Origin of the sequence: Sulfitobacter brevis (genome assembly GCF_900112755.1) — a bacterium.
Classification (GTDB): Bacteria; Pseudomonadota; Alphaproteobacteria; order Rhodobacterales; family Rhodobacteraceae; genus Sulfitobacter; species Sulfitobacter brevis.
Map to the genome: position 1 here is coordinate 228,121 of NZ_FOMW01000005.1, position 98,018 is coordinate 326,138.

Sequence of the window (98,018 nt, forward strand, 5' to 3'; positions counted from 1 at the left end):
CCTGACGAGTCCTATTTTCAGACTCTCGCGCGGCAATATTCGACCAAGATCGAAAGCCGCTCTCTGACCTTGTCGAAGTTCGACTTTCAGGGGAAACCGCATATTTTCTATGACGACCACCTCCAGCTTTTGCGGCGATCAGATTGCTTTGTGGCCCGCAAAATCTGGCCCTATGCCAACGTGCTATATGACGCGTTCCTCACGGATGCCGAAGGCGCGATGAAAAAGACCGAGCCGAACCCGGGCAAGATTGACCGAATTTTCTCCAAGGCGGTCGAGCGGCGGACGCGCGGCCGCTCTGGCCTCTATATGCAAAGCCGCTTTCCGAACGAAGATTGGGAAAACGGGGTGACCGCCGCGCCCTATTCGATGTTTCAGGGGTTCGCCGAGCTTTTTGAGGATTTCGAGGTTTGGCTTGGCAAGGCGACCGGCGCGCGGGTGCATGGGCATCTTTTTGCAAAGGATAAGGTGCAATATGCCGAGGGTCAGAATGCCATTAATGGAGCGCTGGCCGATTCCGCCTTGCTGCGCGATTATAATAACCGAGCTTTTCTGACCAACCTGATCTGGAACACGCGCGGCGAACGCCAATGTTTTCAGTTCGGGCCGGAGGACAATCAGGAGATCAATTGGCGCATCGCAAAAGACCCCAATGCGCAGATTTCGGTGATCACCGGTGCATGGGCGGTGCCGCTGTTTCGCTCCAACCTTGATTTCGGCGACATCCGGGCCCGCGCCGCCAAACTGCAAAAGATCGAGAGCGAACATATGGATGTGCTGCGCTCGCCTTACACCAAGGCACGGGTGCGCATTTGGACGATGGCGGATTTTATCGAAGCGCCGATGGAGCCCCTGCAGGGTATTCTGGACGAGATCGGCCGCACCAAACTGCGGCGGCTGTCGGAAGCGCCAAAAATGGTAGACCTTGCCGGCTTTGGACAATTCCTGCAGAACTTAAAGAACCAAGGTATGCATCCCTATCTGATGGGCGATTTCCCTGCGGAACGAACCATGGAACCGGTGCAAAAGCCTCCTCGAAAACCCTATTTGGTGCAGTAATATATGGCCTTCACAAGCTTTGTCGTGTTCGCGGAAATGCGGACCGGATCGAATTTTCTGGAATCAAATCTGAATGCATTTGAAGGTATCAAATGTCACGGTGAGGCGTTCAATCCACACTTTCTGGGCTATCCCCATAACGAGCCGATCCTTGGCGTGACCCAAGGCGCCCGCGACAGCAATCCGCAAACATTGTTGGACGCGATCCGAAATGACACCACCGCGCTGACCGGCTTTCGCTATTTCCACGACCATGATCCACGGGTCTTTCACGACATCATGAACGACAGGCTCTGCGCCAAGATCGTGCTGACCCGCAATCCGGTAGAAAGCTACGTAAGCTGGAAAATCGCGCAAGCGACCGGCCAGTGGAAACTGACGGATATGAAATCGCACAAATCGGCGCAGGCCGAATTTGACGCCGATGAATTTTCCGCCCATCTGGAAGCTTTGCAAGCCTTCCAGCTTACCCTTCTGAACGGGTTGCAAACATCCGGCCAAACGGCATTTTACGTCGCTTATGAGGACCTTCAAAGCCTTGAGGTGATGAACGGACTGGCGCGCTATCTGGGCGTTGAGGCCAGTCTGGAGGCACTGGACAAGAACCTGAAAAAGCAAAACCCCAGCCCGATCTCTTCCAAAGTTAGCAACTATCCGGCGATGGAGCAGGCGCTGTCAAAGCTGGACCGTTTCGATCTAACCCGCACCCCCAATTTTGAACCGCGCCGTGGCCCGAATGTGCCGTCCTATGTGGCCGCGTCTGACACTGCGCTGATGTATTTGCCGATCCGCAGCGGCCCGCAGCATGAGGTGAAACACTGGCTGGCGGCGCTGGACGGGGTACGCCAGCAGGACTTGTTATCAAAGATGTCTCAGAAGGATCTGCGCCAGTGGAAGCGCCGCCATCCTGGCCATCGCAGTTTTACTGTGCTGCGGCATCCGGTGCTACGTGCCCATGATGCATTTTGCCGCCATATCCTGCCGGTTGATAAGGGCAACTACGGCCAGTTGCGCGGCACGTTGATCCGCCGCTACAACATGCCGTTGCCTGAAAAGGGGCCGGATGCCAGCTATGATGTGCAGGCCCACCGCGCGGCTTTCGCGGCGTTTCTTAAATTCCTCAAGGGCAATTTGTCGGGCCAGACCGCGATCCGCGTCGATCCGGCGTGGTGCACGCAGTGGCAAACGATCTCCGGATTTGGTGAATTGTGCTTGCCCGACCGCATCATCCGAGAGGCTGATCTGGCCGAGGAGCTCACAGCACTTGCGACCGCCGTGGGTCATCCAAACCCGCCCGCGCCGCAACCAGCCGCGCCGGACCAGCCGTTTGCGCTGGAAGATATCTATGATGATGAAATCGAAAAGCTAACGGCGGATGCCTATCAGCGGGATTATGTCATGTTCGGGTTCGGGCCTTACGCGGCCTGAACCGAATTATCCTCGATCAAAATGGTGTAAAGCGTGCTGGCGTTGGGGTTGGCTCGCAGCTTGTTGCAGATCGCAGGATTGCGCAGGGTCCGCGCCACCAAGGCCAACGCCTTAAGATGTTCGACCCCTGCCTCGTTCGGCGCAAACAACGCACAGGCGATATCGACCGGCTGCCGGTCCACTGAAGAGAAATCAATGGGTTTGTCCAAAAGCACAAAGGTGCCAACGACCTTATCGAGCCCCTCGACCCGCGCGTGCGGCAGCGCCACGCCGTGGCCCACACCCGTGGGCCCCAGCGATTCGCGTGTGTTGAGCGCCTCGACAACTTCGGACGCATTCAATCCATAAGCATGGTGCGCAAGCTCTCCGAGCTCTTGCATTAGTCGCTTCTTGCTTGAGGCAGACGTCAAAACCTTGACCGCACTCGGCTTGAGAAGTTTCGCAAAATCCATGCTGCTCACTCTCTACGCAGACAGGTCGCCCCGCCGCTTTTACATTATGAGGGGTCGATCCAGCCTACGTTGCCGTCCTCACGCCGGTACACGACGTTCAGCCCCTCTTTGCCCTCTTTGCGAAACAAAACCACAGGCGCCCCCGTCAGTTCCATTTGCATGACTGCTTCGCCGACAGACAAGGTTGCAATCTTGGTCTGCATTTCGGCAATGATCATGGGCTGGAGGCTGTCGGGTTCCTGTGCGTCCGCGTCGCTTTCTGAGGCGAGGATATAGGACGAAGCGCCGAGGAGTTCAACCGGTACGGCACGCTCCTTATGATGGTCTTTCAACCGACGCTTGTAGCGCCGTAGTTGCTTCTCCATCTTGGCACAGCTGGAATCAAAGGCGGCGTAAATCTCTGTTGCATGGGCGCGGGCTGACGCGGTCAGCCCCGTCGACAAATGAACAGTCGCTTCGCAGACAAACTCGTGCCCTGATTTCGAAAAAATAACATGGGCATCGGTGGGTCGGCCTGCGTATTTTTCTACAGCCGCGCCTAATTCTGTTTTGACATGGGTCTGAAGCGCTTCACCAATGTCGATCTGTTTGCCGCTGATTTGATAACGCATATAGGCTCCTTTTTATTGTGTGTCTGGCACACCAAACGGACCACGGGCGTGGTGATTTGAGTGCATCAGGTGCGGACGAATGGCCTCGCGTTTAGATAGTTCAAGATCATGCCTTGGCGATAAGGCTTGTGTAGATTTGATCGGGAACGCGATGTTGCCATTCTTCAATCAGGCCAAGAATGCCATCAAAAGTCAATGGCGCTGCGTGTCAGAGACGCGCAAAAATCAGCGCAAATTGTGGAGGGATTAAAAGATGCGGAAATTGTCGCCAAGATAGACGCGGCGGACGTTTTCGTTTTCGACCACTTCTTCAGGGGTGCCGGACATCAAAACCTTGCCTTCGTGCAAGATGTAGGCGCGGTCCACAATTTCCAATGTTTCCCGCACGTTATGATCCGTGATCAGCACGCCAATGCCGCGGTTTTTGAGGTCCGCAACCAAATGACGGATGTCCCCGACCGAGATCGGATCGACCCCGGCGAAGGGTTCATCCAGCAGCAGGTAATTCGGGTTCGCGGCCAGACAGCGGGCAATCTCGACCCGTCTGCGTTCGCCCCCCGACAGCGCCATCGCAGGTGCGCGGCGCAGGTGCTCGATGGAAAATTCGGACAATAACTCTTCGAGCCGTTCGCGCCGCTTATAGCGCGGTTTGACTGAAATATCGAGAATTGCGGAGATGTTGTCCTGGACGCTGAGGCCGCGAAAGATGCTCATCTCCTGCGGTAGATATCCGATACCAAGCTGGGCGCGGCGGTACATCGGCAGGGTTGTTACATCCTTGCCATCGACGGTGACCTTACCCCCTTCGGGCCGCACCAGACCGGCGACTGCATAGAACGTTGTCGTCTTGCCCGAACCATTTGGCCCCAGCAAAGCGACGACTTCGCCCCGATCCAGCGTCATGGAAAAATCGCGGATCACGGTCTTCTTGCGGTAGGATTTGCGCAAATGTTCGATGCGCAGTCCGGCATCACCGCCCGCGATCGTCAGGTGATGGGAGGGCATCAGTTGCCGCTGCCCGTCTGCAAAATCGTTTTCACGCGGCCGGTCATCTGCGCGGTGCCATCCTCAAGACGGATCGACATTTTGTCGGCGCTGAGCGCGCTGGCACCCTGTGCGAGCAAAACATTGCCGGTCATCACGATTGTGCCGTCGTCAATATTATAGTCAGCCCGCTCTGATTCGGCAGCATCCTCACCGGAGACGAGGGTCACGCCGCCGGTCGCTTCCAGACGTGCGATACCTTTCTGCTCGGCCCGGTAAACCACCAGCACACGGGCCGCTGTCAGCCGCATCTCGCCTTGGCCAATCGCGACGTTTCCGGTGAAAATCGCGGTTCCGGTGGCATTTTCGACCGATAGGTTATCTGCAGTGACCTCAACAGGCAGCGAGGTGTCTTGCCGGATGGTGCCAAATGCCACATTCGCGCCCTGCGCCCCTGCCTGGCTGAAAATCAGCGACGCAACGACGGAAAAAAGCAAAGTTTTGAAGTTTTTCACAATGGTCACTCTTCGTTTTGTAAGGGCGTGTATACCAACTTCACCCCGTTAGTGAAAAACAATTGGTTGGCATCGGCCCCCTTGCCGCCAGTCAGTTCCATACTGCCAGCCTCAAGGGTGCCAGCAGGACCTGTCGCGAACACCTGCCCGGGTGAGCGCAGGTTCACTTTCGACATTTCACTGGTCAGCAAATCGCTGACAATCCGGTACCCCGCAGAAGTTGTGATTACCACATCGCCTGTCAACTCGGCGATATCTTCGGCCACATCAAAAAGTGCGCTGTCCGATCGCAGGGTTAACTCCGTGCCATCAAGAAGGTTCAGCTTCACGTCGACGTCTTCGGCATTGCTGCCGCCGGTCTGGCCTTGCGGCGTGGTTAACTTTTCGGCGGAGAAGGAGATCAGTTCGCCATCGGCGGTAGCGCCGGAAAAGAACGGTCCGGTGATTTGCTGATCGCGCAGACGGTCCTGAATTTCTTTGTCCGCAAAGGGGATGACACTTTCGGGGTCGGCGGTACGCGACACAAGAAACAAGGTCGATAGCAGGGCAAGCGCGGTCAGCGGAAATACAACCTTGAGCCATGCAACGGCGCGCGAATGGCGATCAACCTGAATCGCCATGTCATCCGAGCCCGACGCGCAAGCAATCGTGGATATGCAGAAGTCCGACAGGTACGTCGGGGTTTTTCGGGTCCACGACGATCAGGCAGGTGATTTTCCGGTCGTTCATGATGCCAACCGCTTTTTCAGCCAACGCTTCGGGGGCGATGGTGATGGGGGCAGGGGTCATGACTTCGCGGGCACTCAGCGTCGATAACCCTTCTAGATGCCGGCCAATATCACCGTTGGTGATGATCCCTTGCAGCTTGCCATCATCATTGATCACCCCCACCACGCCAAAGCCTTTACTGCCGATCTCGGACAGCGCTTCGGGCATGGCCGCACCGATCCCCACCAAGGGCATCGCAGTGCCTGTGTGCATCAGATCGCTCACACGGCTAAGTTTGGCGCCGAGTTTACCGCCGGGATGGAAATCGCGAAAATGCTCGGCGGTGAAGGCGCGGTTTTCCATCAGCGCAACAGCCAGCGCATCGCCCATTGCCAGCGTCATAGTGGTCGAGGTGGTTGGCACCACGCCGGTACCGCAAGCCTCGGGCAGCTTTGGCAGCAGCAAAACCACGTCAGACTGGACGCCAAGACTGCTGGTGGCATTGCTGGTGATCCCGATCAACGGGATCGAGAACCGCCGGGAATAGGTAACGAGGTTAGCAAGCTCGGGGGCCTCGCCGGAGTTTGAGATCGCCAGAACCACATCGGCGCTGGTGATCATGCCGAGGTCGCCGTGGCTCGCCTCTGCCGGATGGACGAATTGTGCAGGCGTGCCGGTGCTGGCCAGCGTCGCCGCGATCTTGTTGGCGATATGCCCAGACTTTCCGATGCCGGTAATGATCACCCGCCCCTTGGTCGCGGCAAGCAGGTCGATGGCATGACGAAAATTCTCGTCCAGCGCGTCAGCGAGGGCGTTCAAGGCTTCGGCTTCGGTGCGGATCACGCGCTTTGCAGTATCAATAAAAGGTGTGTTCATGCGTGGGCAAATATATCTGTCTCGGGCCATCCAAGCAGATCAAGCTTGGCGCGGGTGGGCAAAAAGTCGAAACAGGCCTGCGCCAGTTCTACGCGGTCTTCACGGAGCAGGCGGGCGTCCAGCTCCTTGCGCAGTTTGTGTAAATGCAGAACGTCCGAGGCGGCATAATCGATCTGGGCTTTGGTCAGCTTCTCGGCCCCCCAATCGCTGGATTGCTGCTGTTTGGAAATATCGACGCCCAACAATTCCTGCACCAGTTTAGCCAGACCGTGGCGGTCGGTATAGGTCCGGATCAATCGGCTGGCGATCTTGGTGCAATAGACAGGTGCTGCGGTTGCACCGAAGGCGTGGAGCAGTGCGGCGATGTCAAAACGTCCAAAGTGGAACAGCTTGAGAATGGCGGGGTCTTGCAGCAGGGCCACGAGATTGGACGCTTGAGTTTGCCCCTTGGCGATCTGCACCAGATGCGCGTGCCCGTCACCGCCCGAAAGCTGCACCACGCACAGCCTGTCGCGGTGCGGGTTAAGGCCCATGGTTTCACAATCAATCGCCACGACCGAGCCTAAATCAAGACCGTCCGGCAGATCATTTTGGTATACGTGGTTTGTCATGCCGCATTCTATACAGGGCTTGAACGGCTTGGGAAAGCGTCGCTTTTGTGCTCAGGGATTGGCCGCCGACACTGCGATATCGCGCAGCGCGGGGCGCGGAAAACGGTTCAGAAGTTCGGCCACCGAGATGTGGCATTGGTGCTCGGGAAGATGCGGCGCGATGAGGGCACCGGGAAGGGCCGGATGCTTTAGCACAAGGCGGCGCCAGTTGTGCACAATCAGACAGCGCAGGATCGCGATTTCAAGCGGGGAGAGGTCGATCCCTTGTGGTAGCGCCTCGTGCAGGTTGGTCAGTGCCGCGAGCAGCGCGGTATAATCGTCGAGAAGACCGATTGGTCGCAAGGATTGGCAAAGCCAATCCGGCACCTGAGTGCCAGCCATAACCAATGCGTCTTTCGGAGCAGGAAGGTCGCGCGAACCTGCAAAAAGTCGAGGCTGGATCGGTGAGAATCCAGACGCCAGCATCGCGGCGTTTGCCTCGGCGCTAGCGTCTTCGATAAAGACAACCTGCCAAGCATCATTCACATTTGACGGTTGAGCATAAATGCGCGGGGTGGCGGCGATGGTCTGGTTCCTGCCCTTGGCGCTCAGGCCATGATGGCTGATACGACCCGCTTTCGTGGACGTGATCCAGCCATCGTTGCGCAACCGGTGCAGCGCCACGCGCGCCGCTTCGGGTTTTACGTCGAGGGCGGTGAGGATGTGTGACAGTACCGGCCCCTCAATCACCTCGCCCTTACCCTGCGCGAGATCCCCGAACAGGCTGATCATCATCGACCAGACCTTTTGCGGCCCCAGCGCCCTTAGCGGGGCGGTTTTTTCTTGAAAAGCTTCAGACGGCATTCATCGTCAGCAGTTCGTATTCAGCCACTGCCTCATCTTTCTGGTTGGTTAGGGTCACATGCCAACGCACTTCGCCGTATTCGTCATTGCGGGGGGTCTTGTGCTTTACGGTCAGCCGCACCTTGATGCTGTCGCCCGCGCTGACAGGCTCCAAGAACCGAAGATTATCAAGGCCGGTGTTGGCCAGCACAGGGCCGGGGTCAGGTTGCACAAACAGACCCGCGGCGAAACTCAGCAACAGATAGCCGTGTGCCACGCGGCCGGGGAAGAACGGGTTCGCTTTGGCGGCCTCGTCATCCATGTGGGCATAAAAGGTATCACCGGTGAAATGGGCGAATGTCTCAATGTCCTCCAATGTCACCTCACGGCTGTCGGAATTAAAGGTTTCTCCCAGCATTAGGGTCGAGAAGGTACGAGTGAAGGGGTGCGGCTTGTCGGTCAGCTCGGTCGCACCAGGCACCCATTGCTCACCAATGGCGGTCAGAATATCGGGGCTGCCTTGTATCGCGGTGCGCTGCATATAATGCATGACGCCGCGCACGCCGCCCAACTCCTCGCCGCCGCCTGCACGGCCCGGCCCGCCGTGCACCATATGGGGCAAGGGCGCGCCGTGGCCGGTTGCCTCGGCCATCGACCTGCGGTTGTTAAAGTAGAGCCGCCCGTGAAATGCAGCCGCGCCGAGCGTAATCTCGCGGGCCACTTCGCCGTCATTTGTGATGACGGACGCCACGAGCGAGCCTTTGCCCTTGTTCAGCAGCGCCACTGCATGGCCAAGATCGCGGTAGGCCATGATGGTCGAGACAGGACCGAAGGCTTCGGTGTCATGCACGCGCTGGGCGCTGTCGGGGTCGGCGCAGTGGAACAGCATCGGCGGGACAAAAGCACCCTTCTCGCGGTCTGCACCTTCGACAGTGAAATTATCAGGGTCGCCGAATACACGCTCGGCCTCGCCCGCCAGCAGAGCGGCCTTCTCCAGCACATCGCGCTTTTGCGAAGCGGAGACCAACGCGCCCATGCGCGTCGTCTCGGCGCGTGGATCACCGATGGTGGTTCTGGCGAGCCGCGCCGAGATTGCCGCGATCACCGGATCGAGCAGCGACTGCGGAACCATAATCCGGCGGATCGCGGTGCATTTCTGTCCCGCCTTCGCAGTCATCTCGCGCTGCACTTCCTTGACGAACAGATCGAACTCCGGCGTATCGGGTGTGGCGTCTGGCCCCAGCACAGATGCGTTAAGGCTGTCCTGCTCCGATGCAAAGCGCACCGAGTTCTTGATCAGCTTCGGGTTGGTCCGCAGTTTAAACGCCGTATCGGCAGAGCCGGTGAAAGCCACCGCATCCTGACATTCCAGATGGTCAAGCATATCGCCCAATCCGCCGCTCACCAGTTGCAATGCTCCAGCAGGCAGCACGCCGCTATCCAGCATCATCCGCACGCAAGCCTCGGTCACATAGCAGGTTGCGGTGGCCGGTTTCACAATCGCGGGAACACCAGCGAGCAGGGTCGGGGCCAGCTTCTCCAGCATCCCCCAGACCGGAAAGTTGAATGCGTTGATATGGACGGCAACACCTTGCAGCGGCGTGCAAATATGCCGCCCCATAAAGGCACCCGTCCGGCCTAGCTGCTCGGGCGGACCATCCAGATAGACATGGGCATCCGGCATCTCGCGCCGTCCCTTGGCGGCATAGACCTGCATCGTGCCGATCCCGCCATCCACGTCGATCTTGTGATCATTTAGCGTAGCGCCGGTGTCATAGCTCAACTCATAGAGCGTTTGGCGCTGCTCGCGCAGGTGCAACGCCAAGGCCTTGAGCATCCGCGCGCGGTCATGAAACGTCATCTTGCGCAGTGCGGGGCCGCCGGTATCGCGGGCGTAGCCCAGCATCGCCTGCACATCGAGCGCGTCATTGCCAGCCTGCGCGATTACTTCGCCGGTGATGGCGCTGGCGATGTTGCGGGCACCAGCACCGGGGGCGATCCACTGACCAGCAGCAAATGAGGAAATGTCGCGCATGGTGGCTCCTTAATGAGTGTCGTAATCGATGACGAGCCTGTCCGTCAGCGGGTAACTCTGGCAGGTCAACACATAGCCGCGCTCGACCTCGTAATCCTCAAGCGCGTGGTTCGAGAGCATCTCGACCTCGCCCTCCAGAACCTTGCCCATGCAAGTGGAGCAGACCCCTGCCTTGCAGGCAAAGGGTGCCTCCTGCCCATTGGCGAGGGCGGCTTCGAGCACCGATTGGCCCTTGGTCATCTCGAATGTGCGCTGGGCGCCTTCGATAATCACGGTGATCTCGGTGCCCTTCTGGCCTTCGGCACGTTTCGCCATTTCCTGTTTGGCGAGACGGCCTTGCTGGCTTTCGCTGAACAGTTCGAACTTGATCTGATCAGGCTCTAACCCGTGCGATTTAAGGCTTTCAGCGATGGCGAGCATCATCGGCTCGGGGCCGCAGATGAAGGCGGTGTCGATGGCGGTAACGTCAATCCATTGCTTGAAGAGCGCTTCGCATTTGTCTTGATCGACCCGTCCGGTGAACAGGTCAATATCCTGGCCCGATTCCAGCATATGGATGATCGTTAGGCGGCCCATATGGCGGTTTTTGAGGTCTTCCAGCTCTTCGCGGAACATGATCGTGTTTACCGCGCGGTTGGCGTAGACCAAGGTAAAGGTCGATTGCGGCTCGCGTTTGAGCACGGTTTTAAGGATCGACAGAACCGGTGTGACGCCAGAGCCTCCCGCAAAACCAAGGTAGTTTTTTGCCGTGTCAGGGTCGATCGGCGTGAAGAATTTGCCCTGCGGCGGCATGGCGTGCAGCGTGTCGCCGACTTTCAGATCGGTATTGGCAAAGGTCGAAAACGCCCCGCCATCGACGCGCTTGATGCCGACCTTGATTTCGCCATCGTCGAGACCTGTACAGATCGAGTAGTTGCGGCGCAGTTCGGTGCCATCGAAATCTTGCTTGAACGTCAGATACTGGCCTTGGGTAAAGGTAAAGGCGTCCGCGTTTTCGGGCTTCAATGTCAACACCACCGCATCGCGGATGGTGTAGTGGATATCAGTCACTGTCAGGGGGTAAAACTGGCTCATCGGGGCCTCAGATGCATTTGAAATAGTCAAAGGGTTCTAGGCAGTCGGTGCAGCGCCATTGGGCTTTGCAGGGGGTCGATCCGAACTGGCTGATTTTTTCTACGGCGGTGGACTGGCAGCGTGGACAATGCTGTGGCCCGCCTGCGGGTTGCGGCGGTGCAATACCATAGGCTTCGAGCTTGTCCCGGCCCGCATCAGTCAGCCAATCGGTCGTCCAGGCGGGCGACAATTGTCTTTTTAGAGACAGGTTTTCGATGCCATGCGCGCGAAGGGCTGTTTCGATATCAAGGTTGATGATCGTTGTTGCGGGACAGCCCGAATAGGTCGGCGTTACCGTCACCTCAAGCGTATCGCCCTGCCACTGCACATCGCGGATGATGCCCAGATCAGTGAGCGAGATTACCGGAATCTCCGGGTCAGGAACCTGCGAGAGCCATTCCCAAACCGTCTCAACGCTCGGTTTTTCGATTACCATGTTGCGTCCGGATAGGACCGCTGAAGCCACTGCATCTGCGTCAGCATATGGCCCAGATGTTCGGTATGGCGCACGCCGGTTTTGCCGCCCTTATGGGCAAAGTCATCCTCGGGCCGCTTCAACGTCGCGGCGGCCAGCACATCGGCGACCAGCGTATCATAGCCCGCACGCAGACTTGCAGGATCGGGCGCGATGCCATGGGCCATCATCTCCTGATCGACGTCGTCGCTCAGGAACATTTCGCCTACATAGGGCCAGAGCCGGTCAACGGCGGATTGCATGCGTCGATGGCTTTCTTCGGTGCCATCGCCAAGGCCGATCACCGTGTCAGAGGATCGCTCCAGATGATAAGTCACCTCCTTGGCGGATTTTTCAGCAATCGCGGCGATCTGGTCGTTGCTGCTGTCCATCAGCGCCTGAAGTTGCGCCAGATGCCAGCCATCAAACAGGAACTGCCGCATCATCGTACGGCCAAAATCACCGTTTGGCTGTTCCACCAGCAGCAGGTTGCGAAAATCCCAGACGTCGCGGTGAAACGCGAGATTGTCCGCGTCGCGGCCTTTGCCCTCCACCTCTGCGGCGAGCCCGAGCCAAAGCTGGGTTTGCCCGATCAGGTCCAGTGCCACGTTGGCGAGCGCGATGTCTTCTTCGAGCACAGGCGCCACACCGCACCATTCCGAGACGCGATGCCCCAGAACCAAAGCATTGTCACCCATCCGGCAGAGGTATTCAAACAACGGCTGGCTCACATCGCCCCCACTTCGTCAGGAATGTCAAAGAAGGTCGGGTGGCGGTACACCTTGTCGTTCGCAGGCTCATAGAGCGAGCCTTTCTCCTCGGGCGAGGAGGCGGCAATGTCGCTGGCACGCACGGTCCAGATGCTCACACCTTCGTTGCGGCGGGTATAGACATCGCGGGCGTTCTTGATCGCCATTTCAGCGTCTGCGGCGTGCAGGCTGCCAACGTGGCGATGGCTCAACCCGTGCTGACCACGGATGAAGACTTCCCACAACGGCCATTCGGTCTTGCGGGTTTCGCCGTGCGGGCTGGCGTCATCTTCGTTGTAGGGGCTGGACTCAGGGCTGCTCATTATCTTACTCCGCTGCCATTTTTCTGCTGCGCTTCTTTTCGGCGTGGGCGATAAGACCCTCGCGGACCCAACGGCCCTCGTCCCAAGCCTTGTTTCGGGCCTCCAGCCGTTCGGTGTTGCAAGGGCCGTTGCCCTTCAGCACGTCAAAGAACTCTTCCCAATCAGGTTCGGCAAACGTGTAATGGCCGGTTTCCTCGTTCAGTTTGAGGGTGTCATCGGGGATCGTGAGGCCAAGGTAGGCGGCTTGTGGGGCGGTCTGATCGACGAACTTTTGACGCAACTCGTCATTGGTGTTCATCTTGATTTTCCACGCCATAGACTGGGCTGAGTGCACGGATTCCGCGTCCGAAGGGCCGAACATCATCAGCGACGGAAACCAGAAACGGTTCAAGGCATCCTGCGCCATCTTGTGCTGCGCCTCGGTGCCGTTTGCCATTTTCATCATGATGTCGAAACCCTGCCGCTGGTGGAAGGATTCCTCTTTGCAGATACGCACCATCGCGCGGGCATAAGGGCCATAAGAAGTGCGCTGCAATGGCACCTGATTCATGATCGCCGCACCATCGACCAACCAGCCGACAGCGCCCATATCGGCCCATGTTAGGGTCGGATAATTGAAGATCGACGAATACTTCATCTTACCCGACAGCAGGTCGCGGGTCAGGTCATCACGGGTCACGCCCAGCGTTTCAGCCGCGCAATACAGGTAGAGCCCGTGGCCCGCCTCGTCCTGCACTTTGGCAAGCAGGATTGCTTTGCGCTCCAAGGTCGGTGCACGGGTGATCCAGTTGCCTTCGGGAAGCTGGCCGACGATTTCCGAATGGGCGTGCTGGCCGATCTGGCGGATCAGGTTTTTACGGTACCCTTCCGGCATCCAGTCTTTCGGTTCGATCTTGCCGCCCGCGTCAATACGCTCCTGAAAGGCGCGTTCCTCAGGCTCCATCTCGTCGAGGGATTTAACGCCCTGTCCGGTGGATTTGATCATCTGTGCATACATCGTCAGACCCTTTCAAGTATGAGAGCCACGCCTTGGCCCACGCCGACGCACATGGTGCAAAGCGCATAGCGCCCGCCTGTGCGTTGCAGTTGCAATGCCGCCGTCATCACCAGCCGCGCGCCGGACATGCCCAGCGGGTGGCCGATGGCAATCGCGCCGCCGTTGGCATTTACATGCGGTGCGTCGTCCGCCACGCCCAAAGCGCGCAGGGTCGCGAGACCTTGCGAGGCGAAGGCTTCGTTCAATTCTATCACATCCATCTGGTCGATGGTGAGACCTGCGCGGGCCAGTACCTTTTGGCAGGCGGGGATTGGCCCAATACCCATCACACGCGGCTCAACCCCGGCGGCAGACATCGCGACGACGCGAGCGATTGGCGTCAGTCCGTTGTCCTTGGCTGCCTGTTCATTGGCGACCAGCAGGGCGGCCGCACCGTCGTTCACGCCGGAGGCATTGCCTGCCGTTACGGTGAGGTCGGGGCCATTGATGGCACGCAGCTTGCCAAGCGCTTCGCCGGTTGTGTCGGGGCGCGGGTGTTCGTCGCGGTTCACGATGATCGGATCGCCTTTGCGCTGCGGAATAGTCACGGGGGCAATCTCGTCTGCAAAGATGCCAGCCTTGTCAGCGGCGGCCCAGCGTTGCTGGCTGCGCAGCGCAAAAGCGTCCTGATCGGCGCGGTTCACGCTGTGGTCCTCGGCAACGTTGTCGGCGGTTTCAGGCATCGAATCGACGCCGTATTTCGCTTTCATCTTCGGATTCACAAAGCGCCAGCCAATGGTGGTGTCATAGACCGCGTTGTTGCGCGAAAAGGCGGTTTCGGCCTTCGGCATGACGAAGGGCGCGCGGGTCATGCTCTCGACGCCGCCTGCAATCGCCATATCCATGTCGCCTGCACGGATCGCCCGCGCGACCGAGCCGACAGCGTCCATCCCCGAAGCACAGAGCCGGTTGATCGTGGAGCCGGGCACATCGACAGGCAGACCCGCCAGCAGCGCGGCCATCCGCGCCACGTTGCGGTTATCTTCGCCCGCTTGGTTGGCGCAGCCCAGCACCACATCATCTACCCGTGTCCAGTCAACGTCCGGATTACGCGCCATCAAGGCCGCAATCGGGATCGCAGCAAGGTCATCGGCACGCACCGAAGACAAAGCGCCGCCAAAGCGGCCAATGGGGGTACGCTGTGCGTCACAGATGAAGGCATGCATGTAGAAACTCCTAAAGCTTTAGAAAGAAGGTAATCCCCGAGGTGATTCGAGGCAAGTTAAATGTTACATGATCTGCATATTTGCAAAATTTGCGTAACACGTTGAGAGGGGCGGAGAGTTAGGCCAACGTGGTCGTGAAGTCCCCGCGCAGCGCAACTTCGAGCAATTCCAGATCGTCGGAACAGTCTTTGTATTGCGCCACCATCTGCGGCGGGATCACAAAGGCATCGCCTTTTTGCAAATCGCGATCCGCCTCCCCTTCGGCAGTGAGCGTCATCGTGCCGTCCATGACAAAGGTGAAATGGATATCGGCGTCATGGCGGCTGGCGGGCGGGATGCCTTCGCTGCGCCGCACGACCTGAATGCCCGCCACGCCCTTGGTGCCCGCCGTGATGCCGGTATCCCGCGCGGTGAAGCCCGGTACGCGGAAAGGGTGCCATTCGGCCTTGTCTTTGATGTGGTGGACAAAGGTCTGCCCGTCCCACTCGCGCGCCGGATCGCCCTTGCCGTTGGGCAGGGTGAAATCGTGGTCGATGGTGGTGACATGATCTGCCGGCACGCCGATCTCGATCACCTCAATCTCGGGGGAGGCCTCCACGACACGGTGGCGGATGCCGGGCGGCTGGGTGACGCAATCGCCCGCGTGCAGGCGGATCACATCGCCCTGATCCTCATACAGCACATCGACCCAACCCTTGTAGCAAAAGATCAGCTGAAATCCGACGGTGTGATAATGCACCATATCCGGCACCGGCCCGCCATCGGGGATGCGGATGTGGCTGGCAATGATCGACCCGCCCAGCCGTGTCGGGATAAGATCGCGGTAATGCATGCCCGCACGGCCGATCACCCAAGGCGCTTCATCGCGCAGGCGGCGCACGGCAAATTCATGCTGGGTGGCGGGATGTTCGACGGCGGGCGACAGCGGCACCACAAGGACGCGGGTGCCGTTGGGGGCGATGAGTTCGCGTTGGCCTCCGGCGAAGTCATCGGGGCTGTCGGTAAGAATACGCAGCACGCCGGGGGGCACATCGGCCCCCTTTTCGATCCGCAAGCGAAGGCCGTGGCCCGAGAATGTCGCGACCGAGGGGTCATCCGCAGGGAAGATATTCTCCAACCGCATGCCGAGCGTTTTGGTGAAGAACGGCAGGTCGTGGCGCAGCTCTTTCGTGGGCAGCAAGAATTCGGCGAGAATGTCATCGGGGCGCATTTTAAGTTCCAGTCCTCTACAAATGTCGGGTTTAGCGCTACACTACTGTGTGCTCCGTATCTTTCCAGCGGCAATTGGGGTGCTTTTCGCAGGCCACCCCTAGACCGGCTGCGCCTCTCTAAGCTCCTGTTGAAGGCGTTGCTCCTCCTTGGCTTTGGGTGTCGAAAATCTTGCGAGCAGCAGATAGGCCACCGGCGTCAAATAGAGTGTCGACAGTGTCGCCATGCCAAGGCCCCCAACGATGACCCAGCCCAAGGCTTCACGCGCCTCGGCCCCTGCTCCCGCAGAGAGGATCAACGGCACACCGCCCAAGACGGTCGAGGTCATCGTCATCATCACGGGCCGCAGACGGATGGTCGCGGCATCAAGGATTGCCGAATGAATGTCCTGCCCTCTATCGCGCAATTGATTGGCAAACTCGACGATCAGAATGCCATTCTTGGCCATGATACCAATCAACATGACCAGTCCGATCTGGCTGTACACATTCAGGCTTTGTCCTGTCATCAACAATGCAAAGACCGCGCAGGCCAGCCCCAAAGGCACGGTCGCCATCACGACAATGGCCGATACAAAGCTTTCAAACTGGGCCGCGAGCACCAAAAACACGACAACAATCGCAAAGCCGAATGTCACAAAGAGCCCCGCGTTCGTCTGGTCGAGCGTTGCGGCCTCGGCCAATGGCACGATGCGGTTTTCTTCTGCCAGCACCTCATCGGCGATCGCGCGTACCTCGGCCAACGCATTGCCGAGCGACATATCAGGTGTCAGCCCTGCGGAAATCTCAACCGCGCGGTTCTGGCCTTCGCGGTTCAGTTCGGGCGCGACAGCGCGTTCGTCCAGCGTGACAAAACTGGCGAGCGGCACCATCTGCCCGCTGCCCGACTGGATGAATACATTCTCAAGATCGCTAGGGTCATTCACCGGATCACCGGTCGAGAGCATTTGCACGCCATAACTGGTATCGTCGATAAACACCGAAGCAACTTCACGGCCATCCAGCACCGCTTGTAGGGCTTGGCCCAAACCGGCGATATCAACGCCGAGATCTGCCGCCAAAGCGCGGTCGATCTGCACGAATAGCTGCGGTTGGGTGCGTTCATATTCCAAGCGAACCTGCCCCATCGCAGGGTTCTGGCTCAGCCGCTCGACCATTTTTTCGGCCACGGTGCCAAGCTGGTCATAGCTGTTGCCCGTAATCGCAAACGCCAGACCTCGCCCTGCACCGCGAATGCCCAGAGAGTTCGGCTGGATCGCAAAGGCCCGCACCCCGATGACGCCGCGCAGCTTGCCGTTGATCTCTGCGACAATCTCCTGCTGGCCACGGGTGCGATCCTCCCATTTGGCGAGAGTAAAGACCATAAAGCCCCGGTTATCCGCGCCAAAGCCCGTGATGGAAAAGACATTGGTGATCTCACCGCTTTCTCGCAGCGGTGCGACGATATCTTCGATCTGGTGCATTTTAACTTGGGTATAGTCGAGCGATACACCCTGCGGGGCGGTCACGCTGAGCAAGGCGACAGCGCGATCTTCGGCGGGTGTCAGCTCCTGACGGATGCTGCCTGCGACAAGCGCTGCCGTGACCGCGACAAAGAGCGCGACCAACACTATTACAAATGGCATCGCCAAGGCCGCGCGTAGGGTTGTTTCGTAAAGCGCAAACAGCCGGTTGCCGAGCCAGACCATCGGCCCACGGGGATCAGGATCGGGCGGGCGCGTCAGCAGACGGCTTGCCAAAACCGGACAAAGGCTGAGCGCGACGATTGACGACAGAGATACGGCAATCGCGAGGGTAAAGCCGAATTCCCGAAACAGCCCGCCCGCCTGACCGGGCAGAAAGGATAGCGGCACAAAGACCGCGGCAAGGGTGGCCGTTGTTGTGACAACGGCAAAGAATACCTGCGACGTGCCCAGCACCGCCGCCGCACGCGGCCCCATGCCTGCCGCGCGTTGTCGGACGATGTTTTCGAGCACAACGATCGCATCATCCACCACCATCCCCGTTGCGAGAACCAGCGCCAGCAGAGTCAGGATATTGATGGAAAACCCGACCAGATAGATCGCGGCTAAGGTGCCGATCAATGCGACAGGAAGGGTTAGCGCAGGGATCAACGTGGCGCGGACGTCGCGCAGGAATACAAAGATCACCGCTACCACGATCAGCACCGCAAAACCGAGGGTCGTCAGCACCTCGCGGATTGAGCCGGAGATAAATGTCGCATCATCGGAAGTGACAAAAATCTGCACATCATCGGGCAGGGTGCTGTCGAGCTCGGCAACAACTGCTCGCACGCTTTTGGAGATTTCGAGCGTGTTTGACGTGGCCTGCCGGATGATCCCGATGCCTAACCCCAATTGCCCGTTGGCGCGCAGCACGGTTTCTCCCGGTGCGGGGCCAAGCGTAACCTGCGCCACATCGCCCAGCGCCACATCGTTGCGGATTTCCAGCGCTTCAAAAGCTGCAGCCGTGGCAACACTTGCGGTGGTGCGCACATTGATCGACTGGCTGTCGCCCGCCAGATCGCCCGCAGGCGCATCATAGGCGACGTTGGCCAAGGTTCTTTGTATATCACCCAAGGTCAGCCCGCGACTGGCCAAGGCAAGCTGGTCGATGTCGACCCGAAAAACCGGCTCCCTGTCGCCGTAGATTTGCAGGTCTGCGACGCCGTTGACCGAAATCAGCCGATCTTCGACCCTGTCGCGCACGATGCGTGTTAATTCTTGCGGGGAACGCCCTGCCGAGGTGACGGCAATCCGCATCACCGGTTGGGCGTTGGCGTCGGCCTTAACGATCTCGGGCTGGTCGGCGCCCTCGGGCAGCTGGTTGGCGATCCGCGCCACCGCGTCGCGCACATCAGTGGCAGCAACATCGATATCGACGGTGTCGTTAAATTCCATCGTTACGCGGCTGCGGCCAAAGCGCGAGTTCGACGAGATCGACCGCACGCCCGATACCCGCCCAACCGCGCCTTCGATGCGTCCCGTCAACTCCTGATCCACCGATTCAGGCGAGGCACCTGACATGCGGGTGGTCACGGTGACCACAGGACGGTCCACATTCGGAAGCTCGCGAATTTCAGCTCCAAAAAGCCCGGCCACACCTGCAAGGATGATCAACGCGTTCAACACGAAGGCAAGGATCGGACGCCGCACAAACAGGGCCGTGCCGGGAGATCGGGGGGCGGCTTGCTCTGCTGTGGCGGCTGGGGGGAGGGTCACAATGTGGCCTTTCGCGACGGGCCGGAAAAATCGGTTGCAGCGCCATCAGCACTCACCGGCGCGACTTCGGCACCTTCCCTAAGGGTCTGGACGCCTTCTGTTACCACTTGTTCGTTCGCTTGCAGGTGTTCTGACCTGACCAACACGGAATCGCTGTTGCGCTGGGCGATTTCGACCGCGACCTGCACGGCTTTCCCATCTCGCACGGCCCAGACATAGGGACCATCGCTGGACCATTGCACCGCCAAAGGCGCGATCGACAGCAGCGTTTCACCGGCAAATGTCATGATGACCGAAAACGCCATGCCGGCGCGCAGCAGGTCGTCGGTATTGGCGACACGGCCCTGCACCAGCATGGTGCGGCTGGCACGGTCAACGATACTATCGATGGCGCTGATCTCTCCGGTGATCTGCAAATCGCGCAGGCCAAGCGGCATTGCGGTGATCGGCTGGCCGACTTTCATCTTGCCGACCACGCGTTCGGGTACCCGAAATTCGATCACGATGTCAGAGCGGTCGGTGATGGTTGCCAGCACGTCCTGCGCATTCACACGGTCTCCGACCTCGAAATCGACAATCCCGACCCAGCCCGAGATGGGTGCGACGATCTTGCGTTGTGAAAAATCAAACTCGGCTTGTCGCACCCCGAGCTCGGCACTGCGCAGCGCCACATCCGCCTCGCGCAGGCGCACTTCGGTGACCGTGCCGGTTTTTTCGAGCCGCGTGATCCGCTCCTGTTCGGTTCGGGCGTCTTCGAGGCGGATCTGGGCCTGTTCCAGCGCGATCTGTTCAGCCTCATCCTGAAGTCGCGCGATCACTGTGCCGGCTTTGACTGTGCTGCCGGCAGGGAGTGTCAGTTCGGTGATCACGCCGACAGCGTTTGAACGAACTGTGACCGAGCGTAGCGCCCGCCCGTCGCCGATGGCTGTGACCCGATCTGCCAGCGACTGTGTGCCCGCCAAAACAGTGACCACCTGCACCGGACCGCCCGCGCCGCGCGGCCTGCCCGACGGTGCGTCAGCCACTGCCGCCTGAAATTCGATCCCCAAGAGATCAAGCAGACCAAGGCGCGCGAGCAATGGTTGGGCCGCCGGAACGTAGGCGATCCAGACATAAAGACCTGCTGCGAGGACCAATATGAGGACGAAAATCTGCTGGAGGGCTTTCACGAAGCGTACTTTCGTTGGGGGCGCGACCAATCCATCATCTAACAGCGCAGCGGGAATAGCACGCCAAAATTGGTCCAACGGCATCCGCTTGGATAAGGATTCGCCCACAAATCCCATACCCTGCCTGATCGGGAGGCAGATGAAGCGTTTTAAGCGGCCTCCTAAACTCAGGTTTAGCCCCACTTACGCCGGGTTTACGTCGTCGTTTTTAAACTTCTGTTGAGTGTAAGTCTGATGCTGCGTCCTTTTATCCAGCTCATCCCGACGAGGCTGGTCTTAGACGGTCTCGAACCCAACACTCCTGTTCGGGAAGACTTAAAAGGAACACGACATGAAACTGAACATCACAGCAGCCGCCCTTCTTGTAACACTGGCCGGAACCGCATCTTTTGCACAAGGCATCGAAGGTCAGCAGATCGGCTATAACGATAAATCCGACACCAATGTCAGCTACTCCACCAACGGCGACAACGATGCCGTAGTGATCGAACAACGCTTGGTTGACGGCGATTACAGCCTGCGCGTCGAAGACCGAGTTGAAGGCACTGTGACCATCTACAAAACCTTCCCTGAAAACCTTAACGACGGTCGTATCTCACGTTGATCGCCAAGCACTGTCGCCTGTAACGATTGATTGACTGGCAACGCCGTTGCGGTTTGCGACCTTGGACTTATATCACGGGGTATAAGCAAGGTTGTTAGATTTATGAACAAATACAGAAAAGTAGGCCTCTGGGTCATCGCCACGTTGCAAGCATCGGCGGCGATATTTTATGCGTCCTGCGCGCTTTTGGATGCATGGGGGATCGAGCCGCAAATCCTGATCTGGCAAAGTCACGACTACCAGCAAAGCGTGCTGGCAATCGGTTTGCTGCTGGGTGTTGTTATGGGCTGGATCGCGATGCGAATGAGCCTGAAGCGCGCCCGTATTGCAGAAGAAAAGGTGCGTAAATGCGCCACCGGATTTTCCCAACTGATTGTCGAGCATTTCACTGCTTGGGGCCTGACACCTGCCGAAAATGATGTCGCGCTATTCTTGGTTAAAGGTCTGAATACCCGCGATATCGCTGATCTGCGCGGCACCTCCGAAGGGACGATCAAGGCGCAGACCAATGCGATCTACCGCAAAGCAGGCGTTGCCGGGCGTTCGCAATTGCTTAGCGTCTTTATCGAGGATCTGATGGACGATGCCCTGCTACCCGAAGCCGTGGCGCAGCGCCCGACAGAAAACCGCCCTGTGAGTGTATCAAGCAGCGCATTGGCTGCTTGACCAAGATTGGGAACTCGTCTGATGCGGTTGGGGTAAAAAGCTGTATGTGCACGTCATGACCCTCCTGCTGCCCCTTTCGATTTTTACGCCTAATGTCGCAGGGCGGATCCCGCCCGATGCTCTGCTGTGATTGCCTATCTCAGTCTCTTTGCCGCGGCTTTGGTGGCGGCAACGATCCTGCCGATGCAATCCGAGGCGGTGTTGGTCGGGTTATTGGCGACTTCGACCCATCCAGTCGCGGCGTTGATCCTCGTAGCCACGGTCGGCAATGTGCTCGGATCGGTGATCAACTGGTATCTCGGGCGCTATTTGCTCAACTACAAAGACAGGCGCTGGTTTCCGACGTCAGAGCGCCAATTGGCGCGTGCCCAAGGCTGGTACCATCGTTATGGACGCTGGTCGTTGCTGGGCAGTTGGCTACCCCTGATCGGTGACCCGCTGACGGTGGTTGCGGGTATCATGCGCGAACCTTTGGGGCCGTTTCTGATCCTTGTCACAATCGCCAAGGCCTCACGGTATCTAGTGTTGGCGGCAGCGACGCTGGCATGGCTTTGACGCCCGACCGCCCCGCGTGGCTCACGTGAACGTGTAGCCGCTTCCAGTTGGGGGAAGCGTTGACAGGTCTGCGCCGCTTCTTCAAATCTGGCGCAATGGGCCGTCGCTTTTACATATCAAACGCTTTGCGCGTCATAATCTGCCTCTTGGTGGCGGCCATCATCAGCCTTCCTCCGTCTGCGGCTCACGCAGGGCATAGCCCGCTCACCAAGGCGTCGGAGCGTCATTTCTTCATGGACACGCCAGGCAAGGTGGCAGCAGCGGACACCCGCGCCGCGAAGCTGTGCCATGCGTCGGATGAACGCGCCGGGCCGACACCCCATGCCGGAGAACCTTCGGGTGGCGAGCCGTGTTGCAGCGGTAGTTGTACGCTGCTCTTCGTGCAGGTTCTGCCAAGCGACGGCCCGTCACAGCTAAATGACCGTCACGACCCCGCGCCGCTGCTGCGCCTGGTTTCGGGCGGTGCAAAACAGGCTCTGCGCCCGCCAAACGCATGAAGTGTTGTCGGGCCGCTCAAAGGCCCTTTGCCACCTCGCCATGTGAGATAGCGGCCTAACGCCCGATCACACAGTGCCCCAGATGACGCCGTGCTGATAGCTTTGCAGTCACTCTGGGGACGGCGTCTCCCTCCCTCCCAGCTTCATCGCAGGCTGAAAATTCAGAGAAATAAAGCCGCAGGTTTAACGTCACAAAGGGCGGGCGATCTGCAGATCTTGGTCGCGGCAAACGCGGCACCTGAATTGGCAGAGACATACAGGATTACCCCTTGCTACAAACATATCACAGGACAGTTCATGATCTGGCCGCGCTGATCGGTTATGACTACAACACAGCCGCACCGGTGTGGATTCACCCCTTCATCCATCTCATCGTCGTAATCGTCCCGCTCATGCTCTGCGCGGCGGTGCTGTATCTCGCGGCGCGCGGCATGCTGTGGCTGAAATCGCGGCAAGAAAAGGCACCCGGCATCGCCTCATCGGTACGGGGTCTCGACCCAAGCCTGTTTCGAGCGGTGTTGCGCCATTCCCGTCGCCAGCAGGCTGTAATCATCCTGCTGAGCATACTGGCAATGCCGATCCTTTATATCACGCTGGAGCTGCCCAAGCAGATCGTGAACAACGCGCTGGAGGCGGAGCGTTTTCCGGTTTCGGTGCTTGGATTCGAATTGGATCAGGTCGCGCTGCTGCTGGCGCTCTGCATGGCCTATCTTGTCGCGATCACCCTGAACGGGCTGAATAAATACGCGATGAACGTGCTGAAAGGTGACCTGTCCGAGCGGTTCCTGCGGCGCCTGCGGTTGTTGATTTATCGGCGCTGGCAACGCGATCCGGCAGCCGTGCGAGAGAGCGAGATCATCCCGATTCTCGCCCAAGAGGTCGAACCCATCGGCGGGTTCGCGGGGGATGTTCTGACCCTGCCGCTTTTACAGGGCGGGACCTTGGCGACGATCCTCACTTTTATGTTCATCCAAGACCCGTTGCTCGGGGCGGCCGCGCTGACGGTCCTGCCGATACAGATCATTCTGCTGCCAAAGCTTCAGCAAAAGGTGAATATGCTGTCGCGTCTGCGCATCCGCGAGGTTCGTCTGATGGGGCGCCACCTGAGCGAGGAGTTAACCGAGGCTGAAGCCACCAACTCCTTTGTCCGTGCGGGCCGAGGTTTTCGCGAGCTCGAGAGCATTCGCCAGCGGATTTTCCGGCTAAAGTACTTCATCAAGGCGCTCAACAACTTCCTCACCGCGCTCACGCCGTTTCTGTTCTATTCGCTTGGGGGCTATTTCGTACTGGAGGGGCGGATCAGTCTGGGGGCCTTGGTAGCGGTTCTGGCCGCACACAAAGACTTTTCCGCGCCGCTGAAAGAGCTATTTCGCTACTATCAGATGTCAGCAGAGAGCCGGATCAGATACCATGAGATTGTGACGTTCTTTTCGGCGGAGCGGGAGGCGACTGCGCAAGGCCGCAGCAATGTCTCAAGACTACCCCGGCGGGCAGGTCTGGCGGCTGTTTCGAAACCTACACATGTTGCTTAAAAAGGGAGAAACCATATGAAATGGGGCATTATTATCGGGGCGGTTCTGGCGGTCGTTGCAGGGTTGTTCTATTTCGGCCAGCAGGGCGGCACCGGGCAAAGCGCCGAGACGGCGGCATTGCCTGAAGGGGCGCTTGCTGAGGTGAGCTTGCCTGCAAGCCTGACCCAAGAAGAGCAGATGGGCGAGCGGGCCTTTGCGGCGGTTTGCGCAGATTGCCATGGCACTAACGCGCAGGGACAGGACGGGGTGGCACCGCCACTGGTGCACAAGATTTATGAGCCCAGCCACCACGGCGATATGGCGTTCTTGCTGGCGGCTAAAAACGGCGTGCGCGCCCATCATTGGAAGTTCGGTAACATGCCCCCCGTGGCAGGTGTAACGCAGTCAGACGTGACCAATATCGTGGCTTACGTCCGTGCGCTGCAACGCGCCAACGGCATTGAGTGACGTTTTGGTTTGAACAGCCGCTCTAACACAGCGGCTGTTCATGTTCCTCCCGGCAGCTCGACCCGCGAACCCGGACCGGGCCTCAGCGAAGTGCCTGACATCGGGAACCAACGCGCGGCAGCGGCAGTTGTAACGTCATGTTTCAAGCAATTTTACTTTCAGTTCTGCTCGTCGCGATCTGTACGACGATCCATTATTTCATGCTCAAGCATGTCTCGGACTGGATTGCTGGCAGCAATCGGACAGCGCATGGCAGGCATCTGGCCGTCACCGTCAGTGCGATTACCACGGCCCATGTGGTTGAGGCATTCATCTATACGTTAATCTTTGTCTGGGCCGTGCAGGGCCTTGATCTGGGAACCCTGAAAGTCTCGGGGCCGGATGCCAAAAACGTTACGCTGATGGATTACTTCTATTTCTCGCTGGTGAACTTCACGACCCTCGGGCGCGGGGACCTGAACCCGCAAGGGCACCTGCGGTTTATTACGGGCATCGAGGCTTTTCACGGCTTTCTGATGATCACCGCATCGGGCTCGTTTGTATTGCAAGTCATGGCAGGCAAGGCGCCATTGTCGAAATCCGAGTGAGGGGCGGGATCGTTCTGCGCAAGGGCATTGGCGGCGGGTCGTGTGGCGCGGGCCACTGCGCTGGATCTGGCCGGGCTTGAACGCAAAACTGGCGCACCCATCGGCACGCCAGTCATGGACATTTTGATAGTATTCCGGTTCTGAAGTTATTCGGAACCTGCAACTTTCTTGACCCCCCGTACGGCCAGCTTGCCCGCACCGATGGTGCCTTTGACGGCGGTCTTGGTCACAAAGCCAACGGTCGAGCCTGTGGTGTCTACCACCTGATCGGTCGAACATGCTGACAAAGCCACCATCGCGCCAACCAAACCAACAATCATCGTCTTCTTTACAGTAAACATTTCGCGTTCCTTTCGACGTTCCATCGCAGATTGTGAAACCGGCCCGAGGGGGCGTGGCGACGGGAGCGACATTCCCGACCACACTGGCGCATCCATGAAAAATGCGTCTGTCCGGCTTCACAGGTATTGATATAGCTGATACCTTAAGGACAGAAAAACGAATAAGAATGATGCTTAAAACGCGTAATACGCATGGATGGTTAAAATGGATGTAACTCTCATAAAAACCTTTATCGAGGTTGCGAATTCAGGCTCGTTCGTTGCTGCCTGTGATCGATTGTTTGTCACGCAGTCAGCTGTCAGCCTGCGTATTCAGCGGTTAGAAGACAGCCTCGGCCATCCCTTGTTCACCCGTTCCAAGGCAGGGGCGGTGCTTACCTCGGAAGGCAAGCAATTCGAACGCTATGCCCTGAGTCTGTTGAAGATCTGGGAGGAGGCGCGGCAGCAAATTGCGATCCCAGAAGGATATTCGCGGGCAATCAGCATCGGGGCGCAGTATTCACTCTGGCCACGGCTGGGCTTCCGGTGGATCGACGCAATGCAGGAGCAGATGCCCGAGCTGAGCGTCCACACGGAATTGGGCATGACCGACCGGATTACCCGTTATCTGATGGAAGGCGTGGTGCAGGCAGCCTTGCTCTACACGCCGCAGCTCCGGCCCGGCCTGATCGCCGAGCCCGCACTGGACGATGAGCTTATTCTCGTGGCCTCCTATCCGGATGCGACATTGGATTTGGGGCGTGATTTCGTGTCGGTGGATTGGGGCCCCGAGTTCACCCACGCGCTCGCAATCTCCTTGCCGCATCTCACGGATTCGGGCCGCTCGATGGCTTTGGGGGCGCTTGCGATGGACTATATTGTGAACCGCAAGGCGGCTGCATATCTGCCTGCCCGTTCAGTAAAGCGGCATCTGGACAGCGGGCGGCTTCATATTGTGGCGGAGGCGCCGATGTTTCCCTACCCGTCATGGGCCGTGTACCGCGATGATCTGCCGGCCGATCTGGCGGCTCTGGCGCGCAGCACGCTGGCACAGGTCGTGCGAGAAGCGGAGAAAGAGCAGGAGATTGTAGTAGAGGATATGGAAGTGATGAACGCCTACCCGAACGGCGAAAATCAGACATTTGGAAAGTAACTTCAACGTTCAGAATTGTCGGCTGGGCGCTACTCTGCGGCTAGGGGCAATAACTCTGGCCTTGGGATGAGCTGCTGTTAGTGCCATAAGCATTGCCGCAAAAGAGGGTCGGGGCCGCGTTCCTCGAACTGATGTGGCTCACCGTCGCTCTGCTGCCCTTGTAGACGACCTTGCCAGTTCCCACTGCTCCCTTGATCGCGGTTTTACCGACGAAAACCCCCGCGCCAACTGTGCCGCCCACAACGTTGGCTGCGACGCATCCCTGCACCAGAAGTGCTACCCCAATAACTCCGGACACCAAAAACTTACTAAGCACTCATGAACCCTCGGCTACTGCCTTCCTTAAGGCTGATAGGGAGAATCTAGACCAGAACGTAAGGATTTGAAAGGTTCTCAGTCGAGATGAAGCGCAGCTTCCTGTTGCGGCGATCAAGTGAAAAAGGCGCATGCGCTCAAGTAGATACAAAAAAAGATCTAGATCGCAGTCTCTGCGGGAGAGCGATGCAGACCTGCCAAACTCTCCGTTAGTAGTAGGGTATTAAAAAGCAAAACCCCCGAAAACCAAAGTTTTCAAGGGCCTTAAATTTGCTATGGTGCCCAGGAGAGGACTCGAACCTCCACACCGTTGCCAGTACTAGCACCTGAAGCTAGCGCGTCTACCATTCCGCCACCTGGGCCCGTGAAGCGTGCATCTAAGTGGGTGGCGCGTGGCTGTCAATTGCTTTTTGATGGAATAATCTACTTTGCTCGCCCGCCACGGGCGGGCAGCCCGCGATTGCGTCTTGTTCGTCAAACGGCGGAGGGGTACATCAGGGGCGTATTTTGAATATGCAGGAGCATCGCCATGTCCAAGCTGGTCACCATCTACGGCGGGTCGGGTTTCGTCGGGCGCTATATTGCACGGCGCATGGCCAAGGCTGGTTGGCGCGTGCGGGTCGCTGTGCGCAACCCCAACGAGGCGATGTTTGTGCGGCCCTATGGTGCCGTCGGTCAGGTTGAGCCGATCTTGTGCAACGTGCGCGATGATGCCTCGGTTCGTGCAGCACTGATGGGTGCCGATGCCGTGGTGAATTGCGTGGGTATTCTGGTTGAGAAGGGCAAGAACCGTTTTGACGCCGTTCAAGCCGAGGCCCCTGCGCGTATTGCGCGGCTCGCTGCGGAAGAGGGCGTGGCGCGAATGGTGCTAATCTCGGCGATTGGTGCAGATGCAGACGCCAACAGTGACTACGCCAGCAGCAAGGCGCGCGGCGAGGCGGGTGTGCTGGAGCATATGCCTCAGGCCGTAATTTTGCGTCCCTCGATCATGTTCGGGTCTGAGGACGACTTTTTTAACCGGTTTGCAGGGATGACCCGTATGGGGCCAATCCTGCCTTTGGCGGGCGGCGATAGCCTGTTTCAGCCTGTTTACGTAGATGACGTGGCCCATGCTGCGGAGAAAGCGGTTAAGGGCGAAGCGCCTGCCGGAGTCTATGAGCTTGGTGGGCCGGATACTGAGACATTGCGCGCGTTGATGCAGCGCATGTTGGGGGTAATCCACCGTCGTCGCTTGGTGCTGAATATGCCGCAGTGGATTGCAGGCATCATGGCGTTCAGCTTTGATATGCTGCAGGCGGTGACAGCAGGGCTTTTCACAAACTCGATTTTGACCCGCGACCAGCTTGCCAACCTCGCGCATGACAATGTCGTCGGGCCGCAGAGCAAAGGCTTTGATGATCTAGGTATTACGCCGGTGTCGATGGAGGCGGTACTGCCTGACTATCTGTGGCGCTTCCGCCCCTCTGGCCAATATGACGCAATCAAGGATTCTGCTGCGAACCTGCGGCGCGGCTAATGGAAACCTCCACAACGATTGTTGCAGCCTTTTTGGGGCTGATCGAAGGGCTGACCGAGTTCATTCCGGTTTCGTCCACTGGGCACCTGCTGCTGGTCGGGCATTTTCTGGGGTTTGAAAGCGCGGGCCGTACTTTTGAGGTGGTGATCCAGCTTGGCGCGGTCTTGGCCATTCTGCTGCTCTACGCGTCACGACTGTGGGCTGTGTTCTCAAGCGCGCCGCACGATCCGCAATCACGGCGGTTCATCCTGTCTGTGCTGATCGCCTTCCTGCCAGCAGTTTTTATCGGCGTATTGGCCCATGACTTCATCAAAACGGTGTTATTTGAGACGCCGATGCTGATTGCGATCATGTTGATCCTCGGCGGCATCGTGCTTTTGTTCGTCGACAGGGTCGCGCCAGAGCCCCGCCACGATGATGCTATGGACTTCCCTTTGGCGATGGCCCTCAAGATCGGGTTTATCCAGTGTCTGGCGATGGTGCCGGGTGTTTCACGGTCGGGCGCGACGATTGTCGGGGCGTTGATGCTGGGGGCCAGCAAGCGCGCTGCGGCGGAATTTTCGTTCTTTTTGTCGATGCCGACGATGGCGGGCGCTTTTGCCTATGATCTTTATAAAAACCGCGATGTTCTGGATGCCTCGGCAATGGGAGAGATCGCCGTCGGCTTTGTCATGGCGTTTCTCAGCGCACTCTTGGTGGTCCGCTGGCTGCTCGGGTACGTCAGCAAACACGGCTATGCGCTGTTTGGCTGGTGGCGAATCATCATCGGCGGGATTGCTTTAGCCTTACTAGCGGCGGGTTATTGATGGATGGTTCCGAATCGGAACTAAATTAGCTGTTAAAACGCAGCCAAACGATCGCCGCCCGATAAATATCTACTAGATAGGTCAGCACTGCTTACTTTATTTCGTTTCTGAACTAGACTATTCGGGGGGTCCGATTGGTTTGGACGAGGGCGGAACAATGGCGAAGCAACCGATGCTGAAATTCGTGAACATTGAGCGGGACATGCCCGAAAAACGGCCGCCCGATCTGCGCCGGTCAGATTTCCACGAAATTTACGCCGAATATGCCGACACCAAGGCGAAAGAGCAGTCGAGCCGCTGTTCGCAGTGTGGCGTGCCTTATTGCCAAAGCCATTGCCCGTTGCAGAACAACATTCCCGACTGGCTGCGTCTGACTGCCGAAGGTCGCCTGCAGGAGGCCTATGAGGTCAGTCAAGCTACCAATACGTTCCCCGAAATCTGTGGTCGCATCTGCCCCCAAGACCGTCTGTGCGAAGGCAACTGTGTTATCGAACAATCCGGACACGGCACGGTTACCATCGGCGCGGTCGAGAAATACATCACCGATACGGCGTGGGAGCAGGGTTGGGTCAAACCGATTGCGCCCAGCGTTGAGCGGGCTGAAAGCGTCGGCATCATTGGCGCGGGCCCCGGTGGTCTGGCCGCCGCTGACGTGCTGCGCCGCGCGGGGGTGCAGGTGACTATTTATGATCGCTACGACCGCGCTGGCGGTTTGCTGATTTACGGCATCCCCGGTTTCAAGCTTGAGAAAGACGTGGTCATGCGCCGCAACAAGCAGCTTGAAGACGGCGGCGTGACCTTTGTGTTGAACTGCGACGTCGGCAACGACATCAGCTTTGCCGATATCCGTGCCAAGCATGACGCCGTGATCATCGCGACGGGCGTATATAAAACACGCGAGATTCGCGCGCCGGGTGTTGGTGGCTTGGGCGTTGAGCGCGCCATTGATTTCCTGACCGCCAGCAACCGCAAGAGCTTTGGCGACACGGTCGAAGAGTTCGAGAGCGGCCGTCTGGACGCCAAGGGCAAAAAGGTCGTTGTAATCGGTGGCGGTGATACCGCGATGGACTGTGTGCGCACATCGATCCGCCAAGGGGCCGAGAGCGTCAAATGTCTTTACCGCCGTGACCGTGCCAACATGCCGGGCAGCCAACGCGAAGTGCAAAACGCCGAGGAAGAAGGCGTGGTGTTCGAATGGCTGACAGCGCCCAAGGGGTTTGTCGGTGATCCGGTCACGGGCGTGATGGTGCAGAAGATGCGTCTGGGCCAGCCCGATGTGACAGGTCGTCAAGCGCCCGAGTTGATCGAAGGCTCCGACTATGTGGAAGACGCCGATCTGGTGATCATGGCATTGGGGTTCGAGCCCGAAGACCTGCCGACCCTGTGGAGCGAACCGGACCTGCCGGTGAACCGCTGGGGCACAATCAAGGCTGACTACGTTACGGGCGCCACTGCGCTGGAAGGCGTTTACGCTGTGGGTGACATCGTGCGCGGTGCCTCGCTTGTGGTTTGGGCAATCAAGGACGGGCGCGACTGTGCCGAGACAATCTTGGCCAAGCTCGCCCTACCGCAGGCAGTTGCCGCTGAATAGCGACCGACAAGAACTTTGGCGGGCCGGTACTAGGCCCGCACCCTACATCAGAATTGACCGCAGGGCCCGCCCCTCGCCGGACGTTACAACAAAAACCAGAGCCGAAATCCAAGCGGGATGCGCGGCGCTTGTGGAAGGAACCAAGCCATGACCAAGTATAACGACGAATGGGTTGCCCGCGAGGAAGCAAAACGCGCGATGATGGCCGAAAAGGGTCTCTATTCCCCTGAGGAAGAGCATTCCTCCTGCGGGGTCGGGCTGGTCGTCAACATTGATGGTTCCAAAAGCCGCGAGGTCGTGCTGAACGGGATCAAGGCGCTGAAAGCAATCTGGCACCGGGGTGCTGTGGACGCAGACGGCATGACCGGCGACGGCGCTGGCATCCACGTGCAAATTCCGGTCCCGTTCTTTTATGATCAGGTCAAGCGCACCGGCCACACACCGCGTGAGAACGAGCTGATTGCAGTGGGTCAGGTCTTCCTGCCGCGCACCAACTTCGCCGCGCAAGAAACGTGCCGGACCATCGTGGAGACCGAAGTTCTGCGTATGGGCTATTACATCTACGGCTGGCGCCACGTGCCGGTTGATGTCTCTGTTCTAGGCGAAAAGGCCAATGCGACCCGCCCAGAGATCGAGCAGATCCTGATTTCGAATGCCAAGGGCGTGGACGAGGAAACATTCGAGCGCGAGCTATACGTGATCCGCCGCCGGATCGAAAAAGCCGCCATCGCTGCACAGGTGCCGCAGATGTACATCGCCTCGATGTCCTGCCGTTCGATCATCTACAAAGGCATGATGCTGGCCGAACAGGTCGCGGAGTTCTATCCCGACCTGAAGGATGACGGTTTTGTCAGCGCCTTCGCGATTTACCACCAGCGTTACTCCACCAACACCTTTCCGCAGTGGTGGCTGGCCCAGCCGTTCCGCATGTTGGCCCACAACGGCGAGATCAACACGCTGAAGGGCAACCTGAACTGGATGAAGAGCCACGAGATCCGCATGGCTTCGGGTACCTTTGGCGACATGGCTGAAGATATCAAACCAATCGTCGCTGCCGGATCGTCTGATTCCGCAGCGTTAGATTCGGTTTTCGAGGTTCTGGTGCGCGCAGGCCGGTCCGCGCCGATGGCGAAAACAATGCTGGTGCCGGAAAGCTGGTCCAAGCAGGCGGTCGAATTGCCACAAGCGTGGCGCGACATGTATTCTTACTGCAATTCGGTGATGGAGCCGTGGGACGGCCCCGCCGCCTTGGCGATGACCGATGGACGCTGGGTTTGTGCCGGTCTTGACCGTAATGGTCTGCGTCCGATGCGCTATGTGGTGACTGCCGACGGCATGCTGATCGCGGGCTCCGAAGCCGGCATGGTGCCGCTGGACGAGGCAAATGTTGTCCGTAAAGGCGCGTTGGGGCCAGGGCAGCTGATCTCGGTCGATATGACCGAAGGCAGACTCTATCACGATACTGAAATCAAAGACAAAATGGCCGCTAACCAGCCGTTCGGCGAATGGGTCGGCAAGATTAACGAGCTGGACGAGCCCTTGGCCTCGGTTGAGGAAAAGCCGCTGTTCGAGGGTAACGAGTTGCGCCGCCGTCAGGTGGCAGCGGGCTATACCGTTGAAGACCTTGAGCAGATTCTCGCGCCAATGGCAGAGGACGGCAAGGAAACGCTGGCCAGCATGGGTGACGATACCCCTTCTGCCGTGTTGAGCACGCAGTACCGCCCGCTCAGCCACTTCTTCCGCCAGAACTTTAGTCAGGTGACCAACCCGCCGATCGACAGCTTGCGCGAATTCCGCGTGATGAGCCTGAAGACGCGGTTCGGTAACCTCAAGAACGTGCTGGACGAAAGCAGCGCCCAGACCGAAATTCTGGTGCTAGATAGCCCGTTTGTCGGCAATGCGCAGTTCGACGAGTTGATGAGCCATTTTAACGCTGATCTCTACGCCATCGACTGCACTTTCGAGGCAGGCAGCACCCACTTGAGCCAAGGATTGGCGCGCATTAGAGCCGAAGCCGAAGACGCCGTGCGATCGGGCGCGGGGCATATCGTGCTCACCGACCAGCACAGCGGCGAGGGCCGTGTGGCGATGCCGATGATCCTTGCGACCAGCGCCGTGCACAGCCACCTGACGCGCAAGGGTCTGCGGACCTTCTGTTCGCTCAACGTGCGGTCCGCCGAATGTATGGACGCGCATTATTTTGCGGTGCTGATCGGCTGCGGTGCGACCATCGTGAACGCCTATCTGGCCGAGGATTCACTGGCTGACCGGATCGGTCGCGGTCTGCTTGATTTGTCTCTAACCAAGGCGATGTCGCATTATCGCGAAGCAATTGATCAGGGTCTGCTGAAAATTATGGCCAAGATGGGGATCAGTGTGATTTCCTCTTATCGCGGTGGTCTGAACTTTGAGGCCGTGGGCCTGAGCCGTGCCATGTGCGCCGAGTTCTTCCCGGGGATGACCAGCCGGATTTCCGGCATCGGTGTGACAGGTATTCAGCGCAAAGCCGAAGAAGTGCATCAGCGCGGTTGGCTGGGCGATGGCGTTGTTATGCCCATCGGGGGTTTCTACAAGGCGCGTGCCAGTGGCGAAACCCACGCTTGGGAGGCGTCATCGATGCATATGTTGCAGGTTGCCTGCACCAAAGCGTCATACCAGATGTGGAAGCAGTATTCGGCCAAAATGGCGTCGAATCCGCCGATCCATTTGCGTGACTTGCTCGATATTAAGCCCTTGGGCGCGCCTGTGGGTTTGGAAGAAGTCGAAAGCATCACCACCATCCGCAAACGGTTTGTCACGCCGGGCATGAGTCTTGGGGCCCTAAGCCCTGAGGCCCACAAGACCCTGAACGTGGCGATGAACCGGATCGGTGCCAAATCCGATAGTGGCGAGGGCGGCGAAGATCCGGCGCATTTCGTGCCGGAGCCAAATGGCGACAATCCAAGCGCCAAGATCAAGCAGGTTGCCTCGGGTCGCTTTGGTGTGACGGCGGAATACCTCAACCAGTGCGAAGAACTTGAAATTAAGGTCGCACAAGGTGCCAAGCCCGGTGAGGGCGGCCAGTTGCCCGGCATGAAGGTCACCGACCTGATCGCCCGTCTGCGGCATTCGACCAAGGGTGTGACGCTGATTTCACCGCCGCCGCACCATGATATCTACTCTATCGAAGACCTTGCGCAGTTGATCTATGACCTCAAGCAGATAAACCCGCGCTGTAAGGTGACGGTGAAGCTGGTGGCTTCTTCGGGTGTGGGGACGATTGCGGCGGGTGTCGCCAAGGCAAAGGCCGATGTGATCCTGATCTCGGGCCATAACGGCGGCACCGGTGCGTCGCCCGCGACCTCGATCAAATATGCGGGTCTACCTTGGGAAATGGGCCTGACAGAGGCGCATCAGGTGCTGAGCATGAACAACCTGCGCGACCGCGTCACTTTGCGGACCGACGGTGGTTTGCGCACAGGTCGCGATATCGTCATGGCGGCGATGCTGGGGGCTGAGGAATACGGCATTGGCACCGCAGCGCTGATTGCGATGGGCTGTATTATGGTGCGCCAGTGCCAGTCCAACACCTGCCCTGTAGGAGTCTGTACACAGGACGAAGCGCTGCGCGACAAATTCACCGGCAATGCCGATAAGGTCGTGAACCTCATCACTCACTACGCGACCGAAGTTCGCGAAATTCTGGCCAGCATCGGGGCGCGCAGCCTTGATGATGTAATCGGGCGTGCGGACTTGCTGACGCAGGTTAGCCGTGGCTCGGCGCATCTGGATGATCTGGATCTCAACCCGCTGCTGATCACCGTCGATGGTGCGCATCACAACGTCTATAACCGCGACAAGCCACGTAATGCGGTGCTCGACACACTGGATGCCAAGATCGTGCGTGATGCGGCTCGCTTCTTGGAAGACGGCGAGAAGATGCAGCTGAGTTATGCGGTGCAAAACACCCACCGTACCGTCGGCACCCGCACGTCGAGCCATATCGTCAGCAAGTTCGGGATGAACAACAAGTTGCAGCCTGATCACCTGACGGTGAAGCTGACCGGTTCTGCCGGTCAATCATTGGGCGCCTTTGCGGTCAGAGGGTTGAAGCTCGAAGTCTCGGGCGATGCCAACGACTATGTTGGCAAAGGCTTGTCGGGCGGTACAATTGTGGTGCGCCCTCCGATGTCGAGCCCGATTGTAGCGTCCGAGAACACCATCATCGGCAACACAGTGCTCTATGGCGCAACGGCGGGTTATCTTTTCGCCGCGGGCCGCGCGGGCGAACGTTTCGCCGTGCGCAATTCGGGTGCCAAAGTGGTGATCGAAGGCTGCGGCAGCAATGGCTGTGAATACATGACAGGCGGCGTTGCGGTCATTCTAGGCGAGATTGGCGCGAACTTTGCCGCCGGCATGACGGGCGGAATGGCCTATCTCTATGATCCCGAAGGCAAGGCCGAGGCGCTGATGAACCGTGAGACTATCGTCACTTGCGGGGTCACCGTTGATCATTGGACTGCTGAGTTGAAAGACCTGCTGGAGCGTCACCACGCCGAGACGGATAGCCGCAAAGCAGGGGATATCCTGCAACATTGGGACAGCGAGAAAAATAACTTCCTTCAGATCTGTCCCAAAGAAATGTTGGTCCATTTGCCCGCACCTCTGACGATCGAGAAGTCGGCGGTTCCGGCGGAATAGAGGCTCAGCTCTGCAATCGCCTTGATCGGGCGGGCAACGACTGGATCGTTGTCCGCCAGATTGCGTTTCGCCACACTGCGTTGACGAACGCTGCGACGCACTATGTTATGGCAGAGTTAGAAGAGCTTCGATCAAAGGGGATGAGAGCATGCGGCCTGTGGTGAGTGCGATCCTTCTGGCTCTGATGCTAACCGCTTGCACCGATCCCGCCCCGCGCGGCGGTGGCGACATTGTCGTCATCGGCGATTCCGTGATGGCATGGAATGGGACGAGCGGCGCATCGATACCGGATACCATGGCAAAAACACTTGAGCGGCCGGTGATTAGTCGCGCCGTTGCGGGCGCCCAGTTTGACAATGCCTCGGGGCTTGCGGGGGCGGTCGGTTTCGACATCCAGCGCCAGATGCCGGAGGGCAGGTGGAACTGGGTGGTGATGAACGGCGGCGCCAATGATCTGGCCAGTGATTGCGGCTGTGGTGCCTGTGACGCTGTGGTTGACGGGTTAATCAGCCCTGATGCGACCACTGGAGCGATCCCTGCCTTCATCCGCAAAGTGCGTGCCAGCACGGGTGCTCAGGTTTTGTGGATGGGGTATTACGCAGGGTCAGGCCAAGGCTCGTTCGCGGGATGCCGCGATGATCTGGTTGAGATGGAAAACCGTATCGCCCGCTTTGCCGCCGGACAAAGTGGCGTGACTTTCGCAGACTCCGAAGATGTGATCGACCGGAAGGACAGGGCACAGTTTGCAGGCGACAACACCCATCCCTCGCCCAAGGGTTCAGCGCTGATTGGCAGGTATCTGGCAGAACAGATCGCGCGGCGCGATCCCCGTTCACAAACCCGCCGTTGACCCTTATAGCAGAAAAATGGTCCGGCAGAAAAAACAGTCTGAAGATGCAAAACCCAGAAAACGGCGGTCGCTTTCGCGGTGGCTGACGGTGATGATGTTGCGGCTTACGTCCGCGGCCTTTCTGCTCGTGGTACTGTTTGTGGTGTTGGGCACGGTGATTAATCCGCCGACCAACGTCTATATGTTCTCCGAGGCACAGCGGCTTGGTGGCGTGAAACATCAGTGGGTGGCAATGGAAAACGTTGCACCGGTCATGGCCCGCGCCGCTGTTGCTGCTGAAGACGCGAATTTTTGCGAGCACTGGGGCTTTGATATGGCTGCGATTCGATTGGCGATAGCGCAAGGATCGGCGCGCGGGGCCTCTACGATCAGCCAGCAAACCGTTAAGAACGTCTATCTGTGGCAAGGTCGTTCCTGGGTGCGCAAGGCGATGGAGGCATTGATCACCCCGATCCTTGAAGCGATCTGGACCAAGAGGCGGATCCTTGAAGTCTATTTGAACGTGGCCGAGTTTGATGAGGGTGTTTTTGGCATTGATGCGGCGTCGCGGCACTATTTCGGCGTCGCCCCCGACGGGCTAAGCGATACTCAAGCCGCGCGGCTTGCTGCCATCTTGCCAGCCCCCAAGGACCGTTCGGCGTCTGACCCTTCGGGATTTGTTCGAAAACGGACCTCGCAAATATTGTCCGGAGCGGCGACGATACGCGCGGATGGACGGTCTGCTTGTTTCGAGAGTTGAACACCCCTACCTTTCAAGGCATTGAGAGACACTGCACCCCTATTTGACCGGATCTTAGTAAATGGCCCGATTGTTTCACGTCCCGCTTTCTCCGTTTTGCCGGAAGGTCCGGCTGAGCCTTGCCGAGAAAAAAATCGAGGTCGAGCTTGTTGAGGAGCGGTATTGGGAACAAGACCCCGATTTCATGCGCCGCAACCCGGCGGGCAAGGTGCCTGTGTTGCGTTTGGATGGCATCATGATGTCTGAAAGCGCGGCGATCTGTGAGTATATCGAGGAAACCCGCCCTGAGCCGAGCCTGCTGCCGCAAGACCCGCTGCAACGACTTGAGGTCCGCCGTTTGGTCAGCTGGTTTGACGACAAGTTCCACCGCGAAGTGACGTCGAAGTTGCTCTACGAGCGGGTGAACAAGAAGATGATGAAGCAGGGCTATCCCGACAGTACCAACGTCAAAGCTGGTGCCAAGGCGATCAAATATCATCTGGATTATATGGCGTGGTTGCTGGACCATCGACGCTGGCTGGCTGGTGATAATATGACCTTGGCTGATTTCGCAGCGGCTGCGCATTTGTCGTCGCTTGATTATATCTCTGATGTGGACTGGAATCGGTCCGACGCGGTGAAGGATTGGTACGCCAAGATCAAATCGCGCCCTGCATTCCGCGCTTTGCTTGCAGATCAGGTGTCGGGTTTTCCACCGCCGCGTCATTATAACGACCTCGATTTCTAGGTTTGGTCGTTGGGGGCTGTCAGTTCCCAAACCCCCGAGGATAATCTTTGACCAACAAGAGTACAGACCTGAAAGATCGGCTGGTGCAACAGGCTCTGGCTGAGGGGTTTGTGGCTTGTCGGTTGTGTCGCCCTTGGGATGTGCCAGAGGTGCCGCCCCGTTTGTCGGCGTTTTTGGAGGCGGGATATCACGGTCAAATGGCGTGGATGGAAGAGCGGCAAGCGTGGCGCGAGAACCCCGCAGCACTTTGGCCCGAAGCGCGGACCGTAATCATGTTGGCAGAAAGTTATGCACCGGATCACAACCCGCTTGATGTGCTCGGATCTCCTGAGAAGGCAGCAATGTCTGTCTATGCGCAGGGGCGCGATTATCATGATGTGGTGAAGAAGCGGTTGAAGCGTTTAGCGCGGTGGCTGATCGCGCAGGAGGCTTGCGAGGTGAAGGTGTTTGTCGACACGGCCCCTGTGCCTGAGAAGGCTTTGGCGCAGGCCGCGGGCTTAGGCTGGCAGGGTAAGCACACCAATCTGCTGAGCCGAGATTTTGGCAACTGGGCTTTTATAGGCTCTGTTTTCACGACCTTGGAGCTTGAGACAGACCCCGCCGGGATCGATCATTGTGGCAGTTGCACGGCCTGCCAGGATATCTGCCCGACCAATGCATTCCCCCAGCCTTACCAATTGGACGCGCGGCGCTGCATTTCATATCTGACCATTGAGCACGCAGGGCCGGTGCCGTTGGAATTGCGGGCCAAGATGGGCAACCGCATTTATGGGTGTGATGATTGTCTGGCGATTTGTCCTTGGAACAAGTTCGCCGTTGCTGCCAGCGATATTCGCTATCGCAGGCCCGACCCGCAGGCCCCTGACCTGGCGGACTTGGCGGGGTTGGATGATGCAGGATTTCGGGCGCGGTTCTCGGGCTCGGCGGTCAAGCGGATCGGGCGGGACCGGTTCGTGCGCAATGTACTCTACGCGATCGGGAATTCCGGCACGGCGGGGCTGCTGCCGGTCGCGGCGGGGCTGCTGGAGGATGCGGATGCGGCGGTTGCGGATGCCGCGCGCTGGGCTGTGGCGCAGTTAACCAACGGATGACGCGAACAGGCTGGACCTGTCGCGCATAATCCGAAACAAACGCCGTGAACCACTGAGGAGATTTCTGTGGCGTTATTGTTAGGCGTCGATACCGGCGGTACCTATACCGATGCAGTTTTGATCCGTAACGACCGCGATGTTGTTGCCTCGGCCAAGGCGTTGACCACGCGTCAAGATTTGGCGATCGGGGTAGGCAATGCCGTGCGCTCGGTCTTGACCGAGGCAGGCGTTGCGCCCGAAGAGATTTCGATGGCATCGCTCTCGACGACGCTTGCGACCAACGCGCTGGTTGAGGGGCAGGGCGGACGGGTGGCGCTGATCTATATCGGGTTTCGCGAAAAGGATCTGGAGGCGCATGGATTGGCGGATGCGCTAAAGGGCGATCCGGCGATTGTGCTTAAAGGTGGCCATGACCATGCGGGGGCAGAGGCGGCCGCTTTAGATGAAGCAGCGCTTATCGCTTTTTTAGGGACACATAAAGCTGACGTGAGCGGATTTGCTGTGGCGGCACAGTTCGCCACACGTAACCCTGCGCATGAACTGCGGGCTGCTGCTTTGATCGCGGAAGTCACCGGGCGTCCGGTTTCGGCATCGCACCAGCTTTCGGCCAAGTTGAATGGGCCTAAACGTGCGATGACGGCGATTTTGAATGCCCGTCTGATCGGCATGATTGACCGTCTTATCGGCCGTGCAGAGGATATGCTGTTGGAACTTGGCATCCACGCGCCGCTGATGGTGGTGCGCGGCGACGGGGCCTTGATTTCAAGTGCGCAGGCAAGAGAGCGTCCGATAGAGACTATTCTAAGCGGGCCAGCCGCGTCGATTGTGGGCGCGCGGTGGATGACCAACATGTCCCACGCGTTGGTTAGTGACATCGGTGGCACCACCACAGACGTGGCGCTATTGCGTAATGGACGCCCCGCGATTGATCCGGCGGGCGCGCGGGTTGGACCGTACCGCACGATGGTCGAGGCCGTTGCGATGCGCACCACGGGTTTGGGCGGCGACAGTGAAGTGCACTTCGTCTCCGAAGGCTTGCGGGGCGGGGTAACGCTGGGACCAAAACGGGTGCTGCCAATCGCGCTTCTGGCCGTAGAAGCGCCCGAGGTGGTGCATGACGCGCTGGATGCGCAGCTCAGGCGGTCCACGCCAGGTGAATATGACGGACGATTTGTGCGGGCGGTTCAGGGACAGACCGCAGAGGGCGTCAGCCCAAGAGACGCGGCATTGCTTGAGCGGATTGGTACGCAGGCCCGCCCTTTGGAGGATGTGCTACGTGCCCGCATCGACCACGGTGCGCTGGGTAGGTTGGTGTCACGCGGCTTGGTGCAGGTTGCGGGGGTCACGCCGTCAGATGCCAGCCATGCGCTCGGCAGGGTGATGGACTGGGATGCGGGAGCTGCACGAAAGGCGCTTCAGCTTTTCGCACGCAGACGGACGGGCGCGGGAGATGTGTTTTCAACAAGCGCTGAGCCGGTCGCACAGATTATCATTGACCGGCTGACCTATCAAACATCACTTGCCTTGTTAGAGACTGCTTTTGCTGAAGAAGATCCCGGTTTCGATGTGGCGCCTGAGGTATTGGCGCGGCATGTGCTCATGCAGCGCGGCATGGCGGGGCATCAGGGGTTGGTGCGGATTGATACGGGCCTCGACGTTCCGGTAATCGGATTGGGTGCTTCAGCGGCGAGCTATTACCCCGCCGTGGGCAAGGCACTGCGCTGCGAGATGATCCTGCCCGAGCACGCCGCCGTTGCCAACGCGATAGGTGCGGTCGTCGGGCGGGTGACCATGCGGCAAAGCGGGACGGTCACATCGCCCGCCGAGGGGCGCTTTCGGGTGCATCTGACGGAAGGGCCGCAAGACTTTACCGATCAAGACGCCGCACTCGATCTGCTGGAAAGCACGTTGCGCGAACATGCCATGGCCGACGCGCAAGCTGCGGGGGCTGCGGACATACAGGTCAGCGTGGTGCGCGATGTCCGGACAGCCGGCGTGGAATCGCGCGAGATATTCGTTGAAGCCACTGTGACGGTGGAGGCCGCAGGGCGCCCGCGCGTCGCGGCCTAGGGCAGCTCCCGCTCTGCAAGAGAGCGGGAGCCAAGCGCATCTACTCTGCTGCAGCGCGGCGCGGCAGGACCCAATCAGGGCGGGCAAAGTGGCAAGTATATCCGTTCGGAACCCGCTCAAGGTAATCTTGATGCTCAGGCTCGGCGTCCCAGAAGTCGCCCACAGGCTCTACTTCGGTGACGACCTTGCCGGGCCAGATGCCGGAGGCTTCCACATCTGCAATCGTGTCTAAAGCGGTCGCTTTCTGGGTTTCGTCCACATAGTAGATCGCCGAGCGATAGCTCACCCCACGGTCATTCCCCTGACGGTTTTCGGTCGTCGGGTCGTGGATCTGAAAGAAGAACTCCAGCATCTCGCGATAGGAGGTCTTGTCAGGGTCAAAAATGATCTCGATGGCTTCGGCGTGGGTGCCATGATCACGGTAGGTGGCATTTGGCACATCGCCGCCGGAATAACCCACCCGCGTGGAGATCACGCCCGTGCGCTTGCGGATCAGGTCCTGCATGCCCCAGAAACAACCCCCTGCCAATATGGCGCGTTCTTCACTCATGCTACGTCCTCCACTTGATCAAGATAATCTTCATAGCCCTCGGCCTCCATGTTGTCGCGATGAACAAACCGCAGCGAGGCAGAATTGATGCAATAACGCAGGCCGCCGCGATCGCGCGGGCCATCGGGAAAGACATGGCCCAGATGGCTGTCACCATGGGTGCTACGGACCTCGGTACGCACCATGCCTAACGTATTGTCACTAATCTCGGCGACATGGGCAGGCTCGATGGGTTTGGTGAAGCTGGGCCAGCCACAACCGCTTTCATATTTGTCACCGGAGGCGAACAGCGGCTCGCCCGATACGATATCGACATAAATGCCCGGCTCTTTATTCCCAAGGAGCGGGCCGGTGCCGGGGCGTTCTGTGCCGCTCTGCTGGGTGACACGGAATTCTTCCGGCGACAGCTTGGCAATGGCGTCGGGGTCTTTTTGATAGCGGGACATAGGCAAACCTTTCGCGGGTGATCTGGCTCATTAGATGGGGTGAAAGGGCGAAATTCAAAGTGTTTGTATGCCTTGTGCAATGGATTGTGATCAAAGCCCCGAGATAATTTTAAGTAATAAAGCTTTTGTTCAAAGGATTGCGGTTAAGTAGGCTTGGTGCAGAGGAGCGATTGAATGCCTACCGACCCAAAGTCAGACCTAGAAACCGCATATGCGCTGCAAACGCCTGAACAGAATCGCGAGGTTTATGCTGACTGGGCCAAGACCTATGATGGAAATTTTGCCAGCCGCATGGATTATCACCTCCCCAAGATGGTGGCGCTGATATTTGCGAAAAACGGTTTGGCCAGCACCACGGTTCTGGATGTGGGGGCGGGGACAGGGCTGCTCGCCGAAAGTATTCCGGCGCGCGGATTGCTGGAGATAGACGCCGTCGATATCTCGCCGCAGATGCTCGCTGTTGCGGCTGAAAAGAAAATCTATCGCAAGACAATCGAAGCCGATCTGACCAAACCGCTGGATATTGCCGATGGCACGTATGGCGCGATTGTCAGTTCCGGTACCTTCACGCACGGCCACGTTGGCCCCGAAGCACTGGATGAATTGTTAAGGATTGCGCGTACGGGGGCGGTTTTTGTGCTGGCAATCAATGACGCCCATTTCGAAGCGAGAGGGTTTGCTGAAAAGTTTTCAGCGCTAGAGCCGCAAGTGGACGGGCTGAAATTTCAGTCTGTAACGATCTACGGGCTGGGCGCGGATGTAGAGCATAAGGATGATACCGCACGGATTGCGGTGTTTCGAAAACGCTAGGGTGCCGTCTGACCGCTTCTTTTCTGGCGGGAGATTTGCACAGCAAGGATGCCAGCGGCGATGACGGCAACACCCAGTGCGTCGCGGGGCCCGACTTTTTCGCTCAGCAAGACCGCTGCGATAGCCACGCCGAAGAACGGGTTGAGAAAGTGGAAGGTCGCCGCCCGGGTCGCCCCGATACGGTTTACCAGCCAGAACCAGACCACCGTCGCCGACAGGCCCGGAACGAGGCAGGTATAGGCAAAGGCGATGGCCAGCGTCCATGTCGGATTGATGCGCGGCGTCTCAAACAGCAGGGTCGCGAAGCTGAGCGTGACACAGCCGACCAGCATCTGCAGCCCGACGATCATCAGGAAATTTCCGCCCGAAGTCGCACCGCGCACCAGCAAAGTGGCAGCGGTCAGCGCCAGCACCCCGATGCCGCATAAGATCAGGCCAAACATGTCGACCCCCGCATTAAGACGTGCGCCCATAATCAATCCAACGCCGACCACACCGGCCAGCAATCCGGCGATGCCGATAGGGCGCAGCTTTTCACCCAGAAACAACCACGCGGCCAGACCGACGAGTAGCGGCATGGTGGAGGCGATGATTGCCGCGAGCGAGGCGTCGATGGTTTGCATCGCGACGAAGTTCAGACCCAAATAGACCGCGTTCTGCAGCACGCCAAAAATCACCGTTGCACGCCATTGGGCAGGCGTCAGCCGCCAGCTTTGGCCCAAGGCCAGCGCGATACCTACCCCCAGCAGGCCTGACACCAGATAGCGCAGGGAGAGCGCCAAAAGCGGTGAGGCGTCCATTACGATATAGCGCGCAGAGGTGAAGGCGGAGGACCACATGAGAGCAAAGACCAGCCCCGCCAGAATTGCGCGAAAGTCCATATGTTCTCCGATCCGGCGATAATGTGTCGTGGTCTACAATGCGCTGAACCTGCTCTGGGCAAGCGGCGATGTCCAGTGGCAACGGGACAGGTTTCAGCGGCTTTCCGGCGGGTTAGTAAAGAAAAAGGCCACCCAATGGGCGGCCCTTTTACAATCGATCGATATGATCGACAGACGACTTATTCGTTGACGCTGTCTTTCAGAGCCTTCGCGATTGTCATCTTAACAACCTTGTCGGCTTCTTTTTTGAACTGCTCACCCGTCGCAGGGTTGCGTACCATCCGCTCGGGACGCTCACGGCAATAGATTTTGCCAACGCCAGGCAGGGTAACAGCGCCGCCACCGGACACTTCGCGTGTGATCAGTGCGCAGACGGCATCAAGCGCCGCGCCTGCGGCTTTTTTGTCTGTGTCCATCTCGTCTGCCAGTGCGGCGACAAGTTGGGTCTTTGTCATTGGTTTGGTTGCCATGTTTTTATCTCCTTAGACCGCCCGAGTTTTGGGCCCTGTGCGCGGAATGTAACGGCATGTTGTAGGATAACACAACGAATAGTGGCGTTTAAAATATGGATAACAGCGTTTTTTTGCTGTTTTTGGCGCTCAGAGAAAGGCAGTTTCGTCAAATGAGCGCAATTTCCGACTGTGAATACGCTCCAACGGCGTGCTGCGCAACAGCTCCATCGCGCGGATGCCGATCATCAAATGCCGCGAAACCTGTGTTTTATAGAAGTCTGAGGCCATGCCAGGTAGCTTGAGCTCGCCGTGCAGTGGCTTGTCGGAGACACAAAGCAGCGTCCCGTAAGGCACCCGAAAGCGATAGCCGTTGGCCGCGATTGTGGCGCTCTCCATATCCAGCGCGATGGAGCGGGACTGGCTCAATCGCTGCACTGGACCGGATTGATCGCGCAGTTCCCAATTGCGGTTGTCGATGGTAGCCACGGTGCCGGTCCGCATGATGCGCTTCAACTCATAACCTTCAAGCTGGGTAACCTGCGCCACCGCTTTTTCCAAAGCAATCTGGATTTCCGCAAGCGCGGGGATCGGCACCCAGACCGGCAGATCGTCATCCAGTACGTGATCTTCGCGCAGATAGGCATGGGCCAGCACGAAATCACCCAAGGCCTGCGTATTGCGCAGCCCCGCACAATGGCCAACCATTAACCACGCGTGAGGGCGCAGCACGGCGATATGGTCGGTCGCAGTTTTTGCGTTCGAGGGGCCGACGCCGATATTGACCAAGGTAATGCCTGATCCGTCCGCCCGTTTGAGGTGATAGGTCGGCATCTGCGGCGTGCGCAGCGAGTCGGGCAATGGCGCATCACCGCGGGTTATCTCGGCGTTTCCGGTCGAGACAAAGGCGGTATAGCCGCTGTCGGGATCATCCAGCATCTTGCGGGCGTAATCCTCAAACTCGGTCACATAGAACTGGTAGTTGGTAAACAGCACATGCACCTGAAAATGTTCGGGGTCGGTGGCTGTGTAATGGGCGAGCCGCGCGAGTGAATAGTCGACGCGCTGCGCGGTGAAGGGCGCCAATGGGCGCACATCGTCCACTGGCGTATAAGTACCGTTCACGATGTCATCATTGGTGGTGCTCAGGTCCGGCACGTCAAAGACGTCGCGCAGGGTGAAATCGGCGGCCCCCTCCTGCGGCACGTTCATGGCGTTGTCACCGGTCACCGCGAAATGCACAGGGATCGGCGTGTCCGACGGCCCAATAATCACCGGCTGGCCGTGGTTTTCGATCAGTAGGCCAATCTGCTGGATCAGGTAATTGCGAAACAGGTCCGGCCGTGTGATCGTTGCAGAAAATGTCCCGGGTGAAGAAACATGCCCAAAGGATAGGCGGCTGTCGACGCGGGCATAGGTCTTGGTGCGAAACCGCACTTCGGGGTAATAGGCTCTGATGCGCACATTCTGCGGCGCGCTCTCCATCGCATTTGCGAACTCATCACGCAGGAATTGGGTTGCCTGCATGTAAAGCTCGGTCAGCCGATCAACAGCAGCGGTCGCGTCATCGAACTTCTCGTCCGGCAGGGCGTTTGGGGTCAGTATTTTGGTCATGAAAGTGGCTCTAACAATGGGATAAATTCAAATGTACGCACATCGACCAGCCCGAGATCTGAAATCCGCAGTTCCGGAATAACCACCAGTGCCAGGAGCGAATGTTGCATATAGGCGTTGTTGAGGGTGCATCCGCAATCGCGCATCGCCTGCATCATCGCTTCTGCCTTACGGGCAACCTCGGCGGCGGGGGCGTCCGACATCAGCCCCGCAATCGGAAGATCAACCAGCGCCAGCTCGGTGCCATCGCGGAAGATGGTGATGCCGCCTCCTACCTCACGCAGTCGGTTCGCCGCCAACGCCATCTGGGCGGTATCCGTGCCGACGACGATCATGTGATGACTGTCGTGTGCCACGGTGGAGGCCATCGCCATCGGCCCCTCATAGCCAAAGCCGGAAACGAGCGCATTCACTACGGTCCCGGTTGCGCGATGCCGCTCGACCAAGGCGATCTGGCAGACATCGCCGCTGGATTGCACCCGCCCGTCGGTAACCGGCAGTTCAAACTTGAGCGCCCGTGTCGGAGCCTGATTTTCAACCACCCCGATGACATTGGCCGTAACTGCATTGGCACCTTGTGGCGCGGGGATATGAAAGTCGTCATCCTTGAGCGGGCGGGCCATGTTTACTGTGGCGCGTGCGCTTTGCGGCCAGTCGAAATGCGGGCACTCCACCAAGCACACACCGTCCTGCGCCACCACTTGGCCGCGTGAGATCACAGTCTCTATCTTGAGCGTATCCAGCGCGGGGGTCAGGATCACGTCGGCCCGACGGCCTGGGGTGAGCGAACCAATCTCACGCTCCAGCCCGAAATGGGTAGCGGTGTTGATCGTCGCCATTTGCAGTGCAACCAAAGGATCGCAGCCGCAGCTTATTGCATGGCGGACGACGCGGTTCATGTGCCCTTCGTTCACCAAGGTGCCGGAATGGCAATCATCGGTGCATAAGATCATGTTGCGCGGGTCGAGGCCCTTTTCGGTAATCGCGGTTATCTGGCTTTCAACATCATACCAAGCCGAGCCAAGCCGGATCATCGAGCGCATTCCCTGTCGCATCCGCGCAATGGCGTCGGCCTCGCAGGTGCCCTCATGATCATCCGCAGGCCCGCCCGCTACATAGGCCGCAAAGGCAGGCCCCAGATCGGGAGAAGCATAATGGCCGCCGACGGTCTTGCCGGCGCGCTGGGTGGCGGCGATTTCGGCCAGCATCTGCGGATCGGCGTTGATCACGCCGGGGAAGTTCATCATCTCCCCCAAGCCCACAATGCCCGGCCATGTCATCGCCTCGGCCACATCTTCGGCGGTGATCTCGAAACCAGTGGTTTCCATGCCGGGAGCAGAGGGCGCACAGGAGGGCATCTGGGTGAAAATATTCACCGGCTGCAGCATCGCCTCGTCGTGCATCATCCGCACCCCGTCGAGGCCTAGAACATTCGCGATCTCATGGGGGTCGGTGAACATGCTGGTCGTGCCATGCGGGATCACGGCGCGGGCAAATTCGGCGGGTGTCAGCATGCCGGATTCAATGTGCATATGCCCGTCGCACAGTCCCGGCACCATGAAACGCCCTTTGGCATCAATGATTTGAGTGTCGGGGCCGCGGCAATGGCTGGCGTCCGGCCCGACAAAGGCGATCCGCCCGGCGACGATGGCGATGTCATGATCGGGCAGGGTTTCGCGCGTATGGACGTTGACCCAAATGCCGCCAGTGATAATCATGTCGGCAGGGCTGCGGCCCGCGGCAACATTAACGAGTTTGGGGGCGACATCGGGCCATGAAGGGAAAGGTTCTTGCGTCATGACCAAAGGTGCCACAGGCTCTGCACAGGTTCAAGCGGTTGCGGCACTGTGGCGCGCAATGGCTGAGAGATGGTAGCTTGCCCCTGCGCGGGCCATGCTTGCAGGCAACAGAGTATATTAAACCGAAGGAATTTCTACGATGAGCGTTACCCAGATCAGACCCAACATGGACCATTGGCAGGAGCGCGTCGATCTGGCCGCCGCTTTGCGCTGGACCGCGCGGCTGAACATGCACGAAGGGGTGGCGAACCACTTTTCGCTTTCGGTCAACGATGACGGCTCGCAATTTTTAATGAACCCAAACCAGGTTCATTTCAGCAGGGTCAAGGCGAGCGATCTTTTGGTGGTTGATGCCAATGACCCCGAAACATACGCAGGCCCGAACGCGCCCGATCCGACCGCTTGGGGCCTGCACGGGGGTGTTCATGCTGCCTGCCCGCACGCCCGTTGCGTGATGCACGTTCACTCGATTTTCGCGACAGTGCTGGCGTGTATGCAAGACAGCCGCTTGCCACCGATTGACCAGAACTGTTGCACCTTTTTCGACCGCATCGTGATCGACGAAGATTATGGCGGGTTAGCGTTTGCGGACGAGGGCGCGCGGTGTGCCGCCTTGCTGACCGATCCCAAGCAAAAAGTCATGGTGATGGGCTCGCACGGGGTGCTGGTTATCGGTGATACGGTGGCAGACACCTTCAACAGGCTTTACTATTTTGAACGCGCGGCAGAGACCTATATCCGTGCATTGCAAACTGGCATGCCGCTGCGCCGGATCCCCGATGACATCGCTGAAAAGACCGCCCGCCAGCTTGAGGACTATCCCGAGCAGGACGCCCGCCATCTGGCAGAGCTAAAGGCGATACTGGATGCTGAAGGGTCGGATTACGCGGCCTGACACTTCGAACTCTGTGCCGCCCATGCGGGGGCACAGGTCGCGATTGGCCACGGCCATTGATCATCTTAACACGACACTGGCCAAAGTAGGCGAAAGCATTCCATGAACATCCTTTTCGTGCATCAAAACATGCCCGGCCAGTACCGCGAGTTGGTGCAATGGCTGGCAGCCCAAGGCGGTCACCGGATCTATTTCCTGACCCAGCGCAAGAATGCCCCGTCGTTTGCGGGGGTCGAAATGCGGCTCTATCAACCACACCGAACTGCGCGGAAAGACAGTTATGGTCTCTCCCGGGTCTGGGAAGATGCAACCGGCACCGGCTTTGGCGCCGCGATGGCCGCCCGCGCACTGGAGCAGGACGAGGGCTTTAAGCCCGATATCGTGATCGGCCATGTCGGTTGGGGTGAGCTTACCTTTTTCAAGCAGATTTGGGATGACGTACCAATCATCGGATTGTTTGAATACTATTATAACCTGACCGGTGGGTCGGTGGGCTTCGACCCCGAAGAGCCGCTTTCAGAGCATACTCCGTTTCTGATGCAGGCCCGTAATGCGGTGCCGCTGGCCAATATCGATGTTGTAGATCAGGGCCACGCGCCGACATACTGGCAGCGCGACCGCTTTCCCAAAAGCTTCCACGATCGGATGTACGTCTGTCACGACGGGATCCGTACAGACCAATTGCAACCAGACCCAGATGTCCGGCTGCGGCTGGGCAGGATTGACCGCGACCTGACCCGCGACGACGAAGTCCTGACCTATATGGCCCGCAATCTGGAGCGGACCCGCGGCTATCATACCTTTATGCGAGCGCTGCCGCGCATCTTGTCAGAGCGGCCGAATGCACGGGTACTGATTATCGGCGGCAACGACACATCCTATGGCGGCAAAAGCAAGCACCCCGGCGGGTTACGCGCCGAGATGGAGGCCGAGCTTAAAGGGCAGATAGATTGGGAGCGGGTGCATTTCTTGGGTCAGGTGCCTTTTGCGGCCTATCAGAAAATCATCCAGATCAGTCGCTGCCATATCTATCTGACAATGCCGTTTGTGCTGTCGTGGTCCTTGCTTGAATCAATGGCGATGGGGGCCACGATTCTCGCCTCGGACGTCGAGCCGGTGCGTGAGGCGCTCACCCATGGCGAAACCGGGCTGCTGGTTGATTTCTTTGACCCCAAGGCACTGGCCGCGCAGGTGATTGACGTTCTCGCACGCCCCGCCGAGTTCGCACATCTGGGCGGCGCGGCACGGGCGCATGTGGTCGAGAATTACGACTTCCTGACCCGCTGCCTGCCGGAACACATCGCACAGATCAATGCGCTGGTGCCCGAAGAAAAGCGGATCAGCCTGCCTTAATTCGACAGGCCGCTGGCCGCGTTGATGATGCCAAAGGCTGAACCGACCAGACCAATAATCGTCCGGGTATTGGTCAGCGGGCTTTCGGTCGCCAGCACCAGATCACCAGAGTGGATGTTGAAGTTACGCGCCGAAAAAAGACCATCGGAGGTGGTCAAATCAAGCGTAAACACCACCCGCGTCTTGCGCGGCCCGCGCACGCCGGCACTCACGGCGCTGGTCGGGTACTCCCGCAAGATCAGGATGCCTTGCGGATTGGCGCGGAAGTCGTTGATACCCCCAACAATTGACATCGCATCCAAAGCCGAAATGTCGTCGCGGTTGAACTTGAACTGAGCCTCGTTGCCCGCTGCCCCGAGAGACAGGAAATACCGGCGGTCTTCTTCCACGATGACCTTGTCGCCACCTTGTAAGCGGGTATCAAGCTGCGGGTTGTCATAAAGACGGCTGATCGAGGTGGCATAGATATTGCTGCCTCGCACCAGCTTAATCTGCGGGTTGTTCAACCCCGTCGACACACCGCCCCCCGACGAAAGCGCGGCAAGCACGGTGAAGTTGTTGTCCGGCAACACTACATTGCCCGGACTACTGACGCCGCCGACGAGGTCAACGGAATTGCCGCGCCCTTCGGCCATCGCCAACTGAACCTGTGCCGAGGGCACGATAGGTTCCAGCATACGCTGGATGAGCGCTCGGGCACTGTCAGGTGTACGACCCGACACCCGCACTTTGCCAATATACGGCAGATATACTGTGCCCGCTTCAGACACGCGGATTGCGGGTAGCGTGGCGACGCGCTGCTCGGCACTGGTAAGCAGCGAATTTTCGCTGCTGTCCCAGATTAACACATTCAAAGAGTCGCCAGGCCGGATAATCTGGGCGTCTGAGCCGCCGGAGCTGCCGATCCAGCTATAGCTGCGCTGGCCGGTACGGGGCCATTCCGCGACGATAGGCAAGAATGCCCGCGTGACCGGATAGACGGCGATGTCAGTGGTCGGTTCGTCTTGTGTTTTTAAAACTTCGCGTTCGATAGCCGCACCGCGGGGCAAACCAGAACAGGCGGAAAGCGTTAAAAATAGCAAAACGAAGACAAAGTGTTTTTGAGACAAGCTCATATTCAGCAAAACCGCTCTTGTTAGTGTTTGTCCCGCAGGGAGATCACAGAGGCTCTCTTATGGAAAGCCACAGATTTATGTAAGTACAGCCTGCAAATATAACGCACACTGTTGGAATTCCTTGTGGTGCAAGATACTGGCTCGGGGCATGGCGTCAATGATTTCAGACAGACAGGCAGGAAATGGCGCGGTCCTGGTTCTAGGCGCGTCTGGCAAACTGGGCGCAATGTTGCGCGGCTTTTGGCAGGGACCGCAAAGGTTGATCTGTCACAGCCGCATTGCGCAGCCGGATTTTGTCACTTACGATCTGCTAGACGAACCCGCCATGGCAGTTGCTTCAATGCGGGGGGCGCAGGCGGTAATTTGCCTGTCAGGGGTGACGCCTGCGCGCGCGGCACAGGATACTTCAGCGATGACGCTGAATATTGATCTCGCGCAGGCTGCTGTGACGCTGGCGTATCAAGCGGGTGTTAGTCGGGTGTTTGTGGCCTCCTCGGCGGCTGTCTACGGCACGTCAGATAAGGTGCTGTCAGAGGATGATGTTTGTACCCCTGTCTCGGACTATGGTCGCGCCAAGCTGGAGATGGAGCAAGTCGCCTGCACGCAGGGGCAGGCTTTGGGTCAGCCGGTGACCGCCCTGAGGATCGGCAATGTCGCAGGCGCTGATGCGATTTTGGGCGGGTGGACACGGTCCATGCATCTTGATCAATTTGCGGACGGCAGTACCCCGCAGCGCAGCTATATCGGCCCCGACACCCTGACGCGCGTCCTGTCCACGCTTTGCCAAGCCCCCTCCTTGCCGGAGGTGATCAATATCGCCGCGCCGGGAGCGATTGAGATGGGCGCACTTCTGGATGCGGCACAGTTGCCATGGGTTCCGCGGCCCGCTCAGCTGGGTGCTATCGCGAAAGTGGCGCTTTGCACCCGCAGTCTTGAGCGATATGTTGATTTCCGACCCCGTGACAGCACCGCTGAGGGGATGGTTTCCGAGTGGCGCATGTTTCGGGCGCGGGAGTGAGTGACTGAGATGACGTGGCGCAAGCGCATTTTTGATTTATTCTTTGCAAGTCTGCTTGTGATTATACTTGGCCCGATCCTCCTCGGCCTGCTGATATGGTTACTCGTCAAAGAAGGGCGCCCCCTGTTTCACGTGGCAGAGCGTATGTCCGCCCCGAACCAGCCGTTCAAGCTGTGGAAGCTGCGCACAATGACGGTCGTCGAGGGCGACACGGGGGTTTCGGGCGGCAACAAAAAGGCGCGGATCACGTCCACGGGGGCATGGTTGCGGGCCAAACGGCTAGACGAGTTCCCCCAGCTTTGGAACATTCTCAATGGAGATTTGAGCTTTGTCGGTCCGCGCCCGCCGCTCAGGGAGTATGTCGAACAGTTCCCCGAGCTCTATGCGCAGGTGTTAAAGTCACGTCCCGGTGTTACGGGACTGGCGACAATCAGGTTTCACAAGCATGAGGAGCGCTTGCTGAACCGCTGTACGACGCCCGAGGAGACCAACAATGTCTACTGCAAGATATGCGTCCCCAGAAAAGCCAAACTGGACCTGATTTATCAACGAAATCAGTCTACATGTTATGATTTCGAGCTTGTTTTTCAGACAATCAGCAATCTATTTAGGCGGAGCGACAGGCCAAAAGGCGCTGAAAGTTAACGGAAAGCCGCTTCGCTCTTGTCATTTAGCGCAGGCTGATTAAGACACATCTGTGTTATCTGCATGAATTGTTGTATCAAGTACGCATATTGAAACGATTCTTTTTGACACCAGCACGCGCGATCTGGATTTTGCACGGTTGTGTCTTTGCAGAGTGTGTGCGGGCGTATTGATTGAGGGTAACACCTGACATGTTAAATTTTTTAACGTCACTTACTAAGCGGAATAAACGGGTCATTATGTTGGCCTTGGACTCGGTTTTAGTCCTGCTCTCGGTGTTATTCGCGCTCTCCGTTCATGGACTTTCCGGCACGCTTGCAAATAACTTCGTGCTCTATATGCCCGTTTTACCTTATGTCCTGTTGATTGGTATTGGGGTGTCAATCTGGCTGGGCGTCTGTTCGATCCGACTGAACGCCTACGAAACCGCGGCTATCGGAATGACCGGCGTTTTCGCGCTGTTTCTGGTGTTCTCTTCCCTGACGATATCAAACATCATGAAAACCGGTCTGCCCTTGGGTGTGCATCTGGTATTTGGCGCGGCGTTCTTTTCGCTGGTTGTGATCAGCCGGGCAGTGTTGTTGCAGCTTGTGCTGGCGGTCTACCGCCGGTCGAAAGCGCGCTGCCGCGTGTTAATCTATGGTGCGGGCACCACAGGCACCCAGCTTGTTTCGGCGCTGCGCAGCCACGAGTTGATCGAGGCGGTGGCTTTTGTCGATGACAACGTTGCAATCCAAGGACTGACCGTGGCGCATCTGCCGGTCTACAACCCGCTCCGCATTGCCGAGGTCGCTCGCGAAAAGAAAATCAACCGCGTCCTGCTGGCCGTCCCGTCGCTCAGCCCACCCAAGCAGGCGCAAATCGCGCGCCGACTGGAGAAGATGGGGCTTGAGGTCCAGATGTTGCCGTCCTTCGCACAGTTGATCGGCGAAGAGGCTCTGGTCGATAAGCTTGAGCCCGTTCTTGCGCACCGCTTTCTCAATCGTGACGAGGTAACCAACCCTCTGATTGACGGTGCAGGGTGCTATCGGGGCAAGGTAGTGATGGTTTCCGGCGCGGGCGGGTCTATCGGCTCCGAGCTGTGTCGGCAGGTACTGGTGTGCCGGCCCGATAAGCTGGTGCTTTTTGAACTCAGCGAACTGGCGCTCTACCAGATCGATATGGAGTTGAGCCAGATCACCGACGGTACCAAGATCAAGATCGTGCCTGTGCTAGGCTCCATCACTGATACACGGCAGGTCCGTAAGGTGCTGACGGACCATAAGGTCGAAATCATTCTGCATGCTGCAGCTTACAAGCACGTCCCCTTGGTCGAGGCCAATCCACTGTCGGGGCTGGTCAATAATGTGTTCGGCACACAGGCTCTGGCCGAACAGGCAGCCAAAGCCGGGGTGGAGCGGTTTATTCTCATCTCCTCCGACAAGGCGGTGCGCCCGACAAATATTATGGGCGCGTCCAAACGGCTGGCCGAACTGGTGGTGCAGGATCTGGCCCGCAGGCATGGCCAATCGGGTGGGCCAATCTTTTCGATGGTGCGGTTTGGCAATGTTCTGGGCTCGTCGGGGTCGGTGGTCCCGCTATTTCAAGACCAGTTGAGCCGTGGGGGCCCGCTGACCGTTACGGACCCGTCCGTCTCGCGCTATTTCATGACGGTGCAAGAGGCGGTCAAACTGGTACTGCAAGCGGGCGCTATCGCCAAAGGCGGCGAGGTTTTTGTGCTGGATATGGGCAAGCCGGTGGCGATCACGCAGCTGGCACGGCAGGTCATTGAAAGCGCGGGCTATACCGTGCGCGATGCCAATAATCCTGACGGAGACATCGAGATTGAATTTACCGGCTTGCGCCCCGGTGAAAAGATGACCGAAGAACTGACTCTCTCTGGCGCATTGCTCGCCACCGTCCATCCCAAGATTTTCGCGGCCGACGAACTGGGTCTCTCGCAGATCGAGATCGCCTCGGCTCTGCGGCGCCTGCGCGAGGCCTATATCGCGAGTGACGAAGATATGGCACGCAGCGTTGTGCATCGCTGGGTTGAAGGCTTTGAGGCCGCGACCCAGATCCGGTTAATCTCCTGAAATCGTGCACTGCATATCGTGAGGATTGCGCGACTGACCTGTCGCAGGAAAGTCTCTAACGCGTAACTCTATGTTCCACGCCGTTGGCAATGTGTTGCTTTGTTGTTGAGGCACGTGCCAGAACATTAACAAACTTAGGGCTTCGTAAAGGGTTGGATCGTGCGTCAGCTAAAGCAGTTTAGAATAACCACGCTATCAATAGCTGGCGGGCTGGCACTTGGATCGGGAATGCTAGGCACTGACGTCGTGTCAGCAGCTGACCATGACATCTTTAACGTGCCTGACCGCGTGACGTTAAACTTCTACGGCTCCCCGGGTTTGATAGATATGCCTGTAGCAGCGCAGTTGCCCGACGGGCAATTTGGCCTCGGCGTCTCGTATTTCGGCGGAAATTCTCGCATGACGCTGACATTTCAGGCCACACCCCGACTGTCAGCCAGCTTTCGCTATTCCGGCATTGATGTTGGCGAGGCTAATAAAATTGGCGGCTACGCTGTTTACCGCGACCGCAGTTTCGACGTGCGCTATCTGCTCAAGAAAGAAAGCAAGTTTTGGCCCGCTGTGACCGTTGGTTTGCAGGATTTTGCCGGCACGGGGATTTATGCTGGCGAATATATTGTCGCGACAAAGGTGTTCGAGCACCCCCGTGTTGCTGGTAAGGTAAATGTCACGGCGGGTTTGGGCTGGGGCAGATTGGGCAGTTCCGGCGCGATTGGCGCGCCGTTCGGCGGGGGACGGTCCAGCTTTGATGTGAGCAGCACGGGCGGCAAACCCTCCTATGACCAGTGGTTTCGAGGCCCCGCCGCGCCTTTTGGCGGCGTGGAATGGCACATAGATGATAAATGGGCCATCAAAGCCGAATACAGTTCCGACGCCTATACCCAAGAGGCAGTGCAGCGGGATGTGTTTACCAAGAAGTCACGGTTCAATTTCGGCGCCGAATATCAATACTCCGAGCGGATGCGTATCGGCGCATATTACCTTTACGGCTCTGAAATCGGTGTGAACTTCCAGCTTCAGTTTAACCCGAAAAAACCGATGACCCCGATCCGCATTGCGCCGACGGCCCCCATCAAACAACGCCCTAACCGTGCCCTTCAGCCGCAAGCCTACGCCACCGACTGGATCACCAACGAAAGCGCTCCACGGGCGTTGCGCGATCAGCTTAAACCTGTGCTAGAGCAAAACGGCCTTACCATAGAAGCGCTTCAAGTGACGTCTTCGTCGGCCGAAATGCGGTTCCGCAACGAGCGCTATCAGGCGCGGTCGCTGGCAATTGGTCGGGCCGCACGGGCAATGGCCGAGGTGCTGCCCGCCTCAATCGAAACATTCCGCATTGTTTTGATGGAGAACAACCTCGCGCAATCGGCTGTCACAATTCGGCGGTCTGATCTGGAGGCGCTGGAATTTGATCCGCTGGCCGCAGATGCGCTCTTGACCGTCACCGGCATCGGCGAGGCGTCTCCGCGCTTGGCCAATGCGGTTTACAACAATGATCTCTACCCCGATTTTTCATGGTCCTTGGGGCCCTATCTCGCGCCGAGCTATTTCGATCCCGATCAACCGGTGCGTGTAGATGCGGGCGTTGAACTGGTCCTCAACTACAAGCCAAGCCCGGGCTGGTCCTTGGGCGCAAACCTGAAATACCGCTTGGCTGGCAACGTCGGCGATTCCAGCAGATCAGGTGGTTCGAAAATCGAGCCGGTGCGCACCAATGGGGTGCTCTATTCGCAGGGCAGCGATCTGTCGGTAGAGACCGCCTATATCTCCAAGCAATGGAAACCCGGAAACGATCTCTATGCCCGGATTACGGCGGGCTATCTAGAACGGATGTTCGGTGGTGTTTCAGGTGAACTGCTTTGGAAACCTGTCGCCAGTAGGTTGGCTCTGGGCGTTGAGACGAATTATGTGAAGCAGCGTGCTTTCTCAGGCCTCGGCTTTCAGGACTATAGCGTGGCGACGGGCCATGCATCGGCCTATTACGAATTTGGACGCGGCTATCATGGGCAGCTAGACGTTGGCCGGTATCTCGCTGGCGACTACGGTGCGACGGCCACTCTTACCCGCGAGTTCGACAACGGCTGGCGCGTCGGCGGTTTCTTTACAGTCACGGATGTTTCTGCCTCGGATTTCGGTGAGGGCTCGTTTGACAAGGGCATCAACTTTACGGTTCCTGTGAGCTGGTTCATCGGTACTCCCGGAAAACGCACCGTTTCGACGACAGTCAGACCGATCCAACGAGACGGCGGAGCACGTTTGGCAGTGCCGGGCCGACTATATGAGCAAGTAAGATCCGGCCATAAGAACGCCGTGGTAGGCCAGTGGTCGAGGGTATGGGAATGACGTTTTTGAAACTGAGTGCTTTGCTGGTTTGCGCTGTGACTTTGGCCGCCTGTTCAAATGGCAATAGTGACGGCGGCACTGATAACAACAGCTTGCTTCTGAACGCTGGCAGCGTGCTGGTTAGCAAAGTCCGAGGCGTCGGGGCTTCGGAAGAAAGACCCGCCATTCGCCTTGTGGTCACGCGCGACCAGCTAAACAGCACCCCCGGGGAGGTGATGGAAGCCGAACCCGACAACACTGGATTGCAGGATTTCTTGCAATTAGTTGCCACCCGAAACGACTCCACGCCCGGTAAGGTCGAAGTGTGGAAGTCATCTGACGGCCTGCAAATCATCCTGCGAGAAGGCGTTTTGGTTGGCACCAAAGGTCTGGGCGGAGACATCCGTTCGGCCAGCGCGGCAGCGGCAATTGCGGGATTTGACGGCCAAGGTGGGGGCGGTGAGCGGTTGCTGACCATCGACAGGCTGGACGGCACGGCGCAAACCATCGCGTTTTCCTGCGATATGACGCAATTAGGCCGCGAGACTTTGCAAATCGTTGATCAACGTGTTTCGACGTTCCGAATGCGTGAAGATTGCGTCTATAACCACACTAAATTCAGCAATGAATATTGGGTTGAAACTTCGGGCGGCCGGATGCGCAAATCGCATCAGTGGGCCGGGCCAGAATTCGGCTATATCACCCTGACGCGGCTTAAGAGCTGATCGCAAAACCTATGGCCGCTGCGCGTGAATTGCGCGCGGCCCCTTGCCGATTGCGTCAACAAAAGCCAGTTTAGCGGAATGGAAAAAACGTTACTCTCGTTCGGCCATGGTTATAGCGCGCGGGCATTGGCACGCCGCCTGATCCCGCAAGGCTGGACAATTTACGGCACCACCCGCAGCGCAGACAAAATGGATGAAATCCGCCAGACCGGTGTGACCCCATTGCTCTGGCTTGGAACCGATCTTGCCCCCTACCTTGACCAATGCGCGCATCTGCTGATCTCTGCCGGTCCGCAACCCGATGGGGATCCCGTGTTGCTCGCGTTGGGTGATGAAATCGCCCGCCGCGCTGGACGGATTCGCTGGGTTGGCTATCTGTCGACCACCGGCGTTTACGGGGATCATCAGGGCGAGTGGGTGGATGAAACCACGCCGCTGGCTCCTGCCACGAGACGCGGCCATGCACGGGTCGCGGCCGAACAGGCATGGGCGGCCATTCCCGATCTTCCGCTGCATATCTTCCGGCTCGCGGGCATCTACGGCCACGGACGCGGGCCTTTTGCAAAGGTGCGCAAAGGCACGGCTCGGCGTATCATCAAGCAAGGTCAGGTGTTTTCGCGCATCCATGTCGAGGATATCGCATTGGCGCTGGAGCTTTCGATCGCGGCCCCTCAACGCGGGGCGATCTATAATTTATGTGACGATGATCCTGCCCCGCCGCAGGACGTGATCGGCCACGCCGCCGAGTTGCTGGGCCTCCCCCTGCCGCCTGCAGTAGACTTCGATAAGGCCGATCTGTCCCCTATGGCCCGCAGCTTTTACTCTGAAAGCAAAAAGGTTCGGAACGATCACGCCAAGGCGTCGTTGGGCTGGCAACCGCAGTTCAAAGATTACCGCAGCGGCCTCGCGGCGTTGTTGGAGGACGAGACCGCATAAGGGGAGCGCAGATGTCCGACACCGACGACCACACACTGTCGCATCTGCTGGACGGTATGGAACACGCGGCGACAGCCGGCAGCGTTTCGGTCCGCGACATCATCGCCGAGTTTGGCGACCGGTCGGTGACCCCCTTCATCCTTATGGTATCGCTTTTGATGGTCTCGCCGCTCTCGGGCATTCCCGGAGCGCCGACGATATCGGCCTGCATCATCATCTTGCTGTCAGCACAGGCGCTCTATGGTCGGCGCAGCCTTTGGCTTCCTGATTTCTTATTGCGCCGCGAAATGTCGGCTAGGCGGCTCAAGAAGGCCGTGCAGTGGATGCGCAAGCCCTGCGCCTTTGTTGATCGCCATTCCCACAAGCGCATGCGGATCCTGACCAGTGGCCCGATGCGGTGGTTGACATTGGCGGCCTGTATCGTGATCCCGCTGGGCTGGCCGATGTTAGAAGTGCTGCCGATGGTCACATCGCTGGGGGCGCTGACGGTCGGGCTGATGGCCTTTGGATTGTTCACCCGCGACGGACTTTATGTGCTCTTCGGTTATATTCTGGCCATCGCGTCCGCAGGTCTGGGCTTGGCCTTGCTGATCTGACAGTCGGTGCTTGTGACCCTTCCACCTCGTCGCCATATAGAGCCAAAGAGACTTCAGGCAGGGCGGCACTAATGCGGGAAAAACTCCGGTCATTTCTGGAAGATGCACGTGTGATCAATGCGATCATGGCGGTGATTATCTTTAATGCCGTGCTGTTGGGGATGGAAACATCACCTGCGATCATGGCGCGGTTTGGCACGTTGATCTATGCGCTTGATATCGCCTGCCTGTCGGTCTTCGTGGCGGAATTACTGGCCAAGATCGTTGCCTATCGCGGGCGTTTCTTTCGCGATGGCTGGAACATCTTTGACTTCGTCATCGTGGCAACATCGCTGGTGCCTGCCGCACAAGGCTTCACCGCGCTGCGGGCATTGCGCATCCTGCGGGTGTTGCGGCTATTGTCGACCGCACCGCGTTTGCGCCGCGTTGTCGAAGGCTTCATCTCGGCCCTGCCCGGCATGGGGTCGGTATTTCTGCTGATGGCGCTGATTTTCTACATCGGCGCGGTCATTGCCACCAAACTCTTCGCCGGCACCTTCCCCGAATGGTTCGGCACACTGGCGCGGTCGGGGTATTCGTTATTCCAGATCATGACGCTGGAAAGCTGGTCGATGGGGATCGTCCGGCCCGTGATGGAGATTTACCCACTGGCGTGGCTGTTCTTCATCCCCTTCATCATGGTCACCACCTTCGCCGTGGTAAACCTGCTGGTTGGCCTCATCGTAAACTCGATGCAAGACGCCCACCATGAAGAAGAAAACGCCGAAACCGGAGCCTACCGCGATGATATGACAGCGCGGTTGGAAGGTATCGAGCAAAAGCTTGCAGCCCTGCTGGCGCAGCGTGACGTAGAGTAGCGCGGGCGCCGGGCTTAGGCCCGCTTTGCCCCGATGCTCGAAATCCCCAGCACATTTAGCACTTTTGCCTCGATCTGTTCGGCACTCATGCCAGCCACTTCGTACATATCGGCAGGGCTTGCCTGATCGATAAATGTATCAGGCAGCACCATCGAGCGGAACTTCAGCCCAGTATCGAACACGCCTTCATCGGCCAGTAGTTGCGCCACATGCGAGCCAAATCCGCCAACAGCCCCTTCTTCGATAGTGATCAGCGCCTCGTGGTCATTGGCCAGTGTCAGGATCATCTCCCGGTCTAGTGGCTTGGCAAAGCGCGCATCCGCGATGGTCGGCGTGATGCCCTTGGCCCGCAGCGCTTCGGCGGCTTTTTCAACTTCGGCAAGACGGGTGCCGAACGACAAGAGCGCAACTTTTGCACCTTTCGCGATGATCCGGCCCTTACCGATCTCTATCGGCTCGCCGCGTTCTGGCATGGTCACGCCATTGCCCTCGCCGCGTGGAAACCGGAAGGCGATCGGTCCGTCGTCATAGGCCGCAGCGGTCGCAACCATATGTTTCAGCTCGGCCTCGTCTGCGGCGGCCATCACCACAAACCCTGGCAAGTTGGCAAGAAAAGCCACGTCAAACGCACCGGCATGGGTGGCCCCGTCAGCACCGACCAAGCCCGCGCGGTCAATGGCAAAGCGCACCGGTAAACGCTGGATCGCGACATCATGCACGACCTGATCATAACCCCGCTGCAAGAATGTCGAATAGATCGCGCAGAACGGTTTCATCCCGCCCGCCGCCATCGCTGCCGAAAAGGTCACGCCGTGTTGTTCGGCAATGCCTACATCAAAGCAGCGTGAAGGGTAGCGCTCAGCAAACAGGTTCAACCCCGTGCCATCCGGCATCGCCGCCGTAACCGCGCAAATCTTGTCGTCCAGCGCCGCCAGTTCGACCAGCGTGTCGCCAAACACCGAGGTATAGCTCGGCGCATTCGAGGGCGTTTTCTTTTGCTCACCCGTCACCACGTCGAACTTGGCCACGCCGTGGCCCTTGTCGCGGGCAGCTTCGGCAGGACCGTACCCCTTGCCCTTTTTGGTGAGCACATGGATCAGAATAGGACCGGTGGCGCGGTCTTTGACAGTGCGCAGAACCGGCAGCAACTGGTTCAGGTCATGCCCGTCAATCGGCCCAAGATAGGAAAAGCCCAACTGCTCGAACAGGGTGCCGCCCACTGCCATCCCTTTGAGCATATCCTTGGCGCGCTTGGCCCCTTCACGGAACGGATAGGGCAGCAAGCTGACCGCGCCTTTGGCCGCCGCTTTCAAATCCTGAAACGGCGCCTCGGCATAAAGACGGCTCAGGTAAGACGACATCGCGCCCACAGGTGGCGCAATCGACATCTCGTTATCGTTGAGGATGACGATCAACCGCTTGCCCAAATCGCCTGCATTATTCAGCGCCTCATAGGCCATACCCGCCGACATCGCCCCGTCACCGATCACCGCGATCGCATCACCCAGACCCTCGGGGATATCGCCACCCAAATCCCGCGCCACGGCAAATCCCAAGGCCGCGCTGATCGAGGTCGAGGAATGGGCCGCACCAAAGGGGTCGTAGGGGCTTTCACTACGCTTGGTAAATCCGCTGAGCCCGTCTTTCTGCCGCAGGGTGCGAATGCGATCCCGCCGCTCGGTCAGGATTTTGTGCGGGTAACACTGGTGCCCGACATCCCAGATGATCTTGTCACGCGGGGTGTCAAAGATCGCATGGAGTGCCACGGTCAGCTCTACCACCCCGAGCCCTGCACCCAAGTGGCCACCGGTCTCGGACACCGCCGAAATCGTCTCGGCGCGGACTTCGCTTGCCAGCTGGTGCAACTCGGCATCGCTAAAGCGTTTCAGGTCGTGCGGGCGGGCAACTTGGTCCAGCAGCGGTGTCTTGGGCGTTTGGGACATGAATGGCCTCCTGCGGCACGGCGGATCAACTGTTTCGGGCAATAACGAAGGCAGCGGCCTGTCGCAAGGTTTCGCCCTCGGCTCCGTAGACAGATAGGGCATCGCAGGCCGATTGCACGAGGTCGCGCGCACGCTGCTTTGCCCCGTCCAAACCCAGATGCGACACGAATGTCGCCTTGCCCGCATTGGCATCCTTGCCCGTGGCCTTACCGACAGTGGCCGCATCGCCCTCAATATCGAGAATGTCGTCAGCGATCTGAAAGGCCAGACCAAGGTCGCGGGCGTAGGCCTGCAACGCACGCGTCTGTGCGCCTGCCATCCGTGGCCCCGCCAAAGCGGCCCATTCAAAAAGCGCACCGGTCTTGCCCGTCTGCAACGCGGTGATCTGCGCCAGCGACAAAGGCGCGGCGGCGGTCTCTGCGGCAATATCCATCGCCTGACCGCCCACCATGCCCCGCACGCCCGCCGCCTGCGCCAAGCTGGCGATCAACGCACAAGCTGCCTCGGGCGGGCAGGGGGTTTCAGCAACCAGTTGAAAGGCCAGCGTCTGCAAGGCATCGCCCGCCAGAACAGCTGTCGCCTCGTCCCATTTACGGTGCACCGTCGGTTGCCCACGGCGCAGATCGTCGTCATCCATGCAGGGCAAATCATCATGAACTAACGAATAGCTGTGCATCGCTTCAATCGCTGCCGCTGGTGCGGCCGCGTCATCAGCGGCAACCCCGTGGAGCCGCGCCGACTCGAATACCAGAAAGGAGCGCAAACCCTTGCCGCCTGTCACCGCATAGCGCATCGCATCCGCCACCGGACCCTGCGCGTCGCCTAGAGCTGAGACAATGCGTCGCTCGGCGCGCGCGGCAGCCTCGGCCAGCGCTTGCTCAAACAGTACCCCCACGCCCGCCTACTGGGGGTCCAGAGGTTTCAGTCCGGCAGGGTTGCCATCGCTATCCAAGGTGATCGCAGCGACCTTTTCTTCGGCCTCTTTTAACTTGGCTTCACACCGCGCCTTCAGCTTCGCACCACGCTCATAAAGCGCGATGCTTTCGTCCAAAGCCACATCGCCGCGCTCAAGCTGGCCCAAAACCTTCTCAAGCTCCGCCATTGCAGTTTCAAAGTTCATTTCTTCAACGGGGGTGTCGGTCATTGCAGCCTCATTAATAGCAGTTTGGCGCAATCTTAATCCCCGCCGCGCGCCAAGACCAGCACCCTCTGGCTTCAATTGGCCGGTTAAACTCCAAGGGGGTCTGAGGGTTTGGAGCCCCAGGTTGCGGTCAGCTCCGCAACCTCAATCGGGCGCCAGCATATAGCCCGAGCCGCGCACCGTCTGAAGGTACTGCGGCTGCTTGGGGTTATCCTCGATCTTGCGACGCAAACGGGTGATCTGCACATCCACCGCCCGTTCTTGCGCCTGCCCGCGATCGCGCCCAAGCTCCTCAACCAGCTTGGCGCGGCTTAATGCAGTCCCCGGCTGGGCCGAGAATATCTTCATCAATTGGATTTCTGTCGCAGTCAGCCGAACCAGATCGTCACCTTGCCATAATTCGCCACGTTCCAGATCATAGCGGATCGTGCCAAGCGTCAGAACCTTGGGCGCGGCATCTTCGGCGCGGGTGTCAGGCATCCGCCGCAGGATTGCGTTAATGCGCAGCAACAGCTCTTTAGGCTCGAAGGGTTTGGGCAGATAATCGTCGGCGCCTGCCTCCAGCCCCTCGATCCGGTTGCCGGTTTCGCCCTTGGCGGTCAGCAGCAGGATCGGCGTTTGCAATGTCTCGCGCAGCGACCGTGTCAGAGCCAGCCCGTCCTCGCCGGGCATCATCACATCCAGCACGATCAGATCAAATTCCAGCCCTGCCAAAATCCGGCGGGCATGGGCCGCATCGCGGGCCGAGGTTACCAAAAACCCGTGCCGCATCAAAAACTTTTGCAACAGCGTGCGAATGCGCTCGTCATCGTCAACGATCAGCAGATGGGCGTCGCCTGCGCTCATGTGCTGCTATCCTTGAGCCGGATATAGCTTTGGCGCAGTTCGGGATCCATCATAGCCTCCAATACGGTGCGAAATCCGGCCACCGCTTCCGGCCCTGCATCGCGAAATGCGGCCCGCATGCGGGCGCGCTGTGCGTCTGACAACTGCTGTTCCAAGGCGCGGCCCGGATCGGTCAGATACAGATGGCGTTCACGTTTGTCGTTCCGGCCCACCCTGCTTTGTACCAGACCATCCGAAATCAGCGTGCGCAAGACACGGTTGAGTGACTGTTTTGTCACACCGAGGATGTTCAGCAGGTTGTTAACCGTGGTGCCCGGTGCGCGATTGATGAAGTGGATCGCGCGGTGGTGCGCCCGCCCGTAGGCAAGATCAATCAAAATCCGGTCAGGGTCTGCGGTAAATCCACGGTACGCAAAAAACATGGCTTCGCTGCCCTGACGTATTTGTTCGTCAGTGAGAAACAGCAGGCTGTCGCTGTTGCCCGAAGAAAGCCCGCGCCCGTCTGCCATGGAAAATCCCTTTGTATACCGGTCCGCAGTTTAAGTCAGTCATGTTGACATTCCAAGAGTGAAAGGCTATCGAATCGAGGCTTTTGCGTAATTTAATGTCTCAACTTGGGTATATTGGCGCAATATTCGCAAACACAACACTCCGAGCGGGAAAGGATACACCATGGCAGGCGCAGCCTACGACAATCGAGACGGGCACATCTGGATGGATGGCAAAATGGTCGACTGGCGCGATGCCAACGTCCATATCCTGACCCATGCGATGCATTATGCTTCTTCCGTTTTTGAGGGCGAACGCGCCTACAACGGCAAAATCTTCAAGAGCCGCGAACATTCTGAACGCCTGAAGCGCTCTGCCCAGATGATCGACTTTGAAGTGCCCTATACAGTCGATGAAATTGAAGCCGCCAAGGTCGAAGTTCTTGCCGCCTCGGGCTTGCAGGATGCCTATGTGCGCGCCATCGCGTGGCGTGGTGCGGGTGAAGACATGGGTGTTGCTTCCGCGCGCAACCCCGTGCGCCTTGCCATCGCCGCATGGGAGTGGGGTGCCTATTATGGTGACGCCAAGATGAAGGGCGCCAAGCTCGACATCTCGAAATGGAAGCGCCCAAGCCCCGAAACTATCCCCAGCCATGCCAAGGCAGCGGGGCTTTATATGATCTGCACCATGTCCAAACATGCCGCCGAAGCCAAAGGCTGTTCCGATGCGATGATGTTTGATTATCGCGGCTATGTGGCCGAGGCGACGGGCGCGAATATCTTCTTCGTCAAAGATGGCGAGGTCCACACGCCGGATCCCGATTGCTTCTTGAACGGCATCACCCGCCAGACCGTCATCGGCATGCTGCGCGATAAAAACATCAAGGTACACGAGCGCCACATCATGCCCGAAGAGCTTGAAGGGTTCGAGCAATGCTGGCTGACCGGCACTGCCGCCGAGGTCACGCCCGTTGGTCAGATCGGAGACTACCACTTCGAGGTCGGCACGATGACCCGTGATATCGCGGAATCTTACGAAAAGCTGGTTCGCGCTTAAGCGCAATTGCTTCACGGGAAACATTAAGGGCGGCCAATGGCCGCCCTTTGCTATTAGTAATCGACGCCTTTTTGCGCCTTGATCCCGGCCTTGAACGGATGCTTCACCTCTGCAAACTCGGTCACCAGATCGGCATAGTCACAAAGCGCCGGTTTTGCATCGCGGCCCGTCAGGATCACGCCGGTTTTCGGGTCCCGCGCGTTCAGCGCTGCGAGCACGTCCTCGACGGAGATATAGTCATAGCGCATCGCGATATTGATCTCGTCCAGCACCACTAGATTGTACTTTCCGCTGGCCATCATCTCGCGCGCTTTGGCAAAGGCGGCTTGGGCGGCAGCGATGTCGCGTTCCTTGTCTTGGGTGTCCCAGGTGAAACCCTCGCCCATGGTGTGCCAGTCAACACCGCCCATCCGGTCAAAGAACAACCGCTCGCCGGTTTTCCATTTACCCTTGATGAACTGCACGACGCCGACGTCCTGCTTCCAGCCAAGCGCGCGGATCGCGACGCCGAAGGCGGAGGAGGATTTGCCCTTGCCCGCGCCGGTATGGACCAGCACCAGACCTTTTTCGGGGTCTTGCAGCTCGGACACTTTGGCACGCTGTTCGGCCTGACGTTCCTGCATTTTTTGCTTGTGGTCGGTGGTCTCGGACATGGGGGGTCTCCTTCACGATTTGACGGGCACCATAGGCGCATCACCAGCAGGGTAAAGGTCAGGCTTTCGGATCGGTGACAGATCGCGCTTTGCCGCGCTCCAGCCCCAGCTGCCGTTCACGCCAGATCACCAAGGCTCCGGCCGAGATTACCAGCGCCGAACCGGCCAGCATCATCGTTGTGGGCAGTTCGTCGAACAGGAAATACCCCAGCCCGATGGCAAACAGCATCGAGGTATAGTCATAGGGAGCCAGCATCGATGCAGAGCCAAAGCGATAGGACGATGTGACCAGTATCTGCGCCACCCCGCCGACGATCCCTGCCGAGACCAGCAGCATCAACGTCTCGCCGGTCGGCAACACCCAGCCAAAGGGAAGGGTCAGAAGCGCCAGCAACGAGGCGGTCGCAGAAAAGTAAAAGACAATGGCGGCGGTATGTTCGGTCTGCACCAGTTGCCGTAGGTGAATTTGCACGAGACTGCGCATCATCGTGGCGATCAGGATCAGCACAGCGCCGATGGTGGCTGTCGCTTCCATCACCTCGTTGCCGTCAAAGCGGGGCCAAAGGATGATCAGCACGCCGACCAACCCAACCGCCACGGCGCTCACGCGGATCAGGCGGATTTTCTCACCCAATAGGATCGCCGCCAGAATGACCGTAAAGATCGGCGTAGCAAATCCGATCGCCGTAACTTCGGGCAGGGGCAGCATACCAAGACCGGTAAAGGTGAGCCCCATCGCGATTGAACCAAAAAGCCCGCGCCAGACATGGCCCATCGGGTTCACTGCAATCAATCCGACCCGCAACTGGCCCATCTGCGCCAGCCAGACAAGGATCACCGGAATGGCAAAGAACGAGCGGAAGAACACTGCTTCGCCTGACGGCACATCAAGTTCGGCTGTCCTCTTGATGATGGCAGACATGCAAGTGAACAAAAAGATCGCCATGACCTTGAGCAGGACGCCAAGCCCCGGACGCGCAGAGAAATCCTCTACCTTCAACGCACAGCCCTCGGAAGTGTCACTTGGAGGGTCCGATCTTGCCGCGATTTTCGCCGACCTGACCGCGATGCAGCAACATATGGTCAAGCAGGACACAGGCCATCATCGCCTCGCCGACGGGAACGGCGCGGATGCCAACGCAAGGATCGTGGCGGCCCTTGGTGATGATCTCGGTCTCCTCGCCGTCTTTGGTGATGGTCCGGCGCGTGGTCAGGATGCTGGAGGTCGGCTTGACCGCAAAGCGCACGACGATGTCTTGCCCCGTGCTGATCCCGCCCAATATGCCGCCTGCATGATTTGAGGAATACTGCGGCCCGTCTTGGCCCATGAATATCTCGTCGGCGTTCAACTCTCCGGTCAACATCGCGGCGGACATGCCTTCGCCAATCTCCACGCCCTTCACGGCATTGATGCTCATCATCGCAGCGGCAAGATCGGTGTCGAGCTTGCCATAAACCGGTGCACCCAGCCCCGCAGGCACACCGCGCGCCACGATTTCGATGATCGCGCCGACGCTGCTGCCGGATTTGCGCAGCCCGTCGAGGTAGTCTGCCCAGTCGCCTGCCGCTTTGGCGTCAGGCACCCAGAACGGGTTGCGCTCGATCTCGGCGGCGTCAAAGGCGTCGCGGTCAATCTTGTGGGGTCCCATCTGCACCATATAGCCGCTAATTTGCACATTGGGCGCCAGCGTCTTGATCGCTTCGCGTGCCAACCCGCCCGCCGCCACACGGCTCGCGGTTTCGCGCGCCGAAGACCGCCCGCCGCCGCGATAGTCGCGGATGCCGTATTTCTGGTAATAGGTAATGTCGGCGTGACCGGGGCGGAACTTGTCCTTGATATCGCCGTAGTCCTTGGACCGCTGGTCGGTATTCTCGATCAACAACTGCACTGGCGTGCCGGTTGTTACACCCTCGAACACCCCCGAGAGGATGCGCACCTCGTCGGCCTCACGCCGTTGGGTAGTGTATTTGTTCTGCCCCGGTTTGCGCTTGTCCAGCCAGTGCTGGATCATCTCGGCGTCTACCGGCACGCCGGGAGGGCAGCCATCAACGGTCGCGCCAATCGCAGGCCCGTGGCTCTCGCCCCAAGTGGTGACGCGAAAGAGATGTCCAAAGCTGTTTACTGACATGGGCGCGGTCTCCTGTTGCCTTCATTCCTTAAAGGGCAGGGCGGGGGGCCTCAAGGGGATTTGGCTTGCAAATCCTTTGGCTGCGTCTTAGGCCTGCAGGCACCTCGGGGGGCCATTTAATGGCTGAGATTGCGCAAGCTGACCCGTTGAACCTGAACCGGTTAACACCGGCGGAGGGAAGGTCTGGACATCACTCCATCCTTTTTCCCTTTCGCCGCAAAAGGAGGATGCGATGAAGTATCTTACACTTGCAGCGGGCATTTTGGGGGCCTCGGCAGCATATGCCGAAACACCCGAGCTTACGGTCTATACCTATGACAGCTTTGTTTCTGAATGGGGTCCTGGCCCTGCGATCAAGACGGCATTTGAAGCAGAGTGCGCCTGCACCCTGAAGTTTGAGGGCATGGGCGACGGCGCGGCCTTGCTGGCGCGGCTCAAGCTGGAGGGCGAACGCTCCGAGGCGGATGTGCTTTTGGGCATCGATACCAGCCTGATCGCCACGGCCAAGGCAACGGGCCTGTTTACCCCCACCACGATCAAGGCAGATTATACCCTGCCCGTGGCTTGGGAAGACGACACCTTTGCCCCCTATGACTGGGGCTATTTTGCCTTTGTGCATAACTCTGACATGACACCCCCGAAAAACTTCACCGATCTCGCGGCGAGCGACCTCAAGATTGTGATCCAAGACCCGCGGTCCTCCACCCCCGGTTTGGGGCTGCTGATGTGGGTCAAGGCGGCGTATGGCGACGAGGCTGCCGGTATCTGGGAAGGTCTGGCAGACAATGTGGTCACCGTCACCAAGGGCTGGTCCGAGGCTTATGGCCTGTTTCTTGAGGGCGAGGCCGACATGGTGCTGAGCTACACAACTTCGCCCGCCTATCACCTGATCGCCGAAGAAGACGCGACCAAATCGGCAGCGGTTTTTGACGAAGGTAACTATATGCAAATCGAGGTCATGGGACGGCTTGCCGCCTCGGACCAGCCGGAACTGGCCCAGCAATTCATCGAGTTTATGGTATCGGACGCCGCCCAATCGGTCTTGCCGACAACCAACTGGATGTATCCTGCGGTGACCCCGGCGGCAGGACTGCCCAAAGGGTTCGAAACGCTGTCGGTGCCGGAAAAGGCGCTGCTTATCGCCAATGACGACGTACCCGCCCTGCGGGATGAGGCCTTGCAAGAGTGGCTCGGCGCGTTGTCGCAATAAGCCCGCGCGGCGGGATCGCGGCAGCAGCCTTGGTGCTGCTGTTGATCCTTGCCGCTTTGGGTGCTGTGATGTCCCGCGCCGAAGTCGGCGCGGGGCTTTCACCTTCAGACTGGGCGGCGCTGCGCTTTACCGTGGTGCAGGCGGTCCTGTCAGCGGTGATTTCGACGATTTGCGCTGTGCCAGTGGCGCGGGCCTTGGCGCGGCGGCGATTTTTCGGACGCGGCGTTTTGGTCACCCTGCTGGGTGCGCCGTTTATTCTGCCAGTGATCGTGGCTGTTATCGGGCTGCTCACCGTGTTTGGCCGTGCGGGTTGGTTCAACCTTGCGCTGGGCGCGGTCGGGCTGCCGCCGGTTTCGATCTACGGGCTGCACGGCGTGGTGCTGGCGCATGTGTTTTTTAATCTGCCCTTAGCAACGCGGCTGTTATTGCAGGGCTGGCAAACTCTCCCGTCCGAGCGGTTCCGGCTTGCCGCACAGCTTCGGCTCACCCCTTTTGCTGCGTTTCGCGCGATCGAATGGCCGATGCTACGGCAGGTGCTGCCCGGTGTGGCGGCGCTGATATTTGTGATTTGCCTGACCAGCTTTGCGGTCGCGCTGACGCTGGGGGGCGGGCCGCGCGCGACCACTGTGGAACTGGCGATTTATCAGGCCTTCCAGTTCGATTTTGACCTTGGCCGCGCAGCGCGATTGTCGCTTGCGCAACTGGTGCTGGCAGGCGGCGCGGCGCTGATCGCGCTCTGGGTCATCCCACCTGTCAGCCTTGGCAGCGGCCTCGACCGCCCCGTGCAACGATGGGAGCGTGGCGGAACCGCCCGCGCCCTCGACACTATATGCATCACCCTTGCCGCCGGATTTCTGCTGCTCCCGCTCAGTGCGATCCTTTGGCGCGGGACCTGGGGGCTGGCAGCTGTGCCGCCCGTGGTCTGGAAGGCGGCGGGGCAGTCGATTTTCGTGGGCTGTATCAGCGTCGTTGTTTTAGGCGTTCTGGCGCTGCCGATGGCGGGGTGGATCGCCAGCAGCCGTCGTGGCGGGGTCGAGGCGATTGGATTGCTGGGGCTGTCAGCATCACCACTGATGATCGGAACGGGGTGGTTTATTCTGATCCATCCGGTTGCCGCCCCTGCAACGCTGGCCTTGCCGGTCACCGCGCTGGTCAATGCCTTGATGGCCTTGCCCTTTGCATTGCGGATCATGGTGCCGCGCTTGCGCGACACAGTGCAGGATTACGGCAGGTTGAGCGCGACCCTGGGCCTGCGCGGCTGGCCGCTGTGGCGCTGGGTGCTGCTGCCGCGGGTGCGCGCGCAGGCGGGGTTTGCCGCCGGGCTGACCGCTGCCCTGTCGATGGGCGATTTGGGGGTGATTGCCTTGTTTGCCGATCAGGACCGTGTGACCCTACCGCTGCAAATGTACCGCCTAATGGGCGCCTATCAGATGGAGGCTGCAGCAGGTGCCGCGCTGATCCTTTTGACGCTAGCGCTCGGGGCTTTCTGGATTTGCGACAAAGGAGGGCGCTGGCATGCTGAAGCTTGAAAAGTTCGAAATCCGGCAGACCGATTTTGCCCTCTCCGCCGATATGGTGCTGGAGCCACGCACCAAATACGCGGTCATCGGTCCTTCGGGTGCCGGTAAATCGACCCTGTTAAACGCGATTTGCGGATTTATCTCGCTGAGCGGGGGTCGTTTGCTGTGGCAGGGTAGCGATATAACGCAAGCCGACCCCGCTGACCGTCCGATGACCATGTTGTTTCAGGACAACAACCTGTTTCCGCATCTAAGCGTGCAGCAGAATGTCGGCCTTGGTCTGCGCCCAGATCTGCGGCTGCAACGGGACGAGAAAGATCGGGTGGCGCAGGCACTGGCGCGAGTCGGATTGCAGGATCATGCGGATAAACGTCCCGGAGCCCTGTCGGGGGGCCAACAAAGCCGTGCCGCATTGGCGCGGGTTTTGGTGCAGGCAAGACCGCTTGTGTTGCTGGATGAACCCTTTGCCGCGCTCGGCCCCGCGCTGCGCAACGAGATGCTCGATTTGGTGCAAAGTCTGATCGAGGAGACCGGTGCCGCCCTCATGATGGTCACCCATGCGCCGCAAGATGTGCGCCGGATCGCGGATCAGGTGATTTTTGTCGAAGGCGGGCGTGCCCATGCACCGCAACCTGCCGCCGCGCTTATGGATAATCCGCCGCCGGAGTTGCGCGCCTACCTGGGCTAGGGCGGCCTGCCCGTTGCAAGCAGCCCCTAATCGCGCCACACCTGTGTTGATCCGACCGCAAAAGGGCCGAAAAGCGATGCACCCCAACCCGATCTACCATGACGCCGACGCCCCGCGAAACGTAGCCTTCGCCCGCAAGCGTGGCTTTGGTCTTTTGGCGGTGAACGGTGCGGAGTTCCCGCTGCTAAGCCATGTACCTTTCTTGCTCGATAACGCGGGCGATCTTGCCGAATTGCATCTGGTCCGCTCCAACCCGATTGCGCGGGCGTTGAAAACCGGTTTGCCTGCCAAGATCGCGGTATCGGGGCCCGATACCTATATCTCCCCCGATTGGTACGGTGTCGACGATCAGGTGCCGACGTGGAACTACGTCGCGGTGCATTTAACCGGCACGCTGGATATGCTGCCGCAGGACGCGTTGCGCGATATTCTCGACCGGCAATCAGCGTTCTATGAGGCGCAACTGCTGCCCAAAGCGCCTTGGACGACCACCAAGATGACACCCGAAGCGCTAGAGAAGTTGATGCGGATGATCGTGCCCTGCCGGATGCGGATCACCGGGATCGATGGCACGTGGAAGCTGAGCCAGAACAAGGCCGAGGCGGTTCGGCTTAGCGCTGCGGCGCAGGCGGCGCGCTTTGGCTTTGGAAGTGAAGCCGAGGATATCGCCGCGATGATGCGCGATTTGCCCGCCTAAAGAGGGGCGAATCGCTCGGCAGGCGCACTGCACGATTGCGGCGGCGCGCGGCTGCCGCAATACTCGGGGCGAAACCCAAAGGAACTGACCGATGAAACTTTCCTATTCGAAAACCTCGCCCTATGTCCGCAAGGTGATGGTGCTGCTGCACGAAACTGGCCAGCTTGCTGATGTGGCACTTGCTGATACCGCCACCACCCCCATCGCGCCGGATGATAGCCTGATCTCGCGCAATCCGCTGGGCAAGGTGCCCGCGCTGGAGCGGCCCGATGGCCCGACGCTTTATGACAGTCGCGTCATCTGCGCCTATCTGGACGACCGTGCGGGCGCCAAGCTTTACGGCAAGGGCCAGCACCGCTGGGATGTGCTGACGCTGGAGGCCACAGCGGACGGTATCCTCGATGCGGCACTATTGATGGTCTATGAAGGCAAACTGCGCCCCGAAGACAAACGCATGGACGCATGGGTAGAAGGCCAGTGGGGCAAAATTGCCCGCGCTTGCGCCACGCTCAACACCCGCTGGGTCAGCCAACTGAGTGGTCCGGTTGATATGGGCCAGATCGCGGTTGGTTGTGCGCTGGCCTATGTCGAGTTCAGATTGGGCGATCGCGGTTGGCGCACTGGCAACGATGCACTGGCAGCGTGGTTCAAAACCTTCGAATCGCGGCCTTCCATGCAGGCAACCCGGCCTCCGGCGGCATAATTTGCAAAAAAGTGGTTGTTTTTGCGTCGCACCCTACAGGGTGCGACTTTTTGTATGGCATTGGCATCTGGACGGGCGCGGCCTGTCCCGATAGATACCGCACTGAACAAAGGCGGCATTTGCGTGCCGTCTCGAAGTTTGATGGCCCGTGTCGGGTCTAGAAGTGGAGAAAACCCGTGTCACAAGCTGATGATCACGCAGGCAACCGGAGGGATTTCCTCTATTATGCAACCGCAGGGGCCGGAGCCGTTGCGGCTGGGGCTGCCTTTTGGCCGCTGGTCAACCAGATGAACCCCTCTGCCGACGTTTTGGCGTTGTCGTCGATCCGCGTCGATGTGGGCGGCCTAGAGCCGGGCACACAGTTGACCGTTAAATGGCTCGGCAAGCCGGTTTTCATCCGCCGCCGCACCGAAGCGGAAATCGCCGAAGCGAAAGACACCGACGTCAGCGCGCTTCCCGACCCCATCGCACAGAACGCGAACCTTGCGGGCGATGCGCAGGCCACCGATGCAAACCGCGCGCTGGATGAAACCGGCGAATGGCTGGTGATGATCGGCGTGTGTACTCACCTTGGCTGTGTGCCTCTGGGCGACGCAGGTGATTTTGGCGGTTGGTTCTGCCCTTGCCACGGGTCGCACTACGACACAGCGGGCCGTATCCGCAAAGGTCCGGCACCGCGCAACCTTGATGTGCCGGTCGCCGAATTCCTCGACGAAACCACGATTAAACTGGGTTAAGGAGCAGACAGATGGCTGGAATACCACACGACCATTACGAGCCTAAGTCCGGCGGAGAGAAGTGGCTGCACAGCCGCCTTCCCGTTGTTGGTCTGCTCTATGATACATTGATGATCCCCACCCCCAGAAACCTGAACTGGATGTGGATCTGGGGCATCGTGCTGACATTCTGTCTGGCGTTGCAAATCGTCACCGGCATCGTGCTGGCGATGCATTACACGCCGCAGGTTGATATGGCGTTCGCTTCGATCGAACACATCATGCGCAACGTGAACGGCGGCTATATGCTGCGCTATCTGCACATGAACGGCGCCTCGTTGTTCTTTGTTGCGGTCTATGCCCACATTTTCCGCGGTCTCTACTACGGGTCTTACAAAGCCCCGCGTGAGATCACCTGGATCATCGGCATGCTGATTTATCTGCTGATGATGGCGACCGGTTTCATGGGCTACGTTCTGCCTTGGGGTCAGATGTCCTTCTGGGGTGCGACAGTGATCACCGGCCTGTTCGGCGCGATCCCGTTCATCGGGGAAAGCCTGCAGACCTTGCTGCTGGGCGGGCCCGCCGTGGACAACGCCACGCTGAACCGCTTCTTCTCGCTGCACTATCTGCTGCCCTTCGTGATTGCAGGTCTGGTGATCGTGCATATCTGGGCCTTCCACACCACGGGCAACAACAACCCCACCGGTGTTGAAGTGCGCCGCGGATCAAAGGAAGAGGCCGAGAAAGACACGCTGCCGTTCTGGCCCTACTTCGTGATCAAGGATCTCTTCGCTCTGGCGGTGATCCTCACGGTTTTCTTTGCCATCGTCGGCTTTATGCCAAACTACCTTGGCCACCCTGACAACTATATCGAAGCGAACCCGCTGGCGACGCCTGCGCATATCGTGCCCGAATGGTACTTCCTGCCGTTCTACGCGATCCTGCGTGCTTTCACCTCCGAGGTTTGGGTTGTGCAAATCGCGTCCTTCGTGACCGGTGGCATCATCGACGCCAAATTCTTTGGGGTTCTGGCGATGTTCGGGGCGATTGCGGTTATGGCGCTGGTGCCATGGCTCGATACCTCCAGCGTGCGTTCGGGCCGCTACCGTCCGATGTTCAAGTGGTGGTTCGCTCTGCTGGTAATCGACTTTTTTGCCCTGATGTGGCTGGGGGCGATGCCTGCCGAAGAACCCTATGCCAGCTTCTCGCTGATCGCGTCGGCCTATTGGTTCGCGTATTTCTTGGTCATCCTGCCGCTTTTGGGTGTGATCGAAAAACCGCTGTCGCAGCCTGCGACCATCGAAGAAGACTTTGATGCGCATTATGCCCCCAAGGTCGGTGGCACCAAGACGATCGTGAATCCGGCGGAGTAATGGATATGAAAATGACACCTAAATCCATCCTTACGACGGCTCTGGCGACGGCTTTTGCCCTGTCCGGTGCGCTCGCACAGGCTCAGGACACGACAACCACCACCGAAGAGGTGCCGCAAACCACACCGGCACCGCAGGCTGACCCCCAGCCTGCCACAGAGCCTACGGTTGAGCCCACAGTTGAACCCGTCGCAGAAGAGCCTGCGGCGGACACCACAAGCTCGACAGAGCCCGCTGCCGCACCGGCAGAGGCGCCTGTCGCAGAAGAGCCTGCCGCTGAAGCAGCTGTTGAAGAGCAGCCTGTCGAGGAAGTTACCGAAGAAGCTGTTGAAGAGCAGCCCGCTGAGGAAATGACCGAGGAAGCCACTGAAGAGCAGCCTGCTGAGGAAGCAACCGAGGCAGTTGTTGAAGAGCAACCTGCCGAGGAAGCGACCGAAGAAGCCGCGCATGGCGACGACGCCGCCGAGCATGAAGCCGCTGCAATGGCCGACGAAGACCACGGCGACGATGATGCCCATGCCACACCGCATATCGAGAACATCGACTTCTCGTTCGACGGCCCATTCGGCAGCTATGACGTCAACCAGCTTCAGCGCGGTTTGCAGATTTACACCGAGGTCTGCTCGGCGTGCCACGGCCTGCAATATGTCGCACTGCGGACCTTGGGTGACGAAACAGGCCCGAACTTGCCCGAAGATCAGGTGATCGAGTATTCCAAGCAGTGGGACGTTTTCGACCCCGAACTGGACGATACCCGCGCCGGTACACCGGTTGACCACTTCCCCGGTTCGAACCTTGAAAACGCACCTGACCTGTCGTTGATGGCAAAGAAGCGTGCGGCGTTCCACGGCCCCTACGGTCTGGGGATCAACCAGTTGCTTTATGGCTTTGGTGGACCTGAGTACATCACCGCGCTGCTGACCAGCTATACCGGTGAGACCAAGGAACAAGCGGGCACGACCTTCTACGAGAATACCGCCTTTCCGGGCGGCTGGATCTCAATGGCGCCGCCACTGGGTGACGAGCAGGTCGAGTTTGCGGATGGTCACGCCAATGATCTGCACCACATGGCCGAGGACGTCTCTGCCTTCCTGATGTGGACCGCCGAGCCGAAATTGGGCGCACGCAAGCAGGCCGGTTTTGCCGGCGTGCTGTTTCTGACGCTGTTGTCGGTGCTGTTGTACCTGACCAACAAGCGGATCTGGGGTCCGGTCAAGTACAAGCGCCGCGACTGATTGCATCGCGTCTTTTGAAATCTGAATAACCCCCCGTGGCAGCCGCTGCGGGGGTTTTCTTTATCTTGCAGGGTCGCAATTTCGCCAGATGCGCCTAGGTAAAAGAGGGCTGGTGCTCTTGTTGAGAATCATTATCAATAGCATTTACACTGCAAAGTATTTCTCCTACTAATTCGGGAGACGTGTTGCCTGACGCTACAAAAGGATACGACATGCGCTTAAGGCCCCTCATCCTTGCCCTGACTGCGGCGCTTTTACTGCCCGCAGTCGCCATGGCCAAAGAGGACAAGTTCAAAGCTGTGACGACCTTTACCGTGATTGCCGATATGGCGCGCAATGTGGCGGGGGATGTGGCGATTGTCGAAAGCATCACTAAGGCCGGGGCGGAGATTCACGGCTATCAACCGACCCCGCGCGACATCATACGCGCGCAGGGTGCTGATCTGGTGCTCTGGAACGGGCTGAACCTTGAGCTGTGGTTTGCACAGTTCTTCTCCAACCTCTCCGACGTGCCGAGCGTAACGCTCAGCGACGGGATTGAGCCGATGAGCATTGCCGAAGGCGAGTATAACGGCAAACCCAACCCGCATGCGTGGATGAGCCTCAGCAACGCGCTGATCTATGTCGATAACATTCGCGATGCCTTTGCCGAGCATGACCCCGAAAACGCCGAGATATATGCCGCCAATGCCGAGGCCTATAAGCAGCAAATCACCGATACGATTGGCCCGCTAAAAGAAGCGATCCTCGAAATCCCCGAGCCTCAACGCTGGCTGGTCACCTGTGAGGGCGCATTCAGCTATCTTGCCCGCGACTTCGAGATGAAAGAGCTGTATCTCTGGCCGATCAACGCCGACAGCCAAGGCACGCCGCAACAGGTTCGCAAGGTGATCGACGGGGTGCGCGACAATGACATCAAGGCGGTGTTCTGTGAAAGCACCGTCAACCAAGCCCCTGCCGAGCAGGTTGCCCGCGAAACCGGCGTCGCCTATGGCGGGGTGCTCTATGTCGACAGCCTGACCGAAGAAGACGGGCCAGTGCCGACCTATATCGACCTGCTGCGTATCACCTCTGAAACCATCGTGAATGGGCTGTCCGAATGAGCACAGGGTCCGGTATCAAGGCCAGCGACGTTACCGTAACCTATCGCAATGGCAACACAGCCCTGCGCGATGCGTCGTTTGAAATTCCCACTGGCACGATCACCGGATTGGTTGGCGTCAATGGTGCAGGCAAATCGACCCTGTTTAAGGCAATCATGGGCTTTGTGCCCGCCGCCAAGGGCGAGATCACGGTGCTGGGGATGCCAGTCAAACAGGCTCTAAAGCAGAATATCGTCGCCTATGTGCCGCAGTCCGAGGAGGTCGATTGGACCTTTCCGGTGCTGGTTGAAGATGTGGTGATGATGGGGCGCTACGGCAAGATGGGCTTTTTGCGCCGTCCTGCCGCTGCCGACTACGCCGCTGTGACGCAAGCGCTTGGACGGGTTAACATGACCGAGTTCCGCCACCGCCAGATTGGCGAGCTTTCGGGCGGGCAGCGCAAGCGGGTGTTTCTCGCCCGCGCGCTGGCCCAAGAGGGCAAGGTGATCCTGCTTGACGAGCCGTTTACTGGCGTCGATGTACAAACCGAGGACGCGATCATCGCGCTGCTGCGCGAGATGCGCGATGAGGGGCGCGTGATGTTGGTCTCGACCCACAACCTTGGCTCTGTGCCGGAGTTTTGTGACCGTACCGTGCTGGTCAAGGAAACCGTGCTGGCCTACGGCCCGACCGAGACGACCTTCACCCATGAGAACCTGGAACGCGCCTTTGGCGGCGTGTTGCGGCACTTTGTGCTCGGCGGTGCCGATCTGCACGATGATGACGACACTCGACAGATCAGGGTGATCACCGACGACGAGCGCCCATTTGTTGTCTATAGCGACGAGGATCAGAAATGATCGAGACGCTGCTGCTCCCGTTTTCGTATGGCTATATGTTCAATGCGATGTGGGTCAGCGCGTTGGTCGGTGGCGTCTGTGCCTTCCTCTCCGCCTATTTGATGCTAAAGGGCTGGTCGCTGATCGGTGACGCGCTGAGCCATTCCATCGTGCCGGGTGTGGCGGGGGCTTACATGCTGGGTCTGCCTTTCGCTTTGGGCGCTTTTGCGGCTGGTGGATTGGCGGCGGGGACGATGCTGTTTCTAAGTCAGCGTTCGGGACTGAAAGAAGACACTATCATCGGGCTGATCTTCACCTCGTTCTTCGGGCTGGGCCTGTTCATGGTGTCACTGTCGCCGATGTCGGTCAGTATCGAGACCATCACGATGGGCAATATCCTTGCGATCACGCCGTCGGATACGCTGCAGCTGGCGATCATCGGGTTCGTGACGCTGGCGGTTTTGCTGGCCAAGTGGAAAGACCTGATGGTGACCTTCTTTGATGAAAATCACGCGCGGTCGGTGGGGCTCCGGCCCGATGTGCTGAAGGTGGTGTTTTTCACCCTCCTCTCGGCCTCCTGCGTGGCGGCACTTCAGACGGTGGGGGCGTTTCTGGTGATCGCGATGGTTGTCACGCCGGGTGCCACCGCTTACCTGCTGACCGACCGTTTCCCGCGGCTGTTGATGCTGAGCGTGTTAATCGGTGCGCTGACCAGTTTCACCGGTGCCTACCTCAGCTTTTTCGTTGACGGCGCAACCGGCGGGCTGATCGTTAGCTTGCAGACAGTGATCTTCCTGATCGCGTTCTTTTTCGCGCCGAAACACGGGTATTTTGCCGCCCGCCGCAAGGCACGCAGAGCGTTGGAGGCGAAATGATCGAGACGCTTCTCCAACCCTTCCAATTCGCCTTTATGACCAAGGCTTTCTGGATGATGGCGATCCTCGCCGTGCCGACGAGCCTACTGTCGTGTTTTCTGGTGCTCAAAGGCTGGTCCCTGATGGGCGATGCGATCAGCCATGCCGTCCTGCCGGGGGTGGTGGTGGCCTATCTGATTGGCATTCCACTGATCATCGGTGCGTTTGCCGCGGGGATGGTCTGCGCGCTGGCGACCGGGTTTCTGTCAGATAACAGCCGCGTCAAGCAAGACACGGTGATGGGGATTGTCTTCTCCGGCATGTTCGGCTTTGGTATCGTGCTCTACACCAAGATCAGAACCGACGTGCATCTGGACCACATCCTCTTCGGTAACATGCTGGGGGTGAACGCGAACGATCTGTGGACTGCAGGGATTATTGCCGCCATCGTCGGCGGGATCATCATCGCGAAACGGCAGGACTTTCTGTTGCACGCATTCGACCCTATTCAGGCCAAAGCTGTCGGCCTGCCGGTCGGCTGGCTGCATTATGGGCTGCTGACGCTGATCACGATGACCATTGTCGCGACACTTTCGGCGATCGGGATTATCCTGTCGATCGGCCTGCTGATCGCACCCGGAGCGATTGCGTTTTTGTTGACCAATCGGTTCTCGCTGATGCTGCCGATTTCGGTCGCGGTGACGCTGGTTTCAGGCGTTTTAGGTCTCTATGTCAGCTTTTTCATCGACAGTGCGCCTGCGCCGACGATCATTCTGGTGATGACCGCGATTTTTATCGTGGCCTTCCTCCGCACTAGCTTGAAAACCCGGCGCGCTACTGCCGGATAATCGCTGTGTGGCTTAGCGGTGAAAACCCGCCGCCTGTTCGAGATGGTTTGCACCAAACCCCGCAAGTGCGGCGCGCACCTCGTCATTGGCAGGGCCGTACACATTGAAGCGTTCGGGTGTGAACACGGTCATAAACCGCTCAGCAAATTTGGCCCCGAAATTGCCCAGATGGGCCATCACGGCGGCATTGTCGGCATAGCGCTCAAGCACCGTGCAGGTACTGCGATCTGGCGTCATGTAATATTCGTAGTGCAGCGCGCCTTGTTCGTCCGCTTTCGTAGCGGCGACCATCTCGTCGATCAGCGGTTGCACGGCGTCGGCTTGGCCGTCCTGCACGCGCATTTCCAGCACCCATTCAATAACATCGCTCATTATGTGTCCTCCTTGACGGTGCGAGCCTAGAGCGGGACGGCTTTTTAACCAAGCGTGACTAAAGCGCTAGAAGATGCACAGTTTCGTGACCGGAGATCAACGTTTCTACGATCGTGCCCTCAGTTTGCGGCGCATTGAAGTGTACCTCGGCAAACTGCGCGGTGCGGCCCATGAGGGGGCTTTCCATCAAAACCTGATGCGTCACCCCGACTTGAGCGGCCAGATGCGCCTGTACCTGCGCATCACCTACCGCGCGTAGCCTTGCGGCGCGTTCTTTGATGGCAAGGCCATTCACGGGGGGCATCCGGGCGGCGGGGGTGCCAGGGCGGGCAGAATAGGGGAAAACGTGCAGCCATGTCAGATCGCACTCCTCGACCAGCCGCAGCGAGTTTTCGAACATCGCCTCGGTCTCGGTCGGGAAGCCCGCGATGATGTCAGCGCCAAAGGTCATGTCAGGGCGCAGGCGCTTGGCCTCGGTGGTAAAGTTGATCGCATCGTCGCGCAGATGGCGGCGCTTCATCCGTTTCAGGATCATGTCATCGCCATGTTGCAGGCTCAGGTGCAGATGCGGCATCAGGCGCGGTTCGGTCGCAATGGCCTGCATCAGGTTGTCGTCGACCTCGATCGAATCGATGGAGGAGATCCGCAGGCGCGGCAAATCGGGCACCAATCGCAAGATACGCATGACCAGATCGCCCAGTTTCGGCTCTGACGGAAGATCAGCCCCCCATGAGGTCAGATCGACGCCCGTCAGCACAACCTCGTTGAACCCCTTATCAACCAAACGCTTGATCTGGTCGACGACAACCCCCGCCGCGACCGAACGCGAGTTGCCGCGCCCGAAAGGGATGATGCAAAAGGTGCAACGGTGGTCACAGCCGTTTTGAACCTGCACATAGGCGCGTGAACGGGTGCCGAAGCCGTCGATCAAATGGCCAGCGGTCTCGGTCACCGACATGATGTCGTCGACCTGTAGCGCTTCGCTTTCCCCGATGAAATCGGCGGCAAGGCCGGACCACGTCGCGCCCTGCATCTTTTCGGTATTGCCAATTACCACGTCGACTTCGGCCATATTCGCAAAGGTGTCCGGCTCGGTCTGGGCAGCGCATCCGGTGACGATCAGACGCGCGTCCGGGTGGGCCTTGCGCAGCTTTCGGATGTCCTGACGCGCTTTGCGCACGGCTTCGGCGGTGACGGCGCAGGTATTGACCACTACGGCATTTTGCACGCCCGCCTGCTGGGCCAGATCCTTCATCGCCTCGACTTCGTAAGCGTTCAGGCGGCAGCCGTGGTTGGAGAAGACAGGCGCGCTCATGTCAGGCTCGCCAGAAAGGCAGGGGTCAGCACGCCGCTGGCCACATGCATGGTCGGTCCGGTCATCCACACGCCATCCTCGCGCCAGTCGATCTGCAGGCTACCCCCATCAAGGTCGATGCACACGGAACGCCCTGTGAGGCCCCTGCGGGCCGCTGCGACTGCCGTGGCGCAGGACGAGGAACCCGAGGCGAGTGTGATGCCGACGCCGCGCTCCCAGACCCGCATGCGGATGTGGTCGGGGCCGATGATCTGGGCGACCTGAACATTGGTGCGTTCGGGAAACAGCGGGTGATGCTCCATCTCTGCGCCAAAGGCTTCGAGCGCCACAACGGCCACGTCATCGACGAAAAAGGTGCAATGCGGATTGCCCATGCCGGTCGCGGTCGGTGCGCCATCGATGGGCAGCGCCAGGGTGTCCATTTCGCGGGCCAGCGGGATCTCGTCCCATGCAAGCTGCGGGTGGCCCATATTGACCGAAGTCAGCCCCTTGCCTGCATCAACCGCGGCCAGATCACCGCGTGCGGTGGTCAGGTGCAGACGGGTCGCACCGGATTCGTCCATCAGATGGCGTGCAATACAGCGGGTCGCGTTGCCACAGGCAGCGGAGAGGCTGCCATCGGCGTTATAGAATGTCAGATGTGCATCGCCAGTGCCCTTGGAAATGACCGCAAGCTGGTCAAATCCCACGCCAAACTGACGATGGCCGATTCCCTTGGCCAGCGCAGGCGTCACGGCCCAAGATCGGGCACGCGCGTCCAGCACGACAAAGTCGTTTCCCAGCCCGTGCATTTTCATGAAGGGCAAACCGTTGGTAAAATCACTGCACATGCCGCGCATATAACGGCGCGAAGTGAACTTATCCAGCATGTGTCGCATTAAATGCAGGTTTTGGGCTTGACCCCCCGCGCCGACCTTTCTAAGTACCGCGCCAGTGGGCCGTTAGCTCAGTTGGTAGAGCAACTGACTTTTAATCAGTAGGTCGTTGGTTCGAACCCAACACGGCTCACCACTTTTACCCTTTTATTCAGTTACTTGCTGGCTATTATCGGTTTAGGTGGTGTTCCCACTCCTTTTGGGGGGACACATGGGGGACAAAGCTGCCTTTTGATCGCGATGCTGCGGAGGTATCCCGAATTATTCCGCTTATCCGGTTCGGCGCTCGAATCGCTTGGGTTCGTCCCCATTTACGCGATAATCAAAAACTCGAGATTCGTTCTATACGCGCTTCTACAACTCAAGCGATGCGGAGGGGGGTGACGGCAACCAATAGTACCTAGTATGAGGCGTCTATGGTAGCTGTCACAAATCACACTTCTTTAGAAATAGTCCATGTAGATGACTGGCCTGTGACTGAAGAGCCGCTTGCTGGCACGCGAGACAAGAATACGGTGATAGCTCCTGATGGCACCCATTTTGTATTCAAGGAGCCGAAGGAGCTGCGACCGGCCCAGATTTGGTCCGAGATGGTGGCATCGTTCATAGCGGGTGATCTCTTGGATTGGCCCGTTCAAACCTCGGCCATAGCTAGTCGGGCGGGTCGGGTTGGAACGCTGCACAGGTATATTTACGACCCCAGTCGCGAAAGCATGATTTTTGGCTACCAATTTTGCGTTGAATGCGACCCGGAATTCGATTTTGACAAGGGAACTCGGCATACCGTCCGCCTCATCGAACGTATCTACGAACAAGGCATAGGGGTTTCGGAGGAACTCTATTATGCGTTTTGGGGGCAAGCGCTCGCCTTTGATACTTTAATCTCCAACATCGACAGGCATGCAGAGAACTGGGCGGTCATCCAGTCATCTGATCAGGTCAAGATGGCGGCACTGTACGATAACGGCTCGAGCCTTGGCTGCGGGATTGAAGCGAAAGGCTTGACTAAGTGGTTTAATGCCGGTGGAGGGCTGATTGCTGAGAAAGTAGATAATTTCTCTAGGAGCGGTCGTCACCACCTTAGAGTAGAAGAACCCGCGAAAAAGGGCGGACTATTTAACGAAGTAAACGCCTACTTTTTAAATAGAGGTCAAAATCAGACTTCATCCTTCCAGCAGTGCGCGGACCTAGACTTGGGTCCAGTAGAAAATTTTTTGGATGACCTATGTAACATTGTCGAGCTGCCCAAGAACTACTTGATGACAACTCAGAGAGCGCAGCATATACTTTCTGTGTTGCATTGCGGGAGGGATCGAGTTAGGCGCCTCCTTCGTCAGGAGCGAATCGGATGATTGAGAATCCTATACAGACTACTCGCGCGCTGCTCACGTGGCAGCTGCCACTTGAGGCTGGTGAGCCGCGCGATAGGCATGTCGTTGGCGAACTCAGGGATTCGAGTGACGGTATCCAATTCCGATATCTTAGTGACGAGCGTCTTGCCCCAGCCTTTGATCTTGGCTTTGAAGGCTACCCAGGGCTGCCGATCAGCACATATCAATCGGAACCACGCCCAGACAACGTAGAAGCAATACTGATGCGTAGGCTTCCGCCAATCGGAAGGGCCGATTTTGACAGGTTCAAAGCAACATTTGGGCTGAGTGCCGACGCGGAGTTCACTCCTTTAAGTCTGCTTGCATATACTGGCGCTCGTCTTACGAGCGACAGTTTTGGTGTTGCTGAGACATTCGATGGCTTTGATGGCCAATTCGACTACATCTTTGATGTAGCTGGGTATCGTCGATATGAGCAAAATGCCGTTGGCATGGTGGCAGGAGACACAGTTCAGCTGGTTCACGAGCGAGATAATCAGCACGATCAAAATGCGGTTCAGGTCTTGAATGGCGACGGCGACTGTCTCGGGTATATCAACCGAGCTCAGTCCGCATTTATCGCCGACCGGCTCATCTCGTGTACAGTAAATGCACAAGTGTTCCGCTTTAACGGCAGGCTAGACTATCCAAAGTTATTTGTGCATTCGCGCGTTCAGCCGCAGGGGCAACAAGTTGCTGCGTAGTGGGTCATTACCTACTGATTAAAGGCACATCTCTTTTGGCTCAATCATGATCCTGCCACCACCAGTGGCGGATCTGCTGGAAATGGCCTCACATCGAACCATCTGAACCGCCCCCGACCCGTTCCCCAAAATATCCGTGGTATTATAATCCCATCCTGGTCATGTCGCTATGCAGACCAGGCAACCAACAGAGCTAAAGCCCAAAGCAAGCCTATAGCAACCGCAAGGGCCCAGCCCTCGCTCTCACGCCCCTGCTTGGGCTTCTTCTTTTTCTTACCATCATGAGACATGATACTTGAGGTAATCTCAGGCATCGCAATGGCAAGAATGTTTGGCTGATAATCACTTCACTAGGCTGCGAGGTCGCTAGCCGCCCATCAGGTAGCTGATCACTTCATAGGCCGCGAGAAACCACAGGATTGCTAAGGTCGCTACGGCCAGCCAATACGACCACCGCCAGCGGCGAGCTTTGCGAATGAAACTAGGTTCATTCTCATTATTTTCGGAAGACATTCGGCTCCAACGTACTTTCTTGTTGTTTGGATACGGTTCGGGCCGTTTGCGCGGTCACATCTACAGATTTGTACGAGGGGCGCTATAATCTATGTTAACCTGAGTGCACATTATGCAAAAAAATTAACGTGAAATCTCCGAGGTTATCCCTATGCCGCCGCTTTGTAGCATTGCCCCCCTTGTTCGTGCCCCTACAAGGCTAGTGGGCCTTACGGTAAAGGGTTCGAGCCAGCCAACTCATGGCTTCAACCGAATGCTTAGGACTTATCTGACCGGGGTTCGGGCGAAGCTCAATTACTGTCACTGAATCTCCGACATGCAGCTCGCTCTCCAACCATTCCCAAAGGTTCTGCTCATCTAAATCGACCTCAAGCCCCCAGAGGCAATCGCCAATAGGAACCGCACCAGCTCCGCGCATCATGGCTCCTAGGTCGTCCGACGCCTTAGAAGTGGCTGCGGCGTGCAAGATCAAGTAGGAAGGCATGAAACCACCTCGTCGGAAATTGCTGCGAGTTTTATTGATTACTCGCTGAACCGAAGCGCAAGTTCAAGCGACCAAATGCCCTAGGCTGGAACATTTGTTGTGCCAAGGTCGGGTCGCCAGGTTTGGGCAGTGCCCACTACTGAACTTTGCGGCCCTGCGCTTGAACAAGCCATCTTTTGGCTGAAGGCGAGATAACAGAGCTTATCTGGCCTGGGCTTGGGCGAAGTCGCATTACTGTCGCAAAATCCTCAGCGTTTAGCTGGTTTTCAAGCCACTTGCTGAGTTCTAGCTCGTCCCAATCTGTCTCAAGCCCCCACACGCGCTCCCCTAACGGAACTGCTTCGAAACCAGCCAGCATCTTTTCCAAATCAGCAGCGCTCTGAAAGTTGGCAGATTGGTAGGCGATCAAAAATGCGGCCATGGGTTTGTCTCCTAGGTATTCATTGGAGCATCCCAAGAAGAACTATCTGCATGTGCTAAAAGTTCATCTGCGTTTGATCTAAAACCGATTTTTCGAAAATGTGATTATTTTGGAATAATAGGACAATCTTTCGATTACATAACGTTACGTCTGTTTTTTCGAAGCCAGACCGTGGTCCGGTCGGCGGGAAAATTCCTAAGGTCAAGTCACTCGAACCGCATGCCGTCGGCGTCAAGCTCGCTTGCGTAGTCCATCTACGGCGCGCTGACGGTGCTCGTTTCGTCTAAGGCCTTAGCAGTGCGTATCGGTTCTGCGTCAGATTACCAGCCATGCACCAATTGCCACAAGGCAGACGAACACGACAACAATCGAGACGCGCTTCCTCTTCAATACGCTGCTTAAGCTAGGGAATTCGTAAGCCTCAAGGTTCCGGTGGCGTGGTATTGAATATTCTTGATCCTCGTGTTTGTCGTACGGTGACATTTGTGATCAGCCATTTTGTTGTGTGCAAATTTATCAGTAGGTATAACACTTAGCTTTGATCCGTGATAGGCGAGTTCGAGTAAGAATCTTCGCACTACCGCACTGCCAGACACTTATGTGAAAATTACAACGACCTGGTGACGCAGTGTCCAAATTGGAAGCCGTTTCAGATCAAATAGGGTGCAACGAGCATCACGGCGAACGTGATCACCAACCATAGGGCTAGTTTCGCAACGCGCTCGATATACAGGTGGCGCATTTCACTATCTGGCGGCAATGTCAGATCAATCAATAATTCATTATCATTACGCATGGCGCTCACTACTTCGGCAACTCGGAGACAAGTTTGCATATCTAGTAGAGCGAGGATTAAAGGCGAAAATGTGTCGACAGTTTGCCGAGAGCAGGGCGTCTCCGCGAAAAAATGAAACAAACTGTTCTTGATTGAGATGTGATGGCTAAGGTGTGCGATCAGGCCAAGTCCTTTGTCAATCTGTTCGCTAACACTGCCTTAATCTGCTGGCTTAGTGACATAGGGTCGAAAGGTTTGCTGATAACCTCTAACGCACCGACGTCCCAGAGCTCTTTGTGCTCATCGGCATTCGCGCGGGCGGTCATAAAAATAGCGGGCACTTCTGCCAGTCCCGGCAGTTTGCGCAGTTCCTCAAGGGTTTTGGGTCCGGTCATTCCCGGCATCATGACGTCTAGCAGAAAAACATCCGGAATGAACTCTGCTACTGCAGCCAGAGCTTCTTCACCTGATGAACATTGGACTACTTCGATGTCGCCGGAAAACTCCAGCGATATCCTAGCAATTTCGAGAATGTCAGTGTCATCATCAACATGCAGCAATTTGATCATCAGCTACTCCCGGCAATTGGGGTAAACCACAAATAGAGCTTGGTTGAATCACCTATACCACAGAATAAAATCTTTGTCCTTCTGCAGTCCATGCGGATCGAAACGCTTATTTAAGGATATTGGCAGACTTCTCGTCGCAAGTGGCTGTCAGCTATGCAGCGAAATCAGTTTTCAGTGTAGGGCACTTGCCGCCACCACAAGTGGCGGATCAGCCGGAAACGACCGCACATCAAACCACTTGAAGCGTGTCCCGTCCGCATTGCGCTGGTCGCCCATCTGGATCTGCGGAGCATTCACCCTGTTCCGTATCAACGCTGCTCTGAACGCCCGCAGGTCAATCAGCCACCAAGCATCAAGGCCCGTCTCTGTCGCGTTGGAGTGTCCGTAGAACATCCAATCACCATTGCCGTTAACAATCTTGGAGAGCTCTGTTTGCGCACCGGAGGCAACGGCAGAGCGTATAGTGAACTGGTAGGGATAGCGTTGTGCATAGCCGGGACGCCGCACCCGTGCTGCAACCCGCATATCGCGGGCATCCAGCATCATCAGGTCAGTGGCTTGGAAATGGTCGAATGGATCGGCTGCAGTCTCCAAGAGATATCCGCCGATCAACTGCTTTATCTCAGGCAAAAACCTGTCGGACCAGTTCCGGTTGTTGGTGTAGCAATTCATTTGCTGACAGTCTCCAATGCGGCCCCCACCGCGTTGCCCGCGCCCCGGCAGAGGGGCGCAGGCGGGTTCGCTAGGCCTTGGTCCGCAGGTATTCGATCACGGCCTTCTGAGCGCGCGGATACTGCTCACAAAGCAATTCCCCTGCGCAGTCCTCCACGCACCATTCCAGCATTGTAGCTGCATCCTCATCCAACTGCGGCTGATGGCAAGAAATCTGTTCGGCCAGCCGTTCAATCGTTACGTCGAGAGTGCCAAGGTCCGCAGGTTCGGCCTCTTGTTCAGTCGGCAGCAACTGCATCAATGCGTCTCTGCTCCGTCTGGCTGCCTTCCATTGATCCAGCAGGGCGACTGCACCGGTTCTCAGGCTGGCATCTTGGTCTGGTCCCTCCCCTCTCAGTTCGACCAGTTCAAGGGTGCTTATCAGGTCACCAACCATATTTCCGGCAAGCTTCACCGTGTGCGCTGTTGCCGCCCCGTCTCCCGGTTGCTCGGGTGCGTCACCCTCAAGGGAGCGAACGCAAACGCGTAGAATGCTGCTGAGGTCGTATGCATTGGTGATTGCAGAGGCGAGGCTCGTGGTCATTGACTTGCCTCCCCTGCCAGACGACGCGCGCCGGTGCGAAGGTTTAGCATGGCCACGTAGGCCGGGTTGCGCATGGATTCCTGCCAGTCGGTCGACCCCATGTGCGAGACCGGTCCTTCGGTCTGCCAGTGAAGGTTAGCCAACGCGGCCAGCCCTTCGGCGGTCGTCGGCACGTGCTTCAACATTTCGCCTTCAAGGCGGTGCAGTTCCTCGATCATGTCGTCAAGCAACGGGTCGCTGTTGTCTACGCTGTTGATCAGCTTCCGAAGCGGGCGACACCGGGCGTCGAGGTCGGCCAGTGGGTCACGCTTAGGTTCGGACAAACGCTCGGCATCAGCACGAAGGGCTGCGATGGCTTCATCGACCATACCTTCGCAAATCAGGGCCTTCACCTTCCGTAAAGCATCAATCGGGGTTTGCGGTTCAATGGCCATGAGGGCGCGTTCAGCCTTACCGACAGCTTCTGCGGCATTACCGATGGCAACTTCCTTTGCAGGCGAGGCCTTCCCTCCGTTTGCGGTCTGACAGGCATCCCCGATTGAAATAGCGGCCTCATGGGCTTGGCGGGCATCTTGCAGGGCCTGTAGTGCGTGTTTGATATTGGACATGTGGGTTTCCTCCGTTCGTGTGGCGTTCGGCCACTGTTGTTTGGTTGTGGGCGGGTTAGGCGCGGTATTCGTGGACAACTCCGTCCATCGCGATCCGCGAGATAGTTGCCAGATTGACGGAGCGGGGCGCTTGGGCCTTTGCGTCCCAAACCGGCATCAGGTGAGGGTGGCGAGCCTTACGGGTCGCTGTGGCCCGTTTCCCTGCCTCTGTGGCGCTGTCACCTTTGACATGGTGCTGCAAAGTGGCTGGCTGCACCTGCATAGTGCGCTCGGTTCCGTCTACCTTCGTGAAGGTTACGGCGCAGAAACGGCCACCGGCAGAGGCGATCAGGTAGCGCTTGGCGGCGTAGTCAGGCGAAAGCGCTTCGTGTTCCTCTGCGGCCCTCAGGGCAGCGCGTAGGACGCCAATGCGGGCATAGTCGGCCTGCGTCCAGCGGTCCTTGCTCTCCAAGCTCGCGATAGCTGCTCGGGTGCGGTCTGATTGAGACATTGTCGCATCAAACTTTGCGGTTGCGACACGCCGTTTAGCCTCAGCCCAAACTCTTGAAAGTTGGCCTGCAAACAGGCTGGCGTATGAGCGGCCTTTGTAGACGGCGTGGCCCAGACAGGCTTTCGCGGCGGTATGGGCGTCTGTCATGATCTTGGTGAGGCTATATGTGGCTGCGGCTGTCATGGGTTTACTCCGTTAGCTTAATTGCATATCCTGTATGCAATATGGCCAACGTTAAGCAGAATGTCAATACTGTGTATGCAAAAATGATTATGAGGTAATCAAATGACGCCAGAACAGGTAAGAATGGCACGAGGCGCGCTGAGAATTGGCGTTCGTGATTTAGCGGCAATGGCCGAGGTCTCATTTACGACGATCAGTCGGTTTGAGACCGGGAAAGGTGGCCTACAGCACTCTAGTGCTGAGGCCATCCAATCTGCTCTTGAGAGTCACGGCATTCAGTTTCTCAGAGGTGGGGACATTGCACGCGGTCTAGGCATTGCTGTAAACAAGGCGGGGGCATCAGAAGAATGAAATTGCTCGCTGTTCTGCTCTGTATGACGAGTGCTCCGCTAGCGGCACAAACAGCGTCGGGCAATGAGATTGCAGCAGCGTGTGACCACCTTGATGAAGCGGACATAAGAGGTGGCTATTGTATCGGATACATCATTGGTGCGTGGGAAGGGATCAAGATTGGTGCTTTCGAGGCCCTAGTCGTAAGCGGAGCAAAAGGAACTGCGGAAGAACTTGACGGGATGGTGAATTCAATTCTGGGCATCTGTGCTCCTGTATCCGTAGAGCGCGGACAGATTGTCGATATTGTCATAGGATATTTCGAACAAAACCCGGCTATTAGACACTTGCCTGCGCGAAGCTTGATCCGCGAAGCTATGGTGGAATCCTTCCCATGCAAGTGACTAAAAACGCGATCATCGACAGCCCGCTGAGGTAGTGAGTATTGGCGGAAGGCAGTAGCCTCGTTATCCAGATTTAACACGGCGAGGATACCCTTGTGATGTTGAAAGTCTGTGTCCGAGGGTGCTGGTCTGTGTGACCATCAGCATCAGATATTTCTTTACAATTCTTTAACCGTGCCTCTTGCTGTGGTGGTAGCTATGGCTACGAGGCGTATTTATTAAACTCACTTGCCCTTTGCACCTTTAGGAAATTGAAAATGAAATTTATCACAATTGCTACCGCTGCCGTTGCACTAACTTTTTCGGCCATGATTGCAGACGCTCATGGTGGCGGATGTCGGAAATCTTCGCCCGTAGGCCAATGCTGTCATGCGGACAACAGCAATGGTGGGCGCGTACACTGCCATTAGTCTTGATGCGCTAGAATGCGCTATCGCTCTTCTGTCTATTGAGATGGGGGAGCGATGAAGCTTCATCGCCAAAATCTTTTACGACGTTAGATTTTTGGAACCGTGAAGACTTAACCAGTTGGGACTACATCTCCGTCCGCGTCCAAAGCACAAACACCATCCAATCGTATACCAGGCCCCTTTCAAAGCTGCAAAAATTGCGGTGTGGAAAATGCGTTCCAAGTCAAACAAATTGTTTCTTTTGGGCGGCGTGATGGTAGGAGCCCCGCACAAATTGATTCCAGCTCACGCATTTTTTTGGCGGAAACTTCAAACCTGCGGGTTTGAATGCCTATGAATGTCTCAACACTTTTCATGAGGGGCGGTCAGTTCGGAATGCGCCTAAACTTAGTCTAAGAATTGAAGTACTTCAATTGAGTTCGCTGCAAAATAAGGGAGAGCCGACTTGCCATGCTGCGGCCACTCTCTATTTCAGAAACGCAGTATTTGTGCAATATTCCGCAGAGTGGGAGAATGACTCTCGCGGCCTCTTGTATGCACTGCTCCAAAGTGTCCCGTTGCTTAAATGGCCCTCCGTGGATCGCTCTGCCGCCGTCCCGCTTCAATTCTAGCCCACCGGGAGATGGATGGGCTCCAAGCGTCGAAAGCGCCTTATAGCTTTGCTCTCGCTTTCTCTTCACGAAGCCATCGCGCTTATCCAAATATTTACGGATGACAACAGGTTTGTATTCTTCCGGAGAGCTTTTAGGGTCCGATGATAGCCATGCTTCGGGACGGCCAGGCTCATCCAAAAGATAACTCAGGAGAAACTGCGTTTCGAGAAGATCACGGGAATACATCGCGGATCCTGTGTAGTTGCCGGACATGAACCTGTTGGTGCTTGAAAATTTCGACGTTTCTCGCCGCGTCTGACTAAGTGTGGTCGCCCGCACTAGGTAGCAGGTCGGTCCTAGCCCCTCTTGCAGCCTCAGTCTGCTTCAATAACTTGCCTGCGCGACGAACAGCCCGCGCCTTGATGCGGGTTGCCATTTTCGTCAGCGTTTGGTGACAACTAGCGGTCTCGGGGACAATAAGGCGACAATGAGGTAACGTCTTGCGCTTGCACCATACTACTTTCACGGGAGGGCCACATACGGGTCCCATTTCCTGTGCATTGGAGAGGGGTCTAGTATGAGCGTTAATCATGAAACATTTTGCGCGTCGGCAGTCCGGTCGATATCTTTCGGATCAGCACCTATCGAAGGCGTACCGCGCAAAGCTTGAGCGCCATCTTCCAACAGCAATCCTGATTGCCTCTTACGTCGTTGTGGGGATCTTGTTTGCCAAATAATGTCGTTTGGGCGGGCAGGTTCCATCCCTCCAGAGCCTACCCACTCAACATCTATCAGCCGCCACGAGTTATTGAATTTGTGGCGGCTCACAAACGTTTTTGTGTTCGAATTGGATTCGCATGAATCCGCCTAGCCTATTGCGAATACATTAGAAATTTTACGTTAGTTCTGATAGGAACGAATGCAGCGGAGGATTTGCTATGCCTAAAGTAGAATCAGGTCCGAGAAAGCTTAGCAGCCGCCAGCGGCGGAGTTTTGGGCTAAAGCTGTTTGTGGCGGTCGTGACGGTTCTTTGGTTTGTGGCGCTCTACATGGTCGTCGTTAGATTTTTTTCTTAGCTAACGCCTCGGTCAAATGCAGGCTTGCGCCATGCACCCCGACTTTCGGACTCTACCTCTATTTTTGATGCTCTCAAGCCACAGCCGCTTAGAAGTGCCTAAGTCGCGATAAAAACGGAGGAAGTTTAGCCCGGTGACATGGTTTCAGGCGCATCTAACATTTCCCCGCCGCAACTGACGGCCAGCTTGAACGAATTCGGGATAGGCTCCAGTTAGAGGCTCCCGACGATGTGGAACCGCACCCCAGCTGTATTGAATGTCACCGACGCTTTCCCGTTAAAGTATCCACCCACAACCCGGTCAAGGATGGTGGAGCCAAACCCACGAGCTGCCGGGGCCGCAACTTCCGGGCCGTCGCTTTCCTCCCAGATAAAGTCAAATCCGGAATCGGTGTTGTTCCAAATGATGTGGACTTCACCAGCCTCACCAGACATCGCGCCGTGCTTTACCGCATTCGTTGCCAACTCATGCAGAGCTAAGGACAGGCCAAGGGACTGTTGCGATGTCAATTTCACGTTCGGTCCGTGCATTGTGACACGATCAGAAAGTGACGAGAACGCATTCAGGGCAGCCTCTACGACACTCTTGATAGGGGCCGCTTGGTGGTCACCCCGTGTCAGTACGTCCTGTGCATCACTCAAGGCGTTCAGCCGCGAAAAAATAGATGTGCGGGCTTCCGCAATATTCTCGGACCCCCTCAGGGTCTGATTGACCACGACTTGTGCAATGCTAAGCATGTTTTTCATTCGGTGTGCGAGTTCTGCGGTCATGATGTCTCGTTCAGCCTCATACCGAAAACCTTCAATCGCGGCATGCGTGCGCTCGAAAATAGAACGCATAAATTCAACTTCTGAGTCGGACCACTCCCTTGCACGAGGGTCGGTGACGAACAAGACGGCCTTCAAGTCACCACGCACCAGCAAAGGCAGGTTAACCAGGGAGCGGATACCAATTGCTTCAAGCGCCGCCGGATCCTCTACGCGGGTGTCCTCTCTGACGTCAGAAACGATGACGGGTGCACCATCCTGTAAAATCGACGAGAAGCTGCCGAAGTCGCTGTAGTGAAGTCTCCCGATCAGCCTTGGCCCAACGTCAACATTCCAGTCGGCGCGAACATCGATCAACTCTCCATCGCTTGCGATATATCCGTATCGGGCTCGAGAAGCGTAAAGCGTTTCGACGATGGTGCGGGTAGCAAGTTGCGCGACTTCATCGCCGGATTGAATATCACGCACCTCATCCAGGAAACGAAGCCGCATCTCTTGCATGCGTGAGCGCTTGTGCTGATCGGTTATGTCAACGACAATCCCCGAAATGCGGGAAGGCTTGTTGTTTTCGTCTAAGCCCACAGTCGCCTGGGAATGGATCCAACGAGGACTTAGATCAGGCTGTGCGGACCTATATATCTGATCAAAGTCGAGACCCTCACTGATCGATTCTTCAAACGCACGCCGCACCTTGGGCACATCCTCAGCATGGATTCCGTCGAAGATGGCAGCATAGGGCATTCCCTCTTCAGCCGAATGCGCTGGAACGTTGTGCAGTTCAGCGGCCACGGTATCCGCGACAATAATCTTCGATTCGATATCAAAGTCATAGACGCCCACAGTTCCGGATCGACGCATCGCGAGTGATGCGCGGTTCTCTAGCTTGGCAATCTTTGCGTTTGCCTCGTGCTGGAAGGTGCGGTCACGAAAAATCTTAACGAAACCGCTGCCGCAGGGCGTATTTTGCGATTTCCTCATCGCCTCTTCAAGGAGGGGCATCATCAGCCCGCTGCCCCAAAAGTGGCTACCGTCTTTGCGTCGGTGCCACCGAATATCGTCGGCGCGACCTTCCTTAAGCGCGGTCTGCATTTCAACTTCTGGACGGTTTCGTGCCACATCTTCCAGTGTGAAGAACACATCGGCGGTTTGGCCAATAATTTCAGCTGCTGGCCAGCCAAGAATTAGCTCAGCGCCATCGTTGCAACTGGTGACGACCCCATCGGCGTCCAGTGTAACAATCGCGTAATCAATCAGGCTCCGCAGGATCTGTTCGTTGAGTTCGGCAGCTTTCACCCCGGGAGGGTACGTTTTTGGCATCTGGCGGTCCTCTGTAGCTAACCGCCGACAGCGCGACAGCGCGACCCCATCCTCGAGGACGTTTCGCCGAACTCTATAGATATCATTTTCCAAGGAAACAATTGGCGAGTTGGGTAGTTGGGCCGTACTAGCAAGAAAGAGTGCAGACGTTTTGCGTACCTCAACATCGAAAGCTGAAGGGACTAGGACAGATGGATAACCCTCGACCCCTTCTGGGCTGTCTTGTTTTAATAGTTGAAGATGAACCAATCATCAGCCTCGACGTCGCAATGACGCTTGAAACCGCAGGCGCAGAAGTTCTTGGTCCCTGCTACTCTGCAAAATCCGCTTTGGACGCCCTAGACGCGGTTGTGAAGGGAAGAGCACTTCACGGCGCAGTAATTGATGTGAACCTTGGGGGGCATACGTCTGAAGCAGTTGCAAAAAAGCTGAAAAAATTGTCCGTTCCCTTCGTATTTCACACAGGGAATATTCCGGTCAATGGCCAAGTAATCAACGGTATAGACGCACCGATAGTCAGAAAGCCCTCCTATCCCGACGAGCTGTTGCAGTGCGTCGTGGGTTGCGTCTGTCAGCGCAGTTAGCGGCTTAGCAACCAAAGAGTATTTTGATTGAGGTTGCATCCCCCCAACCCGAAATTCGAAGTTGATCCTAATTTGGCCATACTCCATTGCCGCCCTTGCTAAGAACCTCGAATGTCATTTTTCAATAACGTATGCCATGAGAAGTCCCGTCTAATTTTCTGGTAAATCCCCGTCGACTAATTCATCGTGATATCATGGGGGGCCAGGTGCGGGGTCAGAAGTAACTAAGCCTTAACCGTACTTCTCCAGCAAGCTCTGCCCGTTGCTCAATATTGTCCTGCTGGGTGCTAAGCTTTCATATAGGCTAGCAGCGCCGGAGAACACTTTGCTCGCGCCTTTCAGGTATCCTGCTTTCTTCGCGGCCTTGCCCTCAAGCCGCGATGCTGCCGCCTGGGCGTTCCGACCCTTTGCCGCTTCAGCGCCTTCCCATAGGGCGGTTAGCGCGCTGTATTCGCCTTCTGCCTCAATGTCTCCGGCCAGTTCCAGATCAATGCCGCCCCCAGACGCAGCGCCAACGGCACGCGCCCGCGAATGCATGAGCCGCGTCTGACGCTGTTGCTCTTCGGCTTCACGCTGGGACGACGCACGCTCCGCTTTGCCGGAGGCTTCCAGCTGCGCGGCCTGATATTGTGCCGCCGCGTTTTGTGCGTTGCCGCTTTGGATTGCGCCGACGGCACCGATACCCGCTCCAGCAGCGGAGAGGATTGTCGAAAGGCCTGCGCCCTTGATTGCTGTTAAGGCTGTTAAGGCTAGGGTCGCCATTTGCTATCTCTCTTCTCTATCTTTGAGTATTATAATACCCCACGGAAATGGATCTGTATACGCTTCGGGCCCCTACAAGAGATGCTCCAACTCGCTGGAAAATCTTTTCAGGACTTCTCTATGCCCATCAGGTTCGGTCGAATACATTAGGGCATAGACCGCCTCTCCTTGGCGGCTGATCCCTACCACAAGCCAGCACTCCGCTCTGGTGATCGTCCTGTCGGATGCACTGGCGATGACACATGCCTCCTGCTTGCTTACAGGCACCGCCACTTGGCTTCCCTTGTGCTTCAGAAGGCGCGACAAGGCACGCTCCAGCGCCTGAACGGCGAGGGGGTGAACAATCATGCCTAGTTCTGGTTGCGACGGGTCTAAGGGGAAGTTGCGGGCAAGTTCATCAGGCTCCATGGCTAAACGCGCCCCGAACCTGAACTGCTCCCGCCAGACGGAAGCGCAATTGAGTGATTGCCATCTCGGTTCAAGCCGTCTCCATTTCGTTTGACAGCAAGCGCTTGATGGTTTGCTCTACGTCACGGCAAACAGGCAGTTCAACATCGACCCAAGGCAGGTTTACGTCACGCGTGGACGCAGGCAACTTGATTTGACCAAGGTTTCCTTTGCCGATTTGCTTGGCGAGGATTGCAGACAGTCCGGTACCCACACGAATCTCAAAGCCATTAGACATCAGACCGATAGAACTTGTGCCCTGACTCATCAGTGCAACGTGCAGCGTCTTTCGGGCGTCCTCGGCGCGCCCATAGGCTGCCGCCATCTTCCGGGCAGCATCCTCAACGGCTTTGACTTGATCCAGCCAGTCGCGCTCCATCTTGCGGATCTGATCGGCAATACGTTTGCGTTTTTCCTTGTCGGACAGCTTTTCAAGCGCCTCAGCCTCCCGGCGTTCATGCTCCTTCTGAAGCTCCACAAGGGTCCGCTGCGCAGTTATGATCGCGGTAAGCTCGTCTTCAGCCACCCGGATCGGGCCTGCGTCGAATTCCTCGCCGTCAATGATGGACTGGGTGTGTTTAGCGCGCAGTGACGAGATTTGCTGCTCCTGCTCAATACGCCGCCGCTCCAAGCTTTCGATGGTCGCGGCGCTGTTCTTTGCGTATTCCGGGGTGATCCGGCCACCTGTACCGATAGCATCCGGCCACCCATACCGATTTGATCCGGCCATGGATTCCGGGGCATCCGGCCACCCCTATTTTGACACGATTTAAGCGACTGCGAGGCGATCTGTAGCAGGGCTACTCTGGCGTTCATTTGAACGAGAGAGAGCCCAATGAAGAGATTGCCAATGCGGAAGATACGGGAAGCTTTGCGGCTTCGATCAGATGGATTTTCAGGACGCCGTGTTGCGCAAAGCCTGTCGGTGGGCCGCGCGACGATATCGGAGTATTTTCGGCGCGCCGATGTTGAAGGCTTGAGCTGGCCTCTGCCAGAC

General features: G+C 58.0%; 96 protein-coding genes, 2 tRNA genes and 1 riboswitch (1 of these 99 running past the window's edge). Of the genes, 48 read left to right on the forward strand and 50 right to left on the reverse strand.

Going from position 1 to position 98,018, the window contains the following annotated elements; all coding sequences use genetic code 11:
• Both BM174_RS08750 and BM174_RS08755 read left to right on the forward strand, forming a co-directional pair.
• On the forward strand, nucleotides 1-1,059 hold the 3' portion of the coding sequence (locus BM174_RS08750) for a DUF5927 domain-containing protein (RefSeq protein WP_093923469.1). The gene continues 639 nt to the left of window position 1, outside the view; 1,059 of the gene's 1,698 nt are visible here — the last part of the coding sequence; its start codon lies beyond the left edge, outside the window; it ends in the stop codon at nucleotides 1,057-1,059.
• A gap of 3 nt (nucleotides 1,060-1,062) precedes the next feature.
• Nucleotides 1,063-2,487, forward strand: coding sequence for a nodulation protein NodH (locus BM174_RS08755; protein ID WP_093923470.1), 1,425 nt, complete (start codon nucleotides 1,063-1,065; stop codon nucleotides 2,485-2,487).
• Here the strand turns inward: BM174_RS08755 and BM174_RS08760 are convergent.
• The 18 genes from BM174_RS08760 to BM174_RS08845 form a co-directional block, all read right to left on the reverse strand.
• Nucleotides 2,475-2,939, reverse strand: a complete 465-nt coding sequence (locus BM174_RS08760) for a PTS sugar transporter subunit IIA (protein WP_093923471.1) — start codon at nucleotides 2,937-2,939, stop codon at nucleotides 2,475-2,477. The genes BM174_RS08755 and BM174_RS08760 overlap by 13 nt on opposite strands.
• A gap of 44 nt (nucleotides 2,940-2,983) precedes the next feature.
• On the reverse strand, nucleotides 2,984-3,550 hold the full coding sequence (gene hpf / locus BM174_RS08765) for a ribosome hibernation-promoting factor, HPF/YfiA family (protein ID WP_093923472.1): 567 nt from the start codon (nucleotides 3,548-3,550) through the stop codon (nucleotides 2,984-2,986).
• 246 nt (nucleotides 3,551-3,796) lie between these two features.
• On the reverse strand, nucleotides 3,797-4,555 hold the full coding sequence (gene lptB / locus BM174_RS08770; RefSeq protein WP_093923473.1) for an LPS export ABC transporter ATP-binding protein: 759 nt from the start codon (nucleotides 4,553-4,555) through the stop codon (nucleotides 3,797-3,799).
• On the reverse strand, nucleotides 4,555-5,049 hold the full coding sequence (locus BM174_RS08775) for an LptA/OstA family protein (protein WP_093923574.1): 495 nt from the start codon (nucleotides 5,047-5,049) through the stop codon (nucleotides 4,555-4,557). The genes lptB and BM174_RS08775 overlap by 1 nt, the downstream gene beginning before the upstream one ends.
• 5 nt (nucleotides 5,050-5,054) lie before the next feature.
• A complete protein-coding gene (locus BM174_RS08780) occupies nucleotides 5,055-5,669 on the reverse strand; it encodes a hypothetical protein (protein WP_245766304.1) in 615 nt (204 codons plus the stop codon).
• Nucleotide 5,670: 1 nt separating this feature from the next.
• Nucleotides 5,671-6,633 carry a KpsF/GutQ family sugar-phosphate isomerase gene (locus BM174_RS08785; RefSeq protein WP_093923474.1) on the reverse strand — a complete coding sequence of 321 codons (963 nt, stop codon included), beginning with the start codon at nucleotides 6,631-6,633 and terminating at the stop codon, nucleotides 5,671-5,673.
• The gene (locus BM174_RS08790) at nucleotides 6,630-7,244 is read right to left on the reverse strand and encodes a ribonuclease D (protein ID WP_093923475.1); all 615 of its coding nucleotides are present in this window, start codon (nucleotides 7,242-7,244) and stop codon (nucleotides 6,630-6,632) included. The genes BM174_RS08785 and BM174_RS08790 overlap by 4 nt, the downstream gene beginning before the upstream one ends.
• Before the next feature lie 51 nt (nucleotides 7,245-7,295).
• Entirely contained in the window at nucleotides 7,296-8,087 is a 792-nt protein-coding gene (locus BM174_RS08795; protein ID WP_093923476.1) for a PaaX family transcriptional regulator C-terminal domain-containing protein, read from the reverse strand.
• Nucleotides 8,077-10,101 (reverse strand): phenylacetic acid degradation bifunctional protein PaaZ, encoded by a 2,025-nt coding sequence (paaZ, locus tag BM174_RS08800; RefSeq protein WP_093923477.1) that lies wholly within the window; start codon nucleotides 10,099-10,101, stop codon nucleotides 8,077-8,079. Before paaZ ends, BM174_RS08795 begins: the two co-directional genes overlap by 11 nt.
• A gap of 9 nt (nucleotides 10,102-10,110) precedes the next feature.
• A complete protein-coding gene (locus tag BM174_RS08805) occupies nucleotides 10,111-11,175 on the reverse strand; it encodes a 2Fe-2S iron-sulfur cluster-binding protein (RefSeq protein ID WP_093923478.1) in 1,065 nt (354 codons plus the stop codon).
• 7 nt (nucleotides 11,176-11,182) lie between these two features.
• Complete coding sequence (paaD, locus tag BM174_RS08810) at nucleotides 11,183-11,650, reverse strand: 1,2-phenylacetyl-CoA epoxidase subunit PaaD (protein WP_093923479.1); 468 nt, start codon at nucleotides 11,648-11,650, stop codon at nucleotides 11,183-11,185.
• Nucleotides 11,644-12,366, reverse strand: a complete 723-nt coding sequence (paaC, locus tag BM174_RS08815; protein ID WP_093923576.1) for a 1,2-phenylacetyl-CoA epoxidase subunit PaaC — start codon at nucleotides 12,364-12,366, stop codon at nucleotides 11,644-11,646. Before paaC ends, paaD begins: the two co-directional genes overlap by 7 nt.
• A 29-nt stretch (nucleotides 12,367-12,395) precedes the next feature.
• Entirely contained in the window at nucleotides 12,396-12,740 is a 345-nt protein-coding gene (gene paaB, locus BM174_RS08820) for a 1,2-phenylacetyl-CoA epoxidase subunit PaaB (protein WP_093923480.1), read from the reverse strand.
• 4 nt (nucleotides 12,741-12,744) lie between these two features.
• Nucleotides 12,745-13,737, reverse strand: coding sequence for a 1,2-phenylacetyl-CoA epoxidase subunit PaaA (paaA, locus tag BM174_RS08825; protein WP_093923481.1), 993 nt, complete (start codon nucleotides 13,735-13,737; stop codon nucleotides 12,745-12,747).
• Between the two features lie 2 nt (nucleotides 13,738-13,739).
• Complete coding sequence (pcaF, locus tag BM174_RS08830) at nucleotides 13,740-14,942, reverse strand: 3-oxoadipyl-CoA thiolase (protein WP_093923482.1); 1,203 nt, start codon at nucleotides 14,940-14,942, stop codon at nucleotides 13,740-13,742.
• 118 nt (nucleotides 14,943-15,060) lie between these two features.
• A complete protein-coding gene (locus BM174_RS08835; RefSeq protein WP_093923483.1) occupies nucleotides 15,061-16,152 on the reverse strand; it encodes a cupin domain-containing protein in 1,092 nt (363 codons plus the stop codon).
• A 99-nt stretch (nucleotides 16,153-16,251) separates the two neighbouring features.
• Complete coding sequence (locus BM174_RS08840; RefSeq protein WP_425442347.1) at nucleotides 16,252-19,374, reverse strand: efflux RND transporter permease subunit; 3,123 nt, start codon at nucleotides 19,372-19,374, stop codon at nucleotides 16,252-16,254.
• Complete coding sequence (locus BM174_RS08845; RefSeq protein ID WP_093923577.1) at nucleotides 19,368-20,540, reverse strand: efflux RND transporter periplasmic adaptor subunit; 1,173 nt, start codon at nucleotides 20,538-20,540, stop codon at nucleotides 19,368-19,370. The genes BM174_RS08840 and BM174_RS08845 overlap by 7 nt, the downstream gene beginning before the upstream one ends.
• A gap of 331 nt (nucleotides 20,541-20,871) precedes the next feature.
• Here BM174_RS08845 and BM174_RS08850 point away from each other — a divergent pair, with 331 nt between their 5' ends.
• The 7 genes from BM174_RS08850 (at nucleotide 20,872) to BM174_RS08880 (ending at nucleotide 25,428) form a co-directional block, all read left to right on the forward strand.
• Complete coding sequence (locus tag BM174_RS08850; RefSeq protein ID WP_093923485.1) at nucleotides 20,872-21,144, forward strand: hypothetical protein; 273 nt, start codon at nucleotides 20,872-20,874, stop codon at nucleotides 21,142-21,144.
• 102 nt (nucleotides 21,145-21,246) lie between these two features.
• Nucleotides 21,247-21,810 (forward strand): helix-turn-helix transcriptional regulator, encoded by a 564-nt coding sequence (locus BM174_RS08855; protein ID WP_093923486.1) that lies wholly within the window; start codon nucleotides 21,247-21,249, stop codon nucleotides 21,808-21,810.
• A gap of 126 nt (nucleotides 21,811-21,936) precedes the next feature.
• Nucleotides 21,937-22,365 (forward strand): YqaA family protein, encoded by a 429-nt coding sequence (locus BM174_RS08860; RefSeq protein ID WP_218152922.1) that lies wholly within the window; start codon nucleotides 21,937-21,939, stop codon nucleotides 22,363-22,365.
• Nucleotides 22,366-22,598: 233 nt separating this feature from the next.
• Nucleotides 22,599-22,862 (forward strand): hypothetical protein, encoded by a 264-nt coding sequence (locus BM174_RS08865; RefSeq protein WP_143092434.1) that lies wholly within the window; start codon nucleotides 22,599-22,601, stop codon nucleotides 22,860-22,862.
• Between the two features lie 269 nt (nucleotides 22,863-23,131).
• The gene (locus BM174_RS08870; RefSeq protein WP_093923488.1) at nucleotides 23,132-24,394 is read left to right on the forward strand and encodes an ABC transporter transmembrane domain-containing protein; all 1,263 of its coding nucleotides are present in this window, start codon (nucleotides 23,132-23,134) and stop codon (nucleotides 24,392-24,394) included.
• A gap of 15 nt (nucleotides 24,395-24,409) precedes the next feature.
• Entirely contained in the window at nucleotides 24,410-24,841 is a 432-nt protein-coding gene (locus BM174_RS08875; protein ID WP_093923489.1) for a c-type cytochrome, read from the forward strand.
• Nucleotides 24,842-24,978: 137 nt separating this feature from the next.
• On the forward strand, nucleotides 24,979-25,428 hold the full coding sequence (locus BM174_RS08880) for an ion channel (RefSeq protein WP_093923490.1): 450 nt from the start codon (nucleotides 24,979-24,981) through the stop codon (nucleotides 25,426-25,428).
• Between the two features lie 146 nt (nucleotides 25,429-25,574).
• Here BM174_RS08880 and BM174_RS08885 read toward each other — a convergent pair whose 3' ends face one another.
• On the reverse strand, nucleotides 25,575-25,769 hold the full coding sequence (locus BM174_RS08885; RefSeq protein WP_093923491.1) for a hypothetical protein: 195 nt from the start codon (nucleotides 25,767-25,769) through the stop codon (nucleotides 25,575-25,577).
• A gap of 205 nt (nucleotides 25,770-25,974) precedes the next feature.
• On the opposite strand from BM174_RS08885, the gene BM174_RS08890 reads away from it, so the two are divergent.
• Nucleotides 25,975-26,901 (forward strand): LysR family transcriptional regulator, encoded by a 927-nt coding sequence (locus BM174_RS08890; RefSeq protein ID WP_093923492.1) that lies wholly within the window; start codon nucleotides 25,975-25,977, stop codon nucleotides 26,899-26,901.
• Nucleotides 26,902-27,492: 591 nt separating this feature from the next.
• Here BM174_RS08890 and BM174_RS08895 read toward each other — a convergent pair.
• Nucleotides 27,493-27,578, reverse strand: a tRNA-Leu gene (locus BM174_RS08895).
• 167 nt (nucleotides 27,579-27,745) lie between these two features.
• Between BM174_RS08895 and BM174_RS08900 the strand changes: the two genes are divergently transcribed.
• The 9 genes from BM174_RS08900 to BM174_RS08940 all read left to right on the forward strand — a co-directional run bounded on the left by BM174_RS08900 (nucleotide 27,746) and on the right by BM174_RS08940 (nucleotide 41,286).
• The gene (locus tag BM174_RS08900) at nucleotides 27,746-28,732 is read left to right on the forward strand and encodes a complex I NDUFA9 subunit family protein (protein ID WP_093923493.1); all 987 of its coding nucleotides are present in this window, start codon (nucleotides 27,746-27,748) and stop codon (nucleotides 28,730-28,732) included.
• The gene (locus BM174_RS08905) at nucleotides 28,732-29,538 is read left to right on the forward strand and encodes an undecaprenyl-diphosphate phosphatase (protein WP_093923494.1); all 807 of its coding nucleotides are present in this window, start codon (nucleotides 28,732-28,734) and stop codon (nucleotides 29,536-29,538) included. The genes BM174_RS08900 and BM174_RS08905 overlap by 1 nt, the downstream gene beginning before the upstream one ends.
• A 157-nt stretch (nucleotides 29,539-29,695) precedes the next feature.
• Complete coding sequence (locus tag BM174_RS08910; protein ID WP_093923495.1) at nucleotides 29,696-31,129, forward strand: NAD(P)-dependent oxidoreductase; 1,434 nt, start codon at nucleotides 29,696-29,698, stop codon at nucleotides 31,127-31,129.
• Between the two features lie 147 nt (nucleotides 31,130-31,276).
• Nucleotides 31,277-35,809 carry a glutamate synthase large subunit gene (gene gltB / locus BM174_RS08915; RefSeq protein ID WP_093923496.1) on the forward strand — a complete coding sequence of 1,511 codons (4,533 nt, stop codon included), beginning with the start codon at nucleotides 31,277-31,279 and terminating at the stop codon, nucleotides 35,807-35,809.
• A 148-nt stretch (nucleotides 35,810-35,957) separates the two neighbouring features.
• A complete protein-coding gene (locus BM174_RS08920; protein ID WP_093923497.1) occupies nucleotides 35,958-36,659 on the forward strand; it encodes an SGNH/GDSL hydrolase family protein in 702 nt (233 codons plus the stop codon).
• A 94-nt stretch (nucleotides 36,660-36,753) separates the two neighbouring features.
• Nucleotides 36,754-37,398, forward strand: a complete 645-nt coding sequence (mtgA, locus tag BM174_RS08925) for a monofunctional biosynthetic peptidoglycan transglycosylase (protein WP_425442348.1) — start codon at nucleotides 36,754-36,756, stop codon at nucleotides 37,396-37,398.
• Nucleotides 37,399-37,459: 61 nt separating this feature from the next.
• Nucleotides 37,460-38,125 (forward strand): FtsZ-binding protein FzlA, encoded by a 666-nt coding sequence (gene fzlA, locus BM174_RS08930; protein WP_093923499.1) that lies wholly within the window; start codon nucleotides 37,460-37,462, stop codon nucleotides 38,123-38,125.
• Between the two features lie 47 nt (nucleotides 38,126-38,172).
• A complete protein-coding gene (gene queG / locus BM174_RS08935; RefSeq protein ID WP_093923500.1) occupies nucleotides 38,173-39,216 on the forward strand; it encodes a tRNA epoxyqueuosine(34) reductase QueG in 1,044 nt (347 codons plus the stop codon).
• A 66-nt stretch (nucleotides 39,217-39,282) separates the two neighbouring features.
• Nucleotides 39,283-41,286: a hydantoinase/oxoprolinase family protein gene (locus BM174_RS08940; RefSeq protein WP_093923501.1), complete on the forward strand. Its 2,004-nt coding sequence runs from the start codon at nucleotides 39,283-39,285 to the stop codon at nucleotides 41,284-41,286.
• A 40-nt stretch (nucleotides 41,287-41,326) separates the two neighbouring features.
• Here BM174_RS08940 and msrA read toward each other — a convergent pair whose 3' ends face one another.
• Together msrA and msrB are read right to left on the reverse strand one after the other, a co-directional pair.
• Nucleotides 41,327-41,836, reverse strand: coding sequence for a peptide-methionine (S)-S-oxide reductase MsrA (msrA, locus tag BM174_RS08945; protein ID WP_093923502.1), 510 nt, complete (start codon nucleotides 41,834-41,836; stop codon nucleotides 41,327-41,329).
• Entirely contained in the window at nucleotides 41,833-42,282 is a 450-nt protein-coding gene (gene msrB / locus BM174_RS08950) for a peptide-methionine (R)-S-oxide reductase MsrB (RefSeq protein ID WP_093923503.1), read from the reverse strand. Before msrB ends, msrA begins: the two co-directional genes overlap by 4 nt.
• 174 nt (nucleotides 42,283-42,456) lie before the next feature.
• Between msrB and BM174_RS08955 the strand changes: the two genes are divergently transcribed.
• The gene (locus BM174_RS08955) at nucleotides 42,457-43,092 is read left to right on the forward strand and encodes a class I SAM-dependent DNA methyltransferase (protein ID WP_093923504.1); all 636 of its coding nucleotides are present in this window, start codon (nucleotides 42,457-42,459) and stop codon (nucleotides 43,090-43,092) included.
• Here BM174_RS08955 and BM174_RS08960 read toward each other — a convergent pair.
• From BM174_RS08960 to ade, 4 genes are all read right to left on the reverse strand, one after another.
• Complete coding sequence (locus BM174_RS08960; RefSeq protein ID WP_093923505.1) at nucleotides 43,089-43,973, reverse strand: DMT family transporter; 885 nt, start codon at nucleotides 43,971-43,973, stop codon at nucleotides 43,089-43,091. The two genes, BM174_RS08955 and BM174_RS08960, sit on opposite strands and share 4 nt — an antisense overlap.
• 179 nt (nucleotides 43,974-44,152) lie before the next feature.
• Nucleotides 44,153-44,443, reverse strand: coding sequence for an HU family DNA-binding protein (locus tag BM174_RS08965; RefSeq protein ID WP_245766306.1), 291 nt, complete (start codon nucleotides 44,441-44,443; stop codon nucleotides 44,153-44,155).
• A gap of 129 nt (nucleotides 44,444-44,572) precedes the next feature.
• The gene (locus BM174_RS08970; protein WP_093923506.1) at nucleotides 44,573-46,036 is read right to left on the reverse strand and encodes an AMP nucleosidase; all 1,464 of its coding nucleotides are present in this window, start codon (nucleotides 46,034-46,036) and stop codon (nucleotides 44,573-44,575) included.
• Nucleotides 46,033-47,835: an adenine deaminase gene (ade, locus tag BM174_RS08975; RefSeq protein WP_093923507.1), complete on the reverse strand. Its 1,803-nt coding sequence runs from the start codon at nucleotides 47,833-47,835 to the stop codon at nucleotides 46,033-46,035. The genes BM174_RS08970 and ade overlap by 4 nt, the downstream gene beginning before the upstream one ends.
• 139 nt (nucleotides 47,836-47,974) lie before the next feature.
• Between ade and BM174_RS08980 the strand changes: the two genes are divergently transcribed.
• Both BM174_RS08980 and BM174_RS08985 read left to right on the forward strand, forming a co-directional pair.
• Nucleotides 47,975-48,730 (forward strand): class II aldolase and adducin N-terminal domain-containing protein, encoded by a 756-nt coding sequence (locus tag BM174_RS08980; protein WP_093923508.1) that lies wholly within the window; start codon nucleotides 47,975-47,977, stop codon nucleotides 48,728-48,730.
• Between the two features lie 102 nt (nucleotides 48,731-48,832).
• Nucleotides 48,833-50,083, forward strand: a complete 1,251-nt coding sequence (locus BM174_RS08985) for a glycosyltransferase family 4 protein (protein ID WP_093923509.1) — start codon at nucleotides 48,833-48,835, stop codon at nucleotides 50,081-50,083.
• Here BM174_RS08985 and BM174_RS08990 read toward each other — a convergent pair.
• Complete coding sequence (locus BM174_RS08990) at nucleotides 50,080-51,198, reverse strand: polysaccharide biosynthesis/export family protein (RefSeq protein WP_093923510.1); 1,119 nt, start codon at nucleotides 51,196-51,198, stop codon at nucleotides 50,080-50,082. The two genes, BM174_RS08985 and BM174_RS08990, sit on opposite strands and share 4 nt — an antisense overlap.
• A gap of 157 nt (nucleotides 51,199-51,355) precedes the next feature.
• On the opposite strand from BM174_RS08990, the gene BM174_RS08995 reads away from it, so the two are divergent.
• From BM174_RS08995 to BM174_RS09030, 8 genes are all read left to right on the forward strand, one after another.
• Entirely contained in the window at nucleotides 51,356-52,216 is an 861-nt protein-coding gene (locus BM174_RS08995; RefSeq protein WP_281244850.1) for an NAD-dependent epimerase/dehydratase family protein, read from the forward strand.
• A gap of 9 nt (nucleotides 52,217-52,225) precedes the next feature.
• Nucleotides 52,226-52,861, forward strand: coding sequence for a sugar transferase (locus BM174_RS09000; protein ID WP_093923512.1), 636 nt, complete (start codon nucleotides 52,226-52,228; stop codon nucleotides 52,859-52,861).
• Between the two features lie 191 nt (nucleotides 52,862-53,052).
• Nucleotides 53,053-54,936: a polysaccharide biosynthesis protein gene (locus BM174_RS09005; protein ID WP_093923513.1), complete on the forward strand. Its 1,884-nt coding sequence runs from the start codon at nucleotides 53,053-53,055 to the stop codon at nucleotides 54,934-54,936.
• Between the two features lie 159 nt (nucleotides 54,937-55,095).
• Nucleotides 55,096-57,279, forward strand: coding sequence for a YjbH domain-containing protein (locus BM174_RS09010; RefSeq protein ID WP_143092435.1), 2,184 nt, complete (start codon nucleotides 55,096-55,098; stop codon nucleotides 57,277-57,279).
• A complete protein-coding gene (locus tag BM174_RS09015) occupies nucleotides 57,276-57,983 on the forward strand; it encodes a YjbF family lipoprotein (RefSeq protein ID WP_177209451.1) in 708 nt (235 codons plus the stop codon). The genes BM174_RS09010 and BM174_RS09015 overlap by 4 nt, the downstream gene beginning before the upstream one ends.
• A 78-nt stretch (nucleotides 57,984-58,061) precedes the next feature.
• On the forward strand, nucleotides 58,062-58,919 hold the full coding sequence (locus BM174_RS09020; protein ID WP_093923516.1) for an SDR family oxidoreductase: 858 nt from the start codon (nucleotides 58,062-58,064) through the stop codon (nucleotides 58,917-58,919).
• Between the two features lie 11 nt (nucleotides 58,920-58,930).
• Complete coding sequence (locus BM174_RS09025) at nucleotides 58,931-59,515, forward strand: exopolysaccharide biosynthesis protein (protein WP_093923517.1); 585 nt, start codon at nucleotides 58,931-58,933, stop codon at nucleotides 59,513-59,515.
• 71 nt (nucleotides 59,516-59,586) lie between these two features.
• Nucleotides 59,587-60,372, forward strand: a complete 786-nt coding sequence (locus BM174_RS09030; protein ID WP_093923518.1) for an ion transporter — start codon at nucleotides 59,587-59,589, stop codon at nucleotides 60,370-60,372.
• A gap of 14 nt (nucleotides 60,373-60,386) precedes the next feature.
• Here the strand turns inward: BM174_RS09030 and dxs are convergent, their stop codons facing one another.
• The 5 genes from dxs to BM174_RS09055 all read right to left on the reverse strand — a co-directional run bounded on the left by dxs (nucleotide 60,387) and on the right by BM174_RS09055 (nucleotide 64,811).
• The gene (gene dxs / locus BM174_RS09035) at nucleotides 60,387-62,315 is read right to left on the reverse strand and encodes a 1-deoxy-D-xylulose-5-phosphate synthase (RefSeq protein ID WP_093923519.1); all 1,929 of its coding nucleotides are present in this window, start codon (nucleotides 62,313-62,315) and stop codon (nucleotides 60,387-60,389) included.
• A gap of 25 nt (nucleotides 62,316-62,340) precedes the next feature.
• On the reverse strand, nucleotides 62,341-63,201 hold the full coding sequence (locus BM174_RS09040) for a polyprenyl synthetase family protein (RefSeq protein WP_425442349.1): 861 nt from the start codon (nucleotides 63,199-63,201) through the stop codon (nucleotides 62,341-62,343).
• Between the two features lie 15 nt (nucleotides 63,202-63,216).
• Nucleotides 63,217-63,459 carry an exodeoxyribonuclease VII small subunit gene (locus tag BM174_RS09045; protein WP_093923520.1) on the reverse strand — a complete coding sequence of 81 codons (243 nt, stop codon included), beginning with the start codon at nucleotides 63,457-63,459 and terminating at the stop codon, nucleotides 63,217-63,219.
• A 141-nt stretch (nucleotides 63,460-63,600) separates the two neighbouring features.
• Entirely contained in the window at nucleotides 63,601-64,302 is a 702-nt protein-coding gene (locus BM174_RS09050) for a response regulator (protein WP_093923521.1), read from the reverse strand.
• Nucleotides 64,299-64,811, reverse strand: coding sequence for a MarR family winged helix-turn-helix transcriptional regulator (locus BM174_RS09055; RefSeq protein ID WP_093923522.1), 513 nt, complete (start codon nucleotides 64,809-64,811; stop codon nucleotides 64,299-64,301). Before BM174_RS09055 ends, BM174_RS09050 begins: the two co-directional genes overlap by 4 nt.
• A 163-nt stretch (nucleotides 64,812-64,974) precedes the next feature.
• On the opposite strand from BM174_RS09055, the gene BM174_RS09060 reads away from it, so the two are divergent.
• Nucleotides 64,975-65,847 (forward strand): branched-chain amino acid aminotransferase, encoded by an 873-nt coding sequence (locus BM174_RS09060; RefSeq protein WP_093923523.1) that lies wholly within the window; start codon nucleotides 64,975-64,977, stop codon nucleotides 65,845-65,847.
• Between the two features lie 53 nt (nucleotides 65,848-65,900).
• Here the strand turns inward: BM174_RS09060 and cobO are convergent, their stop codons facing one another.
• Genes cobO through aroC form a run of 3 tightly spaced genes read right to left on the reverse strand, consistent with a single transcriptional unit; the run spans nucleotide 65,901 to nucleotide 68,629 of the window.
• Complete coding sequence (gene cobO / locus BM174_RS09065) at nucleotides 65,901-66,500, reverse strand: cob(I)yrinic acid a,c-diamide adenosyltransferase (protein WP_093923524.1); 600 nt, start codon at nucleotides 66,498-66,500, stop codon at nucleotides 65,901-65,903.
• A gap of 58 nt (nucleotides 66,501-66,558) precedes the next feature.
• Nucleotides 66,559-67,500: a DMT family transporter gene (locus BM174_RS09070; protein ID WP_093923525.1), complete on the reverse strand. Its 942-nt coding sequence runs from the start codon at nucleotides 67,498-67,500 to the stop codon at nucleotides 66,559-66,561.
• A 19-nt stretch (nucleotides 67,501-67,519) separates the two neighbouring features.
• Complete coding sequence (aroC, locus tag BM174_RS09075; RefSeq protein WP_093923526.1) at nucleotides 67,520-68,629, reverse strand: chorismate synthase; 1,110 nt, start codon at nucleotides 68,627-68,629, stop codon at nucleotides 67,520-67,522.
• A gap of 95 nt (nucleotides 68,630-68,724) precedes the next feature.
• A riboswitch (TPP riboswitch) is annotated at nucleotides 68,725-68,825 on the forward strand.
• A gap of 36 nt (nucleotides 68,826-68,861) precedes the next feature.
• Between aroC and thiB the strand changes: the two genes are divergently transcribed.
• The 12 genes from thiB to BM174_RS09135 all read left to right on the forward strand — a co-directional run bounded on the left by thiB (nucleotide 68,862) and on the right by BM174_RS09135 (nucleotide 80,397).
• Nucleotides 68,862-69,839, forward strand: coding sequence for a thiamine ABC transporter substrate binding subunit (gene thiB / locus BM174_RS09080; RefSeq protein ID WP_093923527.1), 978 nt, complete (start codon nucleotides 68,862-68,864; stop codon nucleotides 69,837-69,839).
• Complete coding sequence (locus BM174_RS09085) at nucleotides 69,815-71,368, forward strand: thiamine/thiamine pyrophosphate ABC transporter permease ThiP (protein ID WP_093923528.1); 1,554 nt, start codon at nucleotides 69,815-69,817, stop codon at nucleotides 71,366-71,368. Before thiB ends, BM174_RS09085 begins: the two co-directional genes overlap by 25 nt.
• Nucleotides 71,355-72,047, forward strand: a complete 693-nt coding sequence (locus BM174_RS09090; protein ID WP_093923581.1) for a thiamine ABC transporter ATP-binding protein — start codon at nucleotides 71,355-71,357, stop codon at nucleotides 72,045-72,047. Before BM174_RS09085 ends, BM174_RS09090 begins: the two co-directional genes overlap by 14 nt.
• 76 nt (nucleotides 72,048-72,123) lie before the next feature.
• Nucleotides 72,124-72,744 carry an FMN-binding negative transcriptional regulator gene (locus BM174_RS09095; RefSeq protein ID WP_093923529.1) on the forward strand — a complete coding sequence of 207 codons (621 nt, stop codon included), beginning with the start codon at nucleotides 72,124-72,126 and terminating at the stop codon, nucleotides 72,742-72,744.
• 91 nt (nucleotides 72,745-72,835) lie between these two features.
• Nucleotides 72,836-73,447 (forward strand): glutathione S-transferase, encoded by a 612-nt coding sequence (locus BM174_RS09100; RefSeq protein WP_093923530.1) that lies wholly within the window; start codon nucleotides 72,836-72,838, stop codon nucleotides 73,445-73,447.
• A gap of 176 nt (nucleotides 73,448-73,623) precedes the next feature.
• A complete protein-coding gene (gene petA, locus BM174_RS09105; protein WP_093923531.1) occupies nucleotides 73,624-74,184 on the forward strand; it encodes a ubiquinol-cytochrome c reductase iron-sulfur subunit in 561 nt (186 codons plus the stop codon).
• 11 nt (nucleotides 74,185-74,195) lie between these two features.
• Complete coding sequence (gene petB, locus BM174_RS09110; RefSeq protein WP_093923532.1) at nucleotides 74,196-75,539, forward strand: cytochrome b; 1,344 nt, start codon at nucleotides 74,196-74,198, stop codon at nucleotides 75,537-75,539.
• 5 nt (nucleotides 75,540-75,544) lie between these two features.
• Nucleotides 75,545-76,774, forward strand: a complete 1,230-nt coding sequence (locus BM174_RS21585) for a cytochrome c1 (protein WP_281244849.1) — start codon at nucleotides 75,545-75,547, stop codon at nucleotides 76,772-76,774.
• 212 nt (nucleotides 76,775-76,986) lie between these two features.
• The gene (locus BM174_RS09120) at nucleotides 76,987-77,877 is read left to right on the forward strand and encodes a metal ABC transporter substrate-binding protein (RefSeq protein ID WP_093923533.1); all 891 of its coding nucleotides are present in this window, start codon (nucleotides 76,987-76,989) and stop codon (nucleotides 77,875-77,877) included.
• Nucleotides 77,874-78,716, forward strand: coding sequence for a manganese/iron ABC transporter ATP-binding protein (locus BM174_RS09125; RefSeq protein ID WP_093923534.1), 843 nt, complete (start codon nucleotides 77,874-77,876; stop codon nucleotides 78,714-78,716). Before BM174_RS09120 ends, BM174_RS09125 begins: the two co-directional genes overlap by 4 nt.
• A complete protein-coding gene (locus BM174_RS09130) occupies nucleotides 78,713-79,570 on the forward strand; it encodes a metal ABC transporter permease (RefSeq protein WP_093923535.1) in 858 nt (285 codons plus the stop codon). The genes BM174_RS09125 and BM174_RS09130 overlap by 4 nt, the downstream gene beginning before the upstream one ends.
• Nucleotides 79,567-80,397 carry a metal ABC transporter permease gene (locus tag BM174_RS09135; protein WP_093923536.1) on the forward strand — a complete coding sequence of 277 codons (831 nt, stop codon included), beginning with the start codon at nucleotides 79,567-79,569 and terminating at the stop codon, nucleotides 80,395-80,397. Before BM174_RS09130 ends, BM174_RS09135 begins: the two co-directional genes overlap by 4 nt.
• A 12-nt stretch (nucleotides 80,398-80,409) precedes the next feature.
• On the opposite strand, the gene BM174_RS09140 is transcribed toward BM174_RS09135, so the two are convergent.
• Genes BM174_RS09140 through dapF form a run of 3 tightly spaced genes read right to left on the reverse strand, consistent with a single transcriptional unit; the run spans nucleotide 80,410 to nucleotide 82,914 of the window.
• The gene (locus BM174_RS09140) at nucleotides 80,410-80,769 is read right to left on the reverse strand and encodes a putative quinol monooxygenase (RefSeq protein ID WP_093923537.1); all 360 of its coding nucleotides are present in this window, start codon (nucleotides 80,767-80,769) and stop codon (nucleotides 80,410-80,412) included.
• Between the two features lie 58 nt (nucleotides 80,770-80,827).
• Nucleotides 80,828-82,084, reverse strand: coding sequence for a tRNA (N(6)-L-threonylcarbamoyladenosine(37)-C(2))-methylthiotransferase MtaB (gene mtaB, locus BM174_RS09145; protein WP_093923538.1), 1,257 nt, complete (start codon nucleotides 82,082-82,084; stop codon nucleotides 80,828-80,830).
• Nucleotides 82,081-82,914, reverse strand: a complete 834-nt coding sequence (dapF, locus tag BM174_RS09150; RefSeq protein ID WP_093923583.1) for a diaminopimelate epimerase — start codon at nucleotides 82,912-82,914, stop codon at nucleotides 82,081-82,083. The genes mtaB and dapF overlap by 4 nt, the downstream gene beginning before the upstream one ends.
• A 105-nt stretch (nucleotides 82,915-83,019) precedes the next feature.
• Here dapF and BM174_RS09155 point away from each other — a divergent pair.
• The 3 genes from BM174_RS09155 to BM174_RS09165 all read left to right on the forward strand — a co-directional run bounded on the left by BM174_RS09155 (nucleotide 83,020) and on the right by BM174_RS09165 (nucleotide 85,033).
• Nucleotides 83,020-83,095, forward strand: a tRNA-Lys gene (locus tag BM174_RS09155).
• A 280-nt stretch (nucleotides 83,096-83,375) separates the two neighbouring features.
• Nucleotides 83,376-84,311, forward strand: coding sequence for a HipA domain-containing protein (locus BM174_RS09160; RefSeq protein WP_143092436.1), 936 nt, complete (start codon nucleotides 83,376-83,378; stop codon nucleotides 84,309-84,311).
• Nucleotides 84,308-85,033, forward strand: a complete 726-nt coding sequence (locus BM174_RS09165; RefSeq protein WP_093923540.1) for an HIRAN domain-containing protein — start codon at nucleotides 84,308-84,310, stop codon at nucleotides 85,031-85,033. The genes BM174_RS09160 and BM174_RS09165 overlap by 4 nt, the downstream gene beginning before the upstream one ends.
• Nucleotides 85,034-86,166: 1,133 nt before the next feature.
• On the opposite strand, the gene BM174_RS09175 is transcribed toward BM174_RS09165, so the two are convergent.
• From BM174_RS09175 to BM174_RS09200, 7 genes are all read right to left on the reverse strand, one after another.
• Nucleotides 86,167-86,451 (reverse strand): hypothetical protein, encoded by a 285-nt coding sequence (locus BM174_RS09175; protein WP_093923542.1) that lies wholly within the window; start codon nucleotides 86,449-86,451, stop codon nucleotides 86,167-86,169.
• Nucleotides 86,452-87,100: 649 nt separating this feature from the next.
• A complete protein-coding gene (locus BM174_RS21055) occupies nucleotides 87,101-87,247 on the reverse strand; it encodes a hypothetical protein (protein WP_177209452.1) in 147 nt (48 codons plus the stop codon).
• Between the two features lie 158 nt (nucleotides 87,248-87,405).
• Nucleotides 87,406-87,795 (reverse strand): response regulator, encoded by a 390-nt coding sequence (locus BM174_RS09180; RefSeq protein ID WP_093923543.1) that lies wholly within the window; start codon nucleotides 87,793-87,795, stop codon nucleotides 87,406-87,408.
• 171 nt (nucleotides 87,796-87,966) lie between these two features.
• Nucleotides 87,967-88,467 (reverse strand): hypothetical protein, encoded by a 501-nt coding sequence (locus BM174_RS09185; protein WP_093923544.1) that lies wholly within the window; start codon nucleotides 88,465-88,467, stop codon nucleotides 87,967-87,969.
• A gap of 70 nt (nucleotides 88,468-88,537) precedes the next feature.
• Nucleotides 88,538-89,050 carry a hypothetical protein gene (locus tag BM174_RS09190; RefSeq protein WP_093923545.1) on the reverse strand — a complete coding sequence of 171 codons (513 nt, stop codon included), beginning with the start codon at nucleotides 89,048-89,050 and terminating at the stop codon, nucleotides 88,538-88,540.
• Complete coding sequence (locus BM174_RS09195; protein WP_093923546.1) at nucleotides 89,047-89,658, reverse strand: hypothetical protein; 612 nt, start codon at nucleotides 89,656-89,658, stop codon at nucleotides 89,047-89,049. The genes BM174_RS09190 and BM174_RS09195 overlap by 4 nt, the downstream gene beginning before the upstream one ends.
• A 55-nt stretch (nucleotides 89,659-89,713) precedes the next feature.
• Complete coding sequence (locus BM174_RS09200; RefSeq protein ID WP_093923547.1) at nucleotides 89,714-90,331, reverse strand: hypothetical protein; 618 nt, start codon at nucleotides 90,329-90,331, stop codon at nucleotides 89,714-89,716.
• A gap of 347 nt (nucleotides 90,332-90,678) precedes the next feature.
• Between BM174_RS09200 and BM174_RS09210 the strand changes: the two genes are divergently transcribed.
• The gene (locus tag BM174_RS09210) at nucleotides 90,679-91,065 is read left to right on the forward strand and encodes a Rap1a/Tai family immunity protein (protein ID WP_093923549.1); all 387 of its coding nucleotides are present in this window, start codon (nucleotides 90,679-90,681) and stop codon (nucleotides 91,063-91,065) included.
• A gap of 802 nt (nucleotides 91,066-91,867) precedes the next feature.
• Here BM174_RS09210 and BM174_RS09215 read toward each other — a convergent pair.
• Nucleotides 91,868-92,314, reverse strand: coding sequence for a hypothetical protein (locus BM174_RS09215; RefSeq protein WP_093923550.1), 447 nt, complete (start codon nucleotides 92,312-92,314; stop codon nucleotides 91,868-91,870).
• Between the two features lie 1,042 nt (nucleotides 92,315-93,356).
• Complete coding sequence (locus BM174_RS09220) at nucleotides 93,357-95,228, reverse strand: PAS domain-containing sensor histidine kinase (protein WP_093923551.1); 1,872 nt, start codon at nucleotides 95,226-95,228, stop codon at nucleotides 93,357-93,359.
• 191 nt (nucleotides 95,229-95,419) lie between these two features.
• Between BM174_RS09220 and BM174_RS09225 the strand changes: the two genes are divergently transcribed.
• Nucleotides 95,420-95,812, forward strand: coding sequence for a response regulator (locus BM174_RS09225; RefSeq protein WP_093923552.1), 393 nt, complete (start codon nucleotides 95,420-95,422; stop codon nucleotides 95,810-95,812).
• A 231-nt stretch (nucleotides 95,813-96,043) separates the two neighbouring features.
• On the opposite strand, the gene BM174_RS09230 is transcribed toward BM174_RS09225, so the two are convergent.
• The 3 genes from BM174_RS09230 to BM174_RS09240 all read right to left on the reverse strand — a co-directional run bounded on the left by BM174_RS09230 (nucleotide 96,044) and on the right by BM174_RS09240 (nucleotide 97,751).
• A complete protein-coding gene (locus tag BM174_RS09230; RefSeq protein WP_093923553.1) occupies nucleotides 96,044-96,574 on the reverse strand; it encodes a hypothetical protein in 531 nt (176 codons plus the stop codon).
• Nucleotides 96,575-96,646: 72 nt separating this feature from the next.
• The gene (locus BM174_RS09235; protein ID WP_093923554.1) at nucleotides 96,647-96,982 is read right to left on the reverse strand and encodes a hypothetical protein; all 336 of its coding nucleotides are present in this window, start codon (nucleotides 96,980-96,982) and stop codon (nucleotides 96,647-96,649) included.
• Between the two features lie 70 nt (nucleotides 96,983-97,052).
• A complete protein-coding gene (locus BM174_RS09240; protein WP_093923555.1) occupies nucleotides 97,053-97,751 on the reverse strand; it encodes a hypothetical protein in 699 nt (232 codons plus the stop codon).
• Nucleotides 97,752-98,018: the final 267 nt, after the last annotated feature.

Coding starts and splice junctions, on each gene's coding strand:
- BM174_RS08755 (WP_093923470.1), top strand. CDS start 1,063: ATGGCCTTCACAAGCTTTGTCGTGTTCGCGGAAATGCGGACCGGATCG.
- BM174_RS08760 (WP_093923471.1), bottom strand. CDS start 2,939: ATGGATTTTGCGAAACTTCTCAAGCCGAGTGCGGTCAAGGTTTTGACG.
- hpf (WP_093923472.1), bottom strand. CDS start 3,550: ATGCGTTATCAAATCAGCGGCAAACAGATCGACATTGGTGAAGCGCTT.
- lptB (WP_093923473.1), bottom strand. CDS start 4,555: ATGCCCTCCCATCACCTGACGATCGCGGGCGGTGATGCCGGACTGCGC.
- BM174_RS08780 (WP_245766304.1), bottom strand. CDS start 5,669: ATGGCGATTCAGGTTGATCGCCATTCGCGCGCCGTTGCATGGCTCAAG.
- BM174_RS08785 (WP_093923474.1), bottom strand. CDS start 6,633: ATGAACACACCTTTTATTGATACTGCAAAGCGCGTGATCCGCACCGAA.
- BM174_RS08790 (WP_093923475.1), bottom strand. CDS start 7,244: ATGACAAACCACGTATACCAAAATGATCTGCCGGACGGTCTTGATTTA.
- BM174_RS08795 (WP_093923476.1), bottom strand. CDS start 8,087: ATGCCGTCTGAAGCTTTTCAAGAAAAAACCGCCCCGCTAAGGGCGCTG.
- paaZ (WP_093923477.1), bottom strand. CDS start 10,101: ATGCGCGACATTTCCTCATTTGCTGCTGGTCAGTGGATCGCCCCCGGT.
- BM174_RS08805 (WP_093923478.1), bottom strand. CDS start 11,175: ATGAGCCAGTTTTACCCCCTGACAGTGACTGATATCCACTACACCATC.
- paaD (WP_093923479.1), bottom strand. CDS start 11,650: ATGGTAATCGAAAAACCGAGCGTTGAGACGGTTTGGGAATGGCTCTCG.
- paaC (WP_093923576.1), bottom strand. CDS start 12,366: ATGGGTGACAATGCTTTGGTTCTGGGGCATCGCGTCTCGGAATGGTGC.
- paaB (WP_093923480.1), bottom strand. CDS start 12,740: ATGAGCAGCCCTGAGTCCAGCCCCTACAACGAAGATGACGCCAGCCCG.
- paaA (WP_093923481.1), bottom strand. CDS start 13,737: ATGTATGCACAGATGATCAAATCCACCGGACAGGGCGTTAAATCCCTC.
- pcaF (WP_093923482.1), bottom strand. CDS start 14,942: ATGCATGCCTTCATCTGTGACGCACAGCGTACCCCCATTGGCCGCTTT.
- BM174_RS08835 (WP_093923483.1), bottom strand. CDS start 16,152: ATGCGCCCCGATGACATTCTCGCCGAATTCTTGCTGCCCACGAAAGAG.
- BM174_RS08850 (WP_093923485.1), top strand. CDS start 20,872: ATGAAACTGAACATCACAGCAGCCGCCCTTCTTGTAACACTGGCCGGA.
- BM174_RS08855 (WP_093923486.1), top strand. CDS start 21,247: ATGAACAAATACAGAAAAGTAGGCCTCTGGGTCATCGCCACGTTGCAA.
- BM174_RS08865 (WP_143092434.1), top strand. CDS start 22,599: ATGGACACGCCAGGCAAGGTGGCAGCAGCGGACACCCGCGCCGCGAAG.
- BM174_RS08875 (WP_093923489.1), top strand. CDS start 24,410: ATGAAATGGGGCATTATTATCGGGGCGGTTCTGGCGGTCGTTGCAGGG.
- BM174_RS08880 (WP_093923490.1), top strand. CDS start 24,979: ATGTTTCAAGCAATTTTACTTTCAGTTCTGCTCGTCGCGATCTGTACG.
- BM174_RS08885 (WP_093923491.1), bottom strand. CDS start 25,769: ATGTTTACTGTAAAGAAGACGATGATTGTTGGTTTGGTTGGCGCGATG.
- BM174_RS08890 (WP_093923492.1), top strand. CDS start 25,975: ATGGATGTAACTCTCATAAAAACCTTTATCGAGGTTGCGAATTCAGGC.
- BM174_RS08900 (WP_093923493.1), top strand. CDS start 27,746: ATGTCCAAGCTGGTCACCATCTACGGCGGGTCGGGTTTCGTCGGGCGC.
- BM174_RS08905 (WP_093923494.1), top strand. CDS start 28,732: ATGGAAACCTCCACAACGATTGTTGCAGCCTTTTTGGGGCTGATCGAA.
- BM174_RS08910 (WP_093923495.1), top strand. CDS start 29,696: ATGGCGAAGCAACCGATGCTGAAATTCGTGAACATTGAGCGGGACATG.
- gltB (WP_093923496.1), top strand. CDS start 31,277: ATGACCAAGTATAACGACGAATGGGTTGCCCGCGAGGAAGCAAAACGC.
- BM174_RS08920 (WP_093923497.1), top strand. CDS start 35,958: ATGCGGCCTGTGGTGAGTGCGATCCTTCTGGCTCTGATGCTAACCGCT.
- mtgA (WP_425442348.1), top strand. CDS start 36,754: ATGTTGCGGCTTACGTCCGCGGCCTTTCTGCTCGTGGTACTGTTTGTG.
- fzlA (WP_093923499.1), top strand. CDS start 37,460: ATGGCCCGATTGTTTCACGTCCCGCTTTCTCCGTTTTGCCGGAAGGTC.
- msrA (WP_093923502.1), bottom strand. CDS start 41,836: ATGAGTGAAGAACGCGCCATATTGGCAGGGGGTTGTTTCTGGGGCATG.
- msrB (WP_093923503.1), bottom strand. CDS start 42,282: ATGTCCCGCTATCAAAAAGACCCCGACGCCATTGCCAAGCTGTCGCCG.
- BM174_RS08955 (WP_093923504.1), top strand. CDS start 42,457: ATGCCTACCGACCCAAAGTCAGACCTAGAAACCGCATATGCGCTGCAA.
- BM174_RS08960 (WP_093923505.1), bottom strand. CDS start 43,973: ATGGACTTTCGCGCAATTCTGGCGGGGCTGGTCTTTGCTCTCATGTGG.
- BM174_RS08965 (WP_245766306.1), bottom strand. CDS start 44,443: ATGGCAACCAAACCAATGACAAAGACCCAACTTGTCGCCGCACTGGCA.
- BM174_RS08970 (WP_093923506.1), bottom strand. CDS start 46,036: ATGACCAAAATACTGACCCCAAACGCCCTGCCGGACGAGAAGTTCGAT.
- ade (WP_093923507.1), bottom strand. CDS start 47,835: ATGACGCAAGAACCTTTCCCTTCATGGCCCGATGTCGCCCCCAAACTC.
- BM174_RS08980 (WP_093923508.1), top strand. CDS start 47,975: ATGAGCGTTACCCAGATCAGACCCAACATGGACCATTGGCAGGAGCGC.
- BM174_RS08985 (WP_093923509.1), top strand. CDS start 48,833: ATGAACATCCTTTTCGTGCATCAAAACATGCCCGGCCAGTACCGCGAG.
- BM174_RS08990 (WP_093923510.1), bottom strand. CDS start 51,198: ATGAGCTTGTCTCAAAAACACTTTGTCTTCGTTTTGCTATTTTTAACG.
- BM174_RS08995 (WP_281244850.1), top strand. CDS start 51,356: ATGATTTCAGACAGACAGGCAGGAAATGGCGCGGTCCTGGTTCTAGGC.
- BM174_RS09000 (WP_093923512.1), top strand. CDS start 52,226: ATGACGTGGCGCAAGCGCATTTTTGATTTATTCTTTGCAAGTCTGCTT.
- BM174_RS09005 (WP_093923513.1), top strand. CDS start 53,053: ATGTTAAATTTTTTAACGTCACTTACTAAGCGGAATAAACGGGTCATT.
- BM174_RS09015 (WP_177209451.1), top strand. CDS start 57,276: ATGACGTTTTTGAAACTGAGTGCTTTGCTGGTTTGCGCTGTGACTTTG.
- BM174_RS09020 (WP_093923516.1), top strand. CDS start 58,062: ATGGAAAAAACGTTACTCTCGTTCGGCCATGGTTATAGCGCGCGGGCA.
- BM174_RS09025 (WP_093923517.1), top strand. CDS start 58,931: ATGTCCGACACCGACGACCACACACTGTCGCATCTGCTGGACGGTATG.
- BM174_RS09030 (WP_093923518.1), top strand. CDS start 59,587: ATGCGGGAAAAACTCCGGTCATTTCTGGAAGATGCACGTGTGATCAAT.
- dxs (WP_093923519.1), bottom strand. CDS start 62,315: ATGTCCCAAACGCCCAAGACACCGCTGCTGGACCAAGTTGCCCGCCCG.
- BM174_RS09045 (WP_093923520.1), bottom strand. CDS start 63,459: ATGACCGACACCCCCGTTGAAGAAATGAACTTTGAAACTGCAATGGCG.
- BM174_RS09050 (WP_093923521.1), bottom strand. CDS start 64,302: ATGAGCGCAGGCGACGCCCATCTGCTGATCGTTGACGATGACGAGCGC.
- BM174_RS09055 (WP_093923522.1), bottom strand. CDS start 64,811: ATGGCAGACGGGCGCGGGCTTTCTTCGGGCAACAGCGACAGCCTGCTG.
- BM174_RS09060 (WP_093923523.1), top strand. CDS start 64,975: ATGGCAGGCGCAGCCTACGACAATCGAGACGGGCACATCTGGATGGAT.
- cobO (WP_093923524.1), bottom strand. CDS start 66,500: ATGTCCGAGACCACCGACCACAAGCAAAAAATGCAGGAACGTCAGGCC.
- aroC (WP_093923526.1), bottom strand. CDS start 68,629: ATGTCAGTAAACAGCTTTGGACATCTCTTTCGCGTCACCACTTGGGGC.
- thiB (WP_093923527.1), top strand. CDS start 68,862: ATGAAGTATCTTACACTTGCAGCGGGCATTTTGGGGGCCTCGGCAGCA.
- BM174_RS09090 (WP_093923581.1), top strand. CDS start 71,355: ATGCTGAAGCTTGAAAAGTTCGAAATCCGGCAGACCGATTTTGCCCTC.
- BM174_RS09095 (WP_093923529.1), top strand. CDS start 72,124: ATGCACCCCAACCCGATCTACCATGACGCCGACGCCCCGCGAAACGTA.
- BM174_RS09100 (WP_093923530.1), top strand. CDS start 72,836: ATGAAACTTTCCTATTCGAAAACCTCGCCCTATGTCCGCAAGGTGATG.
- petB (WP_093923532.1), top strand. CDS start 74,196: ATGGCTGGAATACCACACGACCATTACGAGCCTAAGTCCGGCGGAGAG.
- BM174_RS21585 (WP_281244849.1), top strand. CDS start 75,545: ATGAAAATGACACCTAAATCCATCCTTACGACGGCTCTGGCGACGGCT.
- BM174_RS09120 (WP_093923533.1), top strand. CDS start 76,987: ATGCGCTTAAGGCCCCTCATCCTTGCCCTGACTGCGGCGCTTTTACTG.
- BM174_RS09125 (WP_093923534.1), top strand. CDS start 77,874: ATGAGCACAGGGTCCGGTATCAAGGCCAGCGACGTTACCGTAACCTAT.
- BM174_RS09130 (WP_093923535.1), top strand. CDS start 78,713: ATGATCGAGACGCTGCTGCTCCCGTTTTCGTATGGCTATATGTTCAAT.
- BM174_RS09135 (WP_093923536.1), top strand. CDS start 79,567: ATGATCGAGACGCTTCTCCAACCCTTCCAATTCGCCTTTATGACCAAG.
- BM174_RS09140 (WP_093923537.1), bottom strand. CDS start 80,769: ATGAGCGATGTTATTGAATGGGTGCTGGAAATGCGCGTGCAGGACGGC.
- mtaB (WP_093923538.1), bottom strand. CDS start 82,084: ATGAGCGCGCCTGTCTTCTCCAACCACGGCTGCCGCCTGAACGCTTAC.
- dapF (WP_093923583.1), bottom strand. CDS start 82,914: ATGTGCAGTGATTTTACCAACGGTTTGCCCTTCATGAAAATGCACGGG.
- BM174_RS09160 (WP_143092436.1), top strand. CDS start 83,376: ATGGTAGCTGTCACAAATCACACTTCTTTAGAAATAGTCCATGTAGAT.
- BM174_RS09165 (WP_093923540.1), top strand. CDS start 84,308: ATGATTGAGAATCCTATACAGACTACTCGCGCGCTGCTCACGTGGCAG.
- BM174_RS09175 (WP_093923542.1), bottom strand. CDS start 86,451: ATGGCCGCATTTTTGATCGCCTACCAATCTGCCAACTTTCAGAGCGCT.
- BM174_RS21055 (WP_177209452.1), bottom strand. CDS start 87,247: ATGCGTAATGATAATGAATTATTGATTGATCTGACATTGCCGCCAGAT.
- BM174_RS09180 (WP_093923543.1), bottom strand. CDS start 87,795: ATGATCAAATTGCTGCATGTTGATGATGACACTGACATTCTCGAAATT.
- BM174_RS09185 (WP_093923544.1), bottom strand. CDS start 88,467: ATGAATTGCTACACCAACAACCGGAACTGGTCCGACAGGTTTTTGCCT.
- BM174_RS09190 (WP_093923545.1), bottom strand. CDS start 89,050: ATGACCACGAGCCTCGCCTCTGCAATCACCAATGCATACGACCTCAGC.
- BM174_RS09195 (WP_093923546.1), bottom strand. CDS start 89,658: ATGTCCAATATCAAACACGCACTACAGGCCCTGCAAGATGCCCGCCAA.
- BM174_RS09200 (WP_093923547.1), bottom strand. CDS start 90,331: ATGACAGCCGCAGCCACATATAGCCTCACCAAGATCATGACAGACGCC.
- BM174_RS09210 (WP_093923549.1), top strand. CDS start 90,679: ATGAAATTGCTCGCTGTTCTGCTCTGTATGACGAGTGCTCCGCTAGCG.
- BM174_RS09215 (WP_093923550.1), bottom strand. CDS start 92,314: ATGTATTCCCGTGATCTTCTCGAAACGCAGTTTCTCCTGAGTTATCTT.
- BM174_RS09220 (WP_093923551.1), bottom strand. CDS start 95,228: ATGCCAAAAACGTACCCTCCCGGGGTGAAAGCTGCCGAACTCAACGAA.
- BM174_RS09225 (WP_093923552.1), top strand. CDS start 95,420: ATGGATAACCCTCGACCCCTTCTGGGCTGTCTTGTTTTAATAGTTGAA.
- BM174_RS09230 (WP_093923553.1), bottom strand. CDS start 96,574: ATGGCGACCCTAGCCTTAACAGCCTTAACAGCAATCAAGGGCGCAGGC.
- BM174_RS09235 (WP_093923554.1), bottom strand. CDS start 96,982: ATGGAGCCTGATGAACTTGCCCGCAACTTCCCCTTAGACCCGTCGCAA.
- BM174_RS09240 (WP_093923555.1), bottom strand. CDS start 97,751: ATGGCCGGATCAAATCGGTATGGGTGGCCGGATGCTATCGGTACAGGT.